Genomic DNA, 115,343 nt, shown 5'->3' with positions numbered 1-115,343 from the left:
TGCCCGTTTTATTGCAGGGCGAAACCAGTAAAGGTCAGCTATTGCAGCAGTTTGTTAACGCCGGCAACGCCCTGCTGGTGGCAACCAGCAGTTTCTGGGAAGGGGTGGACGTGCGCGGCGATACGCTGTCGTTGGTTATCATCGACAAACTGCCGTTTACCTCACCGGAGGATCCGTTATTAAAAGCGCGCATGGAAGATTGCCGTCTGCGCGGCGGCGATCCTTTTGATGACGTACAATTACCTGATGCAGTGATTACCCTGAAACAAGGGGTTGGCCGACTGATTCGCGATATTGACGATCGGGGCGTACTGGTGATTTGCGACAATCGTCTGGTGATGCGCCCCTATGGCGCGGTGTTTCTTGCCAGCCTGCCGCCAGCGCCACGTACCCGGGATATTCGCCGCGCCGTTGAATTTCTCTCCGGACCTTCGGCGCAGTAATTTGTAGCAGACTGTGCTAAGATGCGCGCCATTTTGTTTTTCATGGACCGCTATACCCATGCGAATTCTGGCTATTGATACCGCCACAGAAGCCTGTTCTGTTGCCCTGTGGAACGATGGTACAACCTTCGCTCACTTCGAACTTTGCCCGCGTGAACACACTCAACGCATCCTGCCGCTGGTCAGGGATGTGCTCGGTGATGCTGAACTTACGCTGTCCCAACTGGATGCGCTGGCCTTTGGCCGCGGCCCGGGTAGTTTCACCGGCGTGCGCATTGGCATTGGCATTGCGCAAGGGCTGGCCCTCGGGGCTGAACTGCCGATGATTGGCGTCTCCACCCTTGCAACGATGGCGCAGGGCGCATGGCGCAAAACCGGCGCGACCCGCGTACTGGCGGCGATTGACGCGCGAATGGGCGAAGTGTACTGGGGCGAGTACCAGCGCGATGAAAATGGCGTCTGGCAGGGTGAAGAGACGGAAGCGGTGCTGAAACCGGAACGCGTAACCGAACGTCTGCAACAGCTGACGGGCGAGTGGGCAACGGTGGGTACCGGCTGGCCCGCATGGCCGGAGATGGGCAACAATAGTGCGGCGACGCTTCGCGAGGGTGAAATCCTGTTACCCGCCGCCGAAGATATGCTGCCCATCGCCCGCCAGCTGCTTGCGGCACAGAAAACCGTTGCCGTCGAGCACGCGGAGCCTGTTTATTTGCGTAATGAAGTGGCGTGGAAGAAACTTCCGGGCCGGGAATGAATCTCAGAGATATTCACTGAGGTAAGGAGTCGCAGCATGGCGGGTCAAAAAAATGCAGTACGCGGATTGCTGGCAGGGCTGGCAATGGCGCTATTAAGTGGTTGTGTTTCTGTGCCAGACGCGATCCAGGGGACCAGTCCAACGCCGCAGGACGATCTGGTGCGGGTGATGAATGCGCCTTCACTGTATGTCGGTCAGGAAGCCCGCTTCGGCGGCAAAGTGGTTGATGTACAGAATCTACAGGGAAAGACCCGACTTGAGATTGCTGCCGTCCCCCTGGATAATGGCGCGCGTCCGGTGCTGGGCGAGCCCTCTGTGGGGCGTATCTTTGCCGATGTGAACGGTTTTCTCGATCCCGTTGATTTTCGCAACCAGCTGATCACCGTGGTGGGGCCGATTACCGGTACCGCAGACGGCAAAATCGGTAATGCGGCGTACAAATATATGGTCATGCAGGCGACCGGCTATAAACGCTGGCGTTTAGCCCAGCAGGTGATATTGCCGCCGCAGCCTATCGATCCCTGGTTCTGGGGGCCGGGACCGCGTCCTCGCCACTGGCATGGTGGCTATGACGGATGGGGCTTTTTCCCACCAGAGCCTGCGCGAGTCGAGACGGTCGTAACCGAGTAATTTCTTGTTTTAGCAAGAAAAAGAAACAGCGGCTAAGCCGCTGTTTTTATATTGGGCTACCCATAAAAAAAATAATTAGTGACGCGCTTCGCAACCTTCAATCCGGTTAATTAATAAACTGGTACGCTGAGTTAATATTATGTTAACGACTTGTTTATTAACTGGGGTTGTGATGACCAAAAATACTCATTTTAGAGGTGATGCATTGAAGAAGGTTTGGCTAAACCGTTATCCAGCCGATGTTCCGGCGGAGATCAACCCTGACCGTTATCAATCCCTGGTTGAACTGTTTGAACACTCGGCGGCGCGTTATGCCGATCAGCCCGCGTTTATCAATATGGGCGAGGTCATGACGTTCCGTAAGCTGGAGGAGCGTAGCCGGGCATTTGCGGCTTACCTGCAGCAAGGCCTTGGCCTGCAAAAAGGCGATCGCGTGGCGTTGATGATGCCGAACCTGCTGCAATATCCGGTGGCGCTGTTTGGCATTTTGCGCGCCGGGATGATTGTGGTAAACGTCAATCCCCTTTATACCCCGCGGGAACTTGAACATCAGCTCAACGACAGCGGTGCCAGCGCCATTGTGATTGTGTCGAATTTTGCCCATACGCTGGAAAAAATCGTCGATAAAACCCAGGTGCGCCATGTCATTTTGACGCGCATGGGCGATCAACTCTCCCCGGCAAAAGGGACGCTGGTCAATTTCGTCGTTAAATATGTCAAACGGCTGGTACCGAAATACCATCTGCCGGACGCTATCTCCTTTCGCCGTGCCCTGCAAAACGGTTACCGCCTGCAGTATGTGAAACCGGAAGCGAGTGCTGAAGATCTGGCTTTTCTGCAATATACCGGCGGCACAACCGGCGTAGCGAAAGGCGCGATGCTGACGCACCGCAATATGTTGGCGAACCTCGAACAGGTCAACGCCACTTACGGGCCCTTGCTGCACCGTGGTAAAGAACTGGTGGTTACTGCGCTGCCGCTGTACCACATTTTCGCCCTCACCATGAACTGCCTGCTGTTTATCGAATTGGGTGGGCAAAACCTGCTGATCACCAACCCGCGCGATATTCCGGGGCTGGTGAAAGAGATGGGCAAGTATCCTTTCACCGCCATGACCGGCGTAAATACTTTATTCAACGCGCTGCTGAACAATGAAGAGTTCCGCAAGCTGGACTTCTCCGCGCTGCACCTTTCTGCAGGCGGTGGCATGCCGGTTCAGCAGGCGGTTGCCGAACGCTGGATGGCCCTTACCGGTCAGTATCTGCTGGAAGGTTACGGGCTGACGGAATGCTCGCCGCTGGTCAGCGTCAATCCTCATGACATTGACTATCACAGCGGCAGCATCGGTTTGCCGGTGCCGTCAACGGAAGCAAAACTGGTTGATGATGATAACAATGAAGTTGCGCCGGGCGAGCCGGGCGAACTGTGCGTGAGAGGTCCGCAGGTGATGCTCGGCTACTGGCAACGACCGGATGCGACCGATGAAATTATTCGTGATGGCTGGTTACACACTGGCGATATCGCGGTGATGGATGACGAAGGGTTTTTACGTATCGTCGATCGCAAAAAAGATATGATTCTGGTCTCCGGTTTCAACGTCTATCCCAATGAAATCGAAGATGTGGTGATGCAGCACGCTGGCGTACATGAAGTAGCGGCGGTGGGCGTGCCGTCGGCAAACAGCGGCGAAGCGGTGAAAATTTTCGTGGTGAAAAAGGATGCCTCGTTAACGGAAGAGGCGCTGATCGCTTTTTGTCGCCGCCAGTTAACCGGCTACAAAGTGCCGAAGCTGGTTGAATTTCGCAAGGAACTGCCAAAATCCAACGTCGGCAAGATTTTAAGACGAGAATTGCGTGACGAAGCGCGTGGCAAAGTGGACAATAAAGCCTGAGCTATGCGTAAGGTCCCGAACGCCGGTTAAAGCCGGCGTTTTTTATGGGCGCAACTGAAGAGAAGATGATGTGAATTACCAGATGATTACGACGAACGATGCGCTGGCAGCGCTGTGCCAGGCCGCCAGCGCGTTTCCGGCCATTGCCCTGGATACCGAATTTGTCCGCACCCGGACCTACTATCCGCAACTGGGGTTAATTCAGCTGTATGACGGCGAACACCTGGCGCTGATAGATCCGCTGAATATCACCGACTGGACGCCGTTTCGCGATTTGCTCATCAACACCTCCGTGACCAAATATTTGCACGCGGCCAGCGAAGACCTCGAAGTGTTTCTCAACGCGTTTGGTGTCCAGCCGCAACCGATGATTGATACGCAGATCCTCGCCGCGTTCTGCGGTCGTCCGCTGTCGTGGGGCTTTGCCGCGATGGTGGAAGAGTTTACCGGCCTGGTTATCGATAAAAGTGAATCCCGAACCGACTGGCTGGCGCGCCCGCTGACAGAACGTCAGTGCGATTACGCCGCCGCGGATGTGTGGTACTTGCTGCCGATAGCTGAAAAACTGCTGGCGGAAACGCAGCAGGCGGGCAGGCTGGATGCGGCGCTGGATGAGTGTCGTCTGATGATGCAGCGCCGTCAGGAAGTGCTGGCCCCGGAAGAGGCGTGGCGCGAAATTACCAACGCATGGCAACTGCGTACGCGCCAGCTGGCCTGCTTGCGTTTGCTTGCCGACTGGCGCTTACGTAAAGCGCGCGAGCGTGACTTAGCGGTCAATTTTGTGGTGCGTGAAGAGAATCTTTGGGCGGTAGCGCGTTATATGCCGGGCAGCATGGGCGAGCTGGACAGCATCGGTCTTTCAGGCAGTGAAATTCGTTTTCACGGTAAAACCCTGCTGGCGCTGGTGGCCCAGGCACAGGCATTACCGGAAGAGGCGCTGCCAGAACCGCTGCTCAACCTGATGGATATGCCAGGGTATCGTAAAGCGTTTAAAGCGATTAAAGCGCTGGTGCAGACCGTCGGTGAAAGCGAAAATATCAGCGTTGAGCTGCTGGCATCGCGTCGGCAGATTAATCAGCTGTTGAACTGGCACTGGAAACTGAAACCGCAAAATATGTTACCGGAACTGATTAACGGCTGGCGCGGAAAATTGATGGCCGATCCGCTGAATAAACTTTTAGCAGAATATCCGAGCCAGATACTGTAAATAATTACAGCTTATTCGCGGTAATAATAAAAAAGGCAGAATGTATTCTGCCTTTTTTAATCCCGATTCCGGGGCTGTCTATTTGGTCTCTTCCGTTTCCGGTAGGGTAACGTTAAGTTCCAGAATAGAAATATCATCCCCTTTTTGCTCCAGCTGCACCGTCACCATTTCCGGGTCGATTTGCACATATTTGCAAATAACCTCCAGAATATCCCGCTTCAGCTGCGGTAAATAATGGGGTTCAGCGTCGCTGCGGCGGCGTTCGGCAACAATAATCTGCAGACGCTCTTTAGCAATGCTGGCGGTGTTCTTTTTTCTGGAGAGAAAAAAGTCGAGTAAAGCCATAACTTATCCTCCGAACAGGCGTTTGAGGAAACCTTTCTTCTCTTCTTCAACGAAGCGGAAAGGACGTTCTTCTCCCAGCAGACGATCCACGGCATCGGCATAGGCTTTGCCGGCGTCAGCATTGGTATCCAGAATAACGGGTTCACCCTGGTTTGAGGCGCGTAAAACAGACTGATCTTCCGGGATCACGCCAATCAATTTAATGCGCAGGATCTCCAGTACATCTTCCATGCTCAGCATATCGCCACGGTTAACGCGGCCCGGGTTATAACGGGTCAGCAGCAGATGTTCTTTAATCGGCTCTTCGCCTTTTTCCGCGCGACGGGACTTCGACGCCAGAATACCAAGAATACGGTCAGAGTCACGTACGGAAGAGACTTCCGGGTTAGTGGTGATGATCGCTTCATCAGCAAAGTAAAGCGCCATCAGCGCGCCGGTTTCGATGCCTGCCGGGGAGTCACAGACGATAAAGTCGAATTCCATTTTCTTCAGGTCTTCTAAAACCTTATCAACCCCTTCGCGGGTCAGTGCATCTTTATCGCGGGTTTGCGAGGCCGGAAGGATAAACAAATTCTCAGTGCGTTTGTCTTTAATTAACGCCTGGTTGAGTGTCGCATCGCCCTGAATAACGTTGACGAAATCATATACAACGCGGCGCTCGCAACCCATGATCAAATCCAGATTACGTAAGCCGATATCGAAGTCGATAACAACCGTCTTTTTGCCCTTTTGGGCTAAACCAGTAGCGATGGCCGCGCTGGAGGTGGTCTTGCCGACGCCCCCTTTACCCGAAGTAACAACAATAATGCGTGCCATAGGAGTTCCTTGTTAAAAGGGCTTAATTTAAGGGTTGAATTGTCAAAGCGTCGTTAGCCAACTGCAAACGTGCCGCTTTGCCATAAAATTCGGCCGGGATTTTATCGCTCAGCCAGTACTCTCCCGCAATAGAGACCAGCTCCGGCGTGAGATGAGAACAGAATATTTGCGCTTCTTTATCACCGCTGGCGCCTGCCAGCGCGCGCCCGCGCATCATGCCATAAACATGAATATTGCCATCGGCGATAAGCTCCGCGCCGGCGCTAACGTGGCTGGTGACAATCAAATCGCAGTGTGGCGCATAGACGCGCTGGCCGGAACGCACCGGTGTATCAATAAGGCGCGTTTTAGTTACCGGCGCTGCAACGGCGACGGGCGCCGGTTCCGGCGCGGCGTTGCGCGGGGTTTTATCTTTACCTTCCGCCAGCAATGGAAGGCCCGCACGTTCAATCTCTGCCTTTAGCGTCGCATCTTTACAGCCGCTGATGCCGACGACGCGCAGGCCCGTTGCAGATATCGTATTTAAAAGCGCAGACCAGTTAACAGCGCCTTCCAGCGCGGAAACGTTGACAACAACCGGTGCGTGCTGCAAAAAAGCGGGAGCCTGTGCGATTTTGTCTTCTAACGCCTGACGAATAACCTCGGGTTTTGCATCATGCAAGTGAACCACTGATAAGGTAAAACTACTGCCTTTTAGCTCGATGGGCGTATTTGACATCCTGACCTTACTCGTTTTGCTATTATCACCCGCATCTGAGTGATATTCCGAAGACTACCGGGCATGTTATAGTCACTATTATTTCCAGGCAAGTCACCTCCAGATAATTCCGAGTAAAAGTATGTTTTGTGTGATCTATCGAAGTTCCCGCCGCGATCAGACTTATCTCTATGTCGAAAAAAGAGACGATTTTTCTCGCGTGCCCGAAGCACTAATGCAAAGTTTTGGTCAGCCGCAGCTGGCGATGATTTTACCCCTTGACGGGCGTAAAAAATTAGTCGGTGCGGATTTAGAAAAAGTGAAAGCAGCGCTGGTGGCCCAGGGCTATTATTTACAACTGCCGCCGCCGCAAGAGAATTTATTGAAACACCATCTGGCCGAACAAGATAAACAGTAATCGGCCGCCATCGCGGCGGGTCAGCCCGCCGTTTCATTTCAGCCTGCGCTAATGTAATGCTAAAACATCCGGCTATTTGACAAACCGCCGGACGGCATGGATAGTCATTTTTCGCTCATCTTCAATGTGTTACCGGAGGTCGAATAAATGTATCAGCATCATAACTGGCAGGGCGCGCTGCTGGATTTCCCGGTGAGTAAAGTGGTTTGCGTTGGCAGTAACTATGCAAAACATATCAAAGAGATGGGGAGCGCAACCCCACAAGAACCGGTCCTGTTTATCAAACCGGAAACCGCGCTGTGCGACCTTCGCCAGCCGCTGGTGCTGCCGCAAGATTATGGTTCGGTGCATCATGAAGTGGAACTGGCGGTACTGATCGGTGCAACGCTGCGCCAGGCGACGGAAGAGCATGTCGAAAAGGCGATTGCCGGATATGGCGTGGCCCTCGATCTGACCCTGCGCGATCTGCAAGGTCAGTTGAAAAAAGCCGGACAGCCGTGGGAGAAAGCGAAAGGCTTCGATAATTCGTGTCCGATCTCAGGTTTTATCCCGGTTGCGGAATTCAGCGGTGACCCGCAGAGCACCGCGCTGGCGTTGAAAATCAATGGCGAAGTTCGCCAGCAGGGCAATACCGCGGATATGCTGCATAAAATTATCCCGCTGATAGCCTACATGAGCCGCTACTTTACCCTTAAAGCGGGCGATGTGATCCTGACCGGCACGCCGGAAGGGGTAGGGCCGCTGCACTCTGGCGATGAGCTGGAAGTGAGCTTTGATAGCCTCTCGTTAACCACCCGCGTGCTGTAACACAGTTTGCCGCCTTTTCTGGCGGCAAAACTTGCATCCGCCTGCCAGACTGGTTATAAGGTGCACCCAGGCATTTAATGACGGACTTCATCATGAGCGACACTCCTTTCTGGCAAAGCAAAACCCTCGACCAAATGACGGATGCGGAGTGGGAGTCGCTGTGTGACGGCTGCGGGCAGTGCTGCTTGCATAAGCTGATGGATGAAGACACCGACGAAATCTACTTCACCAACGTTGCCTGTCGTCAGTTAAATATTAAAACCTGTCAATGTCGCAACTATGAACGCCGTTTCGATTATGAGCCAGATTGCATCAAACTGACGCGCGAAAACCTGCCTACTTTCGAATGGCTGCCGCCAAGCTGCGCTTACCGTCTGCTGGCGGAAGGCAAATCGTTACCTGTATGGCATCCACTGCGCACAGGTTCAAAAGCGGCGATGCACGCCGAGCGGATTTCGGTGCGCCATATCGCGGTGAAAGAGTCTGAAGTGCGCGACTGGCAGGAGCATATCCTCAATAAGCCGGAATGGGCGGACTAAGGCCTGACGCCACGCCAGGGCTCACCGATTTTAAGGCGAGCCGCTACTTTTAACGGCTCGCGTTATTGACGATATGCGCGGTTATTATTTAACGCCACGGACAATTTTTCGCCAGCTCTCTCTTTCCGGCTCGCCCTCATTTCTTTGCCCATAGATCTGAATCATCTGCTCACCGTTTTTATCGAACACCTCTAAGCTCGTTACTTCGCCCACGAGGCCCGGTTTGGTCACAATCCAGCATTCATCGATCTCTTTTTGCGCGATATGCAGCTTATTGTCATGGCTAAAGACATTTAACCACTCGACGGTATAAAAAATACGGCCAATTAGCCCGGTATAGATCTGCACACAACCGGCATTGGCAATAAAAATGGTCAACTCTTCGTTACTCTCTTTCGCCGCATGGAGGATATCTGTCAGTGATGAATTGCTCACTTTGCGGGCCAAATCGTCGCCCACACTGCGGAAAATCTGCTGCCGGCTAAGGTTGTACTTATACATAAGTAAATAAAAATCATGCACCTCTTTCATATTTCGCCAGTCACGATCGACCTCTGCAGCGACCTCTGGCGATACCGGATCATTGCTGACCACGGGCGTTGTTGCGCTTTCAAATACGGCGGGTGATTGATTTTCACTGATATACTTCGCCAACAGCGAGTCCAGCACCTGCATATCTGATTCGTCCGTCAGGTAAATTTTACATACTGCACAGCCTGTTTTATCGAATACCTGGAAAGATTTCTGCAGGTGATTACGTCTTATTTGCTCGAGATAGAAAACGGTGTACCAGTGGCTAAAGAAGATGCGCAAATCCAGTGCTCTTGGGTTTAATACCAGCCCGGCTTGCGCGCTAATGTCGAGTTTTTTGTAGCCATTTAAATGTTGATGGGTAAAAACGCCTTCCTGAATACTGATGGCATGAGTATTGCGCGTAATACATTTCACCTTACCGAGAAATTCAAGATCGGCGATAAACGCTTTAATATCATCAATCTTGAGTATTTTAGCATCCTGGGAAAGTCTCTGATTGGTCAGTTCACCCTCCGTCATGCTATGATTTTTAGCGACGTTGGCTGCATAATCATTTTCAAGCTCAGCGATAATTGTCTCGTTTGTCATCATAAAGTCCTCTTTTTGCGTAAACACATCCATTAGATAGCCGATGAAAATCTGCAGAAATTTTGCTTATTGGTGGTCCGCACATCAAATACTGAGCAGATGTTGCGCAGAAAAATATCGCCATCATTCGTGACATCAAAATGGCTGCCGGTAATATTAATAAGACCATCTTCTTCAAAGTCGTGAAGTAGTGCTAATTCACGCTGAAAATGGTGCTGATAATGAGAGGCTGTGAGCACATTCTGTAAATCGACCTGCTTATAGCAAAGAAGGTTATGAATAACAGACCATGTGACTTTCTCGCGTCGATCGGCGATAGCGACTTTTGCAACGGGAGATTTCTTTTGTTCCGTTGCGCGGTAATAATCCACTCTGCGTTGAGTATTCTGGAAATAGCTCCCGGCGAAATGACTGATAGACGAAACACCTAACCCTAAAACATCTGCAGAATAAGCGATATCATAGCCAAGGAAATTCCTCAGCAAACGCTTCTCTTTTACCGCCAGAAAGAGAGGGTCTCTTTCGAGAACAAAATGATCCCCGCCAATTAAATGATATCCGTGATGTTGTAAAAAATTTTTAGTATTACAAAACATCATCAGTTGCTCATTTTCTTCAGGGAAGGGGTATTTATCCAGCTCACGTTGCGCAGGAAAAATAGCAGGGCGATGTTCGTATTTTGTTACCGTCACGCGGGAAATATCCATTGCAACGGCTGCCTGAAGATTCTCGGTAACGCTTTCTACGGTTTGTAGGGGTAGCCCATAAAACAGGTCAATATTGATAGAATTAAAACCGTATGCAGATGCAGTATCAATGACAGAGCGTATCTGCTCCTTAGACTGAACTTTGTTTATCACCCTTTGCACATTGTCATGAAAATCCTGCACGCCAACGCTAATTCTGCTAAACCCGCATTTACTAAAAAGAACGATTTGTCCAGCTGTGGTGGTAAGGGGATCGACTTCGAGAGAAAACACCGTATCGCAGGTCAGCGTAAAATGGTTATACAAAGCAGAGATTAATTTGACTATCAGGTGTTCGCTGAGAAAATTTGGACAGCCGCCGCCTAAGTGCACGCGTTCAATGCGCTTGTTATATAACAGGGGTTTATATATTACCATTTCATCGATCAGGCGATCGATGTACTCTACCGCCTCTCGTCTGTCTTGCGCGACTTCCTCGTGGCAACCACAATGAAAACAGAGCGTCCGGCAAAAGGGAATATGGATATAAATTGATGCACTTTCCTGCCGCGAGGCATAAATTAATTCGGCGGCGTTAACATTCTGTGCATTATGGCTATCAGCAAAAGTGGGATAAGCGAAATAGCCGGGGGCACTATAAGCGTATTTTTTGGCAAGCTTACTCAGCTTGTCAATGCTTTCGCTGTGAGTGAATTGCGCACTATCTTTCTGTGTACACATAGACAATATCCCCCTGATTCCAGTCGAAGCGGATAATATCAAGAATAATTTTCACAAAGCATTGTCGGCTGACATAGCCAGAGGGTAACGTTTTGTCACGTGTAACAACTGCTTTTCCCTCGATATGCTTATCCGATAAGCCAACGGGACGGATAATATTCCAGTTAACATAACTTAATTGTAACCACGCTTCTGACAGCGTCTTGTATTTCACTTTCTCACCAAAAACATTTTTAGCCATGTCAGAAATGTAAGGCCATGAATCGCCGCAGCCAAAAGAGGTAACCAGCAGGAATTTTTGGCTGGGGTCCTCAATTAATGATATCAGTGATATATTTTGCGCTAACGAGTCTAACGTTCCGCCCCGAAAAGAGATAATGACATCCGCATGGCGAATGGCCTCTTTGAGCTCGTCCCGATCGCAGGTAATGACATCCTCGTATGTTCTGCATGATATACTTTCATCGAATGCCTGGCGAATTAACTCCTGACCCAGTCTCGACCCATGTCCTATAACCAATATCTCCATTGGTGTCTCCTTTCTCGCTAAAAAGCTATCGCTCCTTAAAATAAACCTACACCAGCATTAAAAAACTACTTAATGATCATTGTGTGCAATTTAACCCGGATCTCATTTTAACAAAATGTTGCAATATTAGTTTATTATTAACAGCGTACTGCAGCGCAATAATTAGGATATTATTACTTTTAAACAGCAGTGGAATATTTGCGTTTCGACATTCGCTTAGATTATAAAAATAAAAACCACTGCTCGCAAAGCCAGTGTAAGGTAAATAAAATTGCTACTGATTATCTTCACAGCGCCGCATTATAGGTAAACAGCAGATGGATATAAAAAGGAGTGATTACGCGGTGGCGGGAACAAAAAAGCCAGTCAGTGGATCAACTGACTGGCTTTATTACGGGTAGAGCGCAAGGTTAGCGACCGAACAGATCGCGTTTTTTCGGTTTGACAAACTGGGCAATCAGAACCAGCAGCGCCACAGCGAAATAGGCAACAAAAATGCCCAATAACCACTGGGGCATTTCCAGCGTCAGGAATGACCACTGGCGCTCGGCGCAGTCGCCAGAGGCGACAAATACCTGCGGAAGCCATTTATCCAGCGGCAGCCAGCTCGGAAAACGCGCGGCGAAATCGCAGGTTGCAAACGGCGAAGGGTGCAGTTGGATTGTCGTGTGTTCCCAGGCCAGCTGGATGCCGCGATAAGCGCTATAGATCCAGATAACGAGGGCGACATAACGTAACGGCGTTTTTGGCGCAATGGCGCCGACGATCCCGGCCCCCATGACGCCAAACAGCGCGCTGCGCTCATAAATGCACAGCACGCAGGGTTTCAACAGCATAACGTGCTGGAACCACAATGCGACCATTTCAAGGGCAAACGCTGTCAGGGCCATTAAAAGCCAGGCACCGCGCCCGCGCGAGCACTCATTTAAATATCGCAACATAATCATTTCCCTGGGAGATGCGTAGACCAAGCAGTGTAAACGAAATCATTCGCGAGGCCACTAGCGGCCAAAAAAATAATGCGTAATCGAATGTTTAGCCTGCGAAAAGTCAAATCAGATAACAAATAACTGCTTTTTGAATAACAAATCCCATACATGACGCGCTGTGGAGGTTTCGCTTGAAAGAGCTGGCGCTTTTACGAAAAAGCGTCGTGAATTGCCCAAAATGGATCTTCGATCCCCTTTTTTCTTCATGAGGCACGCTATCTGCTCCGGGGACGGTCTGGTATGATGAGTGCCAAGCTTAGCTGTGTAATGGAAATCTCTCTATGGTCATTAAGGCGCAGAGCCCGGCGGGTTTCGCGGAAGAGTACATCATCGAAAGTATCTGGAATAGTCGCTTCCCGCCCGGGTCGATTCTTCCGGCCGAACGCGAACTCTCTGAACTGATTGGCGTCACTCGTACCACATTGCGTGAAGTATTGCAGCGCCTGGCCCGGGACGGCTGGCTGACTATTCAGCACGGCAAGCCAACTAAAGTGAACAATTTCTGGGAAACCTCCGGCCTTAACATTCTGGAAACCCTGGCGCGTCTCGATCACGAAAGTGTTCCGCAACTGATTGATAATCTGCTGTCGGTGCGTACCAATATCTCCACCATCTTTATTCGCACCGCGTTTCGTCAACACCCGCAAGACGCGCTCAACGTGCTGGCCAGCGCGAAGCAGGTTGAAGATCACGCCGATGCTTTTGCGGAGCTCGATTACAATATTTTCCGTGGCCTGGCTTTCGCGTCCGGTAACCCCATTTACGGCCTGATCCTCAACGGCATGAAAGGGCTCTATACGCGCATTGGCCGTCACTACTTCTCAAGCCCCGAAGCCCGCAGCCTGGCGCTCGGTTTCTACCATCAGCTGGCGCACATCTGCGAACACGCGCAGCATGATAAAGTCTATGAGCTGGTACGCTGCTACGGTCGCGATAGCGGTGAGATCTGGCATCGCATGCAGAAAACGATGCCGGGTGATTTGGCGTTACAGAGCCGATAAGCAAAGAAAAACCCCTCTTATATGAGGGGTTCGTCATTACAGGCTGTTAGGGCGGGGCGGGCAGCGCTCCAGTAACTCCACGCTACCATCTTCGTTCTGCTGCTCCAGCATCACATCAAACCCCCACAGACGATGCACATGTTTCAGCACTTCGCGGCGGCCCTTATCCAGCGGCGCGCGGTTATGTGGGATATAGCGCAGCGTCAGGGAACGATCGCCGCGCAAGTCCACGTTCCACACCTGAATATTCGGTTCAAGGTTACTGAGATTATATTGCGACGACAGTTTTGAGCGGATCTCGCGATAGCCCTCTTCATTATGAATAGCGGCAATCTCCAGATAATTATTCCGATCGTCATCCAGCACGGTGAAGAAACGAAAATCACGCATAATCTTCGGCGACATAAACTGGCTGATAAAGCTCTCGTCTTTAAAATCGCGCATCGCAAAATGCAGGGTTTCCAGCCAGTCTGAACCGGCGATATCCGGGAACCAGTAGCGGTCTTCCTCCGTTGGCGACTGGCAAATGCGCTTAATATCCTGGAACATCGCAAAGCCCAGCGCGTAAGGGTTAATGCCGCTGTACCACGGGCTGTTATAGGGCGGTTGAAACACAACGTTGGTATGACTGTGCAAAAACTCCAGCATAAAGCGGTCGGTGACTTTGCCTTCGTCATACAGATGATTAAGGATGGTGTAGTGCCAGAAAGTGGCCCAGCCTTCATTCATCACCTGGGTCTGTTTTTGCGGATAGAAATACTGGCTTACCTTACGCACGATGCGCAGGATCTCACGCTGCCACGACTCCAGCAGCGGCGCGTTTTTTTCCATAAAGTAGAGCAGGTTTTCCTGCGGCTCGGCAGGGTAGCGGCGCGCCTCGGCGATGGTGCGTTCTTCCTCGCGTTTGGGCAACGTTCGCCACAGCATATTCACCTGGCTTTGCAGATACTCTTCGCGACTCTTCTGCCGCGCTTTCTCCTCCTGCAAGGAGATCTTCTGCGGGCGTTTGTAGCGATCCACGCCGTAGTTCATCAACGCATGACAGGAATCGAGCAGCTTTTCCACTTCAACCACACCGTAACGCTCTTCACAATCGGTGATGTATTTACGCGCGAAAATCAGGTAATCGACGATAGAGCTGGCATCGGTCCAGCTGCGGAACAGATAGTTATTTTTGAAGAAAGAGTTATGTCCGTAACAGGCGTGCGCCATGACCAGCGCCTGCATAGTAATAGTATTCTCTTCCATCAGATAAGCGATACAGGGGTTTGAGTTGATGACAATCTCGTAGGCCAGCCCCTGCTGCCCATGTTTATACAGCCGTTCAGTCTCGATAAATTTCTTACCAAACGACCAGTGAGGGTAATTAATCGGCATGCCGACGCTGGAGTAAGCATCCATCATCTGCTCTGAGGTGATCACTTCGATTTGATGCGGATAGGTATCCAGCCGATAGAGTTTCGCCACCCGGTCGATCTCCGCCAGATACTCATCCAGCAGTTCGAACGTCCAGTCGGGTCCATCGCTCAGACGAATAGAATCCTTATTCATTGAGTCAATCGTAGCCATTAGCGCGCCCTCGTTGTTAACAACACTCTCTGTATGGAGCGTCTCATTTCAAGCATAGATCACGCAATTAAAACCGTGATTGCGCCTGAAATAATTCTTCGCGATTTTTCCTCATATCAGCGGCGTAAATCGCGCACCTCACAAAACATTATGCTGCGGCCAAAAGTCGCGCAGCAGGAGATGCTGAATAGCATAAACCCTTGTCATACGGCGAAGCTGTGAGGCAGCTCACCATAAAAAAGCCATATGTTGAATAATATTTTCATCTGAGTTATCAATTTGTAATCAGACGATCGTGCTTTACTCACAGGAGAGGGTTATGCGAGTTGTTGTATTGGGAAGTGGCGTAGTCGGCGTGACCAGTGCCTGGTATTTACGTCAGGCCGGACATGACGTGACGGTGATCGATCGCCAGCCGGGCCCGGCGCAGGAGACCAGCGCCGGTAATGCCGGGCAGATCTCTCCGGGCTATGCCGCGCCCTGGGCCGCACCAGGGGTGCCGCTTAAAGCGATAAAATGGATGTTCCAGCGTCACGCCCCCCTCGCTATCAGCCTTGATGGCACCTCATCGCAGCTCAAGTGGATGTGGCAGATGCTGCGCAACTGCGATACGCGCCACTATATGGAAAACAAAGGCCGGATGGTGCGTCTTGCGGAATATAGCCGCGACTGTCTGAAGCTGCTGCGTGAAACCACCGGCATTCAGTATGAAGGACGGCAGGGGGGGACTCTGCAACTGTTTCGCACTGCCGAACAGTACGAAAACGCGACCCGTGATATTGCGGTATTGCAGGATGCCGGTGTGCCTTATCAGCTACTGGAATCGGCACGCCTGGCGGAAGTGGAGCCTGCGCTGGCGGAAGTAGCGCATAAGCTAACGGGCGGGCTGCGTCTGCCGAATGACGAAACCGGCGACTGCCAGCTGTTTACCCAGCAACTGGCGCAGATGGCGGAGCAAGCTGGCGTCATCTTCCGCTTCAACACCCCGGTCGATCGTCTGTTGTACGAAGGCGAGAAAATCTATGGTGTGAAATGCGGCGAAGAGGTGATTAAAGCCGATGCCTATGTGATGGCGTTTGGCTCCTGGTCGACCAGCTTATTAAAAGGCATCGTTGATATCCCGGTTTATCCGCTAAAAGGCTATTCGCTGACCATTCCCATTGCGCAAGAAGATGGCGCGCCGGTTTCCACTATTCTTGATGAAACCTACAAGATTGCTATTACCCGCTTTGATAACCGTATTCGCGTCGGCGGCATGGCGGAAATTGTCGGCTTCAATACCGAGCTGCTCAAACCGCGCCGCGAAACGCTGGAGATGGTGGTACGCGATCTCTTCCCGCGCGGCGGGTTTGTTGAACAGGCGACGTTCTGGACCGGCTTGCGCCCGATGACGCCGGACGGTACGCCGGTGGTGGGACGCACGCCCTATAAAAATCTGTGGCTGAATACCGGTCACGGCACGCTCGGCTGGACCATGGCCTGCGGTTCCGGCCAGTTACTAAGCGATCTGATGTCCGGCAGCACACCGGCAATTGCCGCCGATGATTTAAGCGTGGCGCGTTACTTGCCTGGCTTCATACCGGCGCGTGCCCAGCATTTACACGGTGCTCATAATTAACCGTAATAAGGAACAGTAATGTCTCGTCCGGTTCTCGCCACGCTTGATTTAGCGGCGCTCGGCAATAACTTGCAGGTGGTGCGCCGCGCGGCCCCTGCGGCAAAAGTCTGGTCGGTGGTAAAGGCGAACGCGTACGGTCACGGGCTGGATCGCATCTGGCGCGCCCTGAGCAGCACCGATGGTTTTGCCTTACTCAACATTGAAGAGGCGATTTTGCTGCGCGAACGCGGCTGGAAAGGGCCGATTCTGATGCTGGAAGGTTTTTTTCATGCCGATGAACTGCCGCTGTTTGACAAGTACCGCCTGACTACCAGCCTGCATAGTAACTGGCAGATCAAAGTATTGCAGGATGCGCATCTGCAAGCACCGCTGGATGTTTACCTGAAAATCAACAGCGGCATGAACCGTCTTGGTTTTATGCCGGAACATATTCACTCCGTCTGGCAGAAGCTCCAAGGGTTGACCAACGTGGCGACGGTGACGCTGATGTCCCACTTTGCCGAAGCGGAGCGGGCAGAGGGGATTGCCAGGCCGCTGGCGCGCATAGAGTTGGCCGCTGAAGGAATAGAGGCGCCGCGTTCGCTGGCCAACTCTGCCGCAACGTTATGGCATCCAAAAAGCCATTTTGACTGGGTGCGACCCGGCATTGTGCTGTACGGCGCTTCACCTTCTGGCTTATGGCAGGATGTCGCCAACAGTGGGATCCGCCCGGTAATGACCCTGCGCAGCGAAATTATTGCCATTCAGACGCTAAAAGCCGGTGAAACGGTGGGCTACGGCTGTCGTTATTGCGCGCAAGGGGAGCAGCGGATTGGCGTGGTGGCCTGTGGCTACGCCGATGGTTATCCGCGCATCGCTCCCTCAGGTACGCCGGTGCTGGTGGACGGCGTGAGGACCACGGTTGTCGGGGCAGTATCAATGGATATGCTAACCGTCGACTTAACGCCGTGCCCGCAGGCGGGCATTGGCGCACCGGTAGAACTTTGGGGCAACGAGATTAAAATTGATGACGTGGCGGCGGCGGCCGGTACCGTAGGGTATGAATTGATGTGCGCGCTGGCACCGCGCGTGCCGGTTGTGACGTTGTAACTTATTGTGAGGCGGTTATTCCGCCTCTTCTCCTGCGACGCGAACGCCCACTTTTATAATCGCGTTATCGGCTTTCTCTGCCACCGTCCAAATCATCCCGGCAAATTCCACCTGGTCACCGACCACGGGTGCGGCACCCAGCAATTGCTGCACAATCTCACCCAGCGTTTGCTGATTCTCGCGATACTCCAGCCCATCTTCAAGGCCATAAATCAGCGCCACATCGGCAAACCGGGCACTGGCTTCAAGAATAAAGTCACCGAAGAAGCGCTGATCCAGCGACACCGGCGGCGATTGGCTAAACAGTTTCCCTAGCGCAGGCAGATCGCTTTCACGGCCAATCACGCACAGCACGTCGCCCTCGCGCAGTCGGGTGCTACCGGTGGGGTGCAGCAGGTCGTTATCACGAAACAGCGCGGCAATGCGCGTATCCGTCGGCATATGTAAATCACGCAGCGCCGCGCCGACGCACCATTTATCAGCGCTGAGCTGATAAACAAATTGCTCAAACGGGTTTTCCGGATGGATATCCAGCCCCATGCGCGAAACCGGCCAGCCAACGGGCGGTACCACGACTTTCGCTTTCTTCGCGGCCCAGGAGAGGGAAGAGCCCTGAAACAGCAGCGAAATTAACACCACGAAAAAGGCGACGTTAAAGAACAGCCGCGCATTATCCAGCCCCGCCATCATTGGAAAAGTGGCGAGGATAATCGGCACCGCGCCGCGCAGACCCACCCAGCTGATAAAGACGCGTTCGCGAAGATTAAAGCCGCGAAACGGCAGCAGACTGACGAAGACGGAAAGCGGACGGGCAATAAAAATCATCCATGCGGAGAGTATCAGCGCCGAAATGGCAATCGGCCACAAATCAGACGGTGTCACTAACAGCCCCAGCACCAGGAACATGGCGATCTGTGCCAGCCAGGCGAGGCCATCGAAGTTTTGCAAAATACCGTAACGGTTACGGATCGGGCGATTGCCAAGCACAAACCCGCAGAGATACACCGCCAGAATGCCGCTGCCGTGTAGGGCGGTAGTGGCAGAGAACACCAAAATCCCGCCGCTCAGAGCCAGTAATGGATACAGCCCCGCCGGGAGCGAGATACGGTTAATCATCTGCTGCAGCAGATAGCCGCCCGCGCCGCCCAACAGCACGCCTAAGCCAAATTCGCGAATAATGTGCGCAAGGAACATGATATCGAGGCTGGCTTCGCGCTTTTGAATCATCTCAATCAGCGTAATGGTAAGAAACACCGCCATCGGATCGTTACTGCCGGATTCAATCTCCAGCGTCGAGCCGACACGCTCGTTCAGGCCTTTACCGCCCAGTAGAGAAAATACCGCCGCCGCATCGGTGGAACCCACAATCGCACCAATTAGAAAACCGTCGATCAGGTTGAGCTTAAACAGCCAGGCGGCCATCATGCCGGTAAGGCCGGAGGTAATCAGCACACCAATGGTGGCAAGGGAGAGCGCAGGGCCGAGGGCGACGCGAAACGAACTGGCGCGGGTACGCATTCCGCCATCAAGTAAAATAATCGCCAGTGCGAGGTTACTGACCATATAGGCGAAAGGGTAGTTATCGAAAGGAATACCGCCAATACCGTCAATACCGGCCAGCATACCGATCGCAAGGAAGATAACCAGAATAGGAATACCAAGGCGCGATGAAAAAGAACTCAATAAAATACTGCAGGTTACAAGAACTGAACCCAACATAAACAGTCTGATTATCGCCTCAGCGTCCAATGTTCTGCTTCTCCTTCATTTTCACCGTGAGAATACCGGTAGCCTGTACCACCGGGTTTATTACCGCGTCCTATAATAGCGACAGAATCAAGGATTTAATAAGGACATTAAGCGCTTTTTTTACCTTAATATCGTGGGATGACCGGAAAGGGTCAATTGTGACTTTTCAGCATGTTGCAAGCGGGCCGTTGCGCCAAGAGGCAGGGTGACCGTCTGCGGTTCATGACCAAACGCCAGCCCGCTTATCACCGGGATACCCACCTGCGTACGAAGATAATCAATCATCTTAGTAAGATTGTAGCCCGCATCGTAATCATTCGGCAGGGCATGGGAAAAGCTGCCGAGAATCAGCGCCCGCTGCTGTGTCAGAATCCCGCTGTGTACAAGCTGCATTAGCATGCGTTCCACGCGGTAGGGATGCTCGTTAATGTCCTCAACCACCAGAATGCCGCCCGCTATCGAAGGCAGCCAGGGTGTGCCGATAAGCGAGGTTAACATCGCCAGATTGCCACCCCAAATCGTTCCGCTGACATCACACTGCGGGCCTTCGCCGTGCCATTCAATGGTAAAGGTGGGATTGCTGATAGCGCGCCAGAAATGGTCGAGGGTAAACTCATCCAGCACTTCGGCACCAAAATTCCCCGCCAGCATCGGCCCGCTAAAGGTCATCACGTTCCCGCTCGCCAGCAGACCCAACTGAATCACAGTAAAATCGCTATGACCGCAAATCAGCAGCGGCTGCTGCTGCTGGCGCGCCACCAGCGCTTGCCAGTCGATAGCATTGAGTAGACGACCTGCGCCGTAGCCCCCGCGCACCGGCATGACAATAACATTCTCACCCGCAAGCTGCGCCAGCCCGTTGATATCCGCCAGACGCTCCTCGTCGTGCCCGGCAAAACGCTCAAAGCGCCGGGCAATCACCTGCTGGTTAACAACCTGGTGGCCTTGCTGCGTGAGTCTGGCAACGCCAAGCGCCGCTGCGTGCTGGTTTATGCAATAGCCGGAAGGGGCAATCAAGTGGAAGGTGGACATGGCATTTCCTTGCTGACATCTATACGGAAACAGTTATCATGCCGCTAACCTGAGTCGTTGTCATCCGCAGTGATGACTAGCAAAATAAGGATCCGTTGGCGTGAAATTGAGATGGTTTGCTTTTTTAGTCATATTACTGGCCGGTTGCAGCTCCCGTCAGGATTACCGTAACCCGGACTGGAACCCGGAAGTTCCGGTCAAACGCGCAATGCAGTGGATGCCGATCGCTGAAAAAGCCGGTGCCGCATGGGGCGTCAGCCCACGTCTCATTACCGCCATGATCGCCGTTGAATCTGGCGGTAACCCGAATCTGGTCAGCAAATCCAACGCCGTTGGCCTGATGCAGCTGAAAGCTTCCACCGCCGGGCGCGAAGTCTATCGCCATATGGGCTGGCCCGGCCAACCCTCGACGAGCGAACTTAAGAATCCCGAACGCAACATCTCGATGGGGGCAGCCTATCTGAGCATTCTTGAACATGGGCCGCTGGCGGGGATCCGCGATGAGAAAGTGATGCAGTATGCGCTGGTGGTGTCGTATGTGAACGGTGCCGGCGCGCTGCTGCGGACCTTTTCCTCTGACAGGGGCGAAGCCATTGACGAGATTAATGATTTAAGCGCTGACGCCTTTATGCAGCATGTGGTTAAAAACCACCCTGCACCGCAGGCGCCGCGCTATATCTGGAAGGTACAAAAAGCGATGGATGCGATGTAGTTAGCGCACCCGGCTGGCGCGTTCGCGCGCCTCGCGCTCAAGGGCAAAAATAATGCGCTGGAGCTCACGTTCAACGCCGGGGCTGACATTCAAAAAACGAAAGCTCAGCCGCGGCGTCACAATGGTTTCATTCTTGCCATCCACTACTTTGCGCTCGCCAATAGCGATCAGCTGGGCATCAAAATAGAATTGTCCCCAGGAAGCCATATCCAGTTCGACTTTGGTAAAACGCATCCCCGGCTGTAAATCGGGAGGCAGCGGTCCATCCAGCAGTGCGCCCATCCCGCCTAAAGAAAGGTCGAACAGACGAAAGCGGATTTCACTCTTATCCGGCATCAGCGCTTTACAAAAATAGGCCGGATGGAGCGGGGCGCTGATGCGGAAATATTCCCGGCGCTGAATAAACCACAGGCTTTCCGGGAGCGGTGTGAGAAACGCCGGCAGCGTCTGGTAATCACCCGGCAGCAGCTTCGACAGTGTAAATTCAACCTTGGCACCCTGGGTTTCGGCGGTCACGGTCACCTTTCCGGCACGCTGTACTGCGTTGTTTTCGTACTCCTGGCTGCCAAAATCCATTACCAGCTCTTCTGGATTCACCTCCAGTATCTTACTGATAAACTGGCCGCTGCCCCAGGTAATGCACACCGGCACCTGGTTTTTTTGCAGGTCGCGCAGCACGCCCAACACCGCCAGAGGATTTTGTTTCAGGAACTGCTCACTGTAATTGCTCACGCCGAATGGCTCCTTGATGACTCATACACCTTCGTTGCGTTATCGGCATTTCCGACAAGAACTTAAGGCAAACAGCATAAAATTTTTCTGATATTTATTGATTAAGTCCGTGAGAAGAAACTGCTTTTAAGACCACCCACTATAATGTAGCTAACGCGTTGCCGAAGGGGTACGTGCGCGTCAACAACACTAACAGAAGGAGAGAGTAATATGGGCATTCTCGCGTGGATTATTTTTGGCCTGATTGCGGGCGTCATTGCCAAGTTCATTATGCCAGGACGGGATGGAGGAGGTGTTATTCTCACGTGTATCCTGGGTGTTGTCGGGGCCGTTGTCGGCGGCTGGCTTGCGACACAGTTTGGCTATGGCGGTGATATCACCGGCTTTAACTGGCACAGTTTTTTAATAGCGGTGCTTGGCGCGATTGTCGTGTTGGCGGTGTTCCGCTTGTTACGACGTAACTGATCGTCCGCTTCGCTCAAAAAATCAAAAGCCGCTGCGGTTTATTACCGCTGCGGCTTTTTGCTGTGCAGGGTTTGCGCTGCAATCTGATGCGGCGGCATTCAGCGGGTCGTAGATTCGCCTGGCGAAAACATTAAAAAAAACAAAAAAGCCGCAACGCTGAACCAACGCTGCGGCTTATGACGCTGCACGGTTTATTGTGCGACTTTTTCTTGCTGCTGAGCCTCAGTTTTTGGCGGCTGCTGCGTTTGCTGAGGGTCAGTTTGCGGCTTCTGCTGCTGCGTTTGCGCCGGCTCGGTTTGCTTCTGCTGCTGCGTTTGCACCGGCTCGGTTTGCGGCTGCTGCTGTGTTTGCACCGGCTCGGTTTGCGGTTTCTGCTGTGTTTGCACCGGCTCGGTTTGCGGTTTCTGCTGTGCTTTCGTCGTTTGCTCTGTCTGTGCCGGGCGGGATTGCGGTACGCTGTCGCACGGTTTCTCTTGTGGGCAGATCAGATCGAGCATCTTCAGCGTCACGCCGTTGGTCCAGCCAAAACCATCCTGCAGCGGATATTCCCCGCCGCCGCCGCCGGTACCGGTAGAGCTAACATCATATTTCTCAACCAGCTTTTTCTCCCGATCGTAGGTATGCTGCACATTGGTCAGGAACCGCCAGCTAACGTCCATCGCCAGCTTCGACTGATCGTAATTTTGCAGACCGGCGGTCGCTACCCACTGCAGCGGTGCCCAACCGTTCGGTGCGTCCCACTGCTGACCACTGTTTACGGTGGTGGTGGTAATACCGCCCGGTTTCAGCAAACGCTCTTTCGTTGCGCGGGCGACTTTATCGGCGCGATCCTGCGCGGCGGCTTTCACAAACAGGGGATAGAGCGCCGCAGCGGTCAGCTGATTGCGCACTTTTTTGGTCTTCAGATCGTAATCTGCATACCAGCCCTCTTTATCATTCCACAGATTGGCTTCAATGCCTTTCTGCCGTGCGCTTGCCAGCGCGTCATACTGATTTGCTTTAGCACTGTCGCCTGCCGCCTGGTAACCGCGGGCCAACATTTTTTCCATCTTAAACATCAATGCGTTCAGATCGACCGGCACAATGCTGGTGGTGCGTATGGTGCCAAGCTGGTTCGGATCGTCCATCCAACGGGAGCTAAAATCCCAGCCCGAGGCGGCAGCGGAGCGCAAATCACGGTAAATCTCCGTCGCCGGGCGATTCGGGTTATTTTTCGCGGTCGTCACATCATCCAGCCAGGATTCCGGGCGCGGCGTATCGCGATCGTCCCAATAGCGGTTGAGCACTGTACCATCGCTGAGTTTGACCACCCGTTTGTTAGCCTGGCCGGGTTGCAACGTATCGGCACCTTCCATCCAGTACTGATGCTCTTTTTCCATTTGCGGCAGCCAGGTTTTTAACGCCTCATCCCCGTCGTGGGTTGCCAGGAGTTCAACCATCAGCGCGAAGAAGGGCGGCTGCGAGCGACTCAGGTAGTAGCTGCGGTTACCGTTAGGAATATGGCCCCAGGCGTCAATTTCATGGGCGAAGTTGGCAACCATATCTTCAATCTTGTCCCAGTGGCCGCTCTCGGCGAGACCGAGCATCGTGAAATAACTGTCCCAGTAATAGACTTCGCGAAAACGTCCCCCGGGCACCACATACGGCTTCGGCAGCGGTAGCAGTGAATCCCATTTCCCTGCGCTGTCGGTGGTACGCGTTAGCACCGGCCACAGCCCGTCGATATGCTCACGCAGGTTTTGTCCCTCCGGCGGCACATACTTTTCAGCCTTTTTCGGCAGGGTAAAATTGACGTTTACAAAATGGCGCAGGTCGAAACTGGTTTGCGTACGCTGCATACGATAATCCGCCAGGATCATCAACGGATCGCCTTTTGGCACCGCATCGGCAAAGGTTTTCTGATCGGGGAAAAGCTTCGCGGTTTGCACATCGCTGAACAGCGGGCCGAGCAGAATATCCGGTGGCTGCGGCTGGCTTTGCGCATCAGCGGCAAAAGCGTGAGGAACGGTGGCGAGAAACGTGCCGCCTAAGGCAATTTGCATAACCAGCAACAGAGCGCGCGGCTGGCGTAGAACAGGTCTTGTCATCGATGATTCTCCATAGCGGGTGCACAGCGGTTGCGCTGCAATCAACCATGCCAAAACCATAGTCGAATCTACGACAAATCGTGTGCGAGGTTTGGCATTTTGCGCGATTCCAGACAAATACCTGCGCAGGTGAGGCAAACAAAAAGCGCTGATAGGCGGCTAAATGGGGGGACGCAACTTACATAACAGCGGCGTAAGCCAGGGCGGTTGTACCGTCAGGAAGGCGGCCGCAGCGAAAATGACCGGGGCCAGGGTGCCTTTAAGCTGAAAGGTTTCGTTTATTCACCGTTCAATGCAATTAAGTCTGACTAAACTATTTTTACTGTAAAGCTTTCGTATGAAAAAGGACAAAGAAAGTACCGGTATGGGACAGTTGCGCTAAGGGCAATTTCTTTCTGCACAATATAGAATTTTCTATTGAGCTAATTATCAATAGCGCGTCAATAAATAACTAAAATAAGCAGCAAATTGATTAATCCGCACTCTTAATCGGGGGATTGTGCTACCAATTATTGTAGTTGATGACCAGGTGTAAAGCTTTTTAAGAATCATCTTATCTACAAATCTCAACTATCGACTACCCATTTTTGATTGAAAATATTTATTGATATTCATGTGGTTAGCTTTTTGTTACGTAAAGTGATTAGTGCCTTCGTGATACATGTTTAATAATTTTTTCCTTAAATGAAATTGTTTCTTGAGAATTTTCCTATTTTGGCAAAAAATTAAATAAACCTTTTTCAACTGGTCAGAGATGATATTGAATTGGTTATGATGTTCTGTAAAATCATGTCATGTTAGTCAATGAAGTGTAATATTCAGGGGGCCTTCCTTGTGACAGGCTCGTGCGGTAGCCATGCCTTTTAATCAATAACAGAACGATTAATCGATATGGATTTGCGTCATTCGGAGCGATTTAAAATCTTCTTTCCAAAACGCTCCAGGTCAACACGGTAATATATTTGCAACGGAAAATAATCTATGAATATGCGAATGGTTTTGGCTCTTCTTTTTGTATTTGGCGTGTCCGCGTGTAAAGCACCCCCTAAACCCGCTATGACCGATGACACTATCGTCACCAGCGAAGTAAACGGGGTAACGCTGACTCACCGTCACGCGGTTAGCGCGCCGAAAGAGTTCCAGCCAGTCAAGCAAGACTACCGCGCGCTCTATCCGGCGTCGGTCATGAGTACGCCGGACTACAGCGGTAAAGTCATTCGCCAGCTGCAAGCCGGTAAAACCTACGTCGTGCTTGGCCAGGTGGAACATTTCTGGATGGCGATTGCCGATGAAGGCCAGGAAGAGCTGATTGGCTACGTGCCGATGCGTGCGGTGGTTAAAAGTGAGCTGTACGAAAAAACCCTGCGTGAAGATCGTCGCAAAGTTCAGCGTAAAAAACAGACCTGCGTGACTGTCGATGGCAGCGGTAAGGCATGCAAAAACGCCAACTCCGGAACGTGGATCATTGATTAATCCAGCCGTTACGAGTACCTGGTATGAATAATAATGTGTTTGTACGCCAGATTTACCTGGCGTTTTTCTTTGTGCTGGCCACCCTGGCCAGCGGTTGTGGTTCTACTTCACACAGCGTACCTACCAGCTATAACCTTCAGTTCAGGGCTCATCCACAAATCAATGAGTCCGCTCCCCTTAAAGTCAGGGTGTTGCTGTTGAAATCGGATGCGACATTTATGTCCGCTGATTTCTGGTCGCTGCAAAACAACGCAGATAGTGTTCTGGGCGCCAACCTGCTCAACAGTGATGAATTTTTCCTGATGCCCGGCCAGTTAGCTAAAACGCTGAGCGGTAAAAGCGCGCCTGAGGCGCGTTATATCGGCGTAATGGCGGAGTATCAGGCGCTGGATGGCAAAAAATGGCGGATGTCCTTACCGCTCCCGGTTCAGGGAGATACGCACTTCTACGAATTCTGGAAATCCTCAAATGATGCGCTGGAAGCCAATATCTTCCTCGACATCAACGGCATTCGTGTGATTTCCAAATAGCGCCAGTCATAACAGGAAAACCGTATGAACAAAGCAGAAAAGGTCGTGTGGACCGAAGGGATGTTTTTGCGTCCACATCACTTTCAGCGTGCGGAAAGCTATCTGCAACACCATATTCGTGAGTGGGGAACACTGCAGCGCCCCTATCTGTGGGGCTACCTTGATATCGAACTGGATGAAGCCATGCTGCGCCAGGGCTGCATTGCCTTGAGCTATGCCAGTGGTTTACTGCCCGATGGCACCTTTTTCTCTTTCCACGATGCCCGCCAGGCACCGACACCGCTGGCGATTGCCAACAACGTCAGCAACGAGCGCGTGGTGCTGGCGCTCCCTGCCCGTCGCGGCGGCCGTGATGAAGTGATTTTCAGCGAGGAAAAAGATTCGCTGGCGCGTTACGTCACCTGGGAAAGTGAAGTCGATGACGATAACGCCATTTCCGTCGGACCGGCGGCGGTGCAGTTCGGCCGCTTGCGCCTGAAGCTGATGCTGGAAAAAGATCTCACCGCCGAGTGGGTCGCCATTGGCGTCACCCACGTTATCGAAAAACGTAACGATAACCAGGTGCGTATTGATGCCGAATACATTCCGCCGATGCTGAATGCAGTCAACAACGTCATCCTCTCAAAGATCATCAAAGATTTGCATGGCCTGCTGTGTCAACGCAGCCTGCAGATTGGTCAGCGTTTACGCCAGCCGGGGCGTTTTAATACCTCCGAAATGGTGGAATTTTCGCTGCTGGCGCTGATTAACCACCATATTGGGCAGGTTACGCATCTACTGACCTTGCCTACAATCCACCCGGAAGAACTTTGGCGCAGCTGGCTGGCATTTGCCACCGAGCTGACCACATGGACGGCCTCGCGCACGCCGGAAGAGACGCTGCCGGTCTATGACCATGACAATCTGGCGGGCTGCTTTCGCGAGCTGCAATTGAAACTGCGCCAGGGATTATCAATGGTGATGGAAGAACACGCCATTCAGCTGCCGCTCACCGAGCGTACCCACGGGTTGAACATTGCCACCTTGCCGTCCACCACGATGGCGCGCGAGTTTGGCTTTGTGCTGGCGGTCAAAGCCAGCGTGCCCGGCGAGATCCTGCAAACCCATTTCCCGGCACAGATGAAAGTCGCGCCGGTGACCAAAATCCGCGACCTGGTGCAGCTCCAGCTGCCGGGTATGATGCTGCGCGCCATGCCGGTCGCGCCGCCGCAAATTCCTTGGCATGCCGGTTACAACTATTTTGAACTGGAAAAGGGCGGTGAGCTGTGGAACGAAATGGAGAAATCGGGCGCTTTCGCGCTGCATCTGGCCGGTGAGTTCCCGGGTCTTGATATGGAATTTTGGGCCATCCGTAGCCCGACCGAATAATACAGCGAGCGCACAATATGCAGGAACAACACGCCTCGGGCAGCGATGCCGCTCTGGCAGGAGCAAGCGGGAATAATCCTTTGGTCGCAGCCGCCAACCCGCTGCTGAATGCGATACCGCAAATCCGCTATTCCGTCTCCCATGACGATCAGAGCGGCTTGCGCCAGCACCTGATTGATGAAATTCGTCGTTTTGAAGTGCGCTGTCAGCAATCCGGGCTGGCCTATGAAGTGATTGTCGGTGCCCGTTATTGCCTCTGTACGGCGCTGGATGAAGCCGCGGCCCTGACGCCGTGGGGCAGCCGTGGCGTCTGGTCCGGCAGCGGCCTGCTGGTGACGTTTCATAACGAAACCTGGGGCGGCGAGAAATTTTTCCAGCTGCTGGCGCGGTTATCGCAAAACCCGCGCGAGCACATCGCTTTGCTGGAGCTGATTAACTTCTGTCTGCTGCTCGGTTTTGAAGGCCGTTACCGGGTAATGGACAACGGTCGTACTCAACTGGAAACCATCAAGCAGCGCTTGTGGCAGATGATCCGTGGCGTACGGGGCAACTACCCACCTCCGCTGTCGCCGCACCCGGAAGATCAGCCGGTACTGCGCAAACTGTGGCGGCCGGTGATTCCATTATGGGCCTGCGTCGGGCTGGCGGGTTTCCTTGCCTGTCTGTTCTATATCGTCCTCAACTGGCGCCTGGGTGATAACACCAACCCGGTGCTGGCGAAAATTTACCAGACGCAATTGCCGGAAGCCTCTATTGAGCAGCCGGTACAAAACGTTCAGCCGGTACTGAATCTGCGCGCGTTTTTGCGCCCGGAAATTAAAGCTGGCCTGGTGGCGGTACGTGATGAAGCCGATCGCAGCGTGGTCACCTTAAAAGGGGATGGCCTGTTTGCTTCCGGATCGACGGTGGCGCGTGAAAGCTATGAACCGGTGATCGACCGCATCGCCCAAGCAATGAATAACGTCAGCGGCAAAATTCTCGTCGTCGGCTTTAGTGACAACGTGCCGATTCGCAGCGCGCGTTTCGCCTCCAACTACGAACTGTCGCTGGAGCGTGCGCGCTCGGTGCAGTCGCTGCTGCAAAAACACCTGTCGCAGCCATCAAGGGTGAAAGCGGAAGGGCGCGGGGAGATGGATCCTATCGCACCCAATAACAGCGCTGAAAACCGCGCCCGTAATCGCCGCGTAGAGATTACGTTGCTGGTGTCGCCGGAAAATACGGCGGCCGAGCTAAACGGACTGCCGCAAGGAAACTAAAGGATGAACATGTTGCTTTCATTGCTGACCAACCGCATTTTGTGGGGTTTCCTTGGCGTAACGGGGCTGGCTGCTGTTATCTGGATGATAGGCCCGCTGCTCTCCGTCGTCGATTCACGACCCCTTGAATCTGAGCAAAACCGCATGATTACCATTGCGGTGATGTACCTGATTTGGGTTCACAGCCACATTGTGCCGCGCCTGTATAACGCGTGGCTCAACCGTAAGCTGATGGACAACCTGAAAAGCGAAGAGGCGAAAGATCCCACTGAACGCAAACGGCTGAACAGCGAAGATCAGATCCTCAACGAGCGTTTCGAAGAAGCGGCGCAGGTACTGAAAAAAGCGCACTTCAATCAGCCCGGCCAGCGCGGTCAGTGGGCGCAGCGCTTCAGCACGCAATATCTCTATCAGCTGCCGTGGTATGTGATTATCGGCGCGCCTGGTTCCGGTAAAACCACTGCGCTGGTGAACTCTGGCCTGCAATTCCCGCTGGCGGATCGTTTCGGTAAAACCGCGCTGCGCGGGATTGGCGGTACGCGCAACTGCGACTGGTGGTTTACGAACGAAGCCGTCTTGCTGGATACCGCCGGGCGTTACACCACCCACGAGAGTGAACAGGCGCAGGATGCCAGCGAGTGGCTGAAATTCCTTGGCCTGCTGCAAAAATACCGCCGCCGTCAACCGATCAACGGCGTGATCGTGACCGTCAGCATTGCCGATCTGCTTAGCCAGTCGGCGGAAGCGTCGCGGGAACAGGCTCTCAACCTGCGCCAGCGGTTAACGGAACTGCATGAGCAACTCGGCATTCGCTTCCCGGTGTATGTGCTGGTGACCAAAGCGGACTTGCTGAAAGGTTTTCGCGCCTACTTTGCCGGGTTTGATAAAGCCCAGCGCGATCAAATCTGGGGTTTCACCTTCCCGTGGGAAAAGGCCAAACTGGCGGATTTCGACCTGCAGGGCAGCTTCCTGCAAGAGTTCGCGCTGCTGCAACAGCGGCTGGATGCCGCGCTGCCGGATACCCTGCTGCGTGAAAGCGACGCACAAGCGCGGGCGGAATGTTTCTTGTTCCCGCAGGAGTTCGCCGCGCTGCGCCCGCTGCTCGCGGACTATCTGAATACCATCTTTGCCCGCTCTAACTTCGAAACCGAGTTCTCGCCGCGCGGTATCTACTTTGCCAGCGGTACCCAGGAAGGCTTGCCCTTTGACCGGGTAATGGGTGAACTGAACCGCGCGCTGTCGCTGCCGCAGGGGAAATCCGGCGAGAGCTGGGATTCCGTCAGTAAAGAGGAGCCGGTGCCGGGCGGTAAAGGGCAGAGCTTCTTTATCAAGCATCTGCTGCAAAACGTCATCTTCCAGGAAGCGGGCATTGCCGGGCAAAACCGCTGGTGGGAACTGCGCAGCCGGGCGGTGATGTGGGCGGGCTATGCCGCTCTGCTGGCGCTGCTGATTATCGTCAGCGCACTTTGGTATGTCAGCTACGGCAATAACCGTGATTATCTCGACGAAGTGCAGGCTAAAGTTCCGGCCCTCGATCAGCAGGTTAAAGCCCTGCGCAACCGTCAACAGGGCGATCTGTTCGCGCTGCTGCCACTGCTCAATGGCCTTGCGGATCTGCCGGAAAGCGAGAAGTTTGACATCAACCACCCGCCGATCACCCGCCGTATGGGGCTCTATCGCGGTAACGATGTCGCCGACGCGTCGCAAACCCTGTACCAGAAAGCGCTGCAGCAGATGCTGTTGCCGGAAGTGGCGATGCGCATCACCACCTGGCTGCGTAACGATAACGGCAGCGATGTGGAGTACAGCTACGAAGCCCTCAAAGCCTATCAGATGCTGTATCAGCCGAAACATTACGACGGTAAGTTCCTGCACTCGTGGGTAATGCTCAATCTGGAGCGCAACCTGCCGCAGAACATCACCAAAGCGCAGTTAAACCAGCTGGAGTGGCACCTGACGCAGCTGCTGGAGCCGCAAATTCAATCCTCGCCGTACGCGAAAGACGAGGCGCTGATTAGCCGGGAACAGGGGTTAATCAATCAGCAACCGCTCTCCGCGCGGGTTTACGGACGGTTGAAACGCCTGCTGGAGCGGGATGAGAATCTCAAATCCGTGTCGCTGGCCTCCTTAGGCGGCCCGCAGAGCGAACTGGTCTTTTCCCGCAAAAGCGGCAAGCCGGTCGGCGAAGGGCTGCCGGGGCTTTATACCCCGGACGGTTACTGGAACAGTTTTAATGCGCAAATCGCGCCGGTTACCGCCTCGCTGCATGAAGATGATGTATGGGTACTCGGCTCGAATACGGCACCTGAAGATAAGCAGCAAACGGATAACGCCGTCCGCCAGCTCTACGCACGGGACTTTATCACCCTCTGGGATAGCTTCTTAAGCGATATTCAGTTGAATAACAGCGCCGATCTCAATCAGCGCATCAACACTGCGCGTCTGCTCTCCAGCAATAACTCGCCGCTGCGTCGGCTGGTGATTAACCTCAGTCAGCAGCTCAAACTGAGCCGTGATGAGGCGGGCGATGATAAAGAGAAAGTGCAGGAGAGCGGTAATCGCGGCACGCAAATGCTCGAAAGTTTGTTCAGTAATCGGGATGGCGCGGCGGCGGCCACTAACGCGGCGGCCAGCCAGACGCCGGAACAGCGCGTGACCGAACATTTCGCGCCGATTATCGAACTGGCCCAGCCGCTGGAAAAGGGCGGCAAGACCATTGTTTTTGACGACTTCTTAAAACAGGTGGATGAGCTGTATCGCTATCTGACCGCCGTGCAGGATGCCGCTAACAGCGGTATGCCGCCGCCGGGCGGGGAAGCCATCAGCCGTTTACAGGCCAGCGCCGGACGACTGCCGGGCGGGCTGCAAACCATGTTCAGCAATATGGCGGTGGGAGCCAGCAGCGATACCCAGCGCCGGGATCTGGAAAACGTACGAAAGCGTATCAGCGTTGAAGTGGGCAGCTTTTGCCGTCAGGCCATCGCCGGACGTTATCCGCTGGTGCGAACCGCGAGCAGTGAAGTCACCCCGGACGACTTAGCACGCATGTTCGCGCCGGGTACCGGCCTGATGGATGTCTTCTTTCGCGACAACCTGACTAATAAAGTCGATACCACCCAGGCGACCTGGCGCTTTATGCCGGGCATCGACGGTAAAACCTTGCCGGGCAGCGAAGGGGTGCTGGTGCCGTTCCAGCAGGCGCAGTCTATTCGCGATGCGTTCTTTGCTAACGGCAGCGCGACGCCATCATTTCGTACTACGGTGCGCACGGTGCGCATGGATAACACTATCCTGAATATGACGCTGGATGTAGACGGGCAAATCCTGCGCTACAGCCACGGCCCGCAGGCGGTACAAATCGTCAACTGGCCCGGGTCCGGCGGCACCAATCAGGTGCGGATGCAGTTAGGGCTGGCCAACGGCACGACGGCAACCCTGGTGACCAACGGCGCATGGGCACTGAACCGTTTCTTTGATAAAGCGCGCGTAAGTCCTGGCAGCAGCAGCCTGAGCCGCCAGGCGACATTTACGGTTGACGGAAATCAGGTCACGCTGGAGTTTGCCCCCAACAGCATCCGCAACCCGTTCCAGCTTCCCCGTTTCGCATGTCCTTGAACTGCAAAGGAACGCCTAATGACTATGACTTCTGCTATTAGCTGGTATGGAAAAATGCCCAGTGCGGGCGACTTTCTGCAGCGCCGCTTTCCCGACGCTCTGCAGCGTCAATGGTCCCACTGGTTTCAGGTGGGCTTGATGAACTGGCAGAAAGAAGAGCAGCGAGCCAGCGACCGACAGTTCGGCAATGCGCCGATCTGGAATTTTGTCGTACCGCCAATGCTCGGCAGCCAGCAGGTACAGATGGGCTGCCTGCTACCGGGGCGCGACAGCGTCGGGCGGCAGTATCCCCTGTGTGCGCTGATGGCCATCAACCCGCTGGAGTGGACGCCGCGTCACCTGGCGCAGGCGGGCGACTGGTACGAGCAACTGGGGCGCACCATGTTGCATGCCATTCGCAACGGTTTTTCCGCCGAACAGCTGGATCAGGCGCTGCTGTCGATTCCGCCGGTGCAGCTGGTGGAGCCGCAGGCGCGCTCGGAAATTCTGGAGGTAATTGGCTATGAAGGCGATGGCGAATCGACCATCGGCTGGCGGCAGGCGGCGGAGTGTTTTGATCCGCTGCGCCAAATCAGTTTCTGGTGGACCAACCGCAGCGACGGCTACCCGCTCTACACCCATGTGCACAGCGGTAACTTTACCGGTCAGCTCTTTACGCTGCTGTTTGACCCGGCGGGGGGCGCAAGACCCGGTCGCCACGGCCTTTATCCACCGATGTTTGAAGAATAAGCAGGTTGCGGATGACTATTGAATCGTTACTCGCTCCGGTCAGCCCGGAGCAGCCTTGTGGTGAAAACCTCGAATACGACGCCGAGTTCCAGGCCATGGAGCAGGCCAGCCTCGGCAAAGCCGAGCAGCAGTTCGGCAGCACGATTATTCCGGCGGAACCCGCCGACTGGACACGGGTAGAAAAACTGGCCACCGGGCTGCTGGCGCGCACTAAAGATATCCGCGTGATGATGGCCTTAACCCATGCGTGGACTCGACGTCGCGGCCTGGAAGGCTATGCTGATGGTTTGATGTTGTTAGGCCAGGCGCTGGCGCTTTACTGGGAACAGCTCTGGCCTTCGCTCACGGACGGCGGCGAGTTTGACCCGTTTTATCGTATTAACGCGCTGGCGGGATTAAGCGACAAATCGTCGCTGACCTCGACATTGCGCCAGGCGACGCTGCTGCGCAGCAACGGCGATGAGCTCAGCGTACGGGATGCGCAGGCGCTGCTCGACGGCAGCAAAACCGAGTGTGCAGGCTATCCCGGCGGACGGGTGCGTCTGATTGATGAACTGACGCGTGGCGGTCAGCCCGGCATTGAGGCGATAGGGCAGATTGAAGGGCGTTTGCACACTATCCGTTCATGGTTGCTCGAACAACTGGGTGAAAGCGGGGTGCCAGAAATGGAACAGCTACTGAAAACCGTTGGCTTAATTGCTGGCGTCAGCCGCGCTTCTCGTCAGGAGGAGCAACAGCCGGAGCCAGAAACCAAAACCCACGCGGATAACGCTTCGCCTGCGCCAGTGGCGACACCGCTGGCGGCGCATATGGACTGGCGAACCGCGCAGGTTACCACCCGCGCCGATGCGCAACTGATGCTGGAAAAGGTGAAACAGTACTTTACCCAGCATGAGCCGAGCCACCCCGCGCCGTTGATGATTGACCGCGTGCAGCGGTTAATCGAACTGGACTTTATGGAGATCATTCGCGATCTGGCGCCCGATGGCGTGAATCAACTGCAAAACATCTTTGGGCGTCAGGACTGACGCGTAACGAGTTATGAGGGCAGGCGCGTTGCCTGCCGTCAAACCTTCACCGCGCATATTCGTTGGAGAACAACATGGCAATAAGTAACAGTGGTCAAAAATTTATCGCGCGCAACCGTGCGCCTCGCGTACAGATTGAGTACGACGTGGAAGTGTACGGCGCGGAGCGTAAAATCCAGCTTCCGTTTGTAATGGGCGTCATGGCGGATCTGGTAGGGAAACCGGTGGAGAATTTGCCCTCGATTGAGGAGCGTAAATTCCTTGAAATCGACGTCGATAACTTCGATGAGCGGATGAAAGCGCTGAAACCGCGCGTGGCGTTCAACGTCGATAACACCCTGACCGGTGAAGGCCGTCTTAACGTCGATTTGACCTTCGACAGCATGGACGACTTCTTGCCCGACGCCGTCGCCCGCAAAGTTGAGCCGCTGAACAAACTGCTGGAAGCGCGTACCCAACTCTCCAATCTGCTGACCTATATGGACGGTAAAAACGGCGCAGAAGAGCTGATTGCCAAAGTGTTGCAAGACCCAACACTGCTGAAATCTCTCAGCCAGCTACCGAACAGTGAAGACAGCGCGCAAGGTAAAGAGGAGTAACCCATGAGCAATCCTTCTCAACAACAAGAACTGCAGCAGGGCGCACAGGCCTTTAGCCAGGACGAATTCAGCGCGCTGCTCAGTAAAGAGTTTCGCCCGAAAACCGACCAGGCGCGCTCGGCGGTAGAAAGCGCGGTAAAAACCCTGGCGCAACAGGCGCTGGAAAATACCGTCACTTTCTCTAACGATACCTACCGCACCATTCAGAATCTGATTGCCGGTATCGATGAAAAGCTCTCCCAGCAGATTAACCAGATCATTCACCATGAAGATTTCCAGAAACTGGAAAGCGCATGGCGCGGCTTAAGCCATCTGGTGAATAACACCGAAACCGACGAGATGCTGAAAATTCGCTTTATGAGCATCTCCAAGCAGGAACTGGGCCGTAACCTGAAACGCTATAAAGGCGTTGGCTGGGATCAGAGCCCGCTGTTTAAGAAAATCTACGAAGAAGAGTATGGCCAGTTCGGTGGCGAACCCTTTGGCTGCCTGGTGGGCGATTACTACTTCGACCACAGCCCGCAGGATGTTGAGCTGCTGGGCGAAATGGCGCGCATCGGCGCGGCGGCGCACTGTCCGTTTATTACCGGCACCGCGCCAAGCGTAATGCAGATGGAGTCCTGGCAAGAGCTGGCGAATCCGCGCGATCTGACCAAGATCTTCCAGAACACCGAATACGCTGCATGGCGCTCCCTGCGTGAATCGGAAGATGCCCGTTATCTTGGCCTGGTGATGCCGCGCTTCCTCTCCCGTCTGCCGTACGGTATTCGTACCAACCCGGTGGACAGCTTTGATTTTGAAGAGGAGACCGACGGCGCGAATCACAACAATTACTCGTGGGCCAACGCCGCCTATGCGATGGCGACCAACATCAACCGTTCCTTTAAAGAGTACGGCTGGTGTACGTCGATTCGCGGTGTCGAATCCGGTGGTGCGGTAGAAAACCTGCCGTGCCATACCTTCCCGAGCGATGACGGCGGCGTCGACATGAAGTGCCCGACGGAAATCGCCATCAGCGATCGTCGTGAAGCGGAACTGGCGAAAAACGGCTTTATGCCGCTGATCCACCGCAAAAACTCCGACTTTGCCGCCTTTATCGGCGCGCAGTCGCTGCAAAAACCAATGGAGTATCACGACGCCGATGCCACCGCCAACGCGCGTCTGGCTTCCCGTCTGCCGTACCTGTTCGCCTGCTGCCGCTTCGCACACTACCTGAAGTGTATTGTGCGCGACAAAATCGGCTCCTTCCGCGAGCGTGACGAGATGGAACGCTGGCTGAACGACTGGGTGATGAACTACGTCGATGGCGATCCGGCAAACTCCTCGCAGGAGACCAAAGCGCGTAAACCGCTGGCCGCCGCAGAGGTGCAGGTGCAGGAGATCGAAGATAACCCTGGCTACTACGCGGCGAAATTCTTCCTGCGTCCGCACTATCAGCTGGAAGGTCTTACGGTTTCTCTGCGTCTGGTTTCAAAACTGCCGTCGCTGAAAACTAAAGAGGCGTAAATGCAAATGATCGTAAGCGCAGGGCGCTTACGGTCTGTTGACCCTTTCGGAAACAGAAGGATATGTTATGAAAATGCGTGTTGCACTTGCAAGCGGATTGCTGATGTTAGCGGTTGTAGCTCAAGCTGAGAGTAAAATTTATCATTACCCCAGTGCGCAATCATTACCTGAAGATGACACCTCTGTTTTTCCTCGGGATCCGCAACTCTTAACGGGGCACGACGTTAATCTCACAGCTGAACGTTTTTTTGCTGCATGGAACAATAAAGAAAACGAGCGTGAACGCATTAAGGCCGACATGTATTTTGTCGGGGTCCTTGATGCAACGGAAGGAAAAGAATGGTGTGGTTATAAAAAATTTCTTCCAGGGTCTGCCCATGAAGTTGTTTATGCCAGACTTTTGAGAATGCAACCTGAGCAAAGGGAAAAGCTATCTGCTGCTGACTATATTGTAAGATCTATGGCTGAGAACCACCCCTGTCAAAAAAGGAGTGAGAAATGAAACCGTTGTATGAGCAATTAAAAAGGCAGCACTATACCTCAAATGATTCTCGAGCTGGATATGTCGATTCTTATACCTTATTTTCAGAAATAGGCTACGATTTTGCTGCTCTGCAACGTCAGAGTAAACAGTATGAAAATACTTGTGCAGTTCGTATGAGTCTTGCTTTATTGAAATGTAATGTTGAATTTTCCGGGCGCTTTACGATTAAAAGCGGAGAATTTAAAGGAAAGAAGTTCGAGATGGGTGCCAAATTACTGGCTGACGAACTCAACAAATCGCATGTTTTCGGTAACGCAGAGATATATACAGATAAACAAGAAGGCGGAAAAGCGCTACTGAAACGTCGCGGCGTGGTTTTTTTTAATAAAATTGATGGCTACGGCGGAGGGCACATTGATGTCCTTGAACCCTTAACCAGTAATTCATTTATTTGTAATTCGAACTGCTATCCTTATTGTAAGGAGATCTGGTTTTGGGAATTAAAATAAATCACGTTGTAATAAAATATTCATAGTTTTATTTCTCCCGTTATCGGGGGAAGTGAATTTCCAACAAAACAACCGTTTTTTTGGAATGTAAAGAGGCAGAGGTAAAATATGGACGGTTTTATTCGGCCCCATGCTTACCCGTTGCCATATACGCGCTTTTTCGAAAGCAATATTTTTCATTAACGAAGAGTAAATATTATGGCTATTGATATGTTTCTGAAGGTCGATGGAGTTACGGGTGAATCGAAAGATTCTAACCACACCGGCTGGACTGATATCACATCTTTTTCCTGGGGTGCTTCACAACCCGGGAATATGAGCGTTGGCGGTGGCGGCGGTGCCGGCAAGGTTAATTTCAACGATCTGCATGTAAATGCACTTATTGATAAGTCTACAACAGCTATCCTGAAACATTGCGCCAGCGGCAAACACCTGAGCAAGGTTGAGCTGTCTGTTTGCAAAGCAGGTGGTCAGCAAGTTGAATACGCACGCATCACGCTGGAAGACGTACTGGTGACTTCCGTTCAGTACACCGGCGCTGATAACGGCGACACCGTAGGCGTGACCTATGCATTCCAGGCTGCGAAAGTTAAACAGCAGTACTGGGAGCAGTCCTCCTCCGGCGGTAAAGGTGCTGAAACCAGCGCTGGCTGGAATATCAAAGAAAACAAAGAAGCTTAATCGCTTCGGTGAGCCCGTAAGGGCTCACCCTGTTAATGACCAGGCCTGGTCATATTTGAGACGATGTATTACGGGTAGGTATTTCCTCATGTATTAAATAGCACGTTTCCTGCAACTAAATGCTATTAGCTTCTCAAACGCAACAGCTTAATAAGAGCTGTATCGTTTGAATGCGTATAAATATTAAATAATATTTTGACGATGAACGAATGAGTGCTCTGCGTAAGTGTGAACGCGGTATAAATGTAAAAGAGTTCCAGCAGCTTCTGAATAAGGCAGGGGCTAACGTTGGCGAAGACGGTAATTTTGGCCCAAAAACGGAAATAGCGGTTAAACAATTTCAGGCGAAACAGAATTTACATGTTGATGGAATTGTCGGACGACGCACTCTTGCGGCACTGGGTAAACCGATGACCAGCCGCCCACCGCAGCCGCCGATTTCCGGTAGCGCAGGTCGCCAGGCGGTAGGCGCGATGGGTATTTCTGCCAGCGGTATGACCTTTATTTTCCACCGTGAAGCCCGGATCGATGTAAGTTGCTATCTGCACTGGCCGGGCGGCGCAAGCGGCGTAACGCTCGGGCCGGGCTATGATATGAAAGGGCGTTCGGAGCAAGCTATCAAAGCGAAAATGATTGAAATTGGCGTTGATGCGATAACAGCAGAAAAAATCAGCAAAGCCGCCGGGTTGCAGGACGATAAAGCAAGTCAGTTTGTCGCCGATAACGCAACGCTGGTCCGCCTGACGGCAGATCAGGAGACAAACTTACTGCGTGCGACGATTCCACCGTACGTCAATAAAGTGAGAAATGGTATTTTTGTGCCGCTGAGACAATATGAGTTTGATGCACTGGTCTCTTTCGCCTATAACCCAGGAGGGCGACTGAACGATGTGTTCAACTTTATTAATGGCGGTAATATCTCTGATGCTATGACGGAGATTAAACGCGCAAATACCAGCAAGCATAAAGTGGTGACGGGATTAATCAATCGTCGTAATTTTGAAGTGAACCTTTATTTGAACGGCGACTACGGGATAAATTGATCAATGACGAATCATAAAGTTCTGCTACAAGCGACGGCTATTTTCGCTGCTTTTATGCTGCCTTTCTTCGCCCAGGCGAGTAACACGCCGCTGCAGGGTGAATGGCAAGTGGAAGAGGCGTTTGTGAATACTGAAACGGAACGCACCCTCAACTATCAGTTTAATGACGATCGTCTGGTGGGCCGTTTTCTGAGCATCACGGCGCAGGGGATTAGCACAACGCTTCCGGGCGGCGCGAACTGCCAGTCACCAACCTTTAAAGAGAGCAGCACCACCCTTGACGCATGGATTGCCGCAACGCAGTCAATCGACGAAAAAGGGGCGGCGAAGGCGTACGATCTGGGGTTAGAAGGCAATGCGAAAACGCAGGTGGAAACCGTTACCTGCGCAACAGGCCATTTTGCCAATGGCAGCCCAGGCGGTAACGCTAGTCTGGCATCCATCAATCAGCGCCTGTTACTGAACTGGACCGACGGTACGGTTTTGCAGCTGAAGCCCGTTGATAAAAACAGCAAACCGCAGCCGTCATTTAATTGTGTGAAAGCCGCGTCCGCATCTGAAAAAGCGATTTGCGGCGATCGCGAACTGGCGTCACTCGACCAAAGCGTCGCCCGTTCCTATGCTTCGATGCGCACAGAAGCGGTAACCGTTGGCAATAAGGAACTGGAGAAGAAGCTGCAAACCCAGCAAAAAGCCTGGTTAACCCAACGCAACAGCTGTAACGCCGATGTGCAGTGTCTGAAAAAATCGATGAATGACCGTCTGGAAACCCTGGCCCACAGCCTGGATGGCGTCTGATCGTTGATAATAGCGTAAGCGGAGTGGATGCCATCCCGCTTAACCTCTCTTCTACTGGCTCAGCCCAGGCTGAAAAAAGATGAAAAAACAATGACAGGACGTTATCGACTAACCCCAGCGCAGATGTTATCAGCGATTTGCGCGATGATAATGCTGCAAACCGTTCACCTTGCACGGGCCGCAAACACACCAGCATCTGTTTTTGGCGACTGGCGCGTGATATCCCTTTCAACGGATCAATCTGCAACCGTCTCTTTTGATACAAAAATAGACGACCCGCGCTATGTCGGGCGGGTAATTCATTTTGATACCGTTGCGATAAACGGGGAATTAACCTTTGCCATTGATTGCCAGCAGCCAGCCTTTCAACCGCAAGCCGCGATGACGCTGAATGAAGCCATTGTGAAAACCAATGGTGAGCGTCGTTTTGCGCCGGTCACGCCGGTGGCAGAGGATTTTAATTTGGCTCCCTTAGGGCCGCAAAAAATTACCCCCATGCTGGTGGCGTGTCAGAAAGGCTATTTGGGGCCGAACGGCGAGTCGCTGAAAAACTGGGTAGCCCTGTTATCTGAAGATAAGCTGGTAATGAATTGGGACGACAACAGTTATGTTGTGCTGCAGCGCGTGAAGGCGGGCGACAAAGTAACGCCCGGCTTTGCCTGCGCCGGCAGCCTCAGTCCGGTTGAGCAGACGATTTGTGCCAATAATGAACTTGCCGCCTGGGATCGCAGCGTTAGCGATGCTTACAAAATCCAGATTGAAGAACAACGAGAGATGGATCCGAGTGACAAGGCGGCTCTGGCGGGCATGAAAGCCGCGCAGCGCGCGTGGCTGGCTAAACGTAATCAGTGCCAGACCGATGCAGGCTGTTTAAAAAAATCAATGCGCGATCGGACCTTTGAATTGGTCAGTAAAATCCAGTAAAACACTCTATTTACATCCGGCAGAGGCCGGATAGCCGGGCTTCAAATTTGTCGTTAAACGCAGCCGTTTTAGCCAAAGCGGCGCCGTTTGAGTGCACATAACTCCAGCAGGAATACGCGATGCGATTCACTATTATTACCAGTAAACCCGGTCATCAGCCGCCGCAAAGCCGCTGCGACTTTTATCCCCCGGGCGGCACCATTGGCCGCGGCACGGACAATAATCTGGTGCTGCCGGACAATGACCGCTCCATTTCGCGTTTGCAGGCGATTGTTCATATCGCTGGCAACGGCGAGTGCCGCGTCACCAACCGTGGCAACGTGACCCGCGTCGTTCTCAACGATATCCCTCTTGAGCGCGGCCGTCAGGTTGAACTGCAGGACGGGGATATCCTCGGCATTGATGACTATCGTATTGAAGTCACCGACCTGATTCAGGATACGCAGCCGATAAGCCGTATGGCAGAAGAGATGTATCCGAAACCGGCTCAGCCGCAGGCGGTCAAACCTGCAGCGGAACCCGCGCCGAAAAACACGGCGGAAAGTGCGCCTGCAGCGGTGCCAACGGAGATTTGGGACAGCCTGATGCAGGAGTTCTCTATCTCCGACAGCATCTCCAGCAGCCGTGCGAAACCGCAAGAGGCGCAAAACATCAATCCGTTCGCCGCGCCAAAAGCGCCGGAGCGTAACCCGGAAGATCCGCTCTCCTTGCTCAACGGTAATGAACCGCTGGTGATGCCAAAATCCCTGGCCGCGGATCAGTTATTCAATGACGAACAGCTGTTTAAAAATGACAGCATTTTTGATGACGTCACGCCTTCCACGCTGGTTCCACCGATTGAGCCGGTGAAGTCAACGCCAACACCGGATACCGACGAACTCGATCCGCTGGCGCTGTTTGGCGGCGGCGCCAGTACCCAGCAGACCCGCAGCGACGACCCGCTTGGCCTGATGGGCGGCGCAGTACCGCTGACCCATGCGGATGAACTGGTTCCTCCAAAACCTGCCGAGCCGCAACCGATCATTACCGATCTCAATACGCCGGAACCCCCTTTGTCGCCGCAGCCGATTATTACCGAACTGCGCGCGGAGGATTTAAGCGGTACGCCGCTGTTCGCCGACGAGATTCCGCCGCTGCCGGTAGAAGAGCCGCAGGATTACGCCGGTATTACCTTACCGACACCGCAGGCGGTACAGCGCAGCGTCGCCCAGACGCCGAAAGGACGTTTGCGTATCGATCCGGTGCAAAGTAACGGCGCGAAAAGCACACCGTCTGCCAGCAGCGGCGAGAGCAGCGACGTGCTGAAAGGCGAGCTGCTTGACGCACTGCTGGAGGGAATGGGCCTTAGCGACATGCAGCCGGTGCCGCAGTTTGATAAAGAGAATATGCGTCAGTTCGGCCAGATGCTAAGTATGTTCTCGCAGGGCACGGTGGCGCTGCTCTCTTCGCGTTCGATTCTCAAGCGCGGCGTGAAAGCGGATATGACCATGGTGCTCGATGATGCCAACAACCCGTTCAAGCTGCTGCCGTCCGGTAAAACCGTGCTGATGCAGATGTTCGGTACGCGCATGCCGGGCTTTATGCCGCCGAAAAAATCGGTGCGCGATGCGCTGATCGATTTACAGGCGCACCAGTTAGGTATGATCTCCGGTATTCGCGCCATTATTGCCGCCATGCTGCAGCAGTTTAATCCGGAACAACTGGAAGATGACGCCAAGCGTGACGGTGCCACCGCGCGTCTCGGCGTGCTCTCCAACCGCAAAGCCGCCCTGTGGGATTACTACGTGCGTAGTTATGCCCAGACGGCCGGTGAGATTGACGATGACTTCCATACTTTGTTTGGCGAAGCGTTTCTGCACGCTTACGACATGGAGGTTAATCAGTACAAAGACTCACAAAGCGGATCGGAAGAATGAATATCAGCACGGCCTCAATTTCGCGACAGGGCGAGCGTGCCAGTAATCAGGATCAGACCGGGGAAACCATCGGCGAGCGTGCCGCCTGCTTTGTGGTCTGCGACGGTATCGCCGGTTTACCCGGCGGCGACCTCGCGGCGAAGCTGGCGCGCAACGCCATCATTACCCGGTTCGACGGTGACGAGCACCTGAACGCCCAGTACATTCGCCAGTACGTGAATGACGCTAACCGCGCCATTCGCGAGGAGCAGAAAGCGGTGCGGGATTATCACCGTATGGGAACCACCATGGTGAGCCTGTTTATTGACCGCGATTATCAGCTCGCCTACTGGGCGCACGCGGGCGACAGCCGTCTGTATCTGTTTCGTCGCGGTTGGCTCTATCACGTCACCACCGATCACAGCCTGGTGCAGCAGATGAAAGACGCCGGGCACCAGACCGACGGCATTAACGGGAACTTACTCTACTTTGCCTTAGGGCTGGGTGAGGACGAGCGTGAACCGAGCTACAGCGATGTGGTGCCGATTGAGGATGGCGACGCCTTTTTGCTATGCACCGACGGTTTCTGGCACGGCGTCAGCGAAGAGCAGATGCAGCAGTCGTTGCATATGGTGAATACCCCCGATGAGTGGCTGACGTTAATGAATCAAATCCTGCTGAAAAATGGTGCCGGCGCGCAGACCCAGCAGGACAACTATAGCGCCGTCGCGGTGTGGATGGGCACACCGCAGGAGACCACGCTTTTGCATACGCTCTCTGAAGCCGCGCAGTTTTTTCCTCTTCGTGATTGATACAGCATACAAGGACTTTTATGAAACTTTGGCTACCGGGTTTGGTGCTGCTGGCAATATGTGGCAGCGCGCAGGCAGAAAACTACCGCATCGTGCAATCACCTTCGCAAAAACTGGATGTCTGGATCGACAATATCGCCGACAACACGCCCAAAAGCTGGTGTGGGAAAACGCTGCCGTTGCGCATTGTCGCCAGCGGGGATAAAAAACCCTCGGTACTGAATAGCTTTTTACCGCGCCTCGGTGCGCTGCTGGAACATCAGTGCAGCACCCTGACGCAGGTACGCTGGAAAATGACCGATGCGCAGGGCGCGACCCTTGCCGAAGGTACCGCCGATAAAGCCAAAGAGTGGGAGCCGGTGGTAACGTCGACCGCTTCCGCTGCGGCTGCCAACACCGCATCCACCCCGGCCACTACCGGGCTGGTCGCGCCGAGCGGTCGTGCAGAAGAACAGTCACCGCCCGCCAGCCGCGCGCCGTGGCAGGAGTTCACCCTACAAGATGGCTGCCATCTGCGTACCTTCTGGCAGGGGAGCAGTGCACCTGCGCTGTTTATTCCGGCCAAAGAGGACGGAAAATGCGAGAAGGGCGGCTGGCTTAACGGACGCAGCGATGTGACACAAATCAGCAACGGCGCAGAAAAGAAAATCACCATGACCTTTGTGCACGGCTTCCCGGTTAGCGGCCTGAGCGCCAACGCTGACGCCGATCGCCTGCTGATCACCACCGTTAACAATGAGCGGATGGTGGTGAGCGAAGGCAGCCTGGCGCAGAGCTGGATGATCCTGCCCTATGTCGACAGCCTTAATGGCTGGCAGGCCAACGGCACCGTGGCGGTGGAGATCTCCCGCGATGTCGCCAGTGATGAAACCCGTCTGCAGGCGCGGATTGAAGAGGTGCGCAAAGCGTGGACGCCGTGGTTCGAACCGGGTACCCGCCTGAATCTGTTGCTGATTGACTCCCTGCGCCCGCAGCTGCGCAACCCGGCGGTTGGAACCTATAAAACGGTAAATTAAGGAGCGGCTATGAACACCTTGTTTCAACAACTGGCGGGCGAATCAATACAGGAAAGTCTGGCCCAGCTTGAAAGCCGTATCCGCACCCAGCCTGGCGATGCCGATCTACGCGCCGCGTTTGCTCAGCTTTTGTGCCTGGATGGCAACTGGCCACGCGCGCTGGCGCAGCTGAAAAGCTGGGCGGCCTTAAAGCCGCAGGCACAACCGACGGTCACCCTGCTGCAGCAGGCGATCGAGGGAGAACGCCAGCGCGCCGAGGTGATGGCCGGCCGCGCCCGCCCGGTCACCCCGGATGCGCAATGGCCGTGGCTGGCGGCGATGGTCAGCGCACTCGAGCCGGAAACGACACAGTCCGCCGCCCATCGTGAAGCGGCGCTGGAGCAGGCCGATGCCAATCCGGGCCAATTGACGCTGCAAAACGGCGAAAGCCAGCGCTTCGACTGGTTAATGGATGGCGATTGCCGTTTTGGCCCGGTGTGCGAAGCGATAGTCAATGGCCGCTACTTCTGGCTGCCCTTTAGCGCGATTTCAGCCATGCAGTTTCAGCCGCCCGCCAGCGTCACCGATTTAGTATGGCGACATACGCTGGTGCGTTTACAGGATGGCAGCGAACAGGTTTGCCAGATCCCGGCGCGCTACCCGCTGGACAGCAGTGCCGAAGATCGCTTTAAGCTCTGCCGCGTCACCGAATGGCAGCAGCTGCCGGGAGAGGCCCCGCACTACCTGGGCGCAGGGCAGAAAGTCTGGCTTAATGACAATGCCGAATACTCCCTGCTGGATCTGTTAAGCGTCAATTTCAACGCGGACGCGGCGAATGAGTAACACAGCCCATGACGATGAGGGCGACCTGCTGCGCAGCGGCTGGCGCTCGCGGCGCGGTAAAGAGACCGTTGGCGCGCGCGATAAAATGCAGCCCTCGCTACTCGATCGCCTGACGGATGATGCACCGGACAAAGTGCAGGAGCCGGTAAACAGTAATCTGGTTTCCCACTCCGCGCTGCGCCGCCATGTGCTGCGCGATCTGCAGTGGCTGTTCAACACCATTAATAACGAAGCACAGCAGGATCTCAGCGGCTTTGACCAGGTGCGGCGCTCGGTGGTGAACTTTGGCGTCTCGCCGCTGGCGGGCAAACGGATGTCGGACATTGAATGGCACGATATCCAGCGCAAACTGACCAACGCGATTTTGCATTTTGAACCGCGCATTCTGCCGCAAGGCTTGCAGGTGCGTTGCATCTCCGATACCCAGTCGCTGGACCTGCACAACGTCCTGACAATTGAGATCAAAGGCCGCCTGTGGTGCGTGCCGTATCCGCTGGAGTTTCTGTTTCGCACCGATGTCGATCTGGAAAACGGACACTTTGAGCTGAAAGACGCGGGGTAACGATGGACAGTAAATTACTCGAATATTATAACCGCGAACTGGCCTGGCTGCGGGAAATGGGCCAGGAGTTCGCCGGGCGCTACCCGAAGGTTGCCGGACGTCTTGGCATGCGTGGCATGGACGTTGCCGACCCGTATGTTGAACGGCTGATGGAAGGCTTCGCCTTTCTGACCTCGCGCGTGCAGTTAAAAATGGACGCCGAGTTTCCGCGCTTCTCCCAGCGCCTGCTGGAGATGGTGGCGCCAAATTACCTTGCGCCCACGCCGTCAATGGCGATTGCCGAGCTGCAGCCCGACAGCGCGAAAGGGGATTTAAGCAACGGTTTCGTGGTGCCGCGCGGCACCATGATGGACAGCCAGGTGATGAAAAAGAACGGTGTCACCTGCAGTTACACCACCGCCCATGACGTTACGCTGCTGCCGCTGAAAATCAGCCTGGTTGAGCTAGGCGGCGTGCCTGCGGATCTGCCGTTAGCGCAGGTGGGTTTAAGCCAGCGCGGCGCACAAAGTGCGCTGCGTATTCGCCTGAGCTGTGACGGCCCGGTGAATCTCAGCCATCTGGATTTTGACCATCTCGAGCTGTTCTTAAGCGGCCCGGATATGCAGGCGCTGCAACTGCTTGAGCTACTGATGGGTCATCAGGTAGGCATTGTCTGCCAGGCGAACGGGCAGAAAACCCCGCCGCTGGTGCTGGCGGATGACGCCCTGCGTCAGGAGGGCTTTCGCGCCGATCAGGCGCTGCTGCCGGACGATCTGCGCAATTTCGATGGCTACCGTCTGTTGCAGGAGTACTTTGCGTTTCCGGCGCGTTTTCAGTTTATCAGTCTGCATGGTTTGGGCAAAATGCTGGCGCAGAGCGGCGAAGCGACCTCATTTGATATTGTTATTCTGCTGGATAAAGCCGATTCACAGCTCGAGCGGGTGGTCGACAAAAGTCACCTGGCGCTGCACTGCACGCCGGTGATTAACCTGTTTCCGAAAGTGGCGGAGCGGCAAAAGCTCAGCGACAGCCTGCATGAATACCATCTGGTGGTCGATAACATTCGCCCGCTGGATTACGAAATCTATGGCGTGACGAAAATTCACGCCAGCATCGACGGTCAGCGCGATGAACAGACCTTCCGTCCGTTCTGGAGCAGCTGGAGCCAGGATGACGGCAACTACGGGGCCTATTTTTCCCTGCGTCGCGAACAGCGTGCGCTGTCGGAACATGCTCAACGCTACGGCACTCGTACCGGCTATATCGGTTCCGAAGTCTTTGCCTCGCTGGTGGATGAGCAGCATGCGCCGTGGCGCGAAGAGTTGCGCTACATTACCGCCGAAGTGCTGTGCACCAGCCGCGATTTGCCGTTGATGCTGCAGCAGGATATGGGGCAGTTTGTCCTGCCGGATTCGCTGCCGGTGAAAAGCTTAAAACTGCGTAAAGGGCCGACGCCGCCGCGTCCGGCGCTGGCGGAGGGGCTAAGCACCTGGCGGCTAATAAGCCAGCTGCAGATGAACTACCTGAGCCTGATGGACGGCGAAGATGGCGAAGGCGCCGCCGCGCTGCGCCAGCTGTTGGGCCTTTACACCCGGCTTGCGGAAGCGCCGGTGGCGCGCCAGATTGAGGGCGTGCGCCACTGCGTACTGGAGCCGGTACATCGTCGCGTGCCGGAACCGGGTCCGATTGTTTTCGCCCGCGGGATTGGTATTACGCTCACGGTGGATGAGCAGGCGTTTTCCGGCTTTAGCCCTTATCTGTTCGGCAGCGTGCTGGAGCGCGTCTTTGCCCGCCTGGTGGGGATGAACAGTTTTACGGAATTTACCCTGATGAGCCAGCAGCGCGGGGAAGTGGGTTACTGGCCGCCGCGGATGGGCAAGAGGGCGCTGATATGACCGACACCCTCGGCAGCGCCCCGGTTATCACCCGCGCCAGCGCCTTGCCGGATACCTTCTGGCAAAACGTGATGGCCGCGCCCTGGCGCTTCGATCTGTTTACGCTGTTGCGGCGTGTCGATGCGCGCGGTGGTGAACGTTACCCGTTGGGACGCGCGCCGCTGCCGCGTTTTGAACCGTTGCGCATTGGGCAGAAGCCGTCGCTGGGCTTTGCGCCCTCGACCGTTGCCGGGGTGCACAAACGCGAAAATTCACCGCTGTATGACGTTTCAATCCTCAGTTTTGGCCTGTTTGGCCCGAACGGTCCGCTGCCGGTACACCTGACGGAATATGCCAGCGAGCGCATCTCCCACCATCAGGATGACAGCCTTAGCGCCTTCGCCGATGTATTTCATCACCGCCTGGCGCTGCTGTTTTACCGCGCGTGGGCCGATGCGCAGCCGACGGTTTCTCTTGATCGCGCTGATAACAAACGTTTTGAACAGTACATCGCGTCGCTGGTGGGAATGGGGCAGCCGGGACAGCTGGAAAAAGGCAGCCTTAGCCCTCATGCCCGCTTCGCCGTCGCCGGACATCTGACCCGTAACGGGCGCGATCCGGAGGGGCTGGAGAAGATCCTGCGCAGCTACTTTAATGTGCCGGTAAAAATTGTTGAAAACGTGCCGCAATGGATGCCCTTAAGCCCGCGTGAACGCGCTCGCTTACAGGGCGGTCGACACGCTGCGCGCCTGGGGCAAACGGCCTTTCTGGGCAAAGCGGTGCGCGATGTTGCGCATAAGTTTCGCATCGAAATCGGCCCGCTGCCCCTCGATACCTACCGGCGTTTTATGCCTGATGAAAAGTATATCTCCGCCACCCGCGACTGGGTGCGCCAGTATCTCGGCATTGAGTATCAGTGGGAGGTCAAAGTGATATTACGCCGCGAAGATGTGGCAGGCGCTACCCTTGGCGGCGCGGGTCGCCTCGGTTACAGCGCCTGGCTGGGTCATCAGCCGCTGCCACAAGCGCGAGGCGATTTGGTTTTCAGCCCGGAGGGATAACCTCCACGTTTGTTTCCTGGTCTGACGTACGCACCTATCCTGCGTGTCGTATCGCACAACGAGACGGCTTAAAGGATCGACTGCACACTAATTATGAATAATGGATGAACTCATGTCAGAAATCAGCCGCGCCGTTCTGTTCGGCAAACTCGATACGCTGTTATTTACCTCGCTGGAAAGCGCCACCGCGTTTTGTAAGCTGCGTGGCAACCCGTATGTGGAGCTGGTGCACTGGCTGCATCAGCTGATGCAACAGACGGAGGGCGACTTACAACTGGCTATCCGCCACTTTTCCCTCGATGAAGAGGCCCTGACGCGGGATATCGTCGCGGCGCTGGATAAACTGCCGCGCGGCGCAAGTTCGGTTTCTGACCTGTCAGAACATATCGATACCGCCGTCGAGCGCGCATGGGTTTACGGCTCGCTGAAATATGGCGTGACGCGCATTCGCGGCGGCCATCTGCTGGCCGGGATCCTGAAAACCTGGAGCCTGGCGAATGTGCTAAAAGGCATTTCGCCGCAGTTTGAACGTATCAGCGCCGATGCGCTGCTGGAGAGTTTCGATACCATCTTCGCTAACAGCAAAGAGAGTCAACAGGCGACGGTGGCCCTTAATGATGATGCGGGGGCAAGCGTACCGAGTAAGCAGGGCACCTTAGCGCAATACGGTCAGGATCTGACGGCGCGCGCGCGGGATGGCAAAATCGATCCGGTGGTCGGTCGCGATGAAGAGATCCGCCAGATGGTGGATATTCTGATGCGCCGTCGGCAGAACAACCCATTACTCACCGGTGAAGCGGGCGTCGGTAAAACTGCGGTGGTCGAAGGGCTGGCGCTGCGTATTGCCGCCGGTGATGTGCCGGAGCCGCTGGTTGACGTCCAGCTGTGGCTGCTGGATATCGGCATGCTGCAGGCGGGCGCGGGCATGAAGGGCGAATTCGAAGCGCGTTTACAGTCGCTGATTAACGAAGTGCAATCCAGCCCGACACCGATCATTTTGTTTATCGACGAAATTCACACCTTAATTGGCGCAGGCGGCCAGCAGGGCACCGGCGATGCCGCCAACCTGCTGAAACCGGCGCTGGCGCGCGGTCAGCTGCGCACCATCGGCGCGACAACCTGGGCGGAATACAAAAAGTACATTGAGAAAGATCCGGCCCTGACCCGCCGTTTCCAGACGGTGCAGGTAGCTGAGCCAGACGAAGAGAAAGCGGTGCTGATGCTGCGCAGTACCGTGTCGGCGCTGGAAAAACATCACCGCGTGCTGCTGCTGGATGAAGCGGTGGTGGCGGCGGTTAAGCTTTCGCACCGCTATATTCCGGCGCGCCAGCTGCCGGATAAAGCCGTCGCGCTGCTCGATACCGCCTGCGCGCGCGTTGCCGTCAGCCAAAGTTCACCGCCGCCGCAGCTGGAAGATTGCCTGCATCGCATTGCCGCGCTGGACGTGGAGATCGAGATTGCCAATCGCGAAGCGAAAATGGCGGCGGGTGCCAGCGATCGTGTTGAAAAGCTGGAGCTGGATTTACACAAACTTGCCGTGCAGCGTGACGAGCTGACTGCCCGCTGGGAGCAGGAGCAGGCGCTGGTGGATGCGATTATTGCCCTGCGCGCGCAGCTGCATACTTCCCCGGAAGATTCGCTGGAAGCGTTACGCGCGACCCTCACCGAACAGCAGGCACAGTTGCGTGCGCTGCAGGGCGATGCGCCGCTACTGTTTACCTCCGTTGATGCCAATGTGGTGGCCGCAGTGGTTTCCGACTGGACCGGCATCCCGCTGGGACGGATGGTGAAAAACGAGATCGACGCGGTACTGAAACTGGCTGATACCCTTAATGAACGGGTGATCGGTCAGCGTCACGGTCTGGAACTGATTGCAAAACGCGTGCGTACTTCCCGTGCGCGACTTGACGATCCGAATAAACCCGTCGGCGTCTTTATGCTCTGCGGCCCGTCCGGCGTGGGTAAAACGGAAACCGCGCTGGCGCTGGCGGAATCCCTGTACGGCGGTGAGCAGAACGTTATCACCATCAACATGAGCGAATTCCAGGAAGCCCACACGGTGTCGACCCTGAAAGGTGCGCCTCCGGGCTATGTCGGTTATGGCGAAGGCGGCGTGTTAACGGAAGCGGTGCGCCGTCGTCCCTACAGCGTGGTGCTGCTCGATGAGATTGAAAAAGCCCACCCGGATGTGCATGAAATCTTTTTCCAGGTGTTCGATAAAGGCTGGATGGAAGATGGTGAAGGGCGGCATATTGATTTTCGTAACACCATTATTATTCTTACCTCCAACGTCGGTACCGAGTTGATTACCGGTATGTGTGCCGACCCGGAACTGATGCCGGAACCGGACGCCCTGCGCGATGCGCTACGTGCGCCGCTGCTGCAGGTATTCCCGCCGGCGCTGCTGGGCCGTTTGCTGGTGGTGCCATACTATCCGCTGAGCGACGAAATGCTGGCGATGATTGTGCGCCTGCAGCTTAAGCGCATTCAGCGCCGTCTGGCGGATAATCACGGTATTGTGTCGGAAGTGGATGACAGCGTAGTTGAACAAATTGTCGCCCGCTGCACGGAAGTTGAATCGGGCGGCCGTATGGTGGACGCCATCCTTACTAATACCCTGCTGCCGCTGATGAGCCAGCTATTACTCGACGCCAGCGCGCGCGATGAGCAATATAAGCGTTTACGGGTTACCTGTGAGCAGGGTGAGTTTCACTGTCAGTTTGCGGCGTAAAGCCATTATCAAGAGAGTTTTCCACTATGACGGATCACGATAACAACCGGAGTGTACCGAATGCGCTGCCGCCGGGATATCGCTTCAATGAGTTTGAAATTTTAGAAGTGATTGGCGGCGGCGGGTTCGGCATCGTTTACCGCGCCAAGGATCACCAGCTTGAGCGAACCATCGCTATTAAAGAGTTTATGCCGTCGTCGCTGGCGGTGCGTAACGATGATATGACGCTGGTGCTGCGCAGCGAGCGCTTTAGTAAAGCTTTTACCGCCGGGCTGAACAGTTTTATCCAGGAGGCGCGTCTGCTGGCGCGCTTTAACCATCCTAACCTGCTGCATGTGCTGCGCTTCTGGGTGCAGAACGACACCGCCTATATGGGCACGGTGTTCTACAGCGGCACCACGCTTTCCCGCCTGCGTGAAAAGAATCCGATGCTGATTAATGAAGCGTGGATCCGCCGCATGCTGCCGATGCTGCTGGGGGCAATTAAAACCATCCATGATGAAGGTTATCTGCACCGCGATATCTCGCTGGACAATATCCAGATTCAGGATAACGGCCTGCCGGTTCTGCTCGATTTCGGCTCGGCGCGCCGCAGCATTGGCTCGGTATCCGATGAAACCGAAACCATGCTGCGTCCGGGCTATGCGCCGATTGAACAATACACCGACGATAACGAGAGCGAACAGGGACCGTGGACCGATATCTACGCGCTGGGCGCGGTGCTGCATACGCTGATTATCGGCTCACCGCCGCCGGTGAGCGTGGTGCGCAGCATTCAGGATACCTATGTGCCGTTGACCCAGCGCGGTATTCCGGGTTATTCCCCTACGCTGCTGCAGGCGATCGATCGCGCGCTGGCGTTGAAAATGGAAGATCGTCCGCAAACGGTGGATGAGTTTGCCGCGCTGATGGAGATGCCCGTTGCCGGGCTTGACGACGTGATGAGCGTCAAACAGCCGGGGACCATGCTGGTACCGGTTGAAGAGCCGGCGGAAAAAACCGATGTGCTAAGCCGCGTTAAACGCTACAAATTACCGGGGCTGGTGGCTGCGGGCGTCATTGTCGGCGTGGTCGCCGGTGCGATGTTGTTTGGCGGCAGCTCCGCGCCGGAAAATGCGCAGACGCAAACCGTCAGCACGCCGGTGCAGCAGCCCAACACACCGTCAGTTTCCGACGCGCCGCGCCAGACCGTACAGGATACCAGCACAGCACCTGCGGCGTCGCAAACCAGCCAGGCACAGAGCGCGAGCACCGCGCCTGTGACCCAGGAGCCGATTGCGCAGATTTTTGTGCGCATGAATGAGGGCGAAAAACTGACGTTGAATGGCGAAGCCCAGTCGGTTTCACCGGCCACCAATGGTTTCGCTTCGCTAAAACTGCAGCCGGGGCGCTATAAACTGGTCCTGCAGGGCAATGGTCAGAGCCGCACTCAGACCATCACTATCGCCCAGCCAGGCACCTGGCTGATTAATCCGCAAGCACAATAGTTATTGTTTCTTCGGGCATACGCCCGGTCGCGCGTGGGAGGTTTCTCCCGCGCGCGTCTTTTTTACATTGCCCAACGCAATGTTTTTTATTGCAATAACAACGCTCGTCCCGCTCGTTATATTAAAAAAGACAGAACTATGAATTTATTAACACACAGCAATTATGGTGGCAGTGAATTTACGTTTGTCGTGTCCCGCAGTAGTGCGCAAGCCGATGATAAAGTGTATGCGGTTGCGGCCAATAAAATGCGAGAGCTGGAGATGACGCTCATCGACTTCCATCTTGAGTCATCGCAAATGCTCGAAGTAGACGGGTATCCCGCCGTAGAACTCTTCTATCAGTTCAAAAATGACAACCACGTTATTTTTCAACGCCAAACGTTAATTTTGCTCGAAGATCCCGCCGCCGGAAAAAAAATCATCAGCTATGTCGGCACCTGTCCGGGTGAATTTGGCGAAGATCATCAAAAGCAATATCAGGACATTATCCAGAGTATTAAATTTCACCGCGCGAAATAGCACTGCGTCATGGCATTTAATATTCACCTTTGTGAAACGCTTACCAGGGATCGCTCATTATGCAAAACAGAATTACGGTCAATTTACCGACCGAGGGCTTTCTTTTTTGGAAATTAATCGGGCGCGAAGCGCTTTCTGAATCATTCGCGCTTTCGCTGACCGTACTCAGCACCGACCCGCGCGCAGACCGCAGCAAGCTGCTGGGGCAATCCGTGACGGTTAATATTCCGATGCAGGGTGTGACCACCCGTTACATCAACGGTAAAGTGACCCGCGTGGCGGTGAGTGCCGTCGAGCTTTCCGGCACCCGCTATGCGGCTTACCAGTTGACGGTAGAGCCGGATCTGTGGCCGATGAAGCGTGACCGCAACCTGCGTATCTTTCAGGGCCAGACTGTGCCGCAGATCGTGAAAACGCTGCTCGGTGAATATCAGGTGAACGTGGAAGATAAGCTGACCGGCAGCTATCGCGTGTGGGATTACTGCGTGCAATATCAGGAATCGAGCTTTGATTTTATCAGCCGCCTGATGGAGCTTGAGGGGATTGCCTACCATTTCCGTCACGAGGCCGACCGCCATGTATTGGTGCTCGGCGACGCGGCAACAGAAAATCAGCCCTTTAGCGGCTATGAAACCATTCCTTATCACCAGACGCCATCCGGCGGTTCGACCTCTGAAGAGGGCATCAGCCAGTGGGCGCTGGAGGACAGCGTAACGCCGGGCATCTACAGCCTCGACGATTACGATTTCCGCAAACCGAACGCCTGGTTATTCCAGGCGCGGCAGAATCCCGCCTCGCCGCAGCCGGGCAGCATTGATGTGTACGACTGGCCGGGGCGCTTTGTCGAGCACGGTCACGGTGAATATTACGCGCGCATACGGCAGGAGCGCTGGCAGGTTGAACATCAACAGATTCAGGGCACCGCCACGGCGATGGGGATCGCACCGGGCCACACCTTTGCGCTCTATAACGCCCCCTTTTTTAGCGATAACGGCGAATACCTGACGCTGGAAGTGAACTACTTTTTTGAAGAGAACCGCTACGCCAGCGGCAGCGACGGTGAAACGGTGCACCGCATCGATTTCACCGTAATCCCTTCCTCAGTGGTGTTTCGCCCGGCACTGGTAACGGCATGGCCAAAAACCTACGGCCCGCAGACGGCGAAAGTTGTCGGCCCGCAGGGGGAAAGCATCTGGACCGATAAATACGGTCGCGTGAAAGTCAAATTCCACTGGGACCGCCTGGCGAAAGGGGATGATACCAGCTCCTGCTGGGTGCGCGTCTCCAGCGCCTGGGCCGGGCAGGGTTTTGGCGGCGTACAGATCCCGCGCGTTGGCGATGAAGTGGTGATCGACTTTATCAATGGCGATCCGGACAGGCCGATTGTCACCGGACGCGTCTATAACGAAGCCAGTATGCCGCCGTGGTCGCTACCGGACGATTCCACCCGTATGGGCTTTATGACCCGCAGTAAAGATGGCAATAAAGACAACGCCAGCTATCTCTTTTTTGAAGACCGCGCCGGGAGTGAAGCCGTAGAGCTGCACTCAGAAAAAGATATGAAAGTGTCGGTGGAAAATGACAAGACGGTAAATATTGATGGCAACCGTACCACCACTATCTTAAAAGAGCAGAAGGATGATGTGACTGGCGATGCCACCTTCAACTATAAGGCGAAACGTACCACTACCGTAGAGAATGCGGAAACCACCTTTTTTAATAATGGTCAGACAGAGACCATTAAGAATGGGCGCACGCTGGATATCACCAGCGGCGGCGACACGGTAAAGGTCAAGGGCGGGCGAACAACGGATATAGAAGGTACGGAACTGCATCATGTTACGGATAAATTGACCGAAAAGTATGACAGCGGACAAATGACAACAATTGCGTCCGGTGGAAGGTCTGAGGTTATTAATGGTAACGTTGCGATAGAAGTTAATGGAGGGGGCTGGACACAAAAAGTCAATGACGGAGAAATAATAATTGAATCACCACATAAAATAAGATTGGTCAGCGCTGAAGCTATAACACTTCAGGCTCCTGCAGCAAAATTTGAACCGAAATTGCACAGTTTTTCAGTGACTGCTTTTAGCGAGAGTATCACAGGTATAAGTAGTTCGTTATCATTTTTAAGCGCTTCTATAGCAACAACATCGGTATCCTTCAATCCTGCATCATTTAACATCACGGGTATAAAGATGAGTAATAATCCTGTTGAAATTCATTTAGATAATGGAGTTAAATATAGAGTTGCTGGATGTCAGTGGGATACGCTTAAATTGTCTGTCCAGGCAGCTGCTGCCTTTATGTTTATATGAAAAGGATTGCTATGAATATTTCTTATTTTACAACTTACCCCCTTCTTTTTATCAGTTTTATCGCAATAGTTTTTTTTATATATACTATTGTTCGAGGAGGAAACCCTGTGAGGATAGATCCCCTGGATGCAAATGAAACCCAAGGGGAAATAGTCAACATTCGTAGCTCCAGTGGGGAAAATTCCGCATTCATCAATGTGGTCATACAAGTTAGGTTTACAACTGCTGACCAAAAAATTGTCACCAGTGAAGGAAGTGCAGTTATAGATGTTGTTAAAATACCGCAATATCAAAAAGGTGCTAAAGTTCCTCTTATTTACTCTGAAAAAGACCCGAAGATAATAAAACTTAAAATTCTTTCTCCTTTGGAAGAAAGAATGCGGAAGCAATGAAGTTCCAAAAGTGATGAAGAAAATATTCGATAATTGTGGGCATGAACATGCTGTTAAGGGCGAAGATACAATGGATAAATTTTATTTAAGCCATTTTAAGCTAAGCCAAAAGATACATATTAGATATGTTGATGATAAAAATTTATCTCGCTTTTTTGACTTATATAGCGTCTTGCCATCACTGATTTATCCAATTTTTAAATAGCGTAATTAGGAAATATTAAATCAATATTACAGGGTTAATGTTTTTCATAAAACGCTTTTACTGGAAAAATGAATGTTAGAGATGTTGCTATCAATCGGAACTTCTTACGTTGGGATCATTGGGGTTTTCGCAGTAGGTCGCGCGATTTCGGTGATATGATCCCCACAATTAGGAGTGGTTGGATAGAAGCACGGGTTGCTAAAAAGGGGATTGCAGTGAGTGCGGATATTGTTGCGGCGCATCAAACTACTTCTTGGGGTGGGAATAAGCTCATATATCGTGTTACCGTTCATTTTATAACACATGATGGTCAACATATAGAGTCTGCTATTGAGCAAGCCTTATCGATGGAATAAATCGAAAAATACAAACCAGGTAATGGTGGGGGATAAAGTATGATCCGAATAAACCAAAAAATATAGCCATTCATGATAGGTCTATTATTCCAGAGCCTTAGATATATACGTAATAAATTATATGTTTAGCGGTAGGTAAAACTTGCATTCGATACTATGGATAATTGCTTTTAGTGTCGATTATATACTGTGCAAAAAAAACATAATCAATTCTGAAGGTAATGAGTTTATATCAGTTTGTCATGGGTGGAATATTTAATATATTTTTTAATTATTTGGTGGTTTTCATTGGTCAAAGGCTATCAGCGCTGACTGCTTTTTAATGTTTGTTGTCATTGTGTTTAACCACTTCTCCTCAAAAATAGACAATTATTGGATATCAACGCAGCAGCATCTTGAAGATTGAAGTTTTTATTCCCAACTTTTTTCAGCCCTCGTTCGGAATAAATTATTAACTTCAGGAATTAGACGTTATTTTAACAATTAACAATGGCGGCCGTTCAGATATGCGTAGCTTTCTTACACTATTTGAAAAGTCTTCAAACATTTTTCGGCGTTCACTCCGATATTTACTCAACGCCAACTCTATTACTAATCTTCCAAAGGATGTTGTATGAAGATTATCAAACCGCTGCGCTTGAGCGTGCTGAATCGCCCATTCCGTCTGCAGGGGAAAAATCATCTCGGGGTTTCGGTGATGGCGCTGCTGGATATGAGCGCGCAGCCAAAACTGCGTCCCGAGACCGAATTATGGCAATTGGCCGCCAGCGAACTGCAAACCAGCGGCGGCATACTGGATATGGCGATGCCGAAGGCGCGGGCTGAGTTCCTCGCCACCGGGTACGCTTACACCCGGCATCAGCAGGATAAAACCGCCTGCGCGGTGCGCATTGAAATTGGCGAACTGAGTAAAACCCTGGCGGTGAGCGGCGATCGCTACTGGGCCGGATCGCGCCCGACCGCGCCGCAGCCCTTTGAACAAATGCGCCTTGACTGGAGCCGCGCCTGGGGCGGCGAAGGTTGCGACGAAAATCCTCACGGCATTGGTGCGACGCTGGAAAATCACAACGGCACACAGTATCGCCGTCTGCCCAATATTGAACCCCTTCAACAGCGCATCCTTTCCCTGCGAGAAAAACCGGAACCAGCAAGCTTTGGCCCGCTGGATCTGCTCTGGCCGCGCCGTTTTCGCCGGATGGGTAAAAACTACGATGCCCGCTGGCTGCAGCAGGATTTTCCCGGCTTCGCACCGGATATCGACTGGCGCGTGTTCAACGCCGCCAGCCCCGATCAGTGGTGGGAAGAGAAAGATGCCTTACCTCCGCAGGCCCCGTGGCGCATCTGGAATATGCATCCAGAGCACCATTTGCAGGAGGGCACGCTGCCGCCGTGGCAGGCGCGCTGTTTTATCCAGCGCCAGCGCGGCGACGAGATCCTGTTTGAAGAGATTACGCTGCGCGCCACCACGGTGTGGTTTTTCCCGCATCTCGAACAGATGGTGCTTATCTGGCACGGCAATCAGCGCATCAATGAAGATGACGCCGCCGATGTTCTGCATCTGATGCCGGCACTGGAGAAAATAGGCGCCACTCGCTCCGTTAATCACTACCGCAAAGTGCTGACCCAACGCCTCGACAAAGAGAAGGGCGCGCTCTTTGCCTTCCGAGAGAAGGATCTGCTGCCGGAAGAGATTATCGGTCCGTGGATTGACAGCGAAGTGCAGGAAAGCCACAGCCCGATGCGCGAAAACCAGAATGCGCGCGCGACGCTGATGCGTGAGCAGCACCGTGCCCGGCTGGAAGCGCAGGGCGGCGATATCAGCGAACTGCTGCAGGAGAGCGAAGAACCGAAACTACCCAAGCTGGACGAGCTGGCTGAATTTGTTGCAGAGATGGAGCGTAAAGCCGAAGAGATGCAGCAGCAAGCCGAGGCGCGTAAAGCCGAAATGGAAGCGCGGTATCCGCAGGCCGAAAACGACGAAAATCGGCCGCGCGGGCCGGAGTCGATGCACCGTATGAACGAACTGCTGGCGCACAATGCCGGGCAAATGAGCGAGAAAAAGCTGGCGCAAAGCCGCGAAGCGCTGCATCAAATGTATCTGATGTCCGCCGCCCAGCAACCGCCGGCGATCCGTCTTACCGGCGATATCGCGCTTATCATCCGCCAGCGCGCCGAGCGCACCATGGCGCAGGGCGGGGATTTTAGCGGTCTTGACCTCACCGGCGCTGATTTCTCCGGCATGGATCTGCGCGGGGCGAACTTCCAGAACGCTCTGCTGGAGTGCGCCAACTTAAGCGGTTGCCAGCTCGACGGCGCGAATTTTAGCCAGGCGATGCTGGCGCGTACGGATTTGCAACAGGCTTCGCTGCGCGAATGTAACCTCAACAATGCCAGCCTCGCGCTGGCGCAGTGCAAAGAGACGGATTTTCATGGTGCGCAGCTTAGCGAAACGGAGATGACCGGCGCACTGTTCGATACCTGCGATTTTAGTCATGCGCGCCTGAATAATCTGCTGCTGCGCGAAACGGGTTTCAGCCAGTGCCGCTTTTGCCATGCCACTTTCGACAACGGCGTGTTTATGGAGCTTACGCTGCCGCAGCCGGATTTCAGCCACGCGATCATGCGTAAAACCAGCTTTGTTCAATGCGATTTACAGCACGCCAGCTTTGCCGGCGCGCAGCTCGAGAGCTGCTCATGGGTCGAGAGTCAGCTGGAAAGGGTTAATTTCACCGGCGCAACGCTGCTGACCTGCGCCGTCGCTTCCGGCGGCACCCTTGCCGGTGCGAATTTCACCGGTGCGCACCTTAAGCACAGCAATCTTCGCCAGGCAAATCTTCGTGGCGCTCTTTTCAGTCGCGCACGGTTGGATAACAGCGATCTGAGCGAAGCGCAGTGCGAAGCCGCCGATTTTAGCGGTGCGACGCTCACCGGTAGCCTGTTTGTGCGCACGGATTTTCGCCGTGCGCGCTTTAACGAAGCCAATCTGATGGGCGCGATGCTGCAAAAAAGCCGCCTCGAAGGGGCGGATCTCAGCTACGTCAATCTGTTTCGCGCTGACCTGTCGCAAGCCTTTACGGATGACGCGACACAGCTGCAGGGCGCATATACCAAACGGGTGAAAACCTTGCCGAAGCGGGACGGAGAAGTGATATGAACACCTTATCAACGGCGGAGCTGCAACGGAAAGTAAAAGGCGGCGAGGCCATTATGGAGATCAATCTGGATGGCTACGATCTGCGTGGGTGTGACCTCTCGGGGGCTATTTTTCAGGAAGTCTCGCTGCGCGGAGCCAATCTGCAGGGCTGCAACCTGAAAGAGAGCATTTTTACCGAATGTCTGCTCCCCGGATCGACGCTGACCACCGCGCGGTTTGAAGAGACGGTATTTAATCAGTGTGAACTGACGGCGGCGGATTTCAGCCGCTCCACGCTGCTGCGCTGCGTGTTTAATGAGTGTGCGCTTAGCGACAGTGATTTCAGCCATTCCCTGTGCGACCACACCCAGTTTATGCGCAGCCCGCTGCACAATAGCCGTTTTAACAGCGCAACCCTTGAGCGTTCGACCTTTTTTGAGACGCCTCTGGAAGGCGCGACGCTCAAGGGTTGCCGAAACATGATGTCGACTTACTTTGGCATTGATCTGCGCGAAGCGGATCTCAGCGGCAGTCAATTTGAGCGCACGGTCTTTTTCGACTGCGACCAGCGCGGCAAAAACTACACACAGCAAACTTTTACCGGTTGCCAGTTTACTGACAATCAGTTCGACGGTGTCGATTTTAGCGGCGCGCAACTTACGCAGTGTAACTTTACCGGCGCATCATTAAAGCAGGCGAAACTGCGCAACGTTAACGCTACGCAGGCGCTGTTTATGCAAGCCGACCTGAGCAACGCGCAGGCGCAGGGCAGTCTGTTCGATCAGGCGATTTTTGTCGGCGCAACCTTAAGCCAGGCGAGCTTTAAGCAGAGCCGCTTTTTTCAAAGCGTCCTGCAGCAGGTGAGTGCGCTACAGACTGATTTCACGCTGGCCGATGTGACCTATGCCGACTTTAGCGGCGCGGATGTACGCGAAGCGGATTTTCGCGGCGCGACATTTTCCCGCAGCCGATTTCACCGTGCGCGGCAAGAGGGCGCACGCTTTGCCGATCGCAAAGGCATTCTTGAATATGACGAAGAGTTACTGGCGGCGGAGGTGTGGACTGCCGAACGCCACAGCAAAATCTACGGAGAAAACCCATGACCCCTATTAACCATCCCCTGGCACTGACCGCACTGCCCGGCGGGCACTTTTCCGCGCGGGTGACCCACTGTTTTGACAACGGCAGCCTGATGGTGGAGTGCGATGGCCGCGGCTGGCATTGCCGCCGGGCGGTGAGCTGCGTGATTGCCCCGCAGGCGGGCGACACGGTGCTGATAAGCGCAGTCGATAATCAGATGTGGCTGCTGGCGGTGCTTGAACGTGGCAACAACGATGCCACGGAGCTGAGCGTGCCGGGTGATTTACGTATCGCAAGCCAGGGGGCGTTAACTCTCAGCAGCGAAGCCCTTAATGTCAGCGCGGCAAAAGGCGATTGCCATATCAGCGAGATGACCTACAGCGGCGACAAAATTTCCGCCTGGGTCACCCTGTCACGCGTTGTCGGCAAGCGGGCGGAATCCGTCTGGCAGACCGTGACGCAGCTCAGCCATAACCTGTTTCGCACCACGCGTCAGACCGAGCAGGTGCGCGCCGGACAGCTGGATATGAAAGCGGAAGATTATCTGCGCATGCATGCGCACAATACGGTGATCACCTCGAAGGCGATCACCAAAGTCGACTCTGAACAGATTCATATGGGGTGAAACGATGTTTGCTAATTGCCAGTTAATGGGGGTCGATCTCGCCTTCCCGGATGTCTGCCTGACGCCGATGCCCGCGCCAACGCCGATCCCTTACCCGGATATCGCGTTAGGGCCAACGGCTATTCCAGTTGCCCTCAATATTCTGTTTATGGGCATGCCCGCACACAATATGGCGACCATTACGCCGCTGACCAACGGCGATAACCCGGGCGTGGCGACCGGCGTGGCGTCCGGCACGGTAATGGGACCGTCGCGCCATTTAACCGGCGCGTTCACCGTATTATTGAAAGGTACGCCGGCAACGCGATTAACCAGCGTTAGCCTGCAAAACTCCACTAACGCCGTGGGCATGCGCATCGTGCCCAGCCAGTTCAAAGTGTTAATGCTGGCACCTTAAGAGGCGCAGGAAGGAGTGGGATTTCAGGGTTAAGGAACGCACGCAAGCCGTAAGTGCGCAATGTGATGGATTATTGATAGGGACGTAGGGTTATGGTGAACAGGATCACGGTTAAGCTGCCCGTCGACAGCTTGCTTTTCTGGAAACTCTCTGGCCGCGAAGCGCTGTCGGAGTCGTTCGCACTGACGTTAACGGTGCTGGGAACAGAGTCGCGGATCGATAGCAAGAAACTCCTCGGCCAGCCGGTCACCGTTAATATTCCTACCCAGGGCTATAACGGCGGGCGCTTTATTAACGGGAAAGTAACCCGCGTGGCGGCGAGCGCACTTGAGCTTTCCGGCACCCGCTACGCGGTGTATCAGCTGACGGTGGAGCCGGATCTTTGGCCAATGAAGCTCGACCGGAACATGCGTATCTTCCAGAGCCAGACGGTGCCGCAGATCGTCAAAACCCTGCTCAGCGAATATCAGGTAAATGTCGAAGACAAGCTCTTCGCCAGCTACCGCGTATGGGATTACTGCGTACAGTATCAGGAATCAAGCTTTGATTTTATCAGCCGCTTAATGGAGCTTGAGGGCATTGCTTACCATTTTCGCCATGAGTCCGACCGTCATGTCATGGTGCTGAGTGACGCGGCGGCGGAATATCAACCCTTCAGCGGGTATGAGACCATTCCCTATCATCAAACCCCCTCCGGTGGCGCTATTAGTGAAGAGGGTATCAGCCAGTGGGCACGGGAAGAGAGCGTGACGCCTGGGATCTACAGCCTGGATGATTACGATTTCCGCAAACCCTACGCGTGGTTGTTCCAGGCGCGGCAGAATCCCGCTTCGCCAAAACCCGGCAGCATTGCTGTTTACGACTGGCCGGGGCGCTTTGTGGAGCACGGCCACGGTGAATACTACGCCCGCATCCGTCAGGAGCGCTGGCAGGTTGAACATCAACAAATCCAGGGCACCGCCACGGCGACGGGCATTGCGCCGGGCCATATCTTTGAACTGTTTAACGCGCCGTTTGCCGCTGATAACGGTGAGTACCTTACTCTTGAGGTCAACTATTTCTTCGAGGATAACCGCTACACCAGCGGCAGCGATGGCGAAACGGAGCACCGTCTCGATTTCACCGTGATTCCCTCTTCGGTGGTTTTCCGTCCGGCGTCGGTCACGGCGTGGCCAAAAACCTATGGCCCGCAGACGGCGCAAGTGGTCGGCCCGCAGGGCGAAAGCATCTGGACCGATAAATATGGCCGGGTGAAGGTGAAATTTCACTGGGACCGGCAGGCAAAAGGGGACGATACCAGCTCCTGCTGGGTACGTGTCTCCAGTGCCTGGGCCGGTCAGGGCTGCGGCGGCGTACAGGTTCCGCGCGTCGGCGATGAAGTAGTGATCGACTTTATCAACGGCGAGCCGGACCGGCCGATTGTCACCGGGCGCGTCTATAACGAAGCGAATATGCCACCGAGGCCGTTGCCTGCTTCCGCCACCCAAATGGGTTTTATGACCCGCAGCAAAGATGGCAATAAAGACAATGCCAGCTATCTCTTTTTTGAAGACCGGGCCGGGAGCGAAGCGGTCGAATTACATTCTGAAAAAGACATGAGCGTGTCGGTGGAAAACGACCAGACGGTAAACGTCGCGGGAAACCGCACGACGACGATTTTAAAAGAGCAGCACGATGATATTACCGGCGATGCCTCTTTCCATTATCACGGGAGCCGTACCACCATCGTGGACGGGGAGGAGAGCACCACCTTCAATCATGGACAGATGGAAACCATCAAGTTTGGTCGCAAGCTGGATATTATCAGCGGTGGCGATGCCGTTAAGGTAAAAGGCGATCGTATTATCCGCGTCAAAGGACCGCAGACGCATCATGTGACCGGACAAGTGAAGGAAAAATACGATAGCGGTGTGAATACCACTATCTCTTCGGGCGGCAGAAGGGAGTACATTCACGGCGGACTGACGGTGGATATTGAACGCGGAAACTGGTCACAAACGGTTTTAGCTGGCACCATCCACCTCACCAGCCCCAATATGATTAAACTCACCAGCCTTGAGCAAATTGTGCTGGATGCGCCCGAAGCGGTATTTAACCCAAAAGTGCACTCTCTCAGTGTGACCGCCTTGAGTGAAAGCTTTGTCGGGCATAGCGCCTCCGTCACGGGCGTGTCATCGAGTATAGCGACCCTCGCATTAGCCACACAAGGCTCCTCCATTGGAGTCAGAGTGCATGAAATATCAGAGACATTGTTTAAAAAAGAAGAGAATGGCGTTGTCATAAATTATGACGTGACCAATGTTAGTAATCATACATTGAAAGTCGTCAACAATGTGCTGTGTATATTTTCATAAGGGAGAGGGATCGCCATGGGTATCGAATATTATTCGAAATACTTTATGTACGGCGGGATGCTGTTTACGGTAACGCTGTGCGTCATATTCTTTTTTTGGTTTCGCGGCGATAAAACGGATATCGCAGGCATTAAAACCTATATGAACAGCGCGCACTGGCAGGGGGAAGTTATTGATTCGCGCATAGAGTTCTGGCGGCAAACCAACGCCCGCTATGGCAACGATTACTTCTATGACATCACGTTTTATCTTAACGGCGATGAGAAGCTCCATACGGCGCAAACTCTGATCCGCCCAAGCCAAATGCATCTGATGAAAAAGGGGCTGAAAATCAAAGTGAAAAAAGGCAGTAAAAATCAGTTAGCCGTCATCGAGGTAGACTTTGATGAGGGCGCTGGGGCGGGGAAACCGTTAACGAAGTAATTGATGAACAACACGGTTAAGAGATTATTACTAGTATCTTTGAAATATCACACAGGCAGGCGTTGAAATGCCCATTTGCATCCACTATTAACCCCCGTTAGGGTTTTCCTGACGGGGGTTTTTTCATTTAATGCTGATTACAGCCCGCACACTGCTTATTCTGAATCTGCTGGAAGAAGTCGTTACCTTTATCATCCACCAGAATAAACGCCGGGAAATTCTCCACTTCAATCTTCCAGATCGCTTCCATACCCAGTTCCGGATACGCCACGCACTCTAGGCTCTTAATGCTCTGCTGGGCGAGGACCGCTGCCGGGCCGCCAATACTCCCGAGATAGAACCCACCGTGTTTCGCACAGGCATCCGTAACCTGCTGGCTGCGGTTGCCTTTCGCCAGCATAATCATGCTCGCGCCGTGCGACTGCAGCTGATCCACATAGGAGTCCATACGACCTGCGGTTGTTGGACCGAGGGAACCCGAGGCATAACCTTCCGGGGTTTTTGCCGGACCCGCGTAGTAAATCGGATGATCTTTAACGTACTGCGGCAGCTCTTCGCCGTTATCGAGAAGCTCTTTCAGCTTCGCGTGGGCAATATCGCGCGCCACGATAATCGTACCGTTTAGCGAGACGCGGGTAGAAACCGGGAAAGCGGAAAGCTGGGCGAGAATGGCCTTCATCGGCTGGTTCAGGTTGATGGTCGCCACATCGCCTTCACCCTGCTGACGTAGCGCCTGCGGGATATACTGCCCCGGATTATCCTCCATCTTCTCAATCCAGATCCCCTCGCGGTTGATCTTCGCTTTGATATTACGGTCGGCGGAGCAGGAGACGCCCATGCCGATCGGGCAGGATGCGCCGTGGCGCGGCAGGCGGATCACGCGGATATCATGAGCGAAATATTTACCGCCAAACTGTGCACCGAGGCCGAGATCCTGCGCTTCCTGCATCAATTCCTGTTCAAGCTGAACATCGCGGAAGGCCTGACCGTGCTCGTTACCTTCCGTCGGCAGCCCGTCGTAATAACGGGTGGAGGCCAGTTTCACCGTTTTCAGCGTCGATTCGGCAGACGTACCGCCAATCACAAAGGCGATATGGTAAGGCGGGCAGGCGGCGGTGCCGAGGGTGCGCATCTTCTCAACCAGGTAATTTTTCAGCTTCGCCGGGGTGATCAGCGCCTTGGTTTCCTGATACAGATAGGTTTTATTGGCAGAACCGCCGCCTTTCGCGATGCACAGAAACTTATACTCATCGCCGTCGACGCTATAGAGATCGATCTGCGCGGGCAGGTTGGTGCCGGTATTGACCTCTTTGTACATATCCAGCGGCGCGTTCTGCGAGTAGCGCAGATTGTCTTCGATATAGGTGTTATAGACTCCGCGCGCTAACGCGGCTTCGTCACCGCCGCCGGTCCACACGCGCTGGCCTTTTTTACCCATAATAATTGCCGTGCCGGTATCCTGGCAGGTCGGCAGCACGCCTTTGGCGGCAATTTCCGAATTACGCAGGAACTGCAGAGCGACATATTTATCGTTTTCGCTGGCCTGCGGATCGTGCAGGATGGCGGCAACCTGCTGCTGGTGGGAGGCGCGCAACATAAACGACGCGTCATGGAAGGCGCGTTGCGCCAGCAGCGTCAGCGCTTCAGGCTCCACTTTCAATACTTGCTGACCGTCGAAGTCGGCCAGCGAGACATATTCACGGCTCAGCAGATAATACTCGGTATTGTCTTTCCCCAGCGGAAACGGATCCTGATAGACAAAGGGTTTATTCGACATTGCTCTTCTCTCCATAAAAATAAAACCGCCGGGAAGCCCCGGCGGTTCAGAATCAGAACATCATGGTGATCCACGGATAACCAATCAACAGCAGAGCGGCCAGGAAGATGGCGCCGAATATCGTGCCAAGCCGCCAGTAATCTTTGGTCGGCAGATAGCCGCTGCCGTAGTAAATCGGGCTTGGGCCGGTACCGTACGGGGTGATGATGCCCATCACGCCGAGGGAAGTACACAGCACCAGCACCACCACTTCCATATTGATACCGGGAACCGTAGCGGCGATGGTCAGCATTGCCGGCAGCAGCGCGGTGGTGTGTGCGGTGGTACTGGCGAACAGATAGTGCAGCAGGTAGAAGGTCAGCAGCAGCGCAATGGTCGCCAGCCCCGGAGAGATACCGGTCATCAGTATCCCGCCTTCTTTACCCAGCCAGGCGATAAAGCCGGTGGTGGAAAGACCGTCCGCCAGCGCCACCAGAGTGGCGAACCAGACAAAGGTGTTCCACGCCGGTTTGTTGCTGGTGATATCGTTCCAGCTTAGCACCCCGGTCCACAGCATCAGCACCACCACCAGCAGCGCGGCCATCGCGGGTTCGATAAAGTCGGTGGCGAAGATCCACATCAGCAGCGCGCAGCAAACAAACACCAGCAGCAGGATCTCATTGCGCGACATGCGGCCCAGTTTTTCCAGCTCGCGGCTCGCCCAGCGCGGCACTTCATCATTCACTTTCACTTCGGGCGGGTAGAACCAGTAAGCCAGCAGCGGCATGGTCAGAATCAGCAGCACGCCAAGGGGCAAGAAGGCGATAAACCAACTGCCCCAGGAGATATTAATGCCGACGGTGCTTTTCACCAGCGCCAGCGCCAGCAGGTTCGGCGCCAGCGCCGAGAGAAACATGGAGCTGGTGATACAGGTGGCGGTAATTGCTACCCACATCAGGTACGAGCCAATGCGGCGGGCGCTCGGATCGTTTGGCTTTGAGCCATACAGCGGCGGCAGGTTGGCGATAATCGGGTAAATAGTCCCACCGCTGCGCGCGGTGTTCGACGGCGTAAAGGGGGCCAGCAGCAGATCGGCGAAGGTAATCGCGTAGCCCAGCGTCAGGCTGCGACGACCGAGGTATTTCACCAGGATCAGCGCCAGTCGGCGGCCAAACTGGGTTTTATCGTAGCCGGCGGCAAACATAAACGCGCCGAAAATAAGCCACACGGTAGAGTTACCGAAACCGCTCACCGCCCATTTAAAGGACTGGCCCGCCAGCTTAAACTTCGGATCCGCCAGCTGTTCAGGGCTGAACAACAGCCACTGGCTGCACAGCGCGATAACCACCACGCCGGTCATGCCGATCACCGCACCCGGCAGAGGTTCAAAGATAAGCCCGACAATGACGCCAACGAAGATAGCGAAGTAGTGCCAGGCATAAGGCGGTAAACCTTCCGGCACCGGGACAAACAGCAGAAGCACCGCAACAACAATGGGCAGCGCCATCATCATCAGGCGGTTTTTATTTCCGGCCTTCGCACTGGCTGCCGGAGCCGAGGGTGGTGTTGTTTTCTCGTTCATAATGAGCATCTACAAGTAGTTAAAAATTCGGTGATGCGCCGTAATAAATCCGTGTTTGTATTACTTTCTTAAGTTACTTTAGTTATTAAATCGGACTTATTACATTTCGACATCTGTTGGGTTATGCAAAGTTATTTGCATTAAATAAAAATAAGAGCTTATTAATATATTGCGCCTCCGCTTGCGGTGACACTTGATTAAGATCAAGAAAACGAAATGAAGAGGGATTTTTTTATTAAAATGAATACTCACACAGTATTATGCAGTTAAATTCACAAAATCGGTGAAAATGTTAAAATATTGTGATTGTAATAAATCTTATACAGAAATGATTTCTTTTTATATATCTGTTTTATATGTACTTTTTTCTCATGAGGTAACAAGAGAGACAAAGCCAAAAGTAATCCTGATGTTACCAATAATTAATAGCCTGTAAACGCAATATTTAAAATTTATAATACTCTGGAGGTAGTGCTGTTATTAGGGTGGTTAAATAGTTTTTTAACTAACGTAATTAATTTGGTAACTAAAATTCCCGTTATATTAACTGCATGACCGCAGGATAAAAATATAAACAAAACTAAATCCGTCACCCCATTCGAATTTTTAATTTTTTAGATTTGGAGTTTAATTATGACCCGTAACCATCGCTTATTTAGCCCGTTTACGTTGCCCAATGGCGCAGAACTCAAAAACCGTTTGTTAATGGCACCCATGACCACCTGCACCGGTTATTTCGACGGCACGGTGAGCAGCGAACTGGTGGAATATTATCGCGCCCGCGCCGGACATATCGGCACCATTATTGTTGAGTGCTGTTTTGTCGACGATCTCGGTCTGGCCTTTCCTGGCGCTATCGGTATTGATAACGATGATAAAATCGCCGGCCTGGCGAAAATAGCCCGCGCTATCAAAGGCGAAGGCTCAAAAGCCATTTTGCAGATATACCACGGCGGCCGGATGGTCGAACCGAAGCTGATTGGCGGTCGCACGCCGGTGGGCCCCAGCGCTATTGCCGCTCCGCGTGAGGGGGCCGCAACGCCGGTAGCCCTGACCACGGCGGAAGTGGAAGGGATGGTCGTTAAGTTTGGTGAAGCCGTACGCCGCGCTATTCTCGCCGGTTTCGACGGTGTCGAAATTCACGGTGCCAATACCTATCTTATTCAGCAATTCTTTTCGCCGAACTCTAACCAGCGCGATGACGCCTGGGGCGGCAACCGCGACAAGCGCGCAACATTCCCGCTGGCGGTGCTGGATATCACCCACAAAATGGCGCGCCAGTACGCCGATGACGCCTTTATCATCGGCTATCGCTTCTCGCCGGAAGAGCTGGAAGTCCCCGGTATCCGTTTTGACGACACGCTTTTTCTGCTGGAAAAACTGGCGGCACGCGGGCTGGATTACCTGCACTTCTCCGTCGGCGCTGCGCTGCGCCCCTCGATTAATGACACTCGCGATCCGACGCCGCTGATTGATAAATATTGCGCCATGCGTTCCGCAACCCTGGCCCAGGTTCCGGTGATGGGCGTTGGCGGTGTGGTGAATGCCGCCGACGCAGCGAACGGGCTGGATCACGGTTATGACTTGATTGCCGTCGGCCGCGCCTGTATTGCTTACCCGGATTGGGCAACGCGCATGGCAAACGGTGAGGAACTGGAGCTGTTTATCGACAGTACCCAGCGTGAAGCCCTCAACATCCCCGAACCGCTGTGGCGTTTCTCGCTGGTGGAAGCCATGATCCGCGATATGAGCATGAGCGCGGCAAAATTTAAGCCAGGTCTGTTTGCTGAAACGGTTCAGGCCGAAGCTAATCAGATGGTGATTAATGTTAGCCTTGAAACCGACCGCATTGTCGATATCGAACTGGCCGCCGGGCCCACGGACAGCGTCGAGTTTACGTCAAGCTTTGAAGAGATCCGCGATCGCATCCTTACCGCTAACAGCCCGCACGTTGATGCTATTTCCGGTGCTACCAGCCAGAGCGAAGCGGTGAAAAAAGCGGTCTCCAAAGCGATGGTAAAATCCAGCAAGGCACTGGCGGCCCTTGAAGGCAATGCTAACCGTGAAGCGAAACGTTATGACGTGGTGGTGGTGGGCAGCGGCGGTGCCGGTCTGGCGGCGGCGATTCAGGCCCATGACGATGGCGCAAGCGTGCTGATCGTTGAGAAGATGCCAACCCTGGGCGGTAACACCATTAAAGCCTCGGCGGGAATGAACGCCGCGGAAACTCGCTTTCAGCGCGTGAAAGGGATCGAGGACAGTAAAGCACTGTTCTATGCCGAGACCCTCAAGGGCGGCGGCAATAAAAACAATCCGCAGCTGCTACAACGCTTTGTCGAACATGCCCCGCAGGCGATTGAATGGCTGGCGCAGCGCGGCATTATGCTTAACGACATTACCACCACCGGCGGTATGAGCATTGACCGTACTCACCGCCCGCGTGACGGATCGGCGGTGGGTGGTTACCTGATTAGTGGCCTGGTGCGCAACGTCACCAAACGCGGTATCGATGTTATGTTGGATACCTCGGTGGAAGAGATCCTTTTTGAGCATGGCGAAGTGCGCGGCGTGCGCCTGCTGACGGAAGAGCAGGAGACATTGCCGGTGCAGGCAACAAGTGTGATCGTCGCCAGCGGCGGCTTCAGCGCCAACAGCGCGATGGTGGAGAAATACCGACCGGATCTCGCCGGTTTCGTTACCACTAACCATAAAGGAGCTACCGGCAGCGGTATCACGCTGTTGGAGCGCATCGGGGCGGGGACGGTGGATATGGGTGAAATTCAGATTCACCCGACGGTGGAGCAAAAGACCTCTTATCTGGTCTCTGAATCTATACGCGGCGGCGGGGCCATTCTCGTCAGCCAGCAGGGCAGACGTTTCTACAATGAAATGTCGACCCGCGATAAAGTCTCAGCGGCGATTATCGCGCTGCCGGAACAGTACGCCTGGATCGTGTTTGACGAGCATGTCAGAGCCAAAAACAAAGCGGCGGACGAGTATATCGCGCGCGGCCTGGTCACCAGCGCCAGCTCTCCTCGTGAACTGGCGGAGAAAATGGGCATCGATTATCACGAGTTCCTTGCAACCCTTGAGCGTTACAACGGCTTTGTTGAGAAGCAGCATGATGACGACTTTGGTCGCACCACCGCGCTGCGCGCACCGATTAACGCAGGTCCGTTCCATGCTATCCAGATTGCTCCCGGTGTGCATCACACTATGGGCGGCGTCACCATCAACAGCGACACCGCAGTGCTGACCCGCGACAACCAGACCATTGCAGGCGCGTTCGCCGCCGGCGAAGTGGTTGGCGGTCTGCATGGTGGTAACCGTATCGGCGGTAACGCCGTAGCCGATATTATCGTATTCGGAACGCTGGCGGGGCATCAGGCGGCGATGCGCGCCAAACGGTAAGTGCTACACTTCGGGCCTGCGATGGTGCAGGCTCGAATCGATAACCCATAAGGAGTGCGCGATGTCCGATACCCGTGTCTGGAGCTACTCGACAACCCTGATGGGATCGCCCATTCTGCTGAAACTCTTCTCGGCCAATGAAGCCCTCGCATCCCGCGTTTTTGCCCTTATCAAAGGGTATGAAGATCTCTTTACCGTCAATCGCGCGTTCTCACAGGTGATGGATATCAATCATGCCGCCGGTCAGCAGCCGGTAGCGGTTAGCCGTGCGGTGTATGAACTGATTAAATGCGCCAAAGCCGCCAGCATGGTGCCGGGCGGCGCGTTCAATCTGACGATTGGCCCGTTGGTCAAACTGTGGCGGATTGGTTTTCTCGGCGACCGGGTACCGCCAGCCGAGGAGATCGCCGCGCGGCTGGGTATCACCCGCCCGCAGGATGTGATTCTCAATGATGACGCTGCGACTGTGTTTCTCACCCAGCCGGGAATGGAGATCGATCTCGGTGCGATTGCCAAAGGTTATATCGCTGACCGGGTGCGGGATTTTTTGCATCAGCAGGGCGTAGGCGACGGGCTGATTAACCTTGGCGGCAACGTACAGACGCTCGGCACACCGCAGGGCGAATGGTCCATCGGCATTAAAAAGCCGTTTGCCGCCGATGACGCGCTGGTGGGCTCCGTTGCGGTGGTGAACAAATCGGTGGTCACCTCCGGCACCTATGAGCGCTATTTCGAGCAGGACGGCAAACGCTGGCACCACATTCTCGACCCGCGCAGCGGCTACCCGCTGGATAACGAACTCGACAGCGTGACCATTATCTCCAGCGACTCTCTGGACGGCGATATCTGGACCACGCTGATCTTCGGGCTTGGCGTGGAGAAGGGCTGCGCGCTGTTGCGGCAGCGTGTGGATATTGAAGGGATTTTTGTCACTAAAAACCGCGAAATTATTCTCTCGTCGCAGCGGCAGTTTCGCTTTACCCCCTGCGACGAGCGCTACCGTATTATTGGCAGTACTGTTTAAGCAAACCGTACTGCTCGGCAATCAGCTGATAGCGGTACACCGGGCGGCCCGTTGCGCCATAGTGAATGGTGGTATACAGAATATTAACCTGCGCAAGCCAGATCAGGTACTTACGGCAAGAAACCCGCGAAATATTGACCTCATTCGCCAACTCATCGGTAGAAAATTCAATGCCCGGATGGGCGTCAATCCATTGGCAAATCGTACGTAGGGTCTGCGCGGTTAAGCCTTTCGGCAGGCGGCGGTTGTCCGCCAGTTCCGGCGCGCCCCCGTGCAGTAGGCGATCAACATCGGACTGCTCATAATAAGCGTGGGCACCCATCAGCTTCCGCTTCTCGTGCCATGAGTTGAGCGCTTCTTCAAAGCGCGGGAACTGGAACGGTTTTATCAGGTAATCCACCACACCGTAGTGCAGCGAAGTTTGGATGGTTGCCGCATCGGCAGAGGAGGTGATCATAATCACGTCGATGGCCCGACCGCTGGCGCGGATAATGGGCAGCAGATCCAGCCCGCTATCCTGCTGCATATAGACATCCAGCAGCACTAAATCGATAGGATGTTGCAGATCGTTAATCATCTCCTCGGCCTTGCGCAGCGTCGATGCCGTGCCGCAGCAGTGGAAGCCCGCGGTCTGCGCCACATACATGCGGTTCAGCTCGGCTACCATCGCATCATCGTCAACAATTAATACATTTATCACGGGTCTTCCTTTCACTTATCCCAGGGGAGATGAACAAAAAATTGGGTAAACACGCCGGGCTCCGACTCAACGCTAATCGTGCCGCCCACTTCATTTAGCTGCTGGCTGGCAAGGAATAGCCCAACGCCACGATTATCGCCTTTCGTGGAGAAGCCTTTATGGAATATGGCTGCAATATTTTCCGCTGCGATACCCGGGCCGTCGTCGCTCACTTCGATGGTCAGCCAGCCATCATGATAATGCAGCAGAATGCCCACTTCGCCTTCCGGCTGCTGGCTCATTGCATCGAAGGCATTTTCGATAATATTTCCCAACACCGTCACCAGCACGGTCACCTGCTTTTGGTTGGGGTTATCGGTTACCAGGCTCTCTTCCGCCAGCGTCAGAGTTAACCCGCGCTCGTGGGCACGGTTGATTTTGCCTAACAGAAAGCCCGCCACCACCGGCGATTTGATCCGCTGCTGAATCGCACCGATATCCGTTTGATAATTCTGCGCCGTTTGCAGCACATATCCTTCGAGCTTGTCATAACGCTTCATATTCAGCAGGCCGAGGATGACATGCAGCTTGTTCATAAACTCATGTGAAGTGGTGCGCAGGGCATCGACATAATTGACCATGCCGTCCAGCCGTTGCAGCAGTTGGCTGACTTCGGTTTTATCGCGAAAAGTGCTGATGGCACCTATCACCGCGCCCTGGCTGCGTACCGGCACGGTGTTACACAGCAGCAGCAGGCCGTTACACGCCAGCTCGCGGGCCGGAATGGGCACGCCGGTTTCCAGCACGCTTTGCAGATCGGCGAGCAGCGGCTGATGACCATTCACTCCGTTGCTGGCGTTAGTCAGGAGCATCTGGCGCGCGGCTTGATTAAGCAGCGTGACGCGCCCGTCGCTATCGACGGCGATAACCCCCTCTTTCAGGGACTGCAACATCGCCTGGCGCTGCTTAAACTGGGCGGAAATCTCGTGTGGCTCAAGCCCGAGTAAAATGCGTTTGAGCACCCGCACCAGTTGCCAGGTTCCAAGGGTGCCCATCAGCACGCTAAACAGCAGGGTCCACATCACCGCCCAGCGGCTGTGGCTAACCTGCTCGTCCACTTTATTTAGCGACAGGCCAACCACGACCACGCCAATTTGCTCGGCGCGCTGATTATAAACCGGGGTGTAAACGCGCAGCGCTGGGGCCAGCACACCGCGGTTAATGGCGACATTCTCATTGCCCTTCAGCGCCGGGATAAGATCGTCGCCAATAAAATGCTGCCCGATGATGCCAGGATTGGGGTGCGAATAGCGAATGCCCTGCATATTGGTAACAATGGCGTACAGCAGATCGTTACGTGCCGCCACTTTTTGCGCCAGCGGCTGAATGACGTTGCTGGTGGGAGGAAGCAGCAACCCGCGCTGGATCTCCGGCGAATCCGCCAGCGTGCGCGCCACGGCCAGCGCCGTCTCTTTTACGCCATCGCGCGTGGTATTGCTTATTTGCCAAAACCATAACGCAAAGGCCAACAACAGTACCGAGCCGGTCACGCTGCAGACCATCAGCGTCACGGTGGTGCTGAGCTTCATGGGGCGCCTGCGCGGTTTCGCCCGCGACGCGAATGCTTTCATACCTGACCCCATTATTTCAACCAAACGGCTATTATCACCGATGGCAGAAAAATCTTAAAGCGGCGCGCACGGCGTTATCTCGCGGGCCGCTCCGGGAAGCGTGACCGGATTCGCAGGTAGGGTGGGCTAATAACCTTATAGTGAGTGTGGAAGTCTATACAAGGAGCAAGGTATGAAGATGACGCCAAACGGTGCAACGGTGGCGCGGCGTAACCACCACACCCACAATATCGACCAGCTTGCCACGCTGGATATGCTCACGCTTATCAACGAGGAAGATAAACGCGTTGCCGAAGCGGTAAATGCCTGCCTGGCGGATATCGCCCGGCTGGTGGATAACGCCAGCGCGACGGTGAAGGGAGGCGGCAGGGTGGTCATTATCGGCGCAGGCGAGTCCGGGCTTGCTGCGCTGCAAACCGCCGCAGGTTTCGCCCAGGATAGCCATCATGGCGTGGTGGGGCTGATGGCGGGGCAAGCGGATGCCAGCGCCCAGGAGCGCGACGCGGTGGCGGCAGATTATGAACTCGGATCCGCCGATTTGCAGGCCATCGACTTTAGTCATGACGATCTGCTGGTAGCCTTGTCGGTGAGCGGCAAAACGCCCTGGACATGGGGGGCGCTGCATTATGCCTGGTCGCTGGGGGCGCGCACGGCGCTGGTGTCTCGCACCGTTGACAGCGAAGCCGCGCAGCTGGCTGATATTGTACTGGCAGCGGACTGCGGCGCTGAAGTGGTGAGTGGGTTCAGTGAACCGAAAGCCCGCCAGGCGCAGCAGCAAATTCTCACCATGCTGGCAACCGGGCTGGCCATTCGCACCGGGCGCGTTTACAGCAATTTGCGCGTGGACGTGCAGGCCAGCAATATCCACTGGGCGGAACGGCAAATTGCGCTGGTGATGGCGGCAACGAACGGTAGCCGCGAAGCGGCGAAAAAGGCCCTACGCGGCTGTGAGTATGACTGCCGCAGCGCCATTGTGATGTTGCTGACGGAGCTAGATGCGTGGCAGGCGAAGGCGCTGGTGGAGCAAAACCAGGGGCATGTACGCCTCGCGGTGCAGCAGGTGAAAACCCTCACTGCGCAGAGCTGAATCTGCAAACCCGCCCGCAAGCGACCGCCTGCGGGCATTATTTTCTTTCCCGCTAATAAGATATTTTCCCGATATAAAAGAAAGGGTAGCAAATTAATTCCACACTAAATGTGCAACTGCTTTTTTTAATTAAAAAAAGCGTGGCGGTTATTTTTTCTGAATTGAAGTGATTTGTGAATGATATTTTAAATTAAGGTGAAAATGCGTTACTATAATTTTCACAAATCCCCTTTGCTATGTAACATTATAATTATGCCTGCAATGAAAAAGACCCTTATTTCCCTGAGCGCCGTCGCGTTGCTCGTGGGTTCAGTGACCAGCGCCTGGGCGGAAGAGACGCAAAAAACGGACTTCCTGCTGATTGGCGGCGGTATTATGAGCGCCTCTCTGGGTACCTGGCTGCAAACCCTGCAGCCAGAGTGGAAACAAGTGATGGTGGAGAAACTCGATGGCGTCGCCCTTGAGTCCTCTAACGGCTGGAATAACGCTGGCACGGGTCACTCGGCGAATATGGAACTTAACTACACGCCGCAGCGCGCGGACGGTTCTATTGATGTCAGCAAGGCGCTGGATATTAATGAACAGTTTATGATTTCCCGTCAGTTCTGGTCATCGCAGGTCAAGCGCGGTATTTTGCACGATCCCCATAGTTTTATTAATTCCACCCCGCATATGAGTTTTGTCTGGGGCGATAATGTCGATTATCTGGCAAAACGCTATGCCGCTTTGCAGCAAACCACCTTATTCCAGGGAATGAAATTCTCCACCGATCATCAGCAAATAAAACAGTGGGCCCCGCTGGTGATGGAAGGGCGCGACCCGCAGCAGAAAGTGGCCGCCACCTGGACGCCGGTGGGTACCGATGTTAACTACGGGGAAATTACCCGCCAGCTGGTCGGCAGCCTGAAAAAGAGCAGCAATTTCTCGCTGCAAACCTCGGCGGAAGTGACGGATTTCAAACGTAACGCCGATAACTCCTGGCATGTGACGATCAAAGACGTCAATAACGGTAACGAGCGTGCCATTGATGCCAAATATGTCTTTATCGGTGCCGGTGGCGGCGCGCTGAAGCTGCTGCAAAAAACCGGTATTCCGGAAGCGGACAACTATGCGGGCTTCCCGGTGGGCGGCTCCTTCCTGATGACAGAAAACCCGGCTATCACCAGCCAACATTTGCAAAAAGTGTATGGTCAGGCTTCCGTTGGCGCACCGCCGATGTCGGTCCCGCATATCGATGCGCGCTTTATCGATGGCAAACGCGTGGTGCTGTTTGGGCCGTTCGCTACCTTCTCGACCAAATTCCTGAAAAACGGCTCTTTCTTCGATCTGCTGAGCACCACCACGACCAGCAACTTTATGCCGATGACCCATGTTGGTCTCGATAACTTCGACCTGGTGAAATACCTGATTGGTCAGGTCATGCTGAGTGATGACGACCGCTTCGAGGCGCTGAAAGAGTACTACCCGCAGGCGCGTAAAGAGGACTGGAAACTGATCCAGGCCGGACAGCGTGTACAGATCATCAAAAAAGATGAGGATAAAGGCGGCGTACTGAAGCTCGGTACGGAAGTGGTGGTCGATCAGCCGAAAACCCTCGCCGCGCTGCTGGGCGCATCGCCGGGGGCTTCCACCGCCGCGCCGATTGCGTTAAACGTGTTGAAGAAAATGTTCCCGCAGCAGTTCAACTCGCCGCAGTGGCAGAGCAAAATCCGCGACGTCGTCCCGAGCTACGGCCAGGAGATGAACGGCAACGTGGCGCTGACCCAGCAAGTGTGGGATGACACCGCCGCCACATTGCAACTGACGAAACCGCCGGTTATTCAGATGGGAAAAAGCAGCGCACCTGCCGACCAACCGGCAGCAGCGAAAAGTGACGCCTCCGCGCAGCACGATATGGCGCTGTAAAACAGGCAGGGCGCACTGCGGTGCGCCCTGATGACTTTCCATTCCCAACGCGATACCCCGCTCAGCCTCTCGATACCAATATCACCTTTGCCGCTTCACCACGCGCCGATAAAGGGTGCTGCGGGAAATCCCGAGCTTTTTGGCCGCGAGGCTCATATTGCCCTGCGCCTCGGCAATCGCGCGCTGTTCATCCTGTGGCTCGTCAGCCGCGGTGGCTTTTTGCACGGGCGTAAGTTCGGCGGGCAAATCCGCTAACGTTATCCGATCGCCATCTTCCGCCAGCGCCATTAATACCCGCAGTTGACTGAGTAACTGACGCACGTTGCCCGGCCATGCACGGCTTGCCAGCGTGGTAATTACCTCTTCGCTAAGGCTTAATCCGCGACGGGTTGCACCCAGTTCAAGCCACAGTTTACGAATAAAACTGTCGATGTGCTGCCACTCACGCAGGGGAGGAATACGCAGCTGAAACTCCTGAATGCGGTACAGCAGATCTTCGCGGAAGGTGCCTGCCTGCACGCGGGCGGCCAGATTCTGGTGGGTGGCGCAGATCAGGGCGAAACGGACGTCATGCTGGGTATTCGCTCCCAGCGGCGTCACTTTTTTCTCCTGCAAAACCCGCAGCAGACGGGTTTGCAGCGCCAACGGCATATCGCCAATCTCATCAAGAAACAGCACGCCGCCGTCGGCCTCGCGGCATTTACCGATATAGCCTTTCGCACTCGCACCGGTAAACGCGCCGGGGACATAGCCGAACAGTTCCGACTCAATCAGATGTTCCGGTAGCGCAGCACAGTTAATGGCGACAAAATTCCCGCTCTGCCACTGACTGCGGGCATATAACTCGCGGGCCAGGAACTCTTTGCCGCTGCCCGTTTCACCGGTGATGCATAAGGCGATCCCGGCATTGACAATGCGCAGCGCTTTCTCTTTTTCCGCTGCCAGCGGATCCGGGCAGGGTGCGCCGCGCCCGATATAACGACGTTCGGGCAAGGTCTGGCGCGCGTAATACCGCCGGTTATTGCTGGCAGCAAGGGTGGTTTCGCCAGGCTGCAAACCAGCCCCGGGAAAAAGCGTATGTAACGATAGCGCGCCGAAATGGCCCGCGCTAAGGCCGAACTCATCCATCGCCAGCTTATTGGCACCCAGCAGCGTCTCATCGGAGAAAATCAGCAGCAGTTCTTGCGCGCTGCCGAGGACCGAAACCGAGTGATGCAGGCTCAACAGCCAGCGGTCGGCACCGAGGGCGCTGGTGGTCCACTGATGTTCCATCTGACAGACTGCGCGGCGGACAAGCGCGGCGGCGTCCCGGCGCGGGGCCTGCGCGGGCGTGGAGAGATCTAACACCCCGGCAATTTGTCCGTCCGGGCGAAACACCGGTGAGGCGGAACAAAACAGGCCGGCATTACGGCTTAAGTAGTGTTCGCTACCGGCCACTTCACAGGGACGTTGTAACGCCAGCGCCGTACCTATCGCGTTGGTGCCGCGCGCGGGTTCGCCCCAGAGATTGCCGGGAGCGAGCGCATAGCGCTGGGCTTTCTGCAGGAAATCGTGATTGCCATGGGTTTCCAGCACCAGACCGCTGGCGTCACTGAGCACCATTATCGACGGATGGTTATTCAACTGCGGGCGCAGTTGCGTCAGCAGTGGGGCGGCCAGGTGCTTAACCCAGCCGTTTTCGGCGCGGGCGTCTTTAAGCAGGGATGTCGCTACCCAGGGCTGGGCGTCATCATCGCGGGCCAGCCCGTAACTCAGGCTGCGCTGCCAGGAGCCCGCAAGCTGGCAGGGTAACTCGACCGGGGCGGGGGACAGGGCGCGTGGCGACATGTGACTCTCCGTTAAATGAGATGTTACATTTGTGTAGCATGAAAGTGTCGCGTGTGTAGCGATGTGCGACACACTTCGTGCATCGCGATCGGGATCAATATATCCGATTCTGCAGGCAATAAATCCTTATTATTATTTAACTTATTAATTTAAAAGATTAATTTAACCGATCTTCTCCCCGCCGCTATAACTGGCATAAGAACTGCTTATCTTCCTCTGTCCGCCACGATGCGTGACGCCTCACCTGTAGCGATAATAAAAGAGGAACATCTTATGAAATACGTGCACCCTGGACTTGCTGGCGCGAAAGTCGCTTTTAAACCGCGCTATGGCAACTATATTGGCGGTGAATTTGTCGATCCGGTGGAAGGGCGTTGGTTTACTAACACCTCACCGGTGACGGGAGAGGTGATTGCGGAGTTCCCACGCTCAGGCGCGGCGGATATTGAGAAGGCGCTGGACGCCGCCCATGCTGCTGCCGACGGCTGGGGGAAAACCAGCGTGCAGGAGCGTTCCAATGTGCTGCTGGCGATTGCCGATCGTATCGAAGCCAATCTGGAAGTGCTGGCGTTAACGGAAACCTGGGATAACGGCAAACCGATTCGTGAAACCCTGGGCGCGGATCTGCCGCTGGCGGTGGACCATTTCCGCTACTTCGCCGGGTGTATTCGCGCCCAGGAAGGGACCGCCGCCGAGATCGACAGCAATACGGTGGCCTACCATATCTATGAACCTCTTGGCGTGGTCGGGCAGATTATCCCGTGGAACTTCCCGCTACTGATGGCGGCCTGGAAACTGGCACCGGCGCTGGCGGCAGGCAACTGCGTGGTGCTCAAACCGGCTGAACAGACGCCGCTGGGCATCTGCGTGCTGCTGGAGTTGATTGGCGATCTGCTGCCGAAAGGGGTGCTGAACGTGGTACACGGGTTTGGTACCGAAGCTGGCGAGCCGCTGGCGCGCAGCAAACGCATTGAAAAAATTGCTTTTACCGGGTCGACGCCCATTGGTCGCCACATTCTTTCGTGTGCGGCGGAAAACATTATTCCCAGCACCGTCGAACTGGGGGGCAAATCCCCAAACATCTACTTTGAAGATGTGATGAACGGTGACGAAGGGTTTATTGATAAAGCGGTGGAAGGGGTGATCCTCGGTTTCTTCAACCAGGGCGAAGTCTGTACCTGTCCGTCGCGCGTGCTGGTGCAGGAATCCATCTACCCGCAGTTTATCGAGAAGGTCATTGCCCGCATGGAGAATATCCGTAAAGGTGACCCGCTGGATACCGAGACGATGATTGGCGCGCAGGCTTCCCAGGAGCAGTACGATAAGATCCTCTCTTATATTGCCATTGCCCGTGAGGAAGGGGGCGAAATCATTACCGGCGGCGCGCATTTGCAACACGGTGATAAGCTGCAAAACGGCTTCTATATCGAACCGACGCTGATTAAAGGTCATAACGGTATGCGCTGTTTCCAGGAGGAAATATTCGGGCCAGTACTGGGCATCACCACCTTTAAAGATGAAGCGGAAGCCCTGCGTATTGCCAACGATACCGAGTTTGGTCTCGGGGCGGGGGTCTGGACGCTGGATATCAACCGGGCATGGCGGATGGGACGCGCCATCAAAGCCGGGCGCGTGTGGACCAACTGTTACCACCTCTATCCGGCCCATGCGGCGTTTGGCGGCTATAAAAACTCCGGCGTCGGGCGTGAAACCCACAAACTGGCACTCAGCCATTATCAGCAGATCAAAAACCTGCTGGTGAGCTACAGCGGAACGCCGCTGGGACTCTATTAATTACGCATCAACGAGAAACGGGGCCACGCGGCCCCGCTTTTTGTTGCGGTAAACTTATAACCCGCGCTGCGCCATACGTACCGACAGCTCAACCAGTCGGTTGGAAAAGCCCCATTCGTTATCATACCAGGCGAGGATTTTCACCAGCTTGCCGCCTATCACTAGCGTTGAAAGCCCATCAATAATTGAGGAACGCGGATCGCCCTGGTAATCGCTGGAGACCAGCGGTTCATCGCTGTAGCCCAGAATGCCCTGCAGCGGGCCAGCGGCGGCGGCTTCGCGGAATGCCGCATTCACTTCTTCAACCGTAACATCGCGTTTCAGGGTTACCGTCAGGTCAACAATCGACACCACCGGCACCGGCACGCGCAGGGAATAGCCCGTTAACCGTCCGTCCAGTTCGGGGATCACTTTCCCCAGCGCCTTCGCTGCGCCGCTGGAGTAAGGCACAATAGACAACGCCGCTGCACGCGCGCCGCGCAGATCTTTCTCTGGCTGGTCGTGCAGCGCCTGGCTGTTGGTATAGGCGTGGGTGGTGTTCATCAGCCCGTGTTCAATGCCGAAATTCTGATGCAGTACCTGGGCGGCGGGTGCCAGACCGTTAGTGGTGCAGCTACCGTTACTGACGACAAAATGGCGCTGAGGATCGTATTTGTCGTCGTTGACGCCAAGCACAATCGTTAAATCATCATTCTTGCCCGGTGCGGAGATAATCACCCGTTTTGCGCCGCCGTGGCTGATATGCACCGCCGCTTTCTCACGGTCGGTGAAAAAACCGGTGGCTTCAATTACCAGTTCCACGCCGACATCGCGCCACGGAATATTCGCCGGATCGCGCTCGCTAAAGACACGCACCGCTTTCCCATCCACGAATAACTGGCCTTCGCCCGCTTCTACCGGTACCGACAGTGTGCCGAGCAGTGAATCGTGTTTTAAAAGATGGGCGAGGGTTTTGCTGTCAGTGAGATCGTTAATCGCCACGATCTCCAGTTCGGGATTGCCGAGTGCCGCGCGTAAAACGTTGCGCCCGATACGACCAAAACCGTTAATACCGACCTTAACCATAATGAACTCCTTACAAGGGAAGAACTCAGTACGGTCACTGTAGGCCGATGGTGATTTGGCGTAAACGACAAATAAGGATCACTTTACGCCAGTTTGCGGCAGTGGAAGCGCTGACGGTATTCGCCGGGCGTAAGGTGCAGCTGGCGTTCGAATATGCGCCGCAGATTAATGCTGCTGCCAAAGCCGGAAGCGGCGGCTATCTGCTCGAGGGTTTCGCTGCTCTGTTCGAGCCGGCTGCGCGCGGCGGCAAGACGCGCTTCTGCCACATAGCGCGCCGGGGGAATGCCGGTTTCGCGGGTAAATACGCGGGTAAAGTTACGCGGACTCATGGCGACCTGCTCGGCGAGACGCTCGACGGATAACTCTTCGGCAAGATGAGCGAGGATCCAGTTTTGCAGCTCGCTAATCGGCCCGATACCGCTGGCCTGCTGCAGCTGGAAACGGCTGAACTGTAGCTGCCCGCCGGGGCGGCGCAGATACATCACCATATTTTGTGCGATTTCGAGGGCGAGGGAGAAACCATAATCCTCTTCCACCAGCGCAAGGGTAAGATCGAAGCCGGAACTGACGCCGCCGGAGGTCCAGACTGGACCATCCTGAATATAGAGCGGGCCGCTTTCCACTTTGACCTGTGGATATTGCGCCTGCATCGTTTCCAGCAAACGCCAGTGCGTAGTGGCACGCCGACCATCGAGTAACCCACACTGCGCCAGCAACATTGCGCCGCCACAGATAGAAACCACCCGGCGCGCATGGGGCGCGGCCAGGCGCAGCCAGTCGACCACCGCCGTGCCTTCCTCTTCGTCAATACCGCGGCCGGTAATCATAATGGTGTCCCATTCCGTGCGCGGATCCAGCTCGGGCAAGCGGTGATCCGCCAACAGGTTCAGGCCGGACTGACCATGTATAACGGGAATAGGTTGTGTGGTCGCTACCGTGATGCGATAGCGCGGCTGCGCGTTATCAGCAAGGCGTAACTGACTGGCCTGCATCAGGATGTCAGCGATACCGGCGGCTTCAAATAACATGCCGCCATCAGGTACGATAATCAGGAATCTCTTCATGCCCTGAAAAGTACGCTAACTACATTTTAAGTCAAGTTGCGAAGGGGAAGAGTACAGCGTAAGCGGCAAAAAACCCGGAGGGTTAACTCCGGGCAAAGATAACAAGACACAAAGGATTGGGACAGAGTCTGTTTGCGTTACTCAGTGAGCTGTTTACGGTTGGCCATTGTATTGATCAAATATTCCTGTAACGGATCGAGAGGCGGGGCTGCTTTGGGCGGAGCGGCTTCCTCGTTGTTACTTGCCGGTAGTCCTGCAACAAAGGGTTTTTGTTGCCTGACGCGGTCGAATTCGCTGGAAACTTGCCAGCCTAAATCATCGCTGGCGCGGTCGTTCATTAACACATTTCTTACGCGTTTCAACTTGGGCAGCATCGTCATTTCTCCATTCACGCAGGCTATCTTTTCGCCTCAACGCCAGCGGCGCGTAAGCGAGCCATAAAGGGAGTGGAGACTTCAATGTGCCTGGAGTATCCACTCGGCCATTTCACTTTCATTTGATGCGCAACGAGCTTTCACGCAGCCTGTACATACCTAACGCTTTAACTGCTCTAATCAGTGAGGGTGTACAAGCACGGTCATTTTGCTCGAAGAGATAGCCGCCAGTGACGTCTGCAGGTGCTCATCACCTTTAAGATATTACCGACGGGCTAACCCTCTGCTGCCATTTTAGTCATGGCATCTCTGAGCAATGACGATGATATTTCCGCACCGATCAATTAAACCCTCAAGCAAATGACTTTGCCTGCGGGTTTAAGCTTAATACGTATATTTTACTTTTAAGATGATGTTCCATCCGAACAGCCTAACGTAATAGGGAGTGATTATTTACATCACAATTTTACGCTGTGTCCGGACGGAACCGAAAAGCCTTATTCTACTTCGGCTTTACTATTTACATTACTGGTCGCAATAGTGGTAAGAAGATTATCGGTCTTCTTCTCCTCTTCCAGAGTCTGCGCAAGCAGCGTTTTGACCTTTTTCAAACCTAACTGATCGGCCAGGGTGCAAAGCGTGCCGTAGGAAGCAATTTCGTAATGCTCAACTTTTTGCGCTGCGGCAATTAAGGCGGCGTCACGAACACTACCTTTTTGTGTGCTCTCGATAACTTCGTTAGCTTCGTCTACCAGACCTTCCATTGCGTGACATTTCATACGCTTAATTTTCAGGCTGCCTTCGGCTTCAATCATCTGGTCGATGCGTAAAATCTGGCCTTGCGTCTCTTCAAGGTGTTGGTTGAAGGCTTCAACCAGTTCAGGGCTGGAGGCTTCACGCGCCAGCTTGGCTAACGCACGGGCCAGTTGTTTTTCCGCGTTATAAATATCAGACAGGCCATGAATAAAGAGATCGTTAACCGTGTTAATTTGCATAATTATAGACCTTTGGTGTCAAGGTTAAAATAGCGAGCCGTTGCCGGCTCGCCAGGAATGATATAAATATTGATGCCGTAAAAATATAAATCAGAAATTAATTCCCTGATTTACGGCCGCCGCTGTGGCTATTCTGGCCGCCTTTTTTACCGGCTTCTGAAGCGCGCTGTGGATCATTTTTAAAATTACCACCGCTTTGTTGGCCGCCTTTGCGACCTGCTTCTGATGCTTTATCACGATCTTCGGCGAAATTACCTGAGCCGCCACGATGTTCAGCCATAATATTTCTCCTGTTTCGTTGTGTAATAAATGAACATGAATAATCAAGCTCATGTTCACCGCGTTCACAAATAAAGTTAGTCGCTATTATCGGATAGTCAAACGGCACATTTAAGACGCCTTGAAATACCGCAAAGGAGATCGCTTTTTAGACCCGCAAAAATATATTGCGAGATCTCTCTTTGAAATAAGCGACTTAGCAGTAGATGATTTGAACGAAAATAGTAACATGAGTTACTATGCGCGCGATGTTAAACAAAAAGTGTCAGGGAAACGGCGTTTATTGACATAAATTTACAATTAATGGCGGGTAAAACATCACTAATACTTATGGTTTTAAGAGCAATCTTAAGCGGCAACGGCGTAATATCGAGACGCTTGGCGGGCAATACACCGGGAGTCGAGCATCAACTTACTATCGGTACGTCCATCGTAATCATCACCACCCCCTCCTTTGTCATTTGGATGGGCATGGGCAGGATGCAAGGGTAAGCGATGCCATGCATTGCAACGCGTCAGAAAACCTGCTTTCGCAGAGAACATGAGCGAATATTTTCAGCCGCCAGCATTGGCGATAAAAGGGGCCGCGGCGCGGTGAGATAAGGCGAGGGAATTTCGGAATTTTTCCAGCAAATTTGCAGGTTAGTTCGGCTAAACAGGGCTATAAAGAAAGGGCGAGAATTTTCAATAAGCAACAGCATGCGCGGAGATTATCCATGGCTATAGCAAAAGCTTATAACTTAAAGCAGGCATATCAAATGATTAGCTCAGGAAAGCACCAGCAGGTCGAGCTGGCTTTTGATGTCGACGCCGATACGTTTTTTATGCTCTCGGCCAACTATGGCCAGAGTGGGGCAAAGATTGCCCGTCACGATAACCATTTTGTGTTACGCCTTGAGAGCGAAACCTCTTCCGCTTCCGGCTAAATACAGGACTTGCCTGGCTGAGCAACGAGGGATGTTGACTCTTCCTCAGGCACTGTCATCACACCGTTACATTGCGCCTTTTTAATGACCACAGGCCCGGAAAACATGTTATCCGGCGTGCGGCGCGGTGACCTGATTTTGCGGTGGCGCATTTTGCCGCCGCGCTAAAACTCGTTATCTGACAAATTTTTCCCGGCTTAATGCCGGGATTTTTTCGCACTTAACGTATTTTCAGGAGCATCTCAAGTGCTCCTGACTTCCCGCCATTCAGGCGCTGCGCGCGTTTATCTGCCCACCCGCTTAATCGGGAGTTTCCCAGACATTATTAAGCGTCAATTGCCGTTGATCATATTGCGCACGCAACCGGTTTGCTTCCTCGATATAGGTGATTTCCGACGGAATATCTCGGGTGCATGCATTAATAAGGGGATAATTTTGTTCCTGACACTCATCCAGGGTGTACCAGTCCATATCTTCTATGGTGCCGGTGTAATAGAGGGTGACTCTGTCTCCTTGTTTATAGCGTTCAACGTCATTTCGATGCAGTTCATTCAGCCTTTCCAGGAGCGCCATTTTTTCATGTAGCGCATCGACTCCGCTACTGCTGTTTAATAATTTTTCAATACCTTGTTTCAGCTGTTCCGTGCTTAACGACCGGAAATGTTTTACTTTGCGTTTCGCACTCAGTTCCGGGCACTTCATCACTAATCTGGCCTTATTGTCTAAAAAAGTCGGGTTTATATATTCAGTCACCAGCTGTGTGAAGATGGTTATATTTTCTCGGCGGAATAATTTCAGCGTGTGCATTCTTGACATGGTCGCCTGAATGGCGCTTTTTTTTAAATATTGCGCTTTGAGCTCAGCCTTTTGAATAAAGTTAAGGATGTGGCTGCGGTTAGGATCGGTACGCAGAAACGAGCACTCTTCCAGTAACGTTTTCGCTTTCGCCAGTTCATCCACATAGAGGAATTTACTGAGCATTTGTCCGATGTATATCTGTAACGAGGCAAAGCCCCTGATGTTGCTTAAATGACCGGGTAACAGCCTGCGACTGATAAGATAGGCATTTTCTTCGGGTATTAACAAACCACTGTGCGGATCCCGCTGACCGGCATCTTTGATAAATTGCCGTACGATATCTCTGGTCAGCACCGCCGCAGGATTACCCAGGGCCGTCCTGGTGCGATCGCAGTAGACTGTATTATTAATCTCTCTCAGGTCGTCATATAAAATCTGCAATAATTTATTGACGGTTTTCGCTGATAATATTTTAGTGTTGTTTTTCTTGTGCAGCGCGACATAAATTCCATCTATGCGCGGGTTAATTTTTGATTTTGAAAACATACTTTCTCCATGATGCGCTATGGTGCTAATCCATTGGTTATGATGACGGGTAAAAATAATAAAATAAAAGTGATAAACAGAGCGACGCAAAGGATTGTCAGGACGAACCGATGCTATCGAGGTTAGAGTTCAGTTAATATTGGCTTTGTTGGCAGATATTAATAAGCTTTATCTAACGCCTGCAGGTGAAGGAATGAAAATGAAATAAGCTTATTTTATTTGTTGTGACTGGTAGAGAAAAAATAAGTGATTCGAGTTAACCGCCGGTAAGATGGCGGGTTTTCGGCTCCATAGGATAAGAAATAATAAGTAATGTTGCCCGGTTAAACAGGCTTTTAGCACTGGTGCGCGGGTTATTATCGCGTTGCCATCTCGCATAAAAAAGCCTGCGACAATGCGCAGGCTTGATGAGTGTAAGGCGTTACAGCAGGTCGAAACGATCGAGGTTCATCACTTTTGTCCATGCGGCGACAAAGTCCGTGACAAATTTCTCTTTCCCGTCGGCGCTGGCATAGACTTCGGCCAGCGCGCGCAGTACTGAGTGGGAACCAAACACCAGATCGGCGCGGGTAGCGGTGTATCTTACCTCGCCGCTGATCCGATCGCGGCCTTCGAACAATTCCGCTTTCTCGTCGGTAGCCTTCCATGCGGTGCGCATATCCAGCAGGTTGACGAAGAAGTCGGTGCTGAGTACGCCGGTGCGATCCGTAAAGACACCGTGTTGACTGCCATCGAAATTGGTTCCAAGCACGCGCAGCCCGCCAACCAGCGCGGTCATTTCCGGTGCGGTGAGAGTCAGCTGCTGCGCTTTATCAATCAGCAGGGTTTCGGTAGTAATGCTGTCCCACACGCGGCGATAGTTGCGAAAGCCATCCGCCAGCGGCTCCATCAGGGCGAAAGAGTCAACATCGGTCTGATCCTGACGCGCATCAACGCGACCGGGCGTAAACGGCACCGTAACCTGTACACCGGCAGCGGCGGCGGCTTTTTCAACGCCGACCACGCCCGCCAGTACAATCACATCCGCCAGCGAGGCTTTGCCCACGGTTTGCTGAATACTCTGCAAGGCAGGCAGGGCTTTGCTGGCAATGGCGTTCACCTGCCAACCATTCTGCGGTGCCAGCGCCAGACGTGCGCCGTTAGCGCCGCCGCGTTTATCACCGCCACGGAAAGTGGAGGCAGACGCCCACGCCACAGAAACCAGTTCGCTGACGGATAACCCGGATTCGGCAATTGCGGCTTTAAGGGTGGCGATATCAGCGCCGTTCGGTTGATGTACCGCCGCAGGCAGCGGATCCTGCCAAATCAGATCTTCTTTTGGTACTTCCGGACCGATGTAGCGTGATTTTGGCCCCATATCGCGGTGGGTTAACTTAAACCAGGCACGGGCAAAGGCTTCATTAAAAGCTTGCGGATCGTAAAGGAAGCGGCGTGAAATTTTCTCGAATTCCGCGTCAAAACGCAGCGTTAGATCCGTGACCAGCATTGTCGGTTTGCGTTTCTTTTCCGGGTGGAACGGGTCAGGAATAATCTCCGGGGCATCTTTCGCTTCAAACTGAATAGCCCCCGCCGGGCTGCGGGTTTGCACCCACTCATATTTAAACAAGTTTTCGAAAAAGTAGTTGCTCCACTGGGTAGGCGTTTGCGTCCACGCTACTTCCAGACCGGAAGTGATCGCGTCTGCGCCAGAACCGCTGCCAAAGCTGCTTATCCAGCCAAGGCCCTGGGCTTCCAGCGGTGCGGCTTCCGGTTCCGGGCCGACATGGTTATCCGGCGTCGAAGCGCCGTGGGTTTTGCCCAACGTATGTCCCCCGGCAATCAGCGCCACCGTCTCTTCGTCATTCATGCCCATATTGCCGAAGGTGGCGCGAATCGCTGCGGCGGCAGAAACCGGTTCGCCGCTGGCGTTCGGACCTTCGGGGTTGACATAAATCAGCCCCATCTCGGTGGCACCAATCGCCGCCTGCGCCAGGCTTTCCGGGTGGCGATGTTTCAACCACTCTTTCTCGTTGCCCCAGTCGACATCTCGGTCCGGTTCCCAGACATCTTCGCGCCCGGCAGCAAAACCAAAAGTGCGAAAGCCCGCGTTCTCCAGCGCCACGTTGCCCGCGAGGATAATCAGGTCAGCCCAGGAGATTTTCTGCCCATATTTTTGCTTCACCGGCCACAGTAAACGACGCGCCTTATCGAGGCTGACGTTATCCGGCCACGAGTTAAGCGGCGCGAAGCGCTGCTGGCCGCGACCGGAGCCGCCACGGCCATCAACGGTACGGTAGGTGCCCGCGCTGTGCCAGGCCATACGAATAAACAGACCGATATAGCTACCCCAGTCTGCCGGCCACCACGTTTGTGAATCCGTTAGCACGCCGCGAATGTCGGCTTTTAGCGCGCTGTAATCGAGTTTTTTAAACTCTTCGCGGTAGTTAAAATCTTCCCCCAGCGGGTTGGAACGATTGGAGTGTTGGTTCAGCAACTCGACATGCAGTTGATTTGGCCACCAGTCACCGTTGGTCGTGACCGGCCCCACGGGTTTCTCTGTCTTATGATGAAAAGGGCATTTCTCGACTGGAGAAGAGAGAAATTGATCGTCTGACGTGCTCATTATCGTGCTCCATTGGCTGATGTTCTGCCATTACGATATACACCGTTGTCATTTAAAGGTATTTGAATGAATCTACAGATTTGATAGCCGATACCTTTCTTAAAATGTGACCCGAATCACCTGAATGCGTTAGCGAGAGTAAACCGTCTCTATTTCCGTCCTGTTGAGGTTATTCGTCTTTTTATGTGTTTTGTACAACAAAGGGAGGCCATCTTCTGTCTATTCCTCTTAGCCATGACACGTTACGGTCAAAATAGCGCCGGAAAATATTTTGTATCCCCTGGCAGATAATTCCCGCGTCTGTCGCGATTAAACGCGAGCAATGCATTATCAGGAATATAAAGCGGGACGCAGGTTAATACCGCAGGATAACTATTTTTCGCTAGCGAAAGTTTCTCTCGATATAACTGGCTGAATAGAGGGAATGGGCTACGCTCATTACTTCACTGGTAAAAGGAGAAATACCATGCGTTTGGCTTTAACATTATTAATTCCTCTGGCACTGGTCGGCTGCGGCGCCAATAACAGCGGTCCGCAAAGTGCTATTCCGGGTGATAAAACCTCAGCGAAAATGAAAACCCTTGAAACAGGGGCCGCGCTCATGCAATCCCGCCCGCCGATTGAGGCAATAAGCACCTATCTTGATGGTTTCCATTTTTATAATGGCAATAAGAAAGGGCAAATGGAGGCGCATCATTACGTCACGGTGCTAAATAATGATGTGATGCAGGCGGTGATTTACGATGGTAATACTGCCGATGCGCGTTTAATGGGCGTCGAATATATTATTAGCGAGCGCCTGTTCAATACCCTTCCTGCCGAAGAGAAAAAACTCTGGCACAGCCACCGCTATGAAGTGAAATCCGGTTCGCTGATTGCGCCAGGCTTACCGGCGGCGGCTGAGAAATCGCTGATGAGCAATATCGTCAATACCTACGGTAAAACCTGGCACACCTGGCACACCGAGCAAAATCAGACGTTGCCGCTGGGCGTACCGGCGTTAATGATGGGCTTTACCGGGGACGGGCAGCTTAAGCCTTCGCTGCTGGTCGATCGCGATCGCCGCTTTGGCGTCAACACCGAAGAGATCAAAAAAGAGCGCGCAGACCTGCCCGCACATCCTGTTGCAAAAGGCGCAGACGCCTGGGAGCAGGGGCAAGTGATTCAGATAAGGCCCGTTAAACTCTCTTCTCAAGGCGATCAGCATTTTCATTAGTCACCTGCGCGGTAGAAACCTATGATTATTCATCATCTGAATTGCGGCTGTATGTGCCCCCTCGGCGGTGCGCTGTATGACGGTTTCAGTAAAGGGCTGCACGCCCATCTGGCGTGCCACTGTTTATTGCTCGAGACCCGACATTACGGTCTGGTGCTGATAGATACCGGCTTTGGTAGCGACGATATGCGTCATCCCGAGCGGCGTCTATCCCGCTTTTTTCGGCTGATGAATAATATCCAACGACGCGAATCCCTCACCGCTTTGTCACAGGTGCAGTCGTTGGGGTTCCGTGCAGAAGATGTGCGGCATATTGTCCTCACCCATTTGGATTTTGATCACGCCGGGGGATTGACGGATTTCCCCCATGCGCAGGTGCATCTCCTGCAGCGCGAGATCGATACCGCACATGCGCGCCACAGTTGGTTAACCCGTGAGCGTTATCGTCCCGGCCAGTGGCAGGGCGTTTCTGGCTGGCATGGCTATGCCGCAGAGGGCGAAAAATGGTTTGGCTTCGAGGCGGTAACGGCGCTGCGTGGGCTGCCGCCAGAGATCCTGCTTATCCCGCTGGCGGGGCACACTCTGGGCCATGCGGGTATTGCCATTCAGGACGCGAACGGCTGGTTATTGCACGGCGGCGATGCCTGGTTCTATCGCGGGGAAATGGGGCAGGCGACGCGTCATTGCACGCCGGGGCTGCGTTTTTATCAGTGGATGATGGGGGTGGATAACGGGGCGCGACGGGAAAACCAGCGCCGTCTGCGGGAACTCTCTCTCGCCCATGGCGGCGAGATAAAGATGATCTGCAGCCACGATGCCCTTACTTTACAAGCCTTGCAAAACAGATAAAAAAAAGCATCTGCCAGGGGCAGATGCTTTTTACACTCAACCGCTTATTTCGGCTGAGGTTCACCGTAGCCAAGTTCAGCCCCGGTGAGCGGGTCCACTTTCGGGTCGGATTTGGTGCGCTCAGCCATCGCCTTAACCAGCGCCAACTGTTCAGGGCTCAGGGTGGTTGAGGCTGAACCGTCACCGCCATCAACGGCCGGCTGTGGATTAGCGACATAGTCAAAGTTTTCATCGCTGTTCCAGCTGCCGCGCAGATCGTCGCCTTCCGACATGTTGTAGTAAACATCGGTGTACTGTTCAACCGGCGGCAGTTTTCCTGGCGGGAAGTTATTGCGAATCGAATAGAGCGCTTTCTCAAAGGAGAGCATATGCGCCACTTCACGGGTCATCAGGAAGCTCAGCGCATCTTTTACGCCCGGATCGTCGGTCACGTTGATCAAACGTTCATAGATAATTTTTGCACGCGCTTCGGCGGCGATATTGGAGCGTAAATCCGCGGTGACTTCGCCGATGGTATCAATATAGGCTGCCGTCCACGGAAAACCGCCGGAGTTGGTCAGAGCAGGACCGCCACCGTAAAGCAGCGAGGTCACATGGCTATCGTTACCGTTTTGCGTCAGAGAACGGTACAGCTCTGCTTCGCTTTCGGTGCCTTCCGCCAGTTCGCCTTTCGCCCCTTTATTAAGCATGCCGACCAGCGAACCAATAATTTCAAGGTGGCTGAGTTCTTCCGTGGCGATGTCCATTAACATCTCTTTGCGGCCCGGATCCTCATCGCCAATACCCTGGGTAAAATAGCGGCAGGCCGCAGCCAGTTCCCCTTGTGGGCCGCCAAATTGCTCAAGCAGCAGGTTGGCGAGCCCTGGATTCGGTTCACTCACGCGCACGGTATATTGCAGTTGTTTGACATGTCGAAACATTGCTTGCCTCCTGAAGAGTAAGAATAATTATTTTTTAGCCTCTACGCCGTCTGCTGCGCTACGCAGCAAAAATTGATCCGTAACATTCGGAATATGATTCAAAGACCACTCGGCCATTGCCACTTCCTGGGCTAAAATTTGTTTGAAAATATCAATGCTGGCGACATCGCCCGCTTTTTCCGCCGCGGCAATCAGCGAGGTATAACAGGCAATTTCAAATTGTTCGAAAACGTAGCTGCTGATGGCGCCTTTAACGATTTCATCGGAAGCAAACATGCCGGTAAATGACTGGCCCATCGCCGCCATTTTGCTGGTTGCATCTTTCATGACCGAACGGTTAATACCATTACGATCGAGCACCGTTTCCAGCAATTTAAGCTGTCCCTGCGTCTCTGTTAAATGCTGTTCAATACGCGCACGCAGGTCCGGATAGTTATCGATGCGGCTGCTCATGGCAGTAAGCATTGATTCCGCTTGTTTTTCCATAGCATGTGCATCACGTAGCCAGTCATGATAATTCTCTTGAGGTGTCATAAGATGATCCTTATTGTCGTTGAGAAAAAATAAAAAATATCCGCTGCCGTCAAATCTAAGCAGTTAGGGTTAAAAGAAAACAGGATTAAATAACGAGGTGTTAATATATATGTGACATATTAATAATTCATTTTTTTGTCCGGTTCTCTCCTTTAAAATTTATTGATGGGAAATTCATTTCTTTCGCAATTAAATTTAGTTAGCCCCCTTGAATAGTCAAACCGGGACGTAAAAAGCCGTGTTGATGTTATTTTGCGCTTGCCGCTTCGTTATTAAAAAATACCTTTGTAATATATTTACTGTGAAATTAATAAGTTAACAGCGAATAGTTTTGAATGCATTAATAACGCAAGAAACAATCTTCGTTTTTTATCAGATCACGCTGACGTATCGTGACGTTAATTGACGTATTTTTACGATTGGCTGGCAGGCCAGATGGCTAAATTTAGCCACTTTAAGAACTATCCCAACGTGTTGTGTGAGCCAGGCGATCTTAGTTGAACGCGTGCTGTTTAATACTGGCTCGTTTTTTACTCAGGAAGTTGTTGAAGCACTGCACCCATTCATTGCTTGAGGGGCCTGTGGTGTGCTTAAAGGACTCTATTTCCATTCACTAACCGGAGTTCGCCATGTTTCTAAACTGGAATGAGTACCGCAGTGGCTTGCTGGCAACCATCGGAAAATTTGCCCAATCGCAGCCAGAATTTATGCAAGGCTATCAGCAGATGGAGAAGGGCGCTGCCGCGCAGCAGCATCTTGATGCGAAGACCCATGAGTTGATCGCGTTAGCTGTCGCGGTGACGACGCGCTGCGACGGTTGTCTCTCCATTCACGTGGAGGCCGCAGCGAAAAGTGGCGCGACGCGAGAAGAGATCGCGGAAGCCCTCGCCGTTGCGATTAATCTCAATACTGGCGCGGCGCTGGTTTATACCGCTCGCGCGCTGGATGTCTATGACAATCTGCCTAATAAATAGATCAGTCGACGGCACCTGATCGGTGCCGCCTTTTAAGCCCCTTAGACGTCCCCGTACGATTCCCCCTCGTTCACCGTTTCGCCATTACTGACAAAACGTGCGCTTATCTTGACAATACATTGACAGTTTGCTGCCTGGTCAGTAATTTCAATTGTAATTATTGACCAGGCAAATATCATGCGCGACGCGACGGATAACCCTAACCCGAAACTGCACCTCGGTTTGCTGATCCATCTGGCAAACCAGTTTAAAGATCAGCTTATCAGCCACTATTTTTCGTCGGCAGACATTACTGCGCCGCAATTCAAGGTATTGATCAGTATCTATAAAGGCTTTAACAGCCCGGTGGAAGTGAGTAAAAACCTGCTGATGGATGCCGGGGCGATGAGCCGTATGCTGGAGCGCATGGTCAAGCGCGACCTGATTGTGCGCAGTACTAACCCGGAAGATAAACGCCAGGTCATCCTTGAGCTCACCGATAAAGGGCGCGCCCTTTGTGACCGCTTTCAGAATGAGGCGCTGGCCTCAATTCTCAGCTCCCTTACCGCCCGTTTAACCGCTGAAGAGTCGCGGCTGCTGGTGGAACTATTGATAAAAATGTTGCCGGACGAGGCAACCCGCCCACATCGCTAAGCTGTCCTGAAAGGTATCAAGATGCAAACTTCATCTGCACAACCCGAACGCGCGCCGGGCAAACGTAAGCGCAACTTCGCCATTCTGTTCGTTGTTTTGCTACTTATCGCCGCCGGCTGTCTGGCCTGGTATCTGTTGTACGCCCGTTACTACGAAACCACCGACGACGCTTACGTGAATGCCAATCTGGTGACGTTAACGCCACAAATCGGCGGCACGGTGACGCAAGTTGCCGTCGATGAAGGCGATTATGTTGCGAAAGGGCAGCCGCTGGTATTGCTTGACCCGAGCGATACCGAAATTGCCCTGCAGCAGGCAGAAGCCAATCTCGCCAGCACCGTGCGTCAGGTGCGTGGCTTATACAGCACCGTAGACAATTACCGTGCCCAGCTGGCCGCGAAGCAAACGGCGTTGCAAACCGCGCAGAACGACTATGCGCGTCGGCAGAAAATTGCCACCAGCGGCGCAATATCCGCTGAAGATTTGGCGCACTACCGCGATGCGGTTGCCACCGCGAAGAGCGATCTGGCCGCGGCACAGCAGGTATTAACCACTAATCTGGCGATGACCGATGACACGGTTATCGACAGCCACCCGGAAATCAAAAGTGCCATTGCCACGTTGCGCCAGCGCTTCCTTGATAACGCTCGCAGCACGATTGTTGCCCCGGTAAGCGGCTTTGTCGCCAAACGCGCGGTGCAGCTCGGTATGCGTGTTAACTCCGGTACGACACTGATGTCGATTGTGCCGCTGGATCAGGTGTGGGTGGATGCCAACTTTAAAGAGAGCCAGATGAACACCATGCGTCTGGGGCAAAAAGTGACGCTGACCGCCGATCTCTATGGTGACGATATTGAGTATCACGGCACCATCGAAAGCTTAGGGATTGGCACCGGCAGCGCCTTTTCGCTGCTGCCAGCGCAGAACGCCAGCGGGAACTGGATCAAAATCATCCAGCGTTTGCCGGTGCGTATCACCCTCGATCCCCATGATATGCAAAAGCATCCGCTGCGCGTCGGACTGTCGATGTTTGCCCGCGTCGATATTCGTAACCCGCAGGGCGATCTGCTGCCGCCAAAAACCGTGGCCGCCCCGCGCTTCACCACCGACGTTTATCAGAATGCACTGGATAATGCCGATCGGCTGGTGGCGAAAATTCTTCATGACAACAGCCAGGCGGTAGCGACCCGCGCCCGCTAAGAGAGACGTTATGCAAGATAAGTCGGCGTTTACGCCACCCAGCCTGCTGCTGGCGACGATAGCTTTGTCGCTGGCGACCTTTATGCAGGTGCTCGACACCACTATCGCCAACGTGGCGCTGCCGACCATTGCCGGCAACCTCGGCGTCAGTTCCGATCAGGGTACCTGGGTTATCACTTCGTTTGCGGTGTGTAACGCCATTGCGCTGCCGCTCACCGGCTGGTTTACCCGTCGTTTTGGTCAGCTAAAGCTGTTTGTGGGTTCGGTGGCGCTGTTTACCCTGACCTCTTTTCTGTGCGGGTTTGCCCACACCATGACCGAGCTGATTATTTTCCGCGCCCTGCAGGGTTTTTTCGCCGGGCCGATGTTTCCCATGTGCCAGACGCTGCTGTTGGTGATATTCCCGACCAGTAAACGCAGTATGGCGCTGGCGCTGCTATCGATGGTGACGGTGGTTGCGCCGATTGTTGGGCCGATCACCGGCGGCTGGATCACCGATAACTATTCGTGGCCGTGGATTTTCTATATTAACGTGCCGATTGGTATTTTCGCCGCCATCGTCGTCTGGACGCAGCTGCGCGAGCGGGAAGAGGCGACGTCGCACTCGCCCATTGATTACGTCGGCATTGCGCTTTTAGTGCTGGGTGTTGGCTTGCTGCAAGTGGTGCTGGATAAAGGCAACGATATGGACTGGTTCAGCGCGCCGGAAATTATCGTGATGTCAGTGATTTCTGCGATTGCGCTGACGTCCTTCGTTATCTGGGAGCTGGGCGAGCAGCACCCGATAGTCAACCTGCGGCTGTTTAAAGACCGTAATTTTGCTATCGGCACGATAACGTTAACCCTTGGCTATGCCGCCTTTTTCGCCATCAACATTATTTTGCCGCAGTGGTTGCAAACCCAAATGGGCTATACCGCCATCTGGGCCGGGCTTGCCGCCGCGCCGATGGGCTTTCTGCCGCTGCTGCTGACGCCCTTTGTCGGCCGCTATGCCCACAAAGTGGATCTGCGCCTGCTGGCGACCTTGTCATTTCTTACTATGGGCGCGTCGTGCCTGATTCGCGCGCAGTTTAACACCGACGTCGATTTCCGTACCGTGGCGCAAGTGCAGATGTTTATGGGGATCGGCGTGGCGTTTTTCTTTATGCCGATAACCACCATTGTGCTGTCGAATTTGCACGGCGTGGCGGTGGCGGAAGGCTCCGGGCTGGCGACTTTTTTCCGCGTGCTCGGCGGCTCGTTTGCCTCTTCCCTTACCACCTGGATCTGGTCGCGGCGCGAAATTTACCATCACGCGAACCTTGCAGAGAGCGTCTCCATTTATCACCCGGCGGCGACGGATTACCTGGACAAAATGGGCGGCGTAACGCAACAGCATCTGGCGGCGGTGGACAGAACCCTTGAACAACAAGCCTATATGCTGTCGACCATCGACTATTTTTGGCTGCTGGGCTGGGGATTTTTGGCCCTTATTGTGGTGATTTGGTTTGCACGCCCGCCGTTTGTCCGCTCCGGTGCGCCGGGTGCGCCCTCGGCGGGTCACTAACAGAGATGGAATAAGCTATGGCTCCGGTGTTACCTGGCAATGAGGGTCGTTTACTGCAGCATCGCTCGTTTGTCGCCTTTTGGCTGGCGCGAACCAGCTCCAGTTTCGGTTTTCAGATGTTATCGATTATTGTTGGCTGGCAAATTTATGCCCAGACCCAGAGCGCGTTCTGGCTCGGCATGATTGGGCTGGCGCAGTTTATTCCTTCGCTGACGCTGGCGCTGCCCGCCGGGCATATCGCCGACCAGTTCGACCGCCGTCGGGTGGTGCTGTTAGGGCAAATCTGTGAGTGGGTGGCTATCGTCGCCCTCGCATGGCTGAGCTGGCAAGGGGAGGCCAGCGTTTGGGTTATCCTGCTGCTGATCTTTATTATCTCCATTGCCAAAACCATCGAATCGCCGTCGATGACCTCCATGTTGCCCGCGCTGGTGCCGCTGTCTATTCTGCCGCGCGCGACGGCGGCGAATGCCGTTTCCGGCCAGGCGGCGCAGATTGTCGGCCCGGCGCTCGGCGGCTTTCTCTATGCCACCGGGGCGGATGTGGTGTACAGCGTCACCGCCGGGCTCTATCTGCTGTCATTACTGCTGGTGATGACCCTGCGCTATGAACAGGCACCGCCACCGCGTACGCCAGCGACCCTATCTTCGCTGTTCGCGGGTGTCAGGTTTATCCGCAATCGCCCGGATGTGCTGGGGGTTATCTCGCTGGATCTGTTTGCCGTGCTGCTCGGCGGGGCAACGGCGCTGCTGCCGATTTTCGCCCATGATGTGCTGCATACCGGGCCGCTGGGCCTGGGGCTATTGCGTAGCGCACCGGCAGTGGGCGCGCTGCTGATTGGCTTTTGGTTAAGCCATCGCGCGTTAACGCGCCATGTCGGAATGATTATGTTTCTGTGCGTAGCCGGGTTTGGTGTCGCAACGCTGGTTTTCGCCTTCTCAAGCTGGATGTGGCTGTCGTTACTGGCGCTGTTTGCGCTGGGCGGTTTCGATATGGTGAGTATGGTTATCCGCGGTTCGCTGGTGCAGCTCGACACGCCGGATGAGATGCGTGGTCGCGTTAACGCCGTTAACTCAATCTTTATTAATACCTCTAACCAGCTCGGGGAGTTTGAATCGGGCATGCTGGCGGCGTGGCTAGGCGCGGTGCCTGCGGCAGCGATTGGCGGCGTCGGTACGTTGATTGTGGTGGCGCTGTGGATGAAGTGGTTCCCCGGTTTGCGTCACCGCCAGCGGCTGGAAAGCGATGTGGCGTCACGGTGAACAAATGCAAACCCGGTTTTAAGCGTTAGCTGTGCGACGTCGGATCGGCGCTGCCTCCATGAAACGATATGGCAAAACCCTGTTCACGCCAGTGCGCCAGTTGCTGCGTCTGGCTGCGCGTTAACAGTTTACCGGTCCAGACAAACAGATGCTGGCCGGGGAAAAATTCCGGGTGAGGGGAGTCCAGCGGCTCGGCGAGGACATCGATGCGCCAGCCCTGTTGCGAAAGACGCCAGGCCTCAAGCCATAACTGCGTACGATCATCATTTCCCCAGGCGATCAGTAGCGCCACTTTCGGTGCCTGCTCGCGGGCGGTGGCTATACCGGACGCGGCAAACTCAATCAGCACGCCATCAAGCAGGCTTAATATTACTCGTGCGGTATTTTTATCGAGGCTCAGGCGTTGGCGCACCGGAACCAGAATCTGGTCGATGAGGATGTCCGGGGTATGTTTGCGGCTTAAAGCAATCAGCGTGTCGCGCAGGCGGGTTGGGTTCATCTGGCGCAGCATGGACATCATCTGTTCCTGGAGAGAAGCCCAGTTTGACTGGCCAACAAATTTGTCTTCGTCGAGTAATGCTTTAACTTTGCTTACGGATATTCCGCTCTCTATCCAGCGCTTGATTTCAACAATGCGCTGAATATCCGACTCATCAAATTGTCGATGGCCGCCTTCGCTTCGCTGTGGTTTTAACAGCCCGTATCTGCGCTGCCAGGCGCGCAGTGTGACCGGATTTATTCCGCAGCGTTCGGCAACCTCGCCGATACTATAAAACGCCATAGTTCCCTCATGCAGTTAACGCCAGTGTGCTCATCCTACAGAGTAATTGAAGTTTGCAGAGTTGTACAAATCCTTTTCTGTACAACTTTGCCGCACAGCTTATACACGCTCATCTCTTTTTTCCGGCCAGGCCACCGGTGGAATGCCCTGCAGATCGGGGCGGGCAAACAGATAACCCTGGAACTGGGAAATACCCGCCGACTCAAGCCACATCCACTCTTCCGCTTTCTCGATACCGACGGCGGAGATAGCAATTTCAAGGGAGATACAGCACTTAATAATTGCCTGCACTACCGCCTGGCGGGAGCCGCTTTTGTGCACATCGGCAATCAGCGCGCGGTTAATTTTAATTCTGTCGGGCTGGAACTGGGTCAGTAACACCAGGCCGCCATACCCCTCGCCAAAGTGATCGATCGCCACGCGAATACCGGCACCTTTAAGCAGTTTTACCGCCTGGGTAAACTCGGCGAGGTGCGAGATAACTTCGCTTTCGACAAACTCAACAATCACCTGCTCGGGAACCAGCCCGTTCTCTTTAATCGCCTGCACGATAAATTCAACGGCGTTCGCCACCTTAATCAGCGTCATCGGCAATAGATTCACCGACAGAGTTTGTGGGCCAATCTTTAAGGCAGCGGCCATCGCGAAGGCGACTTTTTTGCTGTGCAGATCGGCCCGGTAAATATCCTCCCCGCCCTGTTGCTCAAACCAGGTCTGGGCAGAGCCGCCGTCGCGGGTGCGCAGCAGGGCTTCTACCGCCACGATTTCTCGTGCAAAGGGATCGACAATCGGCTGAAAGGCAAAACGGTAATCACTCGGCGTATCGAAAACAGCAGAGGGCAGTGCAACAGCCGTGCCCTCGACGACAAACTCCCACGCATCGGCGGGGGGAATTTCGTAGTAATACTCTTTTGCGCCATCTTCGACGAAAGTTTGAAAAAATTGCAAAGCGCGATCGCCATAGGTCAGTTGATAGCGCGTTGTGCCTTTATCGAACACCGTTTGCAACACCGCTTCACGATCATAGTTGCGCAGGTCAAACAGCTCCATGCCGGTCTTACCAAAGCGGCGTAGCGGGGCGTAGTCCCGCAGCAGCTCAACCAGATTGTAGTGGCGTGTATCGGCACAGATGGCCTGATAGATAGCGTCAACGCGCTCTTCCGGCCCTTCCAGTAATTGAAAAAAATGGGTGCCATTAAACAGCAGGATGCCCGTTACGCTGGCCTGGCCATTCTTAATGTTCGCAGCGGCGACCATCTCTTCAAGCATTTTTAAGGAGACATGCTCATGGAGATGGCTGCGGTAAATGATGGTAGTAAGCATACGGGTTCCGAAGGACAATTTAGGATTATTTACCATAGCAGATGAATGCGCTCTCTTCCTGTCTCGATCCTCTTGTTTTTTAAACAGTTTGTGCGCATGACGCGTCAGATTCAGCGACGAAAATCCGTACAAATTTTCTTTTTTTGTACAAGATAATGGCTGTTTGCCATTTTGTTTTAATCTTAAGTGTATGATTAATATAATTTTATAAAGTGTTTCTATAGGTGGCTAATAATTTTGTACAATTTCTATGTACATTTCGGCAATGTTTGTATAACTTTAATTGCACTTAACTAACTCATGGAATTTCGAGGACTGACAGATGCAACAGAACGGTTTTCTTCCGAACACAGCAAATGCGGTTACCCGCTACTTTGAGAAAGCGACGCTGCCGACGCAGCAAGAAACATTAGGGCGTATCGCGGTGGAAATCCTTAGCGAAGGCCGCAACCTGAACCGTAAAGCTATCTGTACCAAATTATTGTCGCGGCTTGAGAAAGCATCTGGCCCGGAAGAGGAGAGCCACTATCACACGCTGATTGGCTTGCTGTTCGATCGTTAAGCGGTATTAACAAATGTAAAAGTGACCTGATTTTGAGTCAATTCTCACGCGGCGCCGTTCGCTGCAGCAGAACGCTCACCCCGTGAGAATTGGCTTTATGCCGCAGTTGCACTTCGGCAGCTGTTGGCAACCCGAGATGCAGTTATGAACAGTAGTGAAATTGATCAATTAACCGATGAACTTATAGGACTGGCAGTATTGTCACTCCTAAAAGACAACTCTCCAATCAGCACTCCGGCGCTGATCGCTCGCTTGCGCGCGATGGAGAGCCGTGAGCCAGACAGCCATCGGCGTCAGATGCTCGGGCGCATCATTGCCGAAATTGGTAATAATACGCTGGGTAAAATGCGTCACAGCGTGGAGGAAGATGATCTGGACTGGAATGATGATCGCAGGGATAACATTTATCCATTGTTTGGCAATAAGCAGTCGGGCAGCAGCAAAAAACACTGACTGACCGCTGGGATGAATAAACTCAATATGGGGTAATGAAATGAGCCAGGCTTTGCTTGAAAATATTGATGAGTACGTAAATCTTCCTGACTTGTCACTCATCGACTATTTTCGCAGCGGTGGTGAACATCTGGCTGAAGAGTCAGCCATGCTTGGCGTCGCTATCCGACGCATCGTCGCAGCCGGTGGACGTATTACTCATAAGGCACTGATCCTTGAGTTAATCAGAATGATCGAAACCACGGATAATGTGGTTCAAAGCGACATTATCCGTAATACGCTGGAAATTGTTGTACACCATACCACGGACGATATCTGAACTCTGGAATGAGTCGCTTTAGCGACTGCCCGGCTACCAGGCAGTCGCTAAAGCCCGCCAGGTAAGGCCTTGGCGATTATTCAATCGCATATTATCTTCTTTGTTTCACCCGCCACACCAGGGTTTATTTCTCATCCTTACTACCGCCAAATTTGCCGCGTCGTGACGAGTGGCACTATTATCAGTGCATTCACTGGACAGGATAGCGCTGCGCGTCGACGAAGGGATCATCATGTTAGGTAAATTTCTCCCGCTGGCTAAAAAGCTTGTGATGGCGCTAATAGTGCTCGCTGGCGTGTTTTTTATTGGCCGCGTTTATCAGTCGGAAAAGGGCGCGCCATTGCAGCACTGGCACACCTGGAGCGCGGATGAGATGAGCGCCAGCGAGATAGATAAGGCCAGTTTCGCTGATTACATGGCGCGAGAAGAGGCTATTTTCCGCGCCATGAAAAGCGAGCTGACGGATGCGCTGAGTAATGATGAGAAAACCCCCCTTAACCGCTTTTACGACCAAAGCCCGGTCTATCCTGCACGCTTTTATCCTGACTGGAATCGTTCACAAGTATTTATACCGCAAGGACCCATTCGCGGTGCGGCGGTGATGCTGCATGGGCTGACCGATTCGCCTTACAGCATGCGCTATCTGGCGCTGACCTGGCAGCAGCACGGTTTTGTGGTGGTGATCCCACGGATGCCGGGCCACGGCACGGCGCCGGGGTCGCTGGCGAAAGCGAACCGCGACCAGTGGCGGGCGACCACACGGCTGGCGGTGCGTGAAGCCGTGAGGCTTGCCGGGCCGTCGGTGCCATTACAGATGGTCGGGTATTCCAACGGCGGCGCGCTGACCCTGCAATATGTTCTCGACAGCCTCGATAACCCATCGCTGCGGCGGCCGCAGCAGATATTTTTGCTGTCGCCGATGATAGGCGTACCGGCGTACGCGCGCTTTGCCGGGCTGGCGGGCTGGCCGGCGGCGTTCCCGGCGTTTGCCAAAGCGGCGTGGCTGAATGTGGTGCCGGAATTTAATCCTTATAAATACAACTCATTTCCGGCGAAAGCCGCCCGGCAATCCTGGCTATTGACGCAAGCGCTGCAAAAGCAGATCCAGCAGGCCGCGCGCAATGGAAAGATTAATGCGTTACCGCCGGTACTGACTTTTCAGTCGGTGATGGATTCGACGGTCAGTACCCGCGCGGTGGTCGATGCGCTATACCGTTATTTACCGCAAAACGGCAGCGAACTGGTGTTGTTTGATATTAACCAGGCGGCGAATGCCGGCGCGCTATTTCGCTCTTCAGCTTATTCCGCCGTCAATACGCTATTACCCCCGCCGCCGCGCCACTACACCACGACGGTGATTGCCAATGCCGCAGCGAACAGCGATGAGACGGTTGCGCGCATTACCCGTGCCCAGCAGACCCAGGAATATGCGCAGGCGCTGCACATTGCCTGGCCGCAGGGAATGTATTCCCTGTCGCATGTTGCCGTGCCGTTTCCGCTGAGCGATTCCCTGTATGGTCTAAACCCGCAAGAGAAGAATCAGTACGGCATCAGCCTCGGCACCCTTTCCCTGCGCGGTGAAACCCATACGCTGGCGGTAAATCTGGACACCTTGATGCGTGCTACCTCCAACCCGTTTTTCCCGTGGATGCTCGCACAGATAAACGCGCGCATTGACTGCGGCGATCAGCAGGACGTGACGGTATGTATTCGTGCGCTGCAAGGCCTTCAGGTAAGCGGCGCCGCCGGGCCAGCACCGTAAGGGGAAGTATCTGGCGCTGATTATCGGGTGGTTATTGATGTTGCTTTTGCCGCAGGGTAAGTAACGGTGTGACCGAAATACCGTGCACCAGCACGCTGAGGGTAACAATGGTGATGGCGATACTGGTTACCGCTTCAGCGCCGTGCAGGCCGTGCGTCCAGGCATAGGCGATATAATTAAGGCTACCAATGCCGCGAATCCCCAGCCAGCCAAGACTCAGACGGTGTAACACAGATTCCCGCGAACGCCAGGTCAACAGCCAGACGGCGCCGGGGCGAATCACCACAAAAATCACCGCCGCCAGCATAAGGGCATCGGTATTAAAGTGCCGTGATAACGTCACGCCGAGTACAATGACCAGCCCGGCGGCCAGCAGACGTTCGACGGTATCGCCAAAGGAGAGCGCATCGCCCACCACCAGGCCGACGGATTTAATGGGGTTATGCTCTTCCAGCCCGTGGCGGGTATGGGGATTGACCTGCATCTCCGCAGGCAGATCGTGATCCTCTTCGCTGGTATGCCGTTTTTGCACACTCATCTCCGCACTGCGCAGACCGACGCCGGCAGCAAACGCCGCCAGAAAACCGGAAGCGCTGACAAACATCGCCAGTGAAAAACTCAGGCAGATAAGCGCAAGGGCGATGAAATCGCTCGGTGCGACTTCGCCCTGTTTGTGGCGAAAGCGTGTGGCAAGCAGGCCTATCAAACGGCCAAGTATAAAGCCGATCGCCAACCCGCCAACCAGCGCCCACAGCAGATCGACGGTGAACCACTTAAACCATTCATCGGTGCTGATTGCACCTCCGGCTTTTTGCCACAGTAGCGCCAGCATCAGAAAGGGCAGCGCGGTGCCATCGTTAAAGCCCGCCTCGCTGGAGAGCGCTATTCGCAGACGATCGTCATCGCGGGCATCGTTGATGGCTACAAGGCTTGCCAGTACCGGATCGGTGGGGGCGAGGATCGCGGCAAGGGCCAGCGACAGCGGCCAGGAAAGATCGATAAGGAAATGGGCAGCGACCATAATGCCCGCAATGGTCAGCAGCATCGCGGGTAACGCCAGAATTATCCCCATTCGCCAGTAAGATGACGTGAGGGGCAAACGGATTTTCAGTCCGGTAATAAACAGCGATGCCGCCATCGCCATTTCCGTTATCCGGCTGGTAAGGGAAGCGTGCAGGACGATATCAATATCAATCAAACCCAGCACCCACGGACCGCAGATAATGCCGACCAGCAAATAGAGGCCAAAAATGGGAATCGGCACACGGCTTATCCAGCCGTAGGAAAGCGACAAAAATAATAACAAACAGCCTGCCGCTGCTGTCCAGGCAAGGTATTCCATACAACTCCAACGTTAAATTTTCCCCTTAACAGGTATAGTCGCTACCTTGTTATGTGCCAGGCATATCGCAGCAATTCGTGCGTTGTGCGCGTACTGACCTCTTAAATAGAGGGAGAACGACGTAGAGCGTGAAACGACCGATTTTCGGCTTCGGTGAGGGAGTCAACAGCGAGTCTTATAGCCTGCCGCTCGTCCTTTTGGGGTAAGCATCGCAGAGATAAAATTTCTGAGGCAAAGTCTGGGCCAGAGCGTAATGTTGAATAAATTTTTATTTAAATCCTACCGTGCAATGGATCGCGAGCAGTGACCGCCGCCTGTCCTGTAGCGACGTCTACATGGAGTTTCATCCTGTACAACCCCATTGATATTCTGAATCGGTTTTATCAATGCGTATTTTTCTCCTGGTCGTGGATAACGTGTGCTTTTTTTACTAAATCTTATTTCCATTTCTAACAAAAAACTAAAACAGTAACATTCTCTAATTTCACTTTGCTTAATAAAATTTCACAGCTCTGACATTGCACTCTCCCGCGAAAGATATTCACTATTCTATAAGCGATATGCGCTACTATGATTATATGCAAATTTCATTAATCTCATCTGCAAGGAACGTTTATGAAAATTATTAATACCCGGCGAGATGGAATCTTTGCTGCATTAAAAATGAAAGAACAAACAGCCGAACTGTCTAACAAAACGATTAATAAAATCCTGCAAATTCTCTACGATGACCTTAGAGATGCGAACAATCTGATTTATGCTAACCAAACAAGAAAAAAATTTCCCCTTCCTGCGGCCTCCCTTACCGCAGACCTTGCGGTGCGATTTATTCAAGAAATAGGCCAGAAAGATAGTTATGGGAGATTACTTCCTGTGGATCGTGATTATGTGCGAAGCGACAGGCTACTTCCTGAGAAATTATGCCAGGAAACGGGTTTTGAACTGTGCCGTTTGCTGGTCGGAAAAATGCTTACAAAAATACTTTTTTTAGATGAACTTAAGAAAGCCCAGGCGTTATTGAACGAAAGCCCATCGTTACAAACGGATAAGCATCGTCAACATATCGAGCAGTTTATTTCTCGTATAACGGTACTGGTGCTGGCGCAAAGGCAACAGGCGATTAAAGATGTTATGCAAAAAATGTTTGCAATGGGTTTATTCAGAACTATCAACCTGGAGTATTTTACGCAGGTCGTATTAAATACCTTTACTATCGAAATTGTTAGAAACCGATCCCGCATAAAAATGCGCAGCCCGGAGATAGCGTTAAAGCGAAGAGTAAGTAAGATAGTTTGTCTAAAAACTGAACTATTAAAAGAGAAAATTGAAGAGATCCTGCTTAATACCGTTCTTCCCTGTTCGTATTCTATGACCATAACGCCAACTCCTGTTGCTACTCCTCCCACTCCTCCCGCCGCTATGCGTGATTCTTTCTTATCCTGTGCCTCTGTACACTCCGTTAATTCCTCCGCTTCGAATGCCTCAGACATTTCTTTGAACTCTATTTTTTCTCGTGCGCCTGCGACAATGGTTACTGATGCGCTTTACAAAAAAATTGGACTGTGGGAAAAATTAATTGAACTTACAAAAAAAGATGCTGAGAAATATAAAGTTGGAGATAACGTTACTCTTTATTACACAGGAAAAAATCAGACTTGTGATTGGTATACAGCGGAAGAGTGCCTTAGAAAGCGACTCCCCCTCATCCGTCCGATGACGCAACAAATCCCTACGGAAGATATATATTTGAAGGAAGTTAATGCATTAAGTTTAGCCTGGATCGCCAATTAATCAGATATGATAATAGGGATGTTTTTAGCTCCCATCTAAATTACTAACAGAATGTTAAATGTAATCGTTTAAATCATAAAAAATAAAATTTTATCAGTTTTTTGCGTTCGAAATATACGTTAATATTTTTAAAGCTAATATAATGCATCATGTTTTACGCTTTAAAAAGATTCTGGCGTCATGATTTGGCCGGTAAATCGAAAAATCATTATTTAGATTTCCTCCTGATAACGAAGGAAGAATTTTTTCATGCTCAGGTTGTTTATTAGCGAGTATTTATAATGAGGGCAATATATGCGTAGAAATAGAATAGATCCGAAAGTCAATGGTATCCATGATGCGCTACACTTGAAGAAAGATAAAGCACTTATATCTGACAGAACAATGAATAAATTGCTGCAAATATTATATGATGACCTGCGCGATGCTCATAATATCGTATTTACAAATCACACAAGAGAAAGATTAGATAACCCGTCGGCACATCTAACCCGCGATCTTGCGGTGCGATTCATTCACCAGGCTGTACGACCCTATATTCCTCTGCCTGATGTACCGTTAGATATTGAAGCCCTGAATAGCCCGAGGTTGCTTCCAGGCGAAATTTGCAAGGTGCCCGGTTTTGATGTCTGCCGGGTGTTAATCGGAAAAATGTTTACTAAATTGCTTTTTTTACATGAACTACTCAAAGCAAAGGAGTTACTGAATGGCAGCCAATTTAACGCAACAGATCCCAGGCGCAGAGAGATTCTGGAATATATTAAACTCGTCGCCCAAAAGGTGGTGCAACAAGTAAAACAAGCTGTTACTGAAACAAGGTTAAAAATGCAAAGGATGGAATTATTTAGAAATGGACTTGACCATGTGTTCAATAATGCGGTGCTGGACAGCTATACCATTGATTTTTTGAATAATAAGACGCAAATAAATATGTTAAACAATGGAATTAGTATGGAACGGAAGGTTTATGACTTTCGTCCTCTGAGCACGACAGATTTACAAGAAAGAATTAATGAATTTTTGGGCATTGAGGGAGTGCCGGTAGCGTCGGCTCCTCCGCCTGCGCGGGTTGCTCCGGCTGCGCAGAGTTCTCGTTCTGCTCCGGTTACTCCTGCTGCTCCGGCAGCCCCGGTGGCCCGGGCTGCTCCGGTAGCTCAGGCTTCCTCATCAGCTCGTCGTTCCTCAGGCACACCGCCGCCATCGTCTTCTGTTCCTCTGCTTATTATTAATGACACTATTAGTCTGGAAGACTTTGTGAATTTGCCTGCAGGAATGAATGTTCTTCTTATCCCTGGCGCAACCCGTCAACAAATTACCAATGAGTTTAATGCTGCTGCGGCTGATGCGGCTGCAGAAGCCCGCGCGGCAGCAACTGCTGCTGATGCGCGTAGAGCGGCTGCCGCTGTTGGAGCTGAAGAAGCGGCGCGTGCTGCTGCCTCTGCCAGGCCTGCTGATTTCGGTGTTTCCACGACAACTCATGAGCAGATTAAAGAAATGGCGATGTGGGAAAAATTAAAGGATCTGGCTAATGAAAACAGCGTAAAATACCCGTCCGGGACGGAAGTGACTCTTTATTTTGTAAAGCAAGATAACGATGTTGACTGGTATACGAAAGAGGAGTGCCTGGATAAAAAACTTAATGCTACTGATTCGATCACGAAGCAAATTCCGACCGAAGAACAATATCGCATCGCGATGGAGCAGTTACGTCAAAAATATGTTCGAGAACGCGAAGCAGCGATTCACGCGCATATCGTAATGCAGCGATGATTCTGCCGTGCTGCGCTCTGGTTAGCTGTATTAAACTTTAATATCATAGGAATAACCCTGCGCGTCAGTGACAAGTCTGCAGAAAAAGACCTTTAACATGAACTTTTGAAAGGTCAAAGTATTTTTTAACGTTAGTTTTTATGTCTTTGAATTATAAAAATGAGGTTTATCATTTTAAATACCCTGTGAAATTTTAATATCAAATTCCCGTAATCAAACAGCAAAGGTAGTTATTCAATAAGGTGTTGTGATGTTTTCAAATAAAATTAATCCGCAAGTCAATAATATTTATGATTCACTGCGTTTGAAAGAAGATAAAAGTTTTTTATCCGCTAAAACTGTTAACAAATTATTGCAAATTTTATATGATGATCTCAAAGATGCAGCAAATATAGTTTTCACTTCTTCTACAAGGAGAAGATTTGATAATCCAGCGGCCCACTTAACCAGAGATCTTGCCGTGAGGTTTATCCATGACGTTGCGCGAAACAGCAGTTATTCCAATAATGATCGCCTGGCAAACGCGAGATTACCACCAGAAGAAATCTGTGGAATAGAAGGTTTTGAGGTCTGCAGGCTATTAATAGAAAAAATGTATACTAAAATATTTCTTTGGGAACAATTGTATAAGGCAATGCTTGCTCTGCGAGGAAGTAGCTATTTACAAACAGACCCAAACCGTAAAGAACTGCTGGAATTTATTACACACTCCTGGGATCAGTTGAATACGCACAGTCTTAGGATTACTTGTGCCACGCAATTAAAAATGCAGCAGATGGGGCTGATTGACGTTGATATAAGCTGTACTAATTTTCGTGATGTTGTAATGAGAAGTTTTGCTGTGGCCGTTGTAAATAATAAATCACGACTAAACATGAGACATATTGACATCAGCATGAAACGGAGAGTGGATAACATTGAACCACTTAGCACAAGGCAATTAAAAACTAATATTCAAGAGATTTTATTCGCGATGGGCCCGCCTCACGAACCATTTCGCCCAACTGGACTTCGTATTTCTGTTACCTCCCTTGCAACAGAACATGTTCATTCACGCCGTGAATCTCTTTCTAGCTTTTCTGCACTTAATTCTGAAGACAGACCAGCGCCAGTTGAAATCTCGTATGCTACTGATGAACAAATTAAAGCGATGGCGTGTTGGGAAAAGTTAAAGCACCTCGCTGTAAAATATAGCGATCAATATCAGCCTGGGGGCAAAGTGACACTTTATTATACAGGTGTTAATAATGATTTTGACTGGTATACAAAAGAAGAGTGTTTGCAGAATAATTATAATCAAACAGAGCCGACCGAAAAAGAAATCCCGACGGAAGAGCAGTACCGTATAGGCGTTGATTTACTACGCGAACAATATGACGCACATCGGGTGGAAATGACGGATTGGTTTATGCCCTTCGAGTAAAATGAAGAATAATTAACAGCTGCTTATGATATGCCCGCAGGGTGGCTGTTGAATATTAATTTACAAGGGCAAAGAGGGTTGAACCTGGTTGGCAGGTTAATATCCCGGCAAAGAAATAACGGTAGCCGCTATGACGCAGAAGCGTGACGGAAGATGCTGCCTTTTGTATTACATTATCATGATAAATCTAAATAACTTCCAAACCATTATCTTTTAAAATCAGATAAAATAAAATTTTATCATTCTTTTTTTCTTGTTCAATATGCCAGGGTTTCTTGTGAGAAAAATAACTTATCTTACCTGGAAAAAATATGCCTCTAAACAAAATAAATGCAAAGAAAAATGGGATTTATGATGCTCTGCTCATTGATCATAATGTTGATGTGCTCTCTGACACGACAGTCAATAAGTTATTGCAAATTTTACATGATGATCTTAGGAATGTAAGTAATATAGTTTTTGCGCACAGCGCAAGGAAAAAATATTATAATCCTGCAGCTTCACTCACCGCTGATATCGCACGCAGATTTATACAGAAAGCCGGTCGGAAAAATAATTTTGGTATTTTACTTGCTGCAGAGAGAGAATATTTAAATCATGAAAGACTTTTATACGAAAACCTGAGTGTGATGCCAGGATTTGAATCTTGTAAATACTTAGTGGAGAAAATGTTTTCAAAAATTCTTTTCTTGCAAGAACTTTTAAAAGCGAAAGATTTCTTGCGCGAAAGCCCTATTGTGCAAACTGACCAGAATCGCAATGAAATTCTTAGCTTTATTTCACGCGCTGAAGCAAAGGCTCACGAGCAAAAAAAATAATGCTATCTATGCGGCGATTATGAAAATGCATCGGATGGGGTTATTTCTTAGTGACTAGCTTGATGCTTTTACTCGGGTTGTTGAAAATTGCATTATCCCGCATTATAAAAATAATAAAAGCCAAATAAATATGAAAGGGTTGGGAGTCAATATGAAGCGGAAGGTCGGTACATTTCGGCCAATGAGTACGGATCGCTTAAAAGAACGTATTGAAAATATTTTATTGGGCGATGCTGTTTCACCTGCTTCAGGTGTAAGCCTTTGGTCAGGCGGCAGTTCAAGTAGTTTACGCAGTTCAATTAGCTCTGTGAGTTCTGGAAATTCTTATCTCTCCAGTGGTTCGAGTAGTTCTTCCAGCTCGAGTAGTTCTGGTCGTTCCCGTAGCTCTCGCGAATCTGTTAGTTCTTTAAGCTCTCTTGGCGCAGTAAGTTCTCATTCTGTTCGTTCCGTTTTTTCTATGTATTCTATTCATTCCGGGGATTCTCGGCTCTCTGGGCTCTCTGGGCTCTCTGGGTTCTCCGGGATTTCTGTGCTCTCGACGGGGGAGTCCTGCCGTTTTGGGCCTCGGCATTCTGGGCATTCTGAGCATTCTGGATTGTCTTTATATTCCGGATATTCTGGAAATACTTTTGGTCTTTCTCCCTCTCCTCCACCTATGTCTGCCAATGATGTCGCTGCATCTTATGCTAGCGCTCTCCTTGATGCCTCTTCTGCTGCAAATGCTGCTGCGAATGTTACCGAAATTTTGAGCACCGACTGGTTAGGTATAGAACTGGGACTTTGGGATAGGTTAATTCACATTAGCAACCGGGACAACGTAGGCTTTCAAAAAGGGGATGTTATCACCCTCTATTATACAGGCGAAGAAGGGGACTTAGACTGGTTTACGCATCAAGAGTGCTTAGTAAATGGTTATCCGCTTTCCAATCCAGCGACGCGGGTAATTCCATCGGAAGAAACATATATAAAAGAGGTTAATGAATTACAAAGGCTATATGATATTAGAGAACTTGTGCAAAACGATGGGTGGCAAACCCTCGACTGATCCCCATTCTCTGCGCGAGATTTAGCTCACTTTTGTACGAAGTATTTGCCGTTGCTCGACGGCCTCTAAGAGTGAATTTTGCCCTGACCTCTGTGCAACAACCAATTGCCCACGTAAATTTTATAGCTAATATCGCCTTTTATGCACCCTGCACTGAATCTGCAAGCCGTTTATGATAAACGGCTTCTCTGCAGGACTCACTGTGATAAATTTTCCCGTTTCGGCAATGTTGATTTAAGGTTCAACTCATTTACGGCTGATATCGCGGACGTCAGTCGTGCATACCGAAAGAAGCATCACTATCAGCGGTTTATTGTGTCCCTCATATTTTTAAATCATAAAAATAAATATTTATTCATTTGTTCAAAATGGTAAAAACGCCAGGTTCTTACATACTTGAAATTTCTCGTTGCCAACTAAAGGATTAAAAACTGTGTTTTTTGTTGACCTGTTTTTGAATTAAAAATAACTTTTCCTTTCGTTGTTTTTTAATTTATGTCACACCTGTAATTTTTCTTTATTTGGAATGCTATCAAAAATTTCTTGTCAAACATTCTATCCGGAGGAGATATGCTTTTTAAGAAAAAAATAAATGCCAGTGAAAATGGAATTTCCGATGCGCTCAGGCTGAAAGAAAAAACCAGAGCATTATCTGAAAAGACCTACAATAAATTACTGCAAATTATCTATGATGATCTTCGCGATGTAAGCAATATTGGCTATGCTAATAAAGTTATAAAGACCTTCAAAACACCGACCTCATACCTTACCTATGACATTGCTAAGCGATTTTTAGCCCTGGTTGGTCACAGAGACGCTCACTACCATGCACTTTTGCAGTACGAGCAGTTGTATCCCCGAAATATGACGGATGATGTGGATTTGGATCTCTGTCATCTTTTCGTGGAAAAAATGCTGTCAAAACTTTTTTTTCTTTACCAACTTGAGCAAGCCAAAGAGTTAATGTTAAAAAATATCTATTTTGATCGGGATCTTAAACGAATTGAAATTCATGATTTAATTCTTCGCATAGAGCAGCGAGTGATTAAACTTGCTAATGACGCAACTGAAGTGGCGATGAGAGCAATGGTGCAAAGGGATCTCATTACCCGTATTGATATCATTACCTTCAAGCAAGTGGTTGCAGACAGCGTTACGATGGAATTTATTAAAAATAAGTCTCGTATACAAATGGGTAATTATGAAATTAGTATGAAGCGGAAAGTGAAAGACTTTCGGCTTTTGAGTATACCGCAGTTGAAGGAAAATATAGCGCAACTATTACAGGATGATGCTGCTTCAATTCGTTCAGAGGGTTCGTATGCGTCGATTGCTGCCGTTGGCTCTGCAGATACAGTACGTTCAGTTGGTTCGGCAGCTTCAGTTCGTTCAGTGGGTTCATATGCTTCGATTGCTTCAGTTGCGACCTATGCGTCGATTGCTCCCATCTCTTCGGTAGAAGCGACGGCTTCGCATGGTACGGTTATTCCTCGTCCTCCTCACTCGTCTACATTTACTGTTGAAGCTGCTCATACCTTTCTGAAGGCTTATCTTGGCGATAATACATCCCTCTCTGGTACCAGCTATTTGGGTTCCGTTTCATCCCGTAGGTCCTTATCATCTAAAGTATCAAAAATTTCTATAATGTCACTCATTCCGCCCGCTTATGCTGATTCTCTTAACTTCCCTGAGGAGATGGTGACTGATGTATTATATGAGAAAATGAGTTTTTGGCAGAGGTTAGTAATACTTACACTTGAAGACACTGACAGATATAAACAAGGAACCATGGTTACGCTTTATTATACTGGCGAGAATAATGTTTATGCCTGGCATACACAAGAAGAGTGCTTTACATACCACTATCCATTGTCATTCGCGAACGAACGGGCAATTCCAACGAGAGAAGAGTGTGAAATGCATCTTTGTGCATTAGCAAAAAAATATGCGCGTCAACGCTCGAGTTTATATTCTCGAACGACCAGCCATGCGTAACTTACATATATATCAATCATGATCGGTTTGAGAGAGGTGAAGTCATAGGGGGCAGACATAAAGAGCAGTTCACAGGTATGAGTCAACAGCAAAAGTAGTTATTGCTACATCTCATTACTGGCAAAAGAGGATAAACCATCAAGCCGTTCATATGAGCGGCTTGATGGTCTGTAAAACGCAGCAATATACATCAATGTGCCAGATTACTCTGGCGCATCACTTTCTGCC

99 protein-coding genes (2 of these 99 cut by a window edge) are annotated in these 115,343 nt (G+C 53.0%); 69 read left to right on the top strand and 30 right to left on the bottom strand.

Features of this window, described 5'->3' with window-relative positions; translation table 11 throughout:
• The 5 genes from yoaA to rnd form a co-directional block, all read left to right on the top strand.
• Positions 1-443: the 3' portion of a DNA repair helicase YoaA gene (gene yoaA, locus RW65_RS10055; protein ID WP_039056585.1), read on the top strand. It extends 1,468 nt beyond the left edge of the window; 443 of the gene's 1,911 nt are visible here — the last part of the coding sequence; its start codon lies off the left edge, out of view; it ends in the stop codon at positions 441-443.
• A gap of 58 nt (positions 444-501) precedes the next feature.
• A complete protein-coding gene (tsaB, locus tag RW65_RS10050) occupies positions 502-1,197 on the top strand; it encodes a tRNA (adenosine(37)-N6)-threonylcarbamoyltransferase complex dimerization subunit type 1 TsaB (RefSeq protein WP_039056584.1) in 696 nt (231 codons plus the stop codon).
• 36 nt (positions 1,198-1,233) lie between these two features.
• Positions 1,234-1,827, top strand: a complete 594-nt coding sequence (locus RW65_RS10045) for a Slp/YeaY family lipoprotein (protein ID WP_039056583.1) — start codon at positions 1,234-1,236, stop codon at positions 1,825-1,827.
• 205 nt (positions 1,828-2,032) lie between these two features.
• Positions 2,033-3,718, top strand: a complete 1,686-nt coding sequence (fadD, locus tag RW65_RS10040) for a long-chain-fatty-acid--CoA ligase FadD (protein WP_156123990.1) — start codon at positions 2,033-2,035, stop codon at positions 3,716-3,718.
• A gap of 82 nt (positions 3,719-3,800) precedes the next feature.
• Positions 3,801-4,925 carry a ribonuclease D gene (rnd, locus tag RW65_RS10035; protein WP_039056721.1) on the top strand — a complete coding sequence of 375 codons (1,125 nt, stop codon included), beginning with the start codon at positions 3,801-3,803 and terminating at the stop codon, positions 4,923-4,925.
• A 78-nt stretch (positions 4,926-5,003) separates the two neighbouring features.
• On the opposite strand, the gene minE is transcribed toward rnd, so the two are convergent.
• Genes minE through minC form a run of 3 tightly spaced genes read right to left on the bottom strand, consistent with a single transcriptional unit; the run spans position 5,004 to position 6,804 of the window.
• Positions 5,004-5,270 (bottom strand): cell division topological specificity factor MinE, encoded by a 267-nt coding sequence (minE, locus tag RW65_RS10030; protein WP_007371651.1) that lies wholly within the window; start codon positions 5,268-5,270, stop codon positions 5,004-5,006.
• A 3-nt stretch (positions 5,271-5,273) separates the two neighbouring features.
• Complete coding sequence (minD, locus tag RW65_RS10025; RefSeq protein ID WP_039056581.1) at positions 5,274-6,086, bottom strand: septum site-determining protein MinD; 813 nt, start codon at positions 6,084-6,086, stop codon at positions 5,274-5,276.
• Between the two features lie 22 nt (positions 6,087-6,108).
• Positions 6,109-6,804 (bottom strand): septum site-determining protein MinC, encoded by a 696-nt coding sequence (minC, locus tag RW65_RS10020; protein WP_039056580.1) that lies wholly within the window; start codon positions 6,802-6,804, stop codon positions 6,109-6,111.
• Positions 6,805-6,925: 121 nt separating this feature from the next.
• On the opposite strand from minC, the gene RW65_RS10015 reads away from it, so the two are divergent.
• The 3 genes from RW65_RS10015 (at position 6,926) to ycgN (ending at position 8,547) form a co-directional block, all read left to right on the top strand.
• The gene (locus RW65_RS10015) at positions 6,926-7,201 is read left to right on the top strand and encodes a YcgL domain-containing protein (RefSeq protein WP_039056579.1); all 276 of its coding nucleotides are present in this window, start codon (positions 6,926-6,928) and stop codon (positions 7,199-7,201) included.
• A gap of 147 nt (positions 7,202-7,348) precedes the next feature.
• Entirely contained in the window at positions 7,349-8,008 is a 660-nt protein-coding gene (locus tag RW65_RS10010; RefSeq protein ID WP_039056578.1) for a fumarylacetoacetate hydrolase family protein, read from the top strand.
• A 92-nt stretch (positions 8,009-8,100) separates the two neighbouring features.
• Positions 8,101-8,547, top strand: a complete 447-nt coding sequence (ycgN, locus tag RW65_RS10005) for a cysteine cluster protein YcgN (RefSeq protein WP_039056720.1) — start codon at positions 8,101-8,103, stop codon at positions 8,545-8,547.
• A gap of 84 nt (positions 8,548-8,631) precedes the next feature.
• Here ycgN and RW65_RS10000 read toward each other — a convergent pair whose 3' ends face one another.
• The 4 genes from RW65_RS10000 to dsbB all read right to left on the bottom strand — a co-directional run bounded on the left by RW65_RS10000 (position 8,632) and on the right by dsbB (position 12,566).
• Positions 8,632-9,696: a ChuX/HutX family heme-like substrate-binding protein gene (locus RW65_RS10000; RefSeq protein ID WP_197058883.1), complete on the bottom strand. Its 1,065-nt coding sequence runs from the start codon at positions 9,694-9,696 to the stop codon at positions 8,632-8,634.
• A gap of 5 nt (positions 9,697-9,701) precedes the next feature.
• Positions 9,702-11,096 (bottom strand): oxygen-independent coproporphyrinogen III oxidase, encoded by a 1,395-nt coding sequence (gene hemN / locus RW65_RS09995; protein ID WP_039056577.1) that lies wholly within the window; start codon positions 11,094-11,096, stop codon positions 9,702-9,704.
• Entirely contained in the window at positions 11,077-11,625 is a 549-nt protein-coding gene (locus RW65_RS21405) for an NAD(P)H-binding protein (RefSeq protein WP_052250298.1), read from the bottom strand. Before RW65_RS21405 ends, hemN begins: the two co-directional genes overlap by 20 nt.
• 410 nt (positions 11,626-12,035) lie before the next feature.
• Complete coding sequence (gene dsbB, locus RW65_RS09985; protein ID WP_039056576.1) at positions 12,036-12,566, bottom strand: disulfide bond formation protein DsbB; 531 nt, start codon at positions 12,564-12,566, stop codon at positions 12,036-12,038.
• Between the two features lie 329 nt (positions 12,567-12,895).
• Here dsbB and fadR point away from each other — a divergent pair, with 329 nt between their 5' ends.
• Positions 12,896-13,615 (top strand): fatty acid metabolism transcriptional regulator FadR, encoded by a 720-nt coding sequence (gene fadR, locus RW65_RS09980; protein WP_039056575.1) that lies wholly within the window; start codon positions 12,896-12,898, stop codon positions 13,613-13,615.
• A gap of 36 nt (positions 13,616-13,651) precedes the next feature.
• Here fadR and RW65_RS09975 read toward each other — a convergent pair whose 3' ends face one another.
• Positions 13,652-15,184 (bottom strand): SpoVR family protein, encoded by a 1,533-nt coding sequence (locus RW65_RS09975; protein ID WP_039056574.1) that lies wholly within the window; start codon positions 15,182-15,184, stop codon positions 13,652-13,654.
• Positions 15,185-15,461: 277 nt separating this feature from the next.
• Here RW65_RS09975 and RW65_RS09970 point away from each other — a divergent pair, with 277 nt between their 5' ends.
• Together RW65_RS09970 and dadX are read left to right on the top strand one after the other, a co-directional pair.
• Positions 15,462-16,802 (top strand): D-amino acid dehydrogenase, encoded by a 1,341-nt coding sequence (locus RW65_RS09970; protein ID WP_353598751.1) that lies wholly within the window; start codon positions 15,462-15,464, stop codon positions 16,800-16,802.
• Positions 16,803-16,820: 18 nt separating this feature from the next.
• The gene (gene dadX / locus RW65_RS09965) at positions 16,821-17,891 is read left to right on the top strand and encodes a catabolic alanine racemase DadX (protein WP_039056572.1); all 1,071 of its coding nucleotides are present in this window, start codon (positions 16,821-16,823) and stop codon (positions 17,889-17,891) included.
• A 15-nt stretch (positions 17,892-17,906) separates the two neighbouring features.
• On the opposite strand, the gene RW65_RS09960 is transcribed toward dadX, so the two are convergent.
• Positions 17,907-19,640 carry a potassium/proton antiporter gene (locus tag RW65_RS09960; RefSeq protein ID WP_039056571.1) on the bottom strand — a complete coding sequence of 578 codons (1,734 nt, stop codon included), beginning with the start codon at positions 19,638-19,640 and terminating at the stop codon, positions 17,907-17,909.
• Between the two features lie 120 nt (positions 19,641-19,760).
• A complete protein-coding gene (gene ldcA, locus RW65_RS09955) occupies positions 19,761-20,672 on the bottom strand; it encodes a muramoyltetrapeptide carboxypeptidase (RefSeq protein WP_039056570.1) in 912 nt (303 codons plus the stop codon).
• 100 nt (positions 20,673-20,772) lie between these two features.
• On the opposite strand from ldcA, the gene emtA reads away from it, so the two are divergent.
• A complete protein-coding gene (gene emtA / locus RW65_RS09950; RefSeq protein WP_039056569.1) occupies positions 20,773-21,384 on the top strand; it encodes a membrane-bound lytic murein transglycosylase EmtA in 612 nt (203 codons plus the stop codon).
• Here emtA and ycgR read toward each other — a convergent pair whose 3' ends face one another.
• The gene (gene ycgR, locus RW65_RS09945) at positions 21,385-22,116 is read right to left on the bottom strand and encodes a flagellar brake protein YcgR (RefSeq protein ID WP_039056568.1); all 732 of its coding nucleotides are present in this window, start codon (positions 22,114-22,116) and stop codon (positions 21,385-21,387) included.
• Between the two features lie 210 nt (positions 22,117-22,326).
• On the opposite strand from ycgR, the gene RW65_RS09940 reads away from it, so the two are divergent.
• Entirely contained in the window at positions 22,327-22,581 is a 255-nt protein-coding gene (locus tag RW65_RS09940; RefSeq protein ID WP_039056567.1) for a GlsB/YeaQ/YmgE family stress response membrane protein, read from the top strand.
• A gap of 191 nt (positions 22,582-22,772) precedes the next feature.
• Here the strand turns inward: RW65_RS09940 and RW65_RS09935 are convergent, their stop codons facing one another.
• Entirely contained in the window at positions 22,773-24,668 is a 1,896-nt protein-coding gene (locus tag RW65_RS09935) for an alpha,alpha-trehalase (RefSeq protein ID WP_231564379.1), read from the bottom strand.
• Between the two features lie 981 nt (positions 24,669-25,649).
• Between RW65_RS09935 and RW65_RS09930 the strand changes: the two genes are divergently transcribed.
• The 33 genes from RW65_RS09930 to RW65_RS09765 all read left to right on the top strand — a co-directional run bounded on the left by RW65_RS09930 (position 25,650) and on the right by RW65_RS09765 (position 65,255).
• Complete coding sequence (locus tag RW65_RS09930; protein ID WP_039056566.1) at positions 25,650-26,141, top strand: hypothetical protein; 492 nt, start codon at positions 25,650-25,652, stop codon at positions 26,139-26,141.
• A 23-nt stretch (positions 26,142-26,164) separates the two neighbouring features.
• The gene (tssJ, locus tag RW65_RS09925; RefSeq protein WP_039056565.1) at positions 26,165-26,671 is read left to right on the top strand and encodes a type VI secretion system lipoprotein TssJ; all 507 of its coding nucleotides are present in this window, start codon (positions 26,165-26,167) and stop codon (positions 26,669-26,671) included.
• 24 nt (positions 26,672-26,695) lie between these two features.
• Positions 26,696-28,039, top strand: coding sequence for a type VI secretion system baseplate subunit TssK (gene tssK / locus RW65_RS09920; RefSeq protein ID WP_039056564.1), 1,344 nt, complete (start codon positions 26,696-26,698; stop codon positions 28,037-28,039).
• A 17-nt stretch (positions 28,040-28,056) separates the two neighbouring features.
• Positions 28,057-29,295: a DotU family type VI secretion system protein gene (locus RW65_RS09915; RefSeq protein ID WP_039056563.1), complete on the top strand. Its 1,239-nt coding sequence runs from the start codon at positions 28,057-28,059 to the stop codon at positions 29,293-29,295.
• A gap of 3 nt (positions 29,296-29,298) precedes the next feature.
• Entirely contained in the window at positions 29,299-32,910 is a 3,612-nt protein-coding gene (gene tssM, locus RW65_RS09910; protein WP_039056562.1) for a type VI secretion system membrane subunit TssM, read from the top strand.
• Between the two features lie 18 nt (positions 32,911-32,928).
• Positions 32,929-33,639 carry a type VI secretion system-associated protein TagF gene (gene tagF / locus RW65_RS09905; protein ID WP_039056561.1) on the top strand — a complete coding sequence of 237 codons (711 nt, stop codon included), beginning with the start codon at positions 32,929-32,931 and terminating at the stop codon, positions 33,637-33,639.
• 11 nt (positions 33,640-33,650) lie between these two features.
• The gene (gene tssA / locus RW65_RS09900; RefSeq protein WP_039056560.1) at positions 33,651-34,667 is read left to right on the top strand and encodes a type VI secretion system protein TssA; all 1,017 of its coding nucleotides are present in this window, start codon (positions 33,651-33,653) and stop codon (positions 34,665-34,667) included.
• Positions 34,668-34,741: 74 nt separating this feature from the next.
• Positions 34,742-35,266, top strand: coding sequence for a type VI secretion system contractile sheath small subunit (tssB, locus tag RW65_RS09895; RefSeq protein ID WP_039056559.1), 525 nt, complete (start codon positions 34,742-34,744; stop codon positions 35,264-35,266).
• A 3-nt stretch (positions 35,267-35,269) separates the two neighbouring features.
• Positions 35,270-36,772, top strand: a complete 1,503-nt coding sequence (gene tssC, locus RW65_RS09890) for a type VI secretion system contractile sheath large subunit (RefSeq protein ID WP_039056558.1) — start codon at positions 35,270-35,272, stop codon at positions 36,770-36,772.
• Between the two features lie 67 nt (positions 36,773-36,839).
• A complete protein-coding gene (locus tag RW65_RS09885; RefSeq protein WP_039056557.1) occupies positions 36,840-37,274 on the top strand; it encodes a Rap1a/Tai family immunity protein in 435 nt (144 codons plus the stop codon).
• Positions 37,271-37,765 carry a T6SS effector amidase Tae4 family protein gene (locus tag RW65_RS09880; protein ID WP_039056556.1) on the top strand — a complete coding sequence of 165 codons (495 nt, stop codon included), beginning with the start codon at positions 37,271-37,273 and terminating at the stop codon, positions 37,763-37,765. The genes RW65_RS09885 and RW65_RS09880 overlap by 4 nt, the downstream gene beginning before the upstream one ends.
• Before the next feature lie 198 nt (positions 37,766-37,963).
• Positions 37,964-38,446, top strand: coding sequence for an Hcp family type VI secretion system effector (locus tag RW65_RS09875; protein ID WP_039056555.1), 483 nt, complete (start codon positions 37,964-37,966; stop codon positions 38,444-38,446).
• Between the two features lie 209 nt (positions 38,447-38,655).
• Positions 38,656-39,489, top strand: coding sequence for a peptidoglycan-binding protein (locus RW65_RS09870; RefSeq protein WP_039056554.1), 834 nt, complete (start codon positions 38,656-38,658; stop codon positions 39,487-39,489).
• A gap of 3 nt (positions 39,490-39,492) precedes the next feature.
• Positions 39,493-40,287 (top strand): lysozyme inhibitor LprI family protein, encoded by a 795-nt coding sequence (locus RW65_RS09865; RefSeq protein ID WP_082022432.1) that lies wholly within the window; start codon positions 39,493-39,495, stop codon positions 40,285-40,287.
• Between the two features lie 90 nt (positions 40,288-40,377).
• Complete coding sequence (locus RW65_RS09860) at positions 40,378-41,211, top strand: lysozyme inhibitor LprI family protein (RefSeq protein ID WP_197058882.1); 834 nt, start codon at positions 40,378-40,380, stop codon at positions 41,209-41,211.
• Between the two features lie 119 nt (positions 41,212-41,330).
• Entirely contained in the window at positions 41,331-43,127 is a 1,797-nt protein-coding gene (tagH, locus tag RW65_RS09855; protein ID WP_039056552.1) for a type VI secretion system-associated FHA domain protein TagH, read from the top strand.
• The gene (locus RW65_RS09850) at positions 43,124-43,918 is read left to right on the top strand and encodes a PP2C family protein-serine/threonine phosphatase (protein WP_039056551.1); all 795 of its coding nucleotides are present in this window, start codon (positions 43,124-43,126) and stop codon (positions 43,916-43,918) included. The genes tagH and RW65_RS09850 overlap by 4 nt, the downstream gene beginning before the upstream one ends.
• 20 nt (positions 43,919-43,938) lie before the next feature.
• Positions 43,939-44,934, top strand: a complete 996-nt coding sequence (locus RW65_RS09845; protein ID WP_039056550.1) for a hypothetical protein — start codon at positions 43,939-43,941, stop codon at positions 44,932-44,934.
• A 9-nt stretch (positions 44,935-44,943) separates the two neighbouring features.
• Positions 44,944-45,756, top strand: a complete 813-nt coding sequence (locus RW65_RS09840; RefSeq protein ID WP_039056549.1) for a type VI secretion system accessory protein TagJ — start codon at positions 44,944-44,946, stop codon at positions 45,754-45,756.
• Positions 45,749-46,318, top strand: coding sequence for a type VI secretion system baseplate subunit TssE (gene tssE, locus RW65_RS09835; protein ID WP_039056548.1), 570 nt, complete (start codon positions 45,749-45,751; stop codon positions 46,316-46,318). Before RW65_RS09840 ends, tssE begins: the two co-directional genes overlap by 8 nt.
• Before the next feature lie 2 nt (positions 46,319-46,320).
• The gene (tssF, locus tag RW65_RS09830) at positions 46,321-48,192 is read left to right on the top strand and encodes a type VI secretion system baseplate subunit TssF (RefSeq protein WP_039056546.1); all 1,872 of its coding nucleotides are present in this window, start codon (positions 46,321-46,323) and stop codon (positions 48,190-48,192) included.
• On the top strand, positions 48,189-49,232 hold the full coding sequence (gene tssG / locus RW65_RS09825) for a type VI secretion system baseplate subunit TssG (RefSeq protein ID WP_039056545.1): 1,044 nt from the start codon (positions 48,189-48,191) through the stop codon (positions 49,230-49,232). Before tssF ends, tssG begins: the two co-directional genes overlap by 4 nt.
• A gap of 112 nt (positions 49,233-49,344) precedes the next feature.
• A complete protein-coding gene (tssH, locus tag RW65_RS09820) occupies positions 49,345-51,963 on the top strand; it encodes a type VI secretion system ATPase TssH (protein WP_039056714.1) in 2,619 nt (872 codons plus the stop codon).
• A 26-nt stretch (positions 51,964-51,989) separates the two neighbouring features.
• Positions 51,990-53,450: a serine/threonine protein kinase gene (locus RW65_RS09815; RefSeq protein ID WP_039056544.1), complete on the top strand. Its 1,461-nt coding sequence runs from the start codon at positions 51,990-51,992 to the stop codon at positions 53,448-53,450.
• Positions 53,451-53,588: 138 nt separating this feature from the next.
• On the top strand, positions 53,589-53,969 hold the full coding sequence (locus RW65_RS09810; RefSeq protein WP_039056543.1) for a DcrB-related protein: 381 nt from the start codon (positions 53,589-53,591) through the stop codon (positions 53,967-53,969).
• Between the two features lie 59 nt (positions 53,970-54,028).
• Positions 54,029-56,290: a type VI secretion system Vgr family protein gene (locus tag RW65_RS09805; protein WP_082022430.1), complete on the top strand. Its 2,262-nt coding sequence runs from the start codon at positions 54,029-54,031 to the stop codon at positions 56,288-56,290.
• An 11-nt stretch (positions 56,291-56,301) separates the two neighbouring features.
• Positions 56,302-56,682 (top strand): DUF3592 domain-containing protein, encoded by a 381-nt coding sequence (locus RW65_RS09800; RefSeq protein WP_197058881.1) that lies wholly within the window; start codon positions 56,302-56,304, stop codon positions 56,680-56,682.
• 1,174 nt (positions 56,683-57,856) lie between these two features.
• The gene (locus RW65_RS09790; RefSeq protein WP_039056541.1) at positions 57,857-60,397 is read left to right on the top strand and encodes a DUF2169 family type VI secretion system accessory protein; all 2,541 of its coding nucleotides are present in this window, start codon (positions 57,857-57,859) and stop codon (positions 60,395-60,397) included.
• Positions 60,394-61,479 carry a pentapeptide repeat-containing protein gene (locus RW65_RS09785; protein WP_039056540.1) on the top strand — a complete coding sequence of 362 codons (1,086 nt, stop codon included), beginning with the start codon at positions 60,394-60,396 and terminating at the stop codon, positions 61,477-61,479. The genes RW65_RS09790 and RW65_RS09785 overlap by 4 nt, the downstream gene beginning before the upstream one ends.
• Entirely contained in the window at positions 61,476-62,081 is a 606-nt protein-coding gene (locus RW65_RS09780; protein ID WP_039056539.1) for a DUF3540 domain-containing protein, read from the top strand. Before RW65_RS09785 ends, RW65_RS09780 begins: the two co-directional genes overlap by 4 nt.
• A gap of 4 nt (positions 62,082-62,085) precedes the next feature.
• Positions 62,086-62,478 (top strand): DUF4150 domain-containing protein, encoded by a 393-nt coding sequence (locus RW65_RS09775; protein ID WP_039056538.1) that lies wholly within the window; start codon positions 62,086-62,088, stop codon positions 62,476-62,478.
• Positions 62,479-62,570: 92 nt separating this feature from the next.
• Positions 62,571-64,832, top strand: a complete 2,262-nt coding sequence (locus RW65_RS09770; protein WP_039056537.1) for a type VI secretion system Vgr family protein — start codon at positions 62,571-62,573, stop codon at positions 64,830-64,832.
• Between the two features lie 15 nt (positions 64,833-64,847).
• Positions 64,848-65,255: a hypothetical protein gene (locus RW65_RS09765; protein ID WP_039056536.1), complete on the top strand. Its 408-nt coding sequence runs from the start codon at positions 64,848-64,850 to the stop codon at positions 65,253-65,255.
• A 127-nt stretch (positions 65,256-65,382) separates the two neighbouring features.
• Here RW65_RS09765 and fumA read toward each other — a convergent pair whose 3' ends face one another.
• Positions 65,383-67,032 (bottom strand): class I fumarate hydratase FumA, encoded by a 1,650-nt coding sequence (gene fumA, locus RW65_RS09760; RefSeq protein WP_039056535.1) that lies wholly within the window; start codon positions 67,030-67,032, stop codon positions 65,383-65,385.
• Positions 67,033-67,084: 52 nt separating this feature from the next.
• Positions 67,085-68,596 (bottom strand): anion permease, encoded by a 1,512-nt coding sequence (locus tag RW65_RS09755; protein WP_502685553.1) that lies wholly within the window; start codon positions 68,594-68,596, stop codon positions 67,085-67,087.
• 630 nt (positions 68,597-69,226) lie between these two features.
• Between RW65_RS09755 and RW65_RS09750 the strand changes: the two genes are divergently transcribed.
• Together RW65_RS09750 and RW65_RS09745 are read left to right on the top strand one after the other, a co-directional pair.
• The gene (locus RW65_RS09750; protein ID WP_039056534.1) at positions 69,227-72,004 is read left to right on the top strand and encodes a flavocytochrome c; all 2,778 of its coding nucleotides are present in this window, start codon (positions 69,227-69,229) and stop codon (positions 72,002-72,004) included.
• Positions 72,005-72,065: 61 nt separating this feature from the next.
• Positions 72,066-73,028: an FAD:protein FMN transferase gene (locus RW65_RS09745; protein ID WP_039056533.1), complete on the top strand. Its 963-nt coding sequence runs from the start codon at positions 72,066-72,068 to the stop codon at positions 73,026-73,028.
• Here the strand turns inward: RW65_RS09745 and dcuR are convergent.
• Positions 73,009-73,728 carry a two-component system response regulator DcuR gene (dcuR, locus tag RW65_RS09740; RefSeq protein WP_039056532.1) on the bottom strand — a complete coding sequence of 240 codons (720 nt, stop codon included), beginning with the start codon at positions 73,726-73,728 and terminating at the stop codon, positions 73,009-73,011. The genes RW65_RS09745 and dcuR overlap by 20 nt on opposite strands.
• Before the next feature lie 11 nt (positions 73,729-73,739).
• Positions 73,740-75,338, bottom strand: coding sequence for a sensor histidine kinase (locus tag RW65_RS09735; protein WP_039056531.1), 1,599 nt, complete (start codon positions 75,336-75,338; stop codon positions 73,740-73,742).
• A 172-nt stretch (positions 75,339-75,510) separates the two neighbouring features.
• On the opposite strand from RW65_RS09735, the gene RW65_RS09730 reads away from it, so the two are divergent.
• Together RW65_RS09730 and mqo are read left to right on the top strand one after the other, a co-directional pair.
• Positions 75,511-76,425, top strand: coding sequence for an N-acetylmuramic acid 6-phosphate etherase (locus tag RW65_RS09730; protein WP_039056530.1), 915 nt, complete (start codon positions 75,511-75,513; stop codon positions 76,423-76,425).
• A gap of 252 nt (positions 76,426-76,677) precedes the next feature.
• Positions 76,678-78,330, top strand: coding sequence for a malate dehydrogenase (quinone) (gene mqo / locus RW65_RS09725; RefSeq protein WP_039056711.1), 1,653 nt, complete (start codon positions 76,678-76,680; stop codon positions 78,328-78,330).
• Positions 78,331-78,411: 81 nt separating this feature from the next.
• Here mqo and RW65_RS09720 read toward each other — a convergent pair whose 3' ends face one another.
• Positions 78,412-80,157 (bottom strand): sigma-54-dependent Fis family transcriptional regulator, encoded by a 1,746-nt coding sequence (locus tag RW65_RS09720; RefSeq protein ID WP_039056529.1) that lies wholly within the window; start codon positions 80,155-80,157, stop codon positions 78,412-78,414.
• 273 nt (positions 80,158-80,430) lie between these two features.
• Between RW65_RS09720 and exaC the strand changes: the two genes are divergently transcribed.
• Positions 80,431-81,951, top strand: a complete 1,521-nt coding sequence (gene exaC, locus RW65_RS09715) for an acetaldehyde dehydrogenase ExaC (RefSeq protein WP_039056528.1) — start codon at positions 80,431-80,433, stop codon at positions 81,949-81,951.
• Between the two features lie 54 nt (positions 81,952-82,005).
• On the opposite strand, the gene gap is transcribed toward exaC, so the two are convergent.
• From gap to RW65_RS09690, 5 genes are all read right to left on the bottom strand, one after another.
• Entirely contained in the window at positions 82,006-83,016 is a 1,011-nt protein-coding gene (gene gap / locus RW65_RS09710; RefSeq protein WP_039056527.1) for a type I glyceraldehyde-3-phosphate dehydrogenase, read from the bottom strand.
• 83 nt (positions 83,017-83,099) lie between these two features.
• Positions 83,100-84,080: a GlxA family transcriptional regulator gene (locus RW65_RS09705; protein ID WP_039056525.1), complete on the bottom strand. Its 981-nt coding sequence runs from the start codon at positions 84,078-84,080 to the stop codon at positions 83,100-83,102.
• A 137-nt stretch (positions 84,081-84,217) separates the two neighbouring features.
• The gene (locus tag RW65_RS09700) at positions 84,218-84,460 is read right to left on the bottom strand and encodes a hypothetical protein (RefSeq protein WP_231564378.1); all 243 of its coding nucleotides are present in this window, start codon (positions 84,458-84,460) and stop codon (positions 84,218-84,220) included.
• 491 nt (positions 84,461-84,951) lie between these two features.
• Positions 84,952-85,449: a YciE/YciF ferroxidase family protein gene (locus tag RW65_RS09695; protein WP_039056524.1), complete on the bottom strand. Its 498-nt coding sequence runs from the start codon at positions 85,447-85,449 to the stop codon at positions 84,952-84,954.
• Between the two features lie 97 nt (positions 85,450-85,546).
• On the bottom strand, positions 85,547-85,729 hold the full coding sequence (locus RW65_RS09690) for a con-10 family general stress protein (RefSeq protein ID WP_039056523.1): 183 nt from the start codon (positions 85,727-85,729) through the stop codon (positions 85,547-85,549).
• A 757-nt stretch (positions 85,730-86,486) separates the two neighbouring features.
• On the opposite strand from RW65_RS09690, the gene RW65_RS22870 reads away from it, so the two are divergent.
• A complete protein-coding gene (locus RW65_RS22870) occupies positions 86,487-86,654 on the top strand; it encodes a hypothetical protein (RefSeq protein ID WP_197058880.1) in 168 nt (55 codons plus the stop codon).
• A 300-nt stretch (positions 86,655-86,954) separates the two neighbouring features.
• Here the strand turns inward: RW65_RS22870 and RW65_RS09680 are convergent, their stop codons facing one another.
• Together RW65_RS09680 and katG are read right to left on the bottom strand one after the other, a co-directional pair.
• The gene (locus RW65_RS09680; protein ID WP_039056521.1) at positions 86,955-87,998 is read right to left on the bottom strand and encodes a hypothetical protein; all 1,044 of its coding nucleotides are present in this window, start codon (positions 87,996-87,998) and stop codon (positions 86,955-86,957) included.
• Positions 87,999-88,419: 421 nt separating this feature from the next.
• Positions 88,420-90,600, bottom strand: a complete 2,181-nt coding sequence (katG, locus tag RW65_RS09675) for a catalase/peroxidase HPI (protein ID WP_039056520.1) — start codon at positions 90,598-90,600, stop codon at positions 88,420-88,422.
• A 466-nt stretch (positions 90,601-91,066) separates the two neighbouring features.
• Here katG and RW65_RS09670 point away from each other — a divergent pair, with 466 nt between their 5' ends.
• Both RW65_RS09670 and RW65_RS09665 read left to right on the top strand, forming a co-directional pair.
• Positions 91,067-91,816 carry an OBAP family protein gene (locus tag RW65_RS09670; RefSeq protein ID WP_039056519.1) on the top strand — a complete coding sequence of 250 codons (750 nt, stop codon included), beginning with the start codon at positions 91,067-91,069 and terminating at the stop codon, positions 91,814-91,816.
• Positions 91,817-91,837: 21 nt separating this feature from the next.
• Positions 91,838-92,665, top strand: coding sequence for an MBL fold metallo-hydrolase (locus RW65_RS09665; protein WP_039056518.1), 828 nt, complete (start codon positions 91,838-91,840; stop codon positions 92,663-92,665).
• 44 nt (positions 92,666-92,709) lie between these two features.
• On the opposite strand, the gene RW65_RS09660 is transcribed toward RW65_RS09665, so the two are convergent.
• Positions 92,710-93,585 carry a manganese catalase family protein gene (locus RW65_RS09660; RefSeq protein ID WP_039056516.1) on the bottom strand — a complete coding sequence of 292 codons (876 nt, stop codon included), beginning with the start codon at positions 93,583-93,585 and terminating at the stop codon, positions 92,710-92,712.
• 27 nt (positions 93,586-93,612) lie between these two features.
• The gene (locus RW65_RS09655; RefSeq protein WP_039056515.1) at positions 93,613-94,119 is read right to left on the bottom strand and encodes a ferritin-like domain-containing protein; all 507 of its coding nucleotides are present in this window, start codon (positions 94,117-94,119) and stop codon (positions 93,613-93,615) included.
• Between the two features lie 629 nt (positions 94,120-94,748).
• On the opposite strand from RW65_RS09655, the gene RW65_RS09650 reads away from it, so the two are divergent.
• From RW65_RS09650 to RW65_RS09630, 5 genes are all read left to right on the top strand, one after another.
• Positions 94,749-95,093, top strand: coding sequence for a carboxymuconolactone decarboxylase family protein (locus RW65_RS09650; RefSeq protein ID WP_039056514.1), 345 nt, complete (start codon positions 94,749-94,751; stop codon positions 95,091-95,093).
• Between the two features lie 177 nt (positions 95,094-95,270).
• Positions 95,271-95,726 carry a MarR family transcriptional regulator gene (locus RW65_RS09645; protein WP_039056513.1) on the top strand — a complete coding sequence of 152 codons (456 nt, stop codon included), beginning with the start codon at positions 95,271-95,273 and terminating at the stop codon, positions 95,724-95,726.
• A 21-nt stretch (positions 95,727-95,747) separates the two neighbouring features.
• A complete protein-coding gene (locus RW65_RS09640) occupies positions 95,748-96,926 on the top strand; it encodes an HlyD family secretion protein (RefSeq protein ID WP_039056512.1) in 1,179 nt (392 codons plus the stop codon).
• 10 nt (positions 96,927-96,936) lie between these two features.
• Positions 96,937-98,472, top strand: coding sequence for a DHA2 family efflux MFS transporter permease subunit (locus tag RW65_RS09635; RefSeq protein WP_039056511.1), 1,536 nt, complete (start codon positions 96,937-96,939; stop codon positions 98,470-98,472).
• Between the two features lie 17 nt (positions 98,473-98,489).
• Complete coding sequence (locus RW65_RS09630) at positions 98,490-99,731, top strand: MFS transporter (protein ID WP_039056509.1); 1,242 nt, start codon at positions 98,490-98,492, stop codon at positions 99,729-99,731.
• A gap of 25 nt (positions 99,732-99,756) precedes the next feature.
• Here the strand turns inward: RW65_RS09630 and RW65_RS09625 are convergent, their stop codons facing one another.
• Both RW65_RS09625 and RW65_RS09620 read right to left on the bottom strand, forming a co-directional pair.
• Positions 99,757-100,512, bottom strand: coding sequence for a MerR family transcriptional regulator (locus tag RW65_RS09625; RefSeq protein ID WP_039056508.1), 756 nt, complete (start codon positions 100,510-100,512; stop codon positions 99,757-99,759).
• Positions 100,513-100,611: 99 nt separating this feature from the next.
• Positions 100,612-101,835 carry a diguanylate phosphodiesterase gene (locus tag RW65_RS09620; protein ID WP_039056709.1) on the bottom strand — a complete coding sequence of 408 codons (1,224 nt, stop codon included), beginning with the start codon at positions 101,833-101,835 and terminating at the stop codon, positions 100,612-100,614.
• Between the two features lie 322 nt (positions 101,836-102,157).
• On the opposite strand from RW65_RS09620, the gene ycgZ reads away from it, so the two are divergent.
• The 4 genes from ycgZ to RW65_RS09600 all read left to right on the top strand — a co-directional run bounded on the left by ycgZ (position 102,158) and on the right by RW65_RS09600 (position 104,931).
• Positions 102,158-102,397 carry a regulatory protein YcgZ gene (gene ycgZ, locus RW65_RS09615; RefSeq protein ID WP_039056507.1) on the top strand — a complete coding sequence of 80 codons (240 nt, stop codon included), beginning with the start codon at positions 102,158-102,160 and terminating at the stop codon, positions 102,395-102,397.
• A 144-nt stretch (positions 102,398-102,541) separates the two neighbouring features.
• Positions 102,542-102,850, top strand: a complete 309-nt coding sequence (locus RW65_RS09610) for a hypothetical protein (RefSeq protein WP_039056506.1) — start codon at positions 102,542-102,544, stop codon at positions 102,848-102,850.
• 40 nt (positions 102,851-102,890) lie between these two features.
• Entirely contained in the window at positions 102,891-103,169 is a 279-nt protein-coding gene (locus RW65_RS09605) for a biofilm development regulator YmgB/AriR family protein (protein WP_197058879.1), read from the top strand.
• Between the two features lie 232 nt (positions 103,170-103,401).
• Entirely contained in the window at positions 103,402-104,931 is a 1,530-nt protein-coding gene (locus RW65_RS09600; protein WP_052250296.1) for an alpha/beta hydrolase, read from the top strand.
• A 31-nt stretch (positions 104,932-104,962) separates the two neighbouring features.
• On the opposite strand, the gene RW65_RS09595 is transcribed toward RW65_RS09600, so the two are convergent.
• Entirely contained in the window at positions 104,963-106,273 is a 1,311-nt protein-coding gene (locus RW65_RS09595; RefSeq protein ID WP_039056505.1) for a cation:proton antiporter, read from the bottom strand.
• Between the two features lie 615 nt (positions 106,274-106,888).
• Here RW65_RS09595 and RW65_RS09590 point away from each other — a divergent pair.
• From RW65_RS09590 to RW65_RS22860, 6 genes are all read left to right on the top strand, one after another.
• Positions 106,889-108,064 carry a hypothetical protein gene (locus RW65_RS09590; protein ID WP_039056504.1) on the top strand — a complete coding sequence of 392 codons (1,176 nt, stop codon included), beginning with the start codon at positions 106,889-106,891 and terminating at the stop codon, positions 108,062-108,064.
• A gap of 294 nt (positions 108,065-108,358) precedes the next feature.
• Positions 108,359-109,834, top strand: coding sequence for a hypothetical protein (locus RW65_RS09585; protein ID WP_039056503.1), 1,476 nt, complete (start codon positions 108,359-108,361; stop codon positions 109,832-109,834).
• A 250-nt stretch (positions 109,835-110,084) separates the two neighbouring features.
• Positions 110,085-111,257 (top strand): hypothetical protein, encoded by a 1,173-nt coding sequence (locus RW65_RS09580; RefSeq protein WP_039056502.1) that lies wholly within the window; start codon positions 110,085-110,087, stop codon positions 111,255-111,257.
• A 311-nt stretch (positions 111,258-111,568) separates the two neighbouring features.
• The gene (locus tag RW65_RS09575; RefSeq protein WP_039056501.1) at positions 111,569-112,075 is read left to right on the top strand and encodes a hypothetical protein; all 507 of its coding nucleotides are present in this window, start codon (positions 111,569-111,571) and stop codon (positions 112,073-112,075) included.
• Between the two features lie 151 nt (positions 112,076-112,226).
• The gene (locus RW65_RS22865) at positions 112,227-113,120 is read left to right on the top strand and encodes a hypothetical protein (RefSeq protein WP_197058878.1); all 894 of its coding nucleotides are present in this window, start codon (positions 112,227-112,229) and stop codon (positions 113,118-113,120) included.
• A gap of 570 nt (positions 113,121-113,690) precedes the next feature.
• Complete coding sequence (locus RW65_RS22860) at positions 113,691-115,115, top strand: hypothetical protein (RefSeq protein ID WP_039056498.1); 1,425 nt, start codon at positions 113,691-113,693, stop codon at positions 115,113-115,115.
• 203 nt (positions 115,116-115,318) lie between these two features.
• Here RW65_RS22860 and RW65_RS09555 read toward each other — a convergent pair whose 3' ends face one another.
• On the bottom strand, positions 115,319-115,343 hold the 3' portion of the coding sequence (locus RW65_RS09555; protein WP_039056497.1) for a phosphoketolase family protein. The gene runs 2,369 nt beyond the window's last position; 25 of the gene's 2,394 nt are visible here — the last part of the coding sequence; its start codon lies off the right edge, out of view; it ends in the stop codon at positions 115,319-115,321.

This window comes from Enterobacter sp. Bisph1 (genome assembly GCF_000814905.1).
Lineage (GTDB): Bacteria > Pseudomonadota > Gammaproteobacteria > Enterobacterales > Enterobacteriaceae > Kosakonia.
The sequence above is the reverse complement of the archived record's forward strand: the minus strand, read 5'-3'. Positions and strand labels throughout refer to the sequence as shown.

Bases quoted from the DNA above. Each gene is read 5' to 3' on its own strand.
- ycgZ (WP_039056507.1), top strand. From the start codon at position 102,158: ATGCAACAGAACGGTTTTCTTCCGAACACAGCAAATGCGGTTACCCGC.
- RW65_RS09940 (WP_039056567.1), top strand. From the start codon at position 22,327: ATGGGCATTCTCGCGTGGATTATTTTTGGCCTGATTGCGGGCGTCATT.
- RW65_RS09850 (WP_039056551.1), top strand. From the start codon at position 43,124: ATGAATATCAGCACGGCCTCAATTTCGCGACAGGGCGAGCGTGCCAGT.
- tssH (WP_039056714.1), top strand. From the start codon at position 49,345: ATGTCAGAAATCAGCCGCGCCGTTCTGTTCGGCAAACTCGATACGCTG.
- RW65_RS09705 (WP_039056525.1), bottom strand. From the start codon at position 84,080: ATGAAGAGATTCCTGATTATCGTACCTGATGGCGGCATGTTATTTGAA.
- RW65_RS09680 (WP_039056521.1), bottom strand. From the start codon at position 87,998: ATGTTTTCAAAATCAAAAATTAACCCGCGCATAGATGGAATTTATGTC.
- RW65_RS09915 (WP_039056563.1), top strand. From the start codon at position 28,057: ATGCAGGAACAACACGCCTCGGGCAGCGATGCCGCTCTGGCAGGAGCA.
- tssE (WP_039056548.1), top strand. From the start codon at position 45,749: ATGAGTAACACAGCCCATGACGATGAGGGCGACCTGCTGCGCAGCGGC.
- RW65_RS09610 (WP_039056506.1), top strand. From the start codon at position 102,542: ATGAACAGTAGTGAAATTGATCAATTAACCGATGAACTTATAGGACTG.
- RW65_RS09645 (WP_039056513.1), top strand. From the start codon at position 95,271: ATGCGCGACGCGACGGATAACCCTAACCCGAAACTGCACCTCGGTTTG.
- fadR (WP_039056575.1), top strand. From the start codon at position 12,896: ATGGTCATTAAGGCGCAGAGCCCGGCGGGTTTCGCGGAAGAGTACATC.
- RW65_RS09620 (WP_039056709.1), bottom strand. From the start codon at position 101,835: ATGCTTACTACCATCATTTACCGCAGCCATCTCCATGAGCATGTCTCC.
- RW65_RS09590 (WP_039056504.1), top strand. From the start codon at position 106,889: ATGAAAATTATTAATACCCGGCGAGATGGAATCTTTGCTGCATTAAAA.
- hemN (WP_039056577.1), bottom strand. From the start codon at position 11,096: ATGTGTACACAGAAAGATAGTGCGCAATTCACTCACAGCGAAAGCATT.
- exaC (WP_039056528.1), top strand. From the start codon at position 80,431: ATGAAATACGTGCACCCTGGACTTGCTGGCGCGAAAGTCGCTTTTAAA.
- RW65_RS09690 (WP_039056523.1), bottom strand. From the start codon at position 85,729: ATGGCTGAACATCGTGGCGGCTCAGGTAATTTCGCCGAAGATCGTGAT.
- dadX (WP_039056572.1), top strand. From the start codon at position 16,821: ATGTCTCGTCCGGTTCTCGCCACGCTTGATTTAGCGGCGCTCGGCAAT.
- tagH (WP_039056552.1), top strand. From the start codon at position 41,331: ATGCGATTCACTATTATTACCAGTAAACCCGGTCATCAGCCGCCGCAA.
- tssB (WP_039056559.1), top strand. From the start codon at position 34,742: ATGGCAATAAGTAACAGTGGTCAAAAATTTATCGCGCGCAACCGTGCG.
- tssC (WP_039056558.1), top strand. From the start codon at position 35,270: ATGAGCAATCCTTCTCAACAACAAGAACTGCAGCAGGGCGCACAGGCC.
- RW65_RS09860 (WP_197058882.1), top strand. From the start codon at position 40,378: ATGACAGGACGTTATCGACTAACCCCAGCGCAGATGTTATCAGCGATT.
- ycgN (WP_039056720.1), top strand. From the start codon at position 8,101: ATGAGCGACACTCCTTTCTGGCAAAGCAAAACCCTCGACCAAATGACG.
- RW65_RS09735 (WP_039056531.1), bottom strand. From the start codon at position 75,338: ATGAAAGCATTCGCGTCGCGGGCGAAACCGCGCAGGCGCCCCATGAAG.
- RW65_RS09640 (WP_039056512.1), top strand. From the start codon at position 95,748: ATGCAAACTTCATCTGCACAACCCGAACGCGCGCCGGGCAAACGTAAG.
- RW65_RS22860 (WP_039056498.1), top strand. From the start codon at position 113,691: ATGCTTTTTAAGAAAAAAATAAATGCCAGTGAAAATGGAATTTCCGAT.
- tssG (WP_039056545.1), top strand. From the start codon at position 48,189: ATGACCGACACCCTCGGCAGCGCCCCGGTTATCACCCGCGCCAGCGCC.
- minE (WP_007371651.1), bottom strand. From the start codon at position 5,270: ATGGCTTTACTCGACTTTTTTCTCTCCAGAAAAAAGAACACCGCCAGC.
- RW65_RS09880 (WP_039056556.1), top strand. From the start codon at position 37,271: ATGAAACCGTTGTATGAGCAATTAAAAAGGCAGCACTATACCTCAAAT.
- tsaB (WP_039056584.1), top strand. From the start codon at position 502: ATGCGAATTCTGGCTATTGATACCGCCACAGAAGCCTGTTCTGTTGCC.
- rnd (WP_039056721.1), top strand. From the start codon at position 3,801: ATGATTACGACGAACGATGCGCTGGCAGCGCTGTGCCAGGCCGCCAGC.
- RW65_RS09770 (WP_039056537.1), top strand. From the start codon at position 62,571: ATGGTGAACAGGATCACGGTTAAGCTGCCCGTCGACAGCTTGCTTTTC.
- ldcA (WP_039056570.1), bottom strand. From the start codon at position 20,672: ATGTCCACCTTCCACTTGATTGCCCCTTCCGGCTATTGCATAAACCAG.
- RW65_RS09625 (WP_039056508.1), bottom strand. From the start codon at position 100,512: ATGGCGTTTTATAGTATCGGCGAGGTTGCCGAACGCTGCGGAATAAAT.
- RW65_RS09650 (WP_039056514.1), top strand. From the start codon at position 94,749: ATGTTTCTAAACTGGAATGAGTACCGCAGTGGCTTGCTGGCAACCATC.
- gap (WP_039056527.1), bottom strand. From the start codon at position 83,016: ATGGTTAAGGTCGGTATTAACGGTTTTGGTCGTATCGGGCGCAACGTT.
- RW65_RS09575 (WP_039056501.1), top strand. From the start codon at position 111,569: ATGCCTCTAAACAAAATAAATGCAAAGAAAAATGGGATTTATGATGCT.
- RW65_RS09695 (WP_039056524.1), bottom strand. From the start codon at position 85,449: ATGCAAATTAACACGGTTAACGATCTCTTTATTCATGGCCTGTCTGAT.
- RW65_RS09800 (WP_197058881.1), top strand. From the start codon at position 56,302: ATGAATATTTCTTATTTTACAACTTACCCCCTTCTTTTTATCAGTTTT.
- tssM (WP_039056562.1), top strand. From the start codon at position 29,299: ATGAACATGTTGCTTTCATTGCTGACCAACCGCATTTTGTGGGGTTTC.
- tagF (WP_039056561.1), top strand. From the start codon at position 32,929: ATGACTATGACTTCTGCTATTAGCTGGTATGGAAAAATGCCCAGTGCG.
- minD (WP_039056581.1), bottom strand. From the start codon at position 6,086: ATGGCACGCATTATTGTTGTTACTTCGGGTAAAGGGGGCGTCGGCAAG.
- RW65_RS09600 (WP_052250296.1), top strand. From the start codon at position 103,402: ATGTTAGGTAAATTTCTCCCGCTGGCTAAAAAGCTTGTGATGGCGCTA.
- tssJ (WP_039056565.1), top strand. From the start codon at position 26,165: ATGAATAATAATGTGTTTGTACGCCAGATTTACCTGGCGTTTTTCTTT.
- RW65_RS09655 (WP_039056515.1), bottom strand. From the start codon at position 94,119: ATGACACCTCAAGAGAATTATCATGACTGGCTACGTGATGCACATGCT.
- RW65_RS09765 (WP_039056536.1), top strand. From the start codon at position 64,848: ATGGGTATCGAATATTATTCGAAATACTTTATGTACGGCGGGATGCTG.
- RW65_RS09780 (WP_039056539.1), top strand. From the start codon at position 61,476: ATGACCCCTATTAACCATCCCCTGGCACTGACCGCACTGCCCGGCGGG.
- RW65_RS09785 (WP_039056540.1), top strand. From the start codon at position 60,394: ATGAACACCTTATCAACGGCGGAGCTGCAACGGAAAGTAAAAGGCGGC.
- tssF (WP_039056546.1), top strand. From the start codon at position 46,321: ATGGACAGTAAATTACTCGAATATTATAACCGCGAACTGGCCTGGCTG.
- RW65_RS09875 (WP_039056555.1), top strand. From the start codon at position 37,964: ATGGCTATTGATATGTTTCTGAAGGTCGATGGAGTTACGGGTGAATCG.
- RW65_RS09810 (WP_039056543.1), top strand. From the start codon at position 53,589: ATGAATTTATTAACACACAGCAATTATGGTGGCAGTGAATTTACGTTT.
- RW65_RS09580 (WP_039056502.1), top strand. From the start codon at position 110,085: ATGTTTTCAAATAAAATTAATCCGCAAGTCAATAATATTTATGATTCA.
- RW65_RS09790 (WP_039056541.1), top strand. From the start codon at position 57,857: ATGAAGATTATCAAACCGCTGCGCTTGAGCGTGCTGAATCGCCCATTC.
- RW65_RS09660 (WP_039056516.1), bottom strand. From the start codon at position 93,585: ATGTTTCGACATGTCAAACAACTGCAATATACCGTGCGCGTGAGTGAA.
- RW65_RS09595 (WP_039056505.1), bottom strand. From the start codon at position 106,273: ATGGAATACCTTGCCTGGACAGCAGCGGCAGGCTGTTTGTTATTATTT.
- RW65_RS09750 (WP_039056534.1), top strand. From the start codon at position 69,227: ATGACCCGTAACCATCGCTTATTTAGCCCGTTTACGTTGCCCAATGGC.
- RW65_RS09665 (WP_039056518.1), top strand. From the start codon at position 91,838: ATGATTATTCATCATCTGAATTGCGGCTGTATGTGCCCCCTCGGCGGT.
- minC (WP_039056580.1), bottom strand. From the start codon at position 6,804: ATGTCAAATACGCCCATCGAGCTAAAAGGCAGTAGTTTTACCTTATCA.
- RW65_RS09700 (WP_231564378.1), bottom strand. From the start codon at position 84,460: ATGACGATGCTGCCCAAGTTGAAACGCGTAAGAAATGTGTTAATGAAC.
- RW65_RS09730 (WP_039056530.1), top strand. From the start codon at position 75,511: ATGAAGATGACGCCAAACGGTGCAACGGTGGCGCGGCGTAACCACCAC.
- RW65_RS09635 (WP_039056511.1), top strand. From the start codon at position 96,937: ATGCAAGATAAGTCGGCGTTTACGCCACCCAGCCTGCTGCTGGCGACG.
- RW65_RS09840 (WP_039056549.1), top strand. From the start codon at position 44,944: ATGAACACCTTGTTTCAACAACTGGCGGGCGAATCAATACAGGAAAGT.
- RW65_RS22865 (WP_197058878.1), top strand. From the start codon at position 112,227: ATGAAGCGGAAGGTCGGTACATTTCGGCCAATGAGTACGGATCGCTTA.
- RW65_RS09930 (WP_039056566.1), top strand. From the start codon at position 25,650: ATGAATATGCGAATGGTTTTGGCTCTTCTTTTTGTATTTGGCGTGTCC.
- RW65_RS10045 (WP_039056583.1), top strand. From the start codon at position 1,234: ATGGCGGGTCAAAAAAATGCAGTACGCGGATTGCTGGCAGGGCTGGCA.
- mqo (WP_039056711.1), top strand. From the start codon at position 76,678: ATGCCTGCAATGAAAAAGACCCTTATTTCCCTGAGCGCCGTCGCGTTG.
- RW65_RS09630 (WP_039056509.1), top strand. From the start codon at position 98,490: ATGGCTCCGGTGTTACCTGGCAATGAGGGTCGTTTACTGCAGCATCGC.
- RW65_RS09885 (WP_039056557.1), top strand. From the start codon at position 36,840: ATGAAAATGCGTGTTGCACTTGCAAGCGGATTGCTGATGTTAGCGGTT.
- tssA (WP_039056560.1), top strand. From the start codon at position 33,651: ATGACTATTGAATCGTTACTCGCTCCGGTCAGCCCGGAGCAGCCTTGT.
- RW65_RS10015 (WP_039056579.1), top strand. From the start codon at position 6,926: ATGTTTTGTGTGATCTATCGAAGTTCCCGCCGCGATCAGACTTATCTC.
- fumA (WP_039056535.1), bottom strand. From the start codon at position 67,032: ATGTCGAATAAACCCTTTGTCTATCAGGATCCGTTTCCGCTGGGGAAA.
- RW65_RS09775 (WP_039056538.1), top strand. From the start codon at position 62,086: ATGTTTGCTAATTGCCAGTTAATGGGGGTCGATCTCGCCTTCCCGGAT.
- RW65_RS09745 (WP_039056533.1), top strand. From the start codon at position 72,066: ATGTCCGATACCCGTGTCTGGAGCTACTCGACAACCCTGATGGGATCG.
- katG (WP_039056520.1), bottom strand. From the start codon at position 90,600: ATGAGCACGTCAGACGATCAATTTCTCTCTTCTCCAGTCGAGAAATGC.
- tssK (WP_039056564.1), top strand. From the start codon at position 26,696: ATGAACAAAGCAGAAAAGGTCGTGTGGACCGAAGGGATGTTTTTGCGT.
- RW65_RS10010 (WP_039056578.1), top strand. From the start codon at position 7,349: ATGTATCAGCATCATAACTGGCAGGGCGCGCTGCTGGATTTCCCGGTG.
- RW65_RS09585 (WP_039056503.1), top strand. From the start codon at position 108,359: ATGCGTAGAAATAGAATAGATCCGAAAGTCAATGGTATCCATGATGCG.
- RW65_RS09865 (WP_082022432.1), top strand. From the start codon at position 39,493: ATGACGAATCATAAAGTTCTGCTACAAGCGACGGCTATTTTCGCTGCT.
- RW65_RS09605 (WP_197058879.1), top strand. From the start codon at position 102,891: ATGAGCCAGGCTTTGCTTGAAAATATTGATGAGTACGTAAATCTTCCT.
- RW65_RS09935 (WP_231564379.1), bottom strand. From the start codon at position 24,668: ATGACAAGACCTGTTCTACGCCAGCCGCGCGCTCTGTTGCTGGTTATG.
- RW65_RS09815 (WP_039056544.1), top strand. From the start codon at position 51,990: ATGACGGATCACGATAACAACCGGAGTGTACCGAATGCGCTGCCGCCG.
- RW65_RS22870 (WP_197058880.1), top strand. From the start codon at position 86,487: ATGATTAGCTCAGGAAAGCACCAGCAGGTCGAGCTGGCTTTTGATGTC.
- dsbB (WP_039056576.1), bottom strand. From the start codon at position 12,566: ATGTTGCGATATTTAAATGAGTGCTCGCGCGGGCGCGGTGCCTGGCTT.
- RW65_RS09805 (WP_082022430.1), top strand. From the start codon at position 54,029: ATGCAAAACAGAATTACGGTCAATTTACCGACCGAGGGCTTTCTTTTT.
- RW65_RS09670 (WP_039056519.1), top strand. From the start codon at position 91,067: ATGCGTTTGGCTTTAACATTATTAATTCCTCTGGCACTGGTCGGCTGC.
- RW65_RS09720 (WP_039056529.1), bottom strand. From the start codon at position 80,157: ATGTCGCCACGCGCCCTGTCCCCCGCCCCGGTCGAGTTACCCTGCCAG.
- RW65_RS09870 (WP_039056554.1), top strand. From the start codon at position 38,656: ATGAGTGCTCTGCGTAAGTGTGAACGCGGTATAAATGTAAAAGAGTTC.
- RW65_RS21405 (WP_052250298.1), bottom strand. From the start codon at position 11,625: ATGGAGATATTGGTTATAGGACATGGGTCGAGACTGGGTCAGGAGTTA.
- RW65_RS09845 (WP_039056550.1), top strand. From the start codon at position 43,939: ATGAAACTTTGGCTACCGGGTTTGGTGCTGCTGGCAATATGTGGCAGC.
- RW65_RS09975 (WP_039056574.1), bottom strand. From the start codon at position 15,184: ATGGCTACGATTGACTCAATGAATAAGGATTCTATTCGTCTGAGCGAT.